The organism is Sinorhizobium alkalisoli, assembly GCF_008932245.1.
GTDB lineage: Bacteria > Pseudomonadota > Alphaproteobacteria > Rhizobiales > Rhizobiaceae > Sinorhizobium > Sinorhizobium alkalisoli.
The window spans coordinates 1,878,078-1,981,775 of record NZ_CP034910.1 but is presented as its reverse complement, the minus strand read 5'-3'; the positions used below and the strand labels follow the sequence as shown (position 1 = coordinate 1,981,775).

General features: G+C 62.3%; 99 protein-coding genes (1 of these 99 cut by a window edge). 53 read left to right on the top strand and 46 right to left on the bottom strand.

The features are described 5' to 3' along the window. Positions 1 to 241: 241 nt before the first annotated feature. The 4 genes from EKH55_RS27020 to EKH55_RS27005 all read right to left on the bottom strand — a co-directional run bounded on the left by EKH55_RS27020 (position 242) and on the right by EKH55_RS27005 (position 3,914). Positions 242 to 808, bottom strand: a complete 567-nt coding sequence (locus EKH55_RS27020; RefSeq protein ID WP_069461139.1) for a TadE/TadG family type IV pilus assembly protein — start codon at positions 806 to 808, stop codon at positions 242 to 244. Positions 809 to 817: 9 nt separating this feature from the next. Beyond that, entirely contained in the window at positions 818 to 1,348 is a 531-nt protein-coding gene (locus tag EKH55_RS27015) for a TadE/TadG family type IV pilus assembly protein (protein ID WP_151613859.1), read from the bottom strand. Beyond that, on the bottom strand, positions 1,345 to 2,697 hold the full coding sequence (locus tag EKH55_RS27010) for a TadE/TadG family type IV pilus assembly protein (protein ID WP_151613858.1): 1,353 nt from the start codon (positions 2,695 to 2,697) through the stop codon (positions 1,345 to 1,347). The genes EKH55_RS27015 and EKH55_RS27010 overlap by 4 nt, the downstream gene beginning before the upstream one ends. A gap of 200 nt (positions 2,698 to 2,897) precedes the next feature. Beyond that, positions 2,898 to 3,914, bottom strand: coding sequence for an AraC family transcriptional regulator (locus tag EKH55_RS27005; protein ID WP_151613857.1), 1,017 nt, complete (start codon positions 3,912 to 3,914; stop codon positions 2,898 to 2,900). 666 nt (positions 3,915 to 4,580) lie between these two features. Between EKH55_RS27005 and EKH55_RS27000 the strand changes: the two genes are divergently transcribed. Next, positions 4,581 to 5,024 carry a helix-turn-helix domain-containing protein gene (locus EKH55_RS27000; protein ID WP_151613856.1) on the top strand — a complete coding sequence of 148 codons (444 nt, stop codon included), beginning with the start codon at positions 4,581 to 4,583 and terminating at the stop codon, positions 5,022 to 5,024. A 71-nt stretch (positions 5,025 to 5,095) separates the two neighbouring features. Here EKH55_RS27000 and EKH55_RS26995 read toward each other — a convergent pair whose 3' ends face one another. The 4 genes from EKH55_RS26995 to ubiT all read right to left on the bottom strand — a co-directional run bounded on the left by EKH55_RS26995 (position 5,096) and on the right by ubiT (position 7,926). Then, a complete protein-coding gene (locus EKH55_RS26995; RefSeq protein ID WP_151613855.1) occupies positions 5,096 to 5,311 on the bottom strand; it encodes a hypothetical protein in 216 nt (71 codons plus the stop codon). Positions 5,312 to 5,509: 198 nt separating this feature from the next. Then, positions 5,510 to 6,451 (bottom strand): ubiquinone anaerobic biosynthesis protein UbiV, encoded by a 942-nt coding sequence (ubiV, locus tag EKH55_RS26990; protein WP_427915856.1) that lies wholly within the window; start codon positions 6,449 to 6,451, stop codon positions 5,510 to 5,512. Continuing rightward, positions 6,452 to 7,429, bottom strand: a complete 978-nt coding sequence (gene ubiU / locus EKH55_RS26985) for a ubiquinone anaerobic biosynthesis protein UbiU (RefSeq protein WP_151613853.1) — start codon at positions 7,427 to 7,429, stop codon at positions 6,452 to 6,454. It lies immediately after the preceding gene. Then, a complete protein-coding gene (ubiT, locus tag EKH55_RS26980; protein WP_151613852.1) occupies positions 7,420 to 7,926 on the bottom strand; it encodes a ubiquinone anaerobic biosynthesis accessory factor UbiT in 507 nt (168 codons plus the stop codon). The genes ubiU and ubiT overlap by 10 nt, the downstream gene beginning before the upstream one ends. A gap of 118 nt (positions 7,927 to 8,044) precedes the next feature. On the opposite strand from ubiT, the gene EKH55_RS26975 reads away from it, so the two are divergent. The 3 genes from EKH55_RS26975 to katG all read left to right on the top strand — a co-directional run bounded on the left by EKH55_RS26975 (position 8,045) and on the right by katG (position 12,609). Continuing rightward, the gene (locus EKH55_RS26975; protein WP_151613851.1) at positions 8,045 to 9,553 is read left to right on the top strand and encodes a UbiD family decarboxylase; all 1,509 of its coding nucleotides are present in this window, start codon (positions 8,045 to 8,047) and stop codon (positions 9,551 to 9,553) included. Continuing rightward, complete coding sequence (locus EKH55_RS26970; protein WP_151613850.1) at positions 9,550 to 10,122, top strand: UbiX family flavin prenyltransferase; 573 nt, start codon at positions 9,550 to 9,552, stop codon at positions 10,120 to 10,122. Before EKH55_RS26975 ends, EKH55_RS26970 begins: the two co-directional genes overlap by 4 nt. Positions 10,123 to 10,425: 303 nt before the next feature. Continuing rightward, positions 10,426 to 12,609 (top strand): catalase/peroxidase HPI, encoded by a 2,184-nt coding sequence (katG, locus tag EKH55_RS26965; protein WP_151613849.1) that lies wholly within the window; start codon positions 10,426 to 10,428, stop codon positions 12,607 to 12,609. Positions 12,610 to 12,696: 87 nt separating this feature from the next. Here the strand turns inward: katG and EKH55_RS26960 are convergent, their stop codons facing one another. The 3 genes from EKH55_RS26960 to EKH55_RS26950 form a co-directional block, all read right to left on the bottom strand. Then, on the bottom strand, positions 12,697 to 13,236 hold the full coding sequence (locus EKH55_RS26960) for a hypothetical protein (protein WP_151613848.1): 540 nt from the start codon (positions 13,234 to 13,236) through the stop codon (positions 12,697 to 12,699). A 154-nt stretch (positions 13,237 to 13,390) separates the two neighbouring features. Further along, a complete protein-coding gene (locus EKH55_RS26955) occupies positions 13,391 to 13,723 on the bottom strand; it encodes a PilZ domain-containing protein (protein ID WP_151613847.1) in 333 nt (110 codons plus the stop codon). 74 nt (positions 13,724 to 13,797) lie between these two features. After that, positions 13,798 to 15,150, bottom strand: a complete 1,353-nt coding sequence (locus EKH55_RS26950; RefSeq protein ID WP_151613846.1) for a pilus assembly protein TadG-related protein — start codon at positions 15,148 to 15,150, stop codon at positions 13,798 to 13,800. Between the two features lie 214 nt (positions 15,151 to 15,364). On the opposite strand from EKH55_RS26950, the gene EKH55_RS26945 reads away from it, so the two are divergent. The 4 genes from EKH55_RS26945 to EKH55_RS26930 all read left to right on the top strand — a co-directional run bounded on the left by EKH55_RS26945 (position 15,365) and on the right by EKH55_RS26930 (position 18,989). Continuing rightward, positions 15,365 to 15,877, top strand: a complete 513-nt coding sequence (locus EKH55_RS26945; protein ID WP_069456928.1) for an A24 family peptidase — start codon at positions 15,365 to 15,367, stop codon at positions 15,875 to 15,877. Positions 15,878 to 15,914: 37 nt separating this feature from the next. Beyond that, a complete protein-coding gene (gene cpaB, locus EKH55_RS26940; RefSeq protein ID WP_151613845.1) occupies positions 15,915 to 16,745 on the top strand; it encodes a Flp pilus assembly protein CpaB in 831 nt (276 codons plus the stop codon). Positions 16,746 to 16,821: 76 nt separating this feature from the next. Then, positions 16,822 to 18,567, top strand: a complete 1,746-nt coding sequence (locus EKH55_RS26935) for an AAA family ATPase (RefSeq protein WP_151613844.1) — start codon at positions 16,822 to 16,824, stop codon at positions 18,565 to 18,567. Beyond that, on the top strand, positions 18,564 to 18,989 hold the full coding sequence (locus EKH55_RS26930) for a TadE/TadG family type IV pilus assembly protein (RefSeq protein ID WP_069456925.1): 426 nt from the start codon (positions 18,564 to 18,566) through the stop codon (positions 18,987 to 18,989). The genes EKH55_RS26935 and EKH55_RS26930 overlap by 4 nt, the downstream gene beginning before the upstream one ends. A gap of 24 nt (positions 18,990 to 19,013) precedes the next feature. Here the strand turns inward: EKH55_RS26930 and EKH55_RS26925 are convergent, their stop codons facing one another. Then, positions 19,014 to 19,514: a pilus assembly protein N-terminal domain-containing protein gene (locus EKH55_RS26925; RefSeq protein WP_069456924.1), complete on the bottom strand. Its 501-nt coding sequence runs from the start codon at positions 19,512 to 19,514 to the stop codon at positions 19,014 to 19,016. Between the two features lie 271 nt (positions 19,515 to 19,785). Between EKH55_RS26925 and EKH55_RS26920 the strand changes: the two genes are divergently transcribed. The 4 genes from EKH55_RS26920 to EKH55_RS26905 all read left to right on the top strand — a co-directional run bounded on the left by EKH55_RS26920 (position 19,786) and on the right by EKH55_RS26905 (position 23,533). Beyond that, on the top strand, positions 19,786 to 19,956 hold the full coding sequence (locus tag EKH55_RS26920; protein WP_151613843.1) for a Flp family type IVb pilin: 171 nt from the start codon (positions 19,786 to 19,788) through the stop codon (positions 19,954 to 19,956). Between the two features lie 94 nt (positions 19,957 to 20,050). Continuing rightward, positions 20,051 to 21,481, top strand: coding sequence for a TadA family conjugal transfer-associated ATPase (locus EKH55_RS26915; RefSeq protein ID WP_069456922.1), 1,431 nt, complete (start codon positions 20,051 to 20,053; stop codon positions 21,479 to 21,481). 69 nt (positions 21,482 to 21,550) lie between these two features. Then, on the top strand, positions 21,551 to 22,552 hold the full coding sequence (locus EKH55_RS26910; protein WP_151613842.1) for a type II secretion system F family protein: 1,002 nt from the start codon (positions 21,551 to 21,553) through the stop codon (positions 22,550 to 22,552). Between the two features lie 9 nt (positions 22,553 to 22,561). After that, positions 22,562 to 23,533 carry a type II secretion system F family protein gene (locus EKH55_RS26905; RefSeq protein ID WP_151613841.1) on the top strand — a complete coding sequence of 324 codons (972 nt, stop codon included), beginning with the start codon at positions 22,562 to 22,564 and terminating at the stop codon, positions 23,531 to 23,533. A 150-nt stretch (positions 23,534 to 23,683) separates the two neighbouring features. Here EKH55_RS26905 and EKH55_RS26900 read toward each other — a convergent pair whose 3' ends face one another. The 7 genes from EKH55_RS26900 to EKH55_RS26870 form a co-directional block, all read right to left on the bottom strand. Beyond that, the gene (locus EKH55_RS26900) at positions 23,684 to 24,727 is read right to left on the bottom strand and encodes a chemotaxis protein CheB (RefSeq protein ID WP_151613840.1); all 1,044 of its coding nucleotides are present in this window, start codon (positions 24,725 to 24,727) and stop codon (positions 23,684 to 23,686) included. A gap of 7 nt (positions 24,728 to 24,734) precedes the next feature. After that, entirely contained in the window at positions 24,735 to 26,867 is a 2,133-nt protein-coding gene (locus tag EKH55_RS26895) for a hybrid sensor histidine kinase/response regulator (RefSeq protein WP_151613839.1), read from the bottom strand. Beyond that, a complete protein-coding gene (locus EKH55_RS26890; protein WP_151613838.1) occupies positions 26,864 to 28,495 on the bottom strand; it encodes a methyl-accepting chemotaxis protein in 1,632 nt (543 codons plus the stop codon). Before EKH55_RS26890 ends, EKH55_RS26895 begins: the two co-directional genes overlap by 4 nt. After that, positions 28,492 to 29,127: a chemotaxis protein CheW gene (locus EKH55_RS26885; RefSeq protein ID WP_151613837.1), complete on the bottom strand. Its 636-nt coding sequence runs from the start codon at positions 29,125 to 29,127 to the stop codon at positions 28,492 to 28,494. Before EKH55_RS26885 ends, EKH55_RS26890 begins: the two co-directional genes overlap by 4 nt. After that, complete coding sequence (locus EKH55_RS26880; RefSeq protein ID WP_151613836.1) at positions 29,124 to 30,059, bottom strand: CheR family methyltransferase; 936 nt, start codon at positions 30,057 to 30,059, stop codon at positions 29,124 to 29,126. Before EKH55_RS26880 ends, EKH55_RS26885 begins: the two co-directional genes overlap by 4 nt. A 96-nt stretch (positions 30,060 to 30,155) precedes the next feature. Next, positions 30,156 to 30,842 (bottom strand): response regulator, encoded by a 687-nt coding sequence (locus EKH55_RS26875; RefSeq protein ID WP_151613835.1) that lies wholly within the window; start codon positions 30,840 to 30,842, stop codon positions 30,156 to 30,158. A gap of 141 nt (positions 30,843 to 30,983) precedes the next feature. Further along, a complete protein-coding gene (locus EKH55_RS26870; protein ID WP_151613834.1) occupies positions 30,984 to 34,208 on the bottom strand; it encodes a PAS domain S-box protein in 3,225 nt (1,074 codons plus the stop codon). Positions 34,209 to 34,582: 374 nt separating this feature from the next. Here EKH55_RS26870 and EKH55_RS26865 point away from each other — a divergent pair, with 374 nt between their 5' ends. After that, positions 34,583 to 36,727 carry a TonB-dependent receptor gene (locus tag EKH55_RS26865; RefSeq protein ID WP_151613833.1) on the top strand — a complete coding sequence of 715 codons (2,145 nt, stop codon included), beginning with the start codon at positions 34,583 to 34,585 and terminating at the stop codon, positions 36,725 to 36,727. A 266-nt stretch (positions 36,728 to 36,993) separates the two neighbouring features. Here EKH55_RS26865 and EKH55_RS26860 read toward each other — a convergent pair whose 3' ends face one another. The 8 genes from EKH55_RS26860 to EKH55_RS26825 all read right to left on the bottom strand — a co-directional run bounded on the left by EKH55_RS26860 (position 36,994) and on the right by EKH55_RS26825 (position 46,176). Further along, positions 36,994 to 38,112: an ABC transporter substrate-binding protein gene (locus tag EKH55_RS26860; protein WP_246232013.1), complete on the bottom strand. Its 1,119-nt coding sequence runs from the start codon at positions 38,110 to 38,112 to the stop codon at positions 36,994 to 36,996. Positions 38,113 to 38,175: 63 nt separating this feature from the next. Beyond that, complete coding sequence (locus EKH55_RS26855) at positions 38,176 to 39,390, bottom strand: MFS transporter (protein ID WP_151613832.1); 1,215 nt, start codon at positions 39,388 to 39,390, stop codon at positions 38,176 to 38,178. Continuing rightward, the gene (locus EKH55_RS26850) at positions 39,387 to 41,273 is read right to left on the bottom strand and encodes an IucA/IucC family protein (RefSeq protein WP_151613831.1); all 1,887 of its coding nucleotides are present in this window, start codon (positions 41,271 to 41,273) and stop codon (positions 39,387 to 39,389) included. The genes EKH55_RS26855 and EKH55_RS26850 overlap by 4 nt, the downstream gene beginning before the upstream one ends. Next, positions 41,273 to 42,412 carry an NAD/NADP-dependent octopine/nopaline dehydrogenase family protein gene (locus EKH55_RS26845; RefSeq protein ID WP_151613830.1) on the bottom strand — a complete coding sequence of 380 codons (1,140 nt, stop codon included), beginning with the start codon at positions 42,410 to 42,412 and terminating at the stop codon, positions 41,273 to 41,275. The genes EKH55_RS26850 and EKH55_RS26845 overlap by 1 nt, the downstream gene beginning before the upstream one ends. Continuing rightward, entirely contained in the window at positions 42,409 to 43,419 is a 1,011-nt protein-coding gene (locus EKH55_RS26840) for a cysteine synthase family protein (RefSeq protein ID WP_069456909.1), read from the bottom strand. Before EKH55_RS26840 ends, EKH55_RS26845 begins: the two co-directional genes overlap by 4 nt. Continuing rightward, positions 43,420 to 44,811, bottom strand: a complete 1,392-nt coding sequence (locus tag EKH55_RS26835; RefSeq protein WP_151613829.1) for a Y4yA family PLP-dependent enzyme — start codon at positions 44,809 to 44,811, stop codon at positions 43,420 to 43,422. Further along, entirely contained in the window at positions 44,808 to 45,239 is a 432-nt protein-coding gene (locus EKH55_RS26830; protein WP_151613828.1) for a ParB N-terminal domain-containing protein, read from the bottom strand. Before EKH55_RS26830 ends, EKH55_RS26835 begins: the two co-directional genes overlap by 4 nt. Before the next feature lie 367 nt (positions 45,240 to 45,606). After that, a complete protein-coding gene (locus EKH55_RS26825) occupies positions 45,607 to 46,176 on the bottom strand; it encodes an NnrU family protein (RefSeq protein ID WP_151613827.1) in 570 nt (189 codons plus the stop codon). Positions 46,177 to 46,476: 300 nt separating this feature from the next. Between EKH55_RS26825 and EKH55_RS26820 the strand changes: the two genes are divergently transcribed. Then, a complete protein-coding gene (locus EKH55_RS26820; protein WP_069456905.1) occupies positions 46,477 to 46,851 on the top strand; it encodes a hypothetical protein in 375 nt (124 codons plus the stop codon). A gap of 388 nt (positions 46,852 to 47,239) precedes the next feature. Here EKH55_RS26820 and EKH55_RS26815 read toward each other — a convergent pair whose 3' ends face one another. The 3 genes from EKH55_RS26815 to EKH55_RS26805 are packed head-to-tail and all read right to left on the bottom strand — an operon-like array spanning position 47,240 to position 48,464. Then, complete coding sequence (locus EKH55_RS26815; protein WP_151613826.1) at positions 47,240 to 47,926, bottom strand: NnrU family protein; 687 nt, start codon at positions 47,924 to 47,926, stop codon at positions 47,240 to 47,242. A gap of 5 nt (positions 47,927 to 47,931) precedes the next feature. Further along, positions 47,932 to 48,297 (bottom strand): hypothetical protein, encoded by a 366-nt coding sequence (locus EKH55_RS26810; protein ID WP_069456903.1) that lies wholly within the window; start codon positions 48,295 to 48,297, stop codon positions 47,932 to 47,934. A gap of 11 nt (positions 48,298 to 48,308) precedes the next feature. After that, complete coding sequence (locus EKH55_RS26805) at positions 48,309 to 48,464, bottom strand: hypothetical protein (RefSeq protein WP_151613825.1); 156 nt, start codon at positions 48,462 to 48,464, stop codon at positions 48,309 to 48,311. A gap of 119 nt (positions 48,465 to 48,583) precedes the next feature. Between EKH55_RS26805 and EKH55_RS26800 the strand changes: the two genes are divergently transcribed. From EKH55_RS26800 to EKH55_RS26775, 6 genes are all read left to right on the top strand, one after another. Next, positions 48,584 to 49,150: a cytochrome c oxidase subunit 3 gene (locus EKH55_RS26800; RefSeq protein ID WP_151613824.1), complete on the top strand. Its 567-nt coding sequence runs from the start codon at positions 48,584 to 48,586 to the stop codon at positions 49,148 to 49,150. A 4-nt stretch (positions 49,151 to 49,154) separates the two neighbouring features. Beyond that, positions 49,155 to 49,445, top strand: a complete 291-nt coding sequence (locus EKH55_RS26795) for a cytochrome C oxidase subunit IV family protein (protein WP_151613823.1) — start codon at positions 49,155 to 49,157, stop codon at positions 49,443 to 49,445. A gap of 167 nt (positions 49,446 to 49,612) precedes the next feature. Further along, entirely contained in the window at positions 49,613 to 50,065 is a 453-nt protein-coding gene (locus EKH55_RS26790; RefSeq protein ID WP_151613822.1) for a c-type cytochrome, read from the top strand. 25 nt (positions 50,066 to 50,090) lie between these two features. Next, complete coding sequence (locus EKH55_RS26785; protein WP_151613821.1) at positions 50,091 to 51,437, top strand: nitric-oxide reductase large subunit; 1,347 nt, start codon at positions 50,091 to 50,093, stop codon at positions 51,435 to 51,437. Between the two features lie 64 nt (positions 51,438 to 51,501). Beyond that, positions 51,502 to 52,314, top strand: a complete 813-nt coding sequence (locus EKH55_RS26780; protein ID WP_151613820.1) for a CbbQ/NirQ/NorQ/GpvN family protein — start codon at positions 51,502 to 51,504, stop codon at positions 52,312 to 52,314. Positions 52,315 to 52,324: 10 nt separating this feature from the next. Further along, positions 52,325 to 54,217 (top strand): nitric oxide reductase activation protein NorD, encoded by a 1,893-nt coding sequence (locus EKH55_RS26775; RefSeq protein WP_151613819.1) that lies wholly within the window; start codon positions 52,325 to 52,327, stop codon positions 54,215 to 54,217. Between the two features lie 178 nt (positions 54,218 to 54,395). Here EKH55_RS26775 and EKH55_RS26770 read toward each other — a convergent pair whose 3' ends face one another. Genes EKH55_RS26770 through EKH55_RS26760 form a run of 3 tightly spaced genes read right to left on the bottom strand, consistent with a single transcriptional unit; the run spans position 54,396 to position 59,361 of the window. Further along, complete coding sequence (locus EKH55_RS26770) at positions 54,396 to 57,548, bottom strand: efflux RND transporter permease subunit (protein WP_151613818.1); 3,153 nt, start codon at positions 57,546 to 57,548, stop codon at positions 54,396 to 54,398. Positions 57,549 to 57,576: 28 nt separating this feature from the next. Next, positions 57,577 to 58,713: an efflux RND transporter periplasmic adaptor subunit gene (locus EKH55_RS26765; RefSeq protein WP_069456895.1), complete on the bottom strand. Its 1,137-nt coding sequence runs from the start codon at positions 58,711 to 58,713 to the stop codon at positions 57,577 to 57,579. Between the two features lie 42 nt (positions 58,714 to 58,755). Then, positions 58,756 to 59,361: a TetR/AcrR family transcriptional regulator gene (locus tag EKH55_RS26760; protein ID WP_069456894.1), complete on the bottom strand. Its 606-nt coding sequence runs from the start codon at positions 59,359 to 59,361 to the stop codon at positions 58,756 to 58,758. 441 nt (positions 59,362 to 59,802) lie between these two features. Between EKH55_RS26760 and napE the strand changes: the two genes are divergently transcribed. From napE to EKH55_RS26730, 6 genes are read left to right on the top strand one after another with little or no spacing between them, the layout of a single operon-like run. Continuing rightward, positions 59,803 to 59,994 carry a periplasmic nitrate reductase, NapE protein gene (gene napE, locus EKH55_RS26755; protein WP_151613817.1) on the top strand — a complete coding sequence of 64 codons (192 nt, stop codon included), beginning with the start codon at positions 59,803 to 59,805 and terminating at the stop codon, positions 59,992 to 59,994. Between the two features lie 7 nt (positions 59,995 to 60,001). Then, positions 60,002 to 60,502 (top strand): ferredoxin-type protein NapF, encoded by a 501-nt coding sequence (gene napF / locus EKH55_RS26750; protein ID WP_151613816.1) that lies wholly within the window; start codon positions 60,002 to 60,004, stop codon positions 60,500 to 60,502. Next, positions 60,495 to 60,752 (top strand): chaperone NapD, encoded by a 258-nt coding sequence (locus EKH55_RS26745; protein WP_151613815.1) that lies wholly within the window; start codon positions 60,495 to 60,497, stop codon positions 60,750 to 60,752. Before napF ends, EKH55_RS26745 begins: the two co-directional genes overlap by 8 nt. Positions 60,753 to 60,803: 51 nt before the next feature. Further along, a complete protein-coding gene (gene napA, locus EKH55_RS26740; RefSeq protein ID WP_151613814.1) occupies positions 60,804 to 63,308 on the top strand; it encodes a periplasmic nitrate reductase subunit alpha in 2,505 nt (834 codons plus the stop codon). Next, positions 63,278 to 63,781, top strand: a complete 504-nt coding sequence (locus tag EKH55_RS26735; RefSeq protein ID WP_151613813.1) for a nitrate reductase cytochrome c-type subunit — start codon at positions 63,278 to 63,280, stop codon at positions 63,779 to 63,781. The genes napA and EKH55_RS26735 overlap by 31 nt, the downstream gene beginning before the upstream one ends. Positions 63,782 to 63,785: 4 nt before the next feature. Next, positions 63,786 to 64,481, top strand: a complete 696-nt coding sequence (locus EKH55_RS26730) for a NapC/NirT family cytochrome c (protein ID WP_151613812.1) — start codon at positions 63,786 to 63,788, stop codon at positions 64,479 to 64,481. 41 nt (positions 64,482 to 64,522) lie between these two features. On the opposite strand, the gene EKH55_RS26725 is transcribed toward EKH55_RS26730, so the two are convergent. Then, positions 64,523 to 66,142 (bottom strand): M10 family metallopeptidase C-terminal domain-containing protein, encoded by a 1,620-nt coding sequence (locus EKH55_RS26725; RefSeq protein WP_151613811.1) that lies wholly within the window; start codon positions 66,140 to 66,142, stop codon positions 64,523 to 64,525. Between the two features lie 226 nt (positions 66,143 to 66,368). Between EKH55_RS26725 and EKH55_RS26720 the strand changes: the two genes are divergently transcribed. Next, a complete protein-coding gene (locus EKH55_RS26720) occupies positions 66,369 to 66,527 on the top strand; it encodes a hypothetical protein (protein ID WP_106407740.1) in 159 nt (52 codons plus the stop codon). A 210-nt stretch (positions 66,528 to 66,737) separates the two neighbouring features. On the opposite strand, the gene EKH55_RS26710 is transcribed toward EKH55_RS26720, so the two are convergent. Further along, positions 66,738 to 67,787, bottom strand: a complete 1,050-nt coding sequence (locus tag EKH55_RS26710) for an ornithine cyclodeaminase (RefSeq protein WP_151613810.1) — start codon at positions 67,785 to 67,787, stop codon at positions 66,738 to 66,740. A gap of 132 nt (positions 67,788 to 67,919) precedes the next feature. On the opposite strand from EKH55_RS26710, the gene EKH55_RS26705 reads away from it, so the two are divergent. The 5 genes from EKH55_RS26705 (at position 67,920) to EKH55_RS26685 (ending at position 70,747) form a co-directional block, all read left to right on the top strand. Then, on the top strand, positions 67,920 to 68,372 hold the full coding sequence (locus tag EKH55_RS26705) for an Lrp/AsnC family transcriptional regulator (protein WP_151613809.1): 453 nt from the start codon (positions 67,920 to 67,922) through the stop codon (positions 68,370 to 68,372). A gap of 96 nt (positions 68,373 to 68,468) precedes the next feature. Then, positions 68,469 to 69,068, top strand: a complete 600-nt coding sequence (locus tag EKH55_RS26700; RefSeq protein ID WP_151613808.1) for a DUF922 domain-containing Zn-dependent protease — start codon at positions 68,469 to 68,471, stop codon at positions 69,066 to 69,068. A 315-nt stretch (positions 69,069 to 69,383) separates the two neighbouring features. Further along, positions 69,384 to 69,914, top strand: a complete 531-nt coding sequence (locus tag EKH55_RS26695; RefSeq protein WP_151613807.1) for a DUF992 domain-containing protein — start codon at positions 69,384 to 69,386, stop codon at positions 69,912 to 69,914. Positions 69,915 to 70,046: 132 nt separating this feature from the next. Beyond that, positions 70,047 to 70,325: a DUF1236 domain-containing protein gene (locus EKH55_RS26690; protein WP_069456882.1), complete on the top strand. Its 279-nt coding sequence runs from the start codon at positions 70,047 to 70,049 to the stop codon at positions 70,323 to 70,325. 155 nt (positions 70,326 to 70,480) lie between these two features. Then, a complete protein-coding gene (locus tag EKH55_RS26685; RefSeq protein WP_069456881.1) occupies positions 70,481 to 70,747 on the top strand; it encodes a hypothetical protein in 267 nt (88 codons plus the stop codon). A gap of 18 nt (positions 70,748 to 70,765) precedes the next feature. Here the strand turns inward: EKH55_RS26685 and EKH55_RS26680 are convergent, their stop codons facing one another. Both EKH55_RS26680 and EKH55_RS26675 read right to left on the bottom strand, forming a co-directional pair. After that, entirely contained in the window at positions 70,766 to 71,074 is a 309-nt protein-coding gene (locus EKH55_RS26680; protein WP_069456880.1) for a DUF6074 family protein, read from the bottom strand. 269 nt (positions 71,075 to 71,343) lie between these two features. Continuing rightward, on the bottom strand, positions 71,344 to 71,595 hold the full coding sequence (locus EKH55_RS26675) for a DUF982 domain-containing protein (RefSeq protein ID WP_069456879.1): 252 nt from the start codon (positions 71,593 to 71,595) through the stop codon (positions 71,344 to 71,346). Between the two features lie 375 nt (positions 71,596 to 71,970). Here EKH55_RS26675 and EKH55_RS26665 point away from each other — a divergent pair, with 375 nt between their 5' ends. The 3 genes from EKH55_RS26665 (at position 71,971) to EKH55_RS26655 (ending at position 74,220) form a co-directional block, all read left to right on the top strand. Next, positions 71,971 to 73,092, top strand: coding sequence for a DUF475 domain-containing protein (locus EKH55_RS26665; protein WP_151613806.1), 1,122 nt, complete (start codon positions 71,971 to 71,973; stop codon positions 73,090 to 73,092). A 140-nt stretch (positions 73,093 to 73,232) separates the two neighbouring features. After that, positions 73,233 to 73,676, top strand: coding sequence for a universal stress protein (locus EKH55_RS26660; RefSeq protein ID WP_151613805.1), 444 nt, complete (start codon positions 73,233 to 73,235; stop codon positions 73,674 to 73,676). A gap of 214 nt (positions 73,677 to 73,890) precedes the next feature. After that, positions 73,891 to 74,220, top strand: a complete 330-nt coding sequence (locus EKH55_RS26655) for a hypothetical protein (RefSeq protein ID WP_083265213.1) — start codon at positions 73,891 to 73,893, stop codon at positions 74,218 to 74,220. 22 nt (positions 74,221 to 74,242) lie between these two features. Here EKH55_RS26655 and EKH55_RS26650 read toward each other — a convergent pair whose 3' ends face one another. Then, positions 74,243 to 74,992, bottom strand: coding sequence for a YoaK family protein (locus tag EKH55_RS26650; RefSeq protein ID WP_069456874.1), 750 nt, complete (start codon positions 74,990 to 74,992; stop codon positions 74,243 to 74,245). Between the two features lie 367 nt (positions 74,993 to 75,359). Here EKH55_RS26650 and EKH55_RS26645 point away from each other — a divergent pair, with 367 nt between their 5' ends. From EKH55_RS26645 to EKH55_RS26620, 6 genes are all read left to right on the top strand, one after another. Next, on the top strand, positions 75,360 to 77,120 hold the full coding sequence (locus tag EKH55_RS26645; protein WP_069456873.1) for a type I secretion system permease/ATPase: 1,761 nt from the start codon (positions 75,360 to 75,362) through the stop codon (positions 77,118 to 77,120). Then, complete coding sequence (locus EKH55_RS26640; RefSeq protein WP_151613804.1) at positions 77,117 to 78,430, top strand: HlyD family type I secretion periplasmic adaptor subunit; 1,314 nt, start codon at positions 77,117 to 77,119, stop codon at positions 78,428 to 78,430. Before EKH55_RS26645 ends, EKH55_RS26640 begins: the two co-directional genes overlap by 4 nt. A 215-nt stretch (positions 78,431 to 78,645) precedes the next feature. After that, the gene (locus EKH55_RS26635) at positions 78,646 to 79,083 is read left to right on the top strand and encodes a hypothetical protein (protein ID WP_069456871.1); all 438 of its coding nucleotides are present in this window, start codon (positions 78,646 to 78,648) and stop codon (positions 79,081 to 79,083) included. A 395-nt stretch (positions 79,084 to 79,478) separates the two neighbouring features. Further along, complete coding sequence (locus tag EKH55_RS26630) at positions 79,479 to 80,042, top strand: methylated-DNA--[protein]-cysteine S-methyltransferase (RefSeq protein WP_069456870.1); 564 nt, start codon at positions 79,479 to 79,481, stop codon at positions 80,040 to 80,042. An 86-nt stretch (positions 80,043 to 80,128) separates the two neighbouring features. Continuing rightward, entirely contained in the window at positions 80,129 to 81,358 is a 1,230-nt protein-coding gene (locus EKH55_RS26625; RefSeq protein ID WP_083265216.1) for an adenylate/guanylate cyclase domain-containing protein, read from the top strand. A 206-nt stretch (positions 81,359 to 81,564) separates the two neighbouring features. Beyond that, positions 81,565 to 82,401 carry a fumarylacetoacetate hydrolase family protein gene (locus EKH55_RS26620; protein ID WP_151613803.1) on the top strand — a complete coding sequence of 279 codons (837 nt, stop codon included), beginning with the start codon at positions 81,565 to 81,567 and terminating at the stop codon, positions 82,399 to 82,401. Between the two features lie 96 nt (positions 82,402 to 82,497). Here the strand turns inward: EKH55_RS26620 and EKH55_RS26615 are convergent, their stop codons facing one another. Beyond that, a complete protein-coding gene (locus EKH55_RS26615) occupies positions 82,498 to 83,403 on the bottom strand; it encodes a DMT family transporter (RefSeq protein ID WP_151613974.1) in 906 nt (301 codons plus the stop codon). 121 nt (positions 83,404 to 83,524) lie between these two features. Next, positions 83,525 to 86,329, bottom strand: coding sequence for a cation-transporting P-type ATPase (locus tag EKH55_RS26610; RefSeq protein WP_151613802.1), 2,805 nt, complete (start codon positions 86,327 to 86,329; stop codon positions 83,525 to 83,527). A gap of 248 nt (positions 86,330 to 86,577) precedes the next feature. On the opposite strand from EKH55_RS26610, the gene EKH55_RS26605 reads away from it, so the two are divergent. Next, positions 86,578 to 87,039, top strand: a complete 462-nt coding sequence (locus EKH55_RS26605; RefSeq protein WP_069457128.1) for a YbhB/YbcL family Raf kinase inhibitor-like protein — start codon at positions 86,578 to 86,580, stop codon at positions 87,037 to 87,039. Between the two features lie 41 nt (positions 87,040 to 87,080). On the opposite strand, the gene EKH55_RS26600 is transcribed toward EKH55_RS26605, so the two are convergent. Next, entirely contained in the window at positions 87,081 to 87,629 is a 549-nt protein-coding gene (locus EKH55_RS26600; protein WP_069457129.1) for a DNA-3-methyladenine glycosylase, read from the bottom strand. A gap of 178 nt (positions 87,630 to 87,807) precedes the next feature. Between EKH55_RS26600 and EKH55_RS26595 the strand changes: the two genes are divergently transcribed. The 6 genes from EKH55_RS26595 (at position 87,808) to EKH55_RS26570 (ending at position 91,334) form a co-directional block, all read left to right on the top strand. Next, positions 87,808 to 89,118, top strand: a complete 1,311-nt coding sequence (locus EKH55_RS26595) for a DUF763 domain-containing protein (RefSeq protein WP_151613801.1) — start codon at positions 87,808 to 87,810, stop codon at positions 89,116 to 89,118. 182 nt (positions 89,119 to 89,300) lie between these two features. Next, complete coding sequence (locus EKH55_RS26590; RefSeq protein ID WP_069457130.1) at positions 89,301 to 89,516, top strand: hypothetical protein; 216 nt, start codon at positions 89,301 to 89,303, stop codon at positions 89,514 to 89,516. An 81-nt stretch (positions 89,517 to 89,597) separates the two neighbouring features. After that, positions 89,598 to 89,831 (top strand): DUF3175 domain-containing protein, encoded by a 234-nt coding sequence (locus EKH55_RS26585; RefSeq protein WP_151613800.1) that lies wholly within the window; start codon positions 89,598 to 89,600, stop codon positions 89,829 to 89,831. A 40-nt stretch (positions 89,832 to 89,871) separates the two neighbouring features. After that, a complete protein-coding gene (locus EKH55_RS26580) occupies positions 89,872 to 90,594 on the top strand; it encodes a glutathione S-transferase (RefSeq protein ID WP_151613799.1) in 723 nt (240 codons plus the stop codon). 89 nt (positions 90,595 to 90,683) lie between these two features. After that, on the top strand, positions 90,684 to 90,908 hold the full coding sequence (locus EKH55_RS26575; protein WP_069457133.1) for a DUF2934 domain-containing protein: 225 nt from the start codon (positions 90,684 to 90,686) through the stop codon (positions 90,906 to 90,908). A 6-nt stretch (positions 90,909 to 90,914) separates the two neighbouring features. Then, positions 90,915 to 91,334, top strand: coding sequence for a hypothetical protein (locus EKH55_RS26570; RefSeq protein ID WP_151613798.1), 420 nt, complete (start codon positions 90,915 to 90,917; stop codon positions 91,332 to 91,334). A 53-nt stretch (positions 91,335 to 91,387) separates the two neighbouring features. On the opposite strand, the gene EKH55_RS26565 is transcribed toward EKH55_RS26570, so the two are convergent. Both EKH55_RS26565 and EKH55_RS26560 read right to left on the bottom strand, forming a co-directional pair. Continuing rightward, complete coding sequence (locus tag EKH55_RS26565) at positions 91,388 to 91,804, bottom strand: DUF4168 domain-containing protein (RefSeq protein ID WP_069457135.1); 417 nt, start codon at positions 91,802 to 91,804, stop codon at positions 91,388 to 91,390. A 255-nt stretch (positions 91,805 to 92,059) separates the two neighbouring features. Next, entirely contained in the window at positions 92,060 to 92,875 is an 816-nt protein-coding gene (locus EKH55_RS26560; RefSeq protein ID WP_069457136.1) for a class I SAM-dependent methyltransferase, read from the bottom strand. Between the two features lie 106 nt (positions 92,876 to 92,981). On the opposite strand from EKH55_RS26560, the gene EKH55_RS26555 reads away from it, so the two are divergent. From EKH55_RS26555 to EKH55_RS26540, 4 genes are read left to right on the top strand one after another with little or no spacing between them, the layout of a single operon-like run. Next, positions 92,982 to 94,115, top strand: coding sequence for an ABC transporter substrate-binding protein (locus EKH55_RS26555; protein WP_151613797.1), 1,134 nt, complete (start codon positions 92,982 to 92,984; stop codon positions 94,113 to 94,115). Positions 94,116 to 94,169: 54 nt separating this feature from the next. Continuing rightward, positions 94,170 to 95,306 (top strand): ABC transporter substrate-binding protein, encoded by a 1,137-nt coding sequence (locus EKH55_RS26550; protein WP_151613796.1) that lies wholly within the window; start codon positions 94,170 to 94,172, stop codon positions 95,304 to 95,306. Next, positions 95,303 to 96,373 (top strand): FecCD family ABC transporter permease, encoded by a 1,071-nt coding sequence (locus EKH55_RS26545; protein ID WP_069457139.1) that lies wholly within the window; start codon positions 95,303 to 95,305, stop codon positions 96,371 to 96,373. The genes EKH55_RS26550 and EKH55_RS26545 overlap by 4 nt, the downstream gene beginning before the upstream one ends. Then, complete coding sequence (locus EKH55_RS26540) at positions 96,367 to 97,131, top strand: ABC transporter ATP-binding protein (RefSeq protein ID WP_069457140.1); 765 nt, start codon at positions 96,367 to 96,369, stop codon at positions 97,129 to 97,131. Before EKH55_RS26545 ends, EKH55_RS26540 begins: the two co-directional genes overlap by 7 nt. 65 nt (positions 97,132 to 97,196) lie before the next feature. Here the strand turns inward: EKH55_RS26540 and EKH55_RS26535 are convergent, their stop codons facing one another. Then, positions 97,197 to 101,129 carry a GH32 C-terminal domain-containing protein gene (locus EKH55_RS26535; protein ID WP_192803831.1) on the bottom strand — a complete coding sequence of 1,311 codons (3,933 nt, stop codon included), beginning with the start codon at positions 101,127 to 101,129 and terminating at the stop codon, positions 97,197 to 97,199. A gap of 365 nt (positions 101,130 to 101,494) precedes the next feature. On the opposite strand from EKH55_RS26535, the gene EKH55_RS26530 reads away from it, so the two are divergent. Continuing rightward, positions 101,495 to 102,487 carry a LacI family DNA-binding transcriptional regulator gene (locus EKH55_RS26530; RefSeq protein ID WP_151613794.1) on the top strand — a complete coding sequence of 331 codons (993 nt, stop codon included), beginning with the start codon at positions 101,495 to 101,497 and terminating at the stop codon, positions 102,485 to 102,487. A gap of 26 nt (positions 102,488 to 102,513) precedes the next feature. On the opposite strand, the gene EKH55_RS26525 is transcribed toward EKH55_RS26530, so the two are convergent. Together EKH55_RS26525 and EKH55_RS26520 are read right to left on the bottom strand one after the other, a co-directional pair. Further along, positions 102,514 to 103,560 carry an ABC transporter ATP-binding protein gene (locus EKH55_RS26525; protein ID WP_151613793.1) on the bottom strand — a complete coding sequence of 349 codons (1,047 nt, stop codon included), beginning with the start codon at positions 103,558 to 103,560 and terminating at the stop codon, positions 102,514 to 102,516. Positions 103,561 to 103,581: 21 nt separating this feature from the next. After that, a protein-coding gene (locus EKH55_RS26520; RefSeq protein WP_151613792.1) for a glycoside hydrolase family 32 protein crosses the window boundary here: on the bottom strand, positions 103,582 to 103,698 show its end. Its footprint extends 1,602 nt past the window's final position; the window shows 117 of its 1,719 coding nt (coding positions 1,603-1,719); the start codon falls outside the window, past its right edge; it ends in the stop codon at positions 103,582 to 103,584.

Sequence of the window (103,698 nt, the reverse complement as noted above, 5' to 3'; positions counted from 1 at the left end):
AACGTGCCAGCGGCCGGAGCCGCTGGCACGATAACCCAGGGCATCATGCCCGAGGCTGCCTTGCACCCACGCAGAGACTGTAAGCTGTTCCGTCCGTCTTGGGCTACCGCCTTGCGGTTGGTCTCGTATCCGCTATGCGAAATTCCTATACGCTGGGCGCACAATAGCGATTGCACCCTGGCTGAGGTTACCGAAAGGGCGGGGACCGCGACCAGCAATCTGGATAGCTTCAGAAGCTCCTCTAGCCATATGTGATGGTATCGCCATTTCTCGGGCGAATGAAGAAGTGCTGATCATAGTGGTAGGCGCCGCCACCGGTGAAGCTCTCGAACAAACCGGAGAAGATCGTATCGAGCTTGTACTGGACGCGGGTCACGACCATTTGGACGCCCTTCTCCTTCAGCTTCTTCGGCACTTCTACCGGAGACTCCTCGCCCGCGGAAAGCGGTTGCGTGCCGTAGGCGGCCGACCAATTGACGGTCGCTTTGCCGTTGTTGGCGATGTCGACGACGCATAAGAGGATGGTCAAATCGCCCACCTCATAGGGCTGCAGGATGGAACTGACGCCCGAAAGGATGGTACTGACGCTCGCCTTGGTCCAAGTGCTCTGCATGGCAATGATTTCGCTGGTCGTCGTTGAGACCTGAGCAACCTTGCGGCGAACCGTCAGCCCCTGTCCGAGATCGACGAGGCCGGCAAGCAGCAACAGCATGAGCGGCAGCAGCATTGCGAACTCGATTCCCGCCGCGCCCTCGCGGCCCTTGCGAAAGCGCTTGAACAGGATGGCGGAAGGTCTGGGGGATTTCATCCGGCGTCCTCAAAACGGTTCGTTGCGGAGCAAAGCGGAAGCGCCGAGCAGGTAGCTGCCGTCGGCAAGCGTGCGACTCGAAAGCGCATAGAGGTTGACGATCGGAGACCAGGGCAGGAAGGCCTGAACGAGAACGTAGTCGCTGCCGCGGCCGATATCGAAGTTCTCGGTTATTGTTACCGTGCCGCTATTGCCAATGGTTTTCATCGCCCCGCTGGACGTAGCGTCGGTCACCGTGTTCACGGCGACGAGGAGGTTCTTCTCGCAGTTGAGCACATAGGCGAGATTGCTGCAGATCTCCGCCTTGAATCCGGAAATGCCCATTTTGCCCTCGGTCGCTTGGCCCGTTCTGATCAATCGCGCGGACTTGTGCACCGAAGCGTCAAGCGCCGAGTCGATAAAGAAGATCGCGCCGAGTTCGAGAATGCCGAAGATGAGGATGAAGAGAGGCAGCGCCACCAGCGCAAACTCGATCGCAGCGACTCCCTCTCTGTCGTGCAGCAGGCGACTCAGAAGGTGCATGGTTGGACGCCTTCTCATTGGGTGAGTCGAACCGAAGTAAGGTACTGAGTGAACAGTGTGGAGAGCCCGGCGGCGATGTCTTCTTCGGACGCGGCCGGGATATAGAGGTTGGCCGAGGAGGCGCAGTCCTGCAGCGCGACAGGGATATAGTCGTGGCGGCTGGTGCCGCTGCTGACACCGCTACGCAACTTGCCGCCCCAGAGTGATGTCCAATCGCTGCTGTTCATCGTCTGCGCGAGGGTTGCGTTATATCCCCAATCCTGCGGGATTGCGAGGTATTCTGTGTAGAGAACTGCCAAGGTTGCGCCATTGTTCTTCAAATAGTCACACCACGCGGGATTGAGGGGTGTCACCCTCCCGCGATGTTGCGTGGTGAGTACCCAGTTGCGCTCAGATTGGACTCCGTCCGTCAGTAGAAGTACTAGCTTGAGTGGCGAACTGGCAGAGGTTCCATCGCCTGCTGTTCCAACCATGTTCCTAAGTGTTTTCAAGGCGACCTGAAAATATGTGGCCGTCGTTGATGTCGCGCTGGTGAGGCCGCTGCTGTCGTCGGAGAGCTTCTTTCGCGCGGCATTGGTCGAATAGGTCGGAGCGAGGACCTGGGAGGTCGTTTCGCCGAGGGCATAGAGGCCCACCTTGATGCGCTTGTGGTCTTCATCAGCCTTGTCGATCATGTCGAGCACCTCTTCGACCGCATCGAGTGCGACGTCGGTGCGAAGCTTCACGCCGAGGCTCTTGATGTAGTCGTAGTAGGTCTTGGCGATCTCCGGGCCCGTCTTGTTCTTTTTGACGGGGTCGCCCGCGCTGTGGCAGGCGAATTCGCAGTTTATGTTGGGGTCGGCGCGCAATTGCGCCTGTCCTTCGGACGTAGCCGCCAGCAGCATCGAGGGCGATTTGTCGAGGACGATATAAACCTCGAGATAGGAGGTTGCGGGTCCTTCGATGGCGCTGACGACGCCGACGGGGACGCTCTTGATATTCGCCAGGGTCATCAGGGTCGTGGGTACCGTGCCGCTGGCGGAGGCCCTGATCGTATGCCCGTCCTTGTCCACCGTGATGTCGGTGAGGTCGTAGGTGGAACCGCTGCGATCGGACTGGGCTTCGAACCACTGCTCGATCTTTTCGATTAGTTTGTCTTCATCGTAGTCGTCGACCTGCTTGATGGCGGCGACCAGCGCGGCGTCGAGATCCGACTGCATCTTGCTCTGGACATTGTAGGCGCGCGTATAGTCCAGGCCGGCGCCCACCGCGAGCATCAGCGGCACGAGACAGACCGCCACGGTAATGGCAACGTTGCCGCTCCTGTCGCTGAGGACTGCCGCAGTTCGCCCGCCGAACTGCCGCAAAAAGCCGAAACCAAGACGCATGAATTTTTGCCCAATAATGTTTCTTCGCGAACGGATGGTTCACGGCAAAACATTATTCATGGGTAAATTAGGGGTCACTTCCTCTGGCCGAATGACGCAGGGATATCCAGATCACGCGGGAAAATGCCATTTCGCTTGGATTGGCAGTGATGGCAGGAGGCGAAGCAGTCCGCCCGTTCGGCGACGGAACCGCGCGTCTTTCAGCCCCTTGCTCTGTGCGACGAGGTCCCGAGTCCCCGCACATTGTGCTGCTTGGCCGTCTCGGACGGTGTTTGGCCAAAGGCATCATGATAGATCGCGGAAAACCGGCCCATGTGTGTGAAGCCCCAGGCACGCGCGACCTGCGCAATCGAGAGCGAGTTGCCGGCGTCGGCAAGTGTCTTGTGCGCGCCCTCGAGCCGCATCTGGCGCAGATAACCGAGAGGGGTGGCCCCTTTGAACTGTTGGAAAGCCGCCTGCAGAGCCCGCACGCTCGTCCCGGCCTCCCGGGCAATATCGGCGACGGTCATGGCCTGCGAAATATTGGCAACCATATATTCGATCGCCCGCTTGAGATTACGCGGCATAGCGGGAGAGATTGGCCGACTCAATCGCGCGCTGTAGTTGTGCGGCACGGATTCCAGAATCATGGCCATGGCCGCCCGGAAGAGGTGGGAGGTGGCGCTCGAAGAGACCCGGTCGTCGTCCTCGGTGTCGAAGCAATTCCAGAGCAGGTTACCGAGAGACGCGAGCCGCGAACCGGCCGGCGATGACATGTCGATCGTGGCACACATGTCGATGTCGTCCAGAATGGGGGAATCGAGCATTTGGCTCAATTGGCCGACCATCGCCGCCTTCTCGAAAGCAATGCCTATGTGGCCCCGGCTTTCGTAAAACGTAAGCTTGTCGAAACAACCTACGTTGCCGACCATCGCCGTCCCGGGGATGGAGATCAGCTGCCTTCTGCCGACATCCACCGCCAGTGCGCTCGCGACGGGAAGATAAAGGACATAGAGCTCCGGTGGCTCAGAAAAGCTCACGCGCATGCCGGAATGACACTTGCCGGACCAGATGCTGAAAGGTCCGGACTCATAGTGCCGGTCCTCCACCAGGATCCGTCCGCTCTTCTCCAAGGGCTCAACCCTGGCGGGCGACAGCGTCCTTTCATAACGTTCCGTCATCTCGTCGGCGCCTGCCTCGACGATCCGGAACCCGAAGCGTTGATTGACGTACCTCATTCGAGCACCGATGAAAAGAAGAGCTCTCTACATGAGCGCTCCGGATGGCAAGCCGCCGAAATGGACATTGGACTCACGCCACCTCCCTTCAGCCGGCATCCCCTGCGGCCGAAATTGTCATACGAAATAAGCGTATATTAGTTCGGCCGTAAACTATCCTTTGGTGTAGGTCCTATCCGCAACGCGCAACAAACAGCCGGAATTGGCAAAAGCCGCGGGCAGCGGCGACAAAATGCATTCGTTAATATTGCACGGCATTGGTGTGGGCTGCGCTGCGACCGAGGACACGACGAGCCTCATGAGCGGCGAGGTTCATGGGTGGTCCGGCGAAGATGGGACGCACGATTCGGCGGCCGACCCGTGATGATTCTCGATCAGCGCGACAAGTCCGGTGGCGCGGCAGGGAGCATTGGCGCTCACCGGTGTTACTATCGCTCGATCGGAATAGTGACGTCTTCGGGATATGACATGCGCTTACCGGATAGGCGCCAGGTTATTTTCGTATGTCATTTATTTCCAGTCCGACATATTCAAGAGAGGCGTGATTTAAAGTTGAAAAACTAGTCTCGCCTCGACGGGTTGTACTGAATCCGGTCGTCTGGGGAGGCTTTCCATTTGCCATTTGTGTCTCGAGCATTGAGCTCGAAACCGTCAAACGAGGTAATAATGCAGGGGCGACCGAATAAGAAAGAACCGCGCGCAATCGACATCCACGTCGGCAACCGCATCCGTTTGCGCAGGCTGGCGTTGGATTGGAGCCAGACCAAGCTCGGCGAAGCGCTCGACGTAAGCTTCCAACAGGTTCAGAAGTACGAAAAGGGCCTCAACCGCGTGGGTGCCAGCCGGCTCCAGCGGGCGGCAGAGGTGCTCGGCGTCACGATTTCCTATTTCTTCGAAGGCGGTCCCGAAGGGACAAGGGATAGCCAGCAGGATCCGGCAATTGCCTCGAGCGACGAGATGTTGCAGTTCCTGGCGACGGAGGAGGGCGTTGCGCTCAACCGCGCCTTTGCTCGGCTGAGCGATGCACAGGTGCGCCGGAGGATCGTGGCGCTCGTCAAGGCGCTCGCGCCCACGGAACCCGAATTCCTGCCCCGCGAAGCAGCGGAATAGAGATCGGCAAAGCGCTCCCGACCGTCAAATAGCGGCCGGCGGGCTGCGACACCAACGCGTTGGCATTGCGATCACGATCCTCCGGGCGCCGTGGCGCAGGGTGGTGCTTCGGCCCGGAGCATTTCGCCGAGGATTTGCGCGCCCGTGTTGGCGGCAGAAGCAATGTCGGCGAAAAGCAGGCTCGCCTCCTCGATCACGCCGCCATCGGGCTCTCTCGCGTCAATGGCGCTCAAATCCGGAAGCAGTTCCAGGAGCGCGGCGATGGTACTTTGCCGGTCTTGGATCATGAGAATTCGCCGCCGGTTTTCCCGGTGCCGCTCGAGCTGCTAGAGCGGGGCGAGCGCCTCCTCGACCCGGGCACGGCAGTCGCAATCGAGCGCGGCGGCGAGAATAATGTTGCGTACGCGGTTGAGCGCCGGCCCTATGTCGCCAGCGCACTGCGATGCGGATGGGGACCATGATGGTGGATCAAGCAGGCGCCCCGCTCATGCGCTCGCCCGATGCTCGATGTTGCGGGCGCGGGCGACCCAGGCAGCGCCTTCCTGTCCATGATGGAAGCCATTGGAGAGCGGTGCATCCGGATAGATTTTTCGTAGCCTTGCAACACCGTCGTTGGCGTCCATGCGACCTGAGAGAACGTCGTCGTGAAGGCGGGCAACCGCCACCATGTCGCAGTTCTGCGGCGAAAGGCGGAAGCGCGCAATGCCGCGTTCGGCAAGCTCCTCCAGTTCGGGGAGCAGGGCCTGGCAGGTAAAGGAGACCGTCTGCACGCCGTTGAGCGTGAGGAAAGATTGCCCGTCGAGTGTCTTCAGCGGCAGACCGTCCGGATCCTCTCCGCAGACGAACTGGCAATTGTCCTTGATGTGCCCCTTGGCGCGAGCATGGGCGCAGCGCGCCGAAATCGCGAGCGGCAACCGCCCGAAGGCGAAGACTTCGAAAACGGTACAGGGCGTTTCGGAAGCGATTGCGAAGGCCGATGCGGCCGGAAGTTCCGGCGGCAGGCAGATGTTCGTCGCGCCCCTCCTTGCCAGCAGCTGGGCGGTTGCCGCATTGTAGACGTTGACGAGCGGCCCGACGGAATGCGGCCTTCCTTTGAGCAAGGCGAGTGCCGAAACGTCGTTCGCCTCAAGGGGATAGGCGCTTTCGGCGGTGAGCGCGCGGACGTACTGGCTCTCCCGTTCGAGCGTCACGAGGGCCAGGGTCGACAGGACGACGCGCTTTCCCGCAGCCTCCAGTCGTTCGATGACGGAGACGAGATAGGGCTCGGTGAAGTGTAGCCGCTTAGAGCAGATGGTCTCGCCAATCACCACGTCACTGACCGGGGCCTCGTCGGCCACGCGAAAGTAGAAGTCCCGCCATTTCTCGCTGTCCCAGAGATAAAGGACCGGACCGAGTGTGAGCGTGGGAGTGGTGGCGTTCATCGGCATCTACCTCCAGCGTTTCTCATAGGCGCCGCGCGTGGTGCGCTGGCCTTCACTCAACAGCCTGAGCCGGGCGAGCAGAGCTCGGCGCTCGTCCGGCTTCGCATCAATCGCCCGACGCAATGTCGCGACCACTTCGGCGACGTAGGCCTTGCCGCGCTGCCTGCCTTCGATCTTGAGTGCGCTGACGCCCGCCTCGCGCAGGGCGTCGATCTGGTCCATGACATCGAGCGAGACCGGGTCCTCGAAGGCGTAGCCGCGTACGTCGGCGATATCGAACCGGCCCTTGCAGAGCGTTGGATAGCCGGCCGGCTCATCACCAGGGAAGCGATTGATCGTGTAGGCGCCGAGTTCGGAGACGAGATCGCCGCCGTCCTGGCGGTAGCGCACGTGGCTTGCCGGTGAACAGACCCCGTTCATATTGGGCGACTTGCCCGTGGCATAGGAGGAGAGCGAGCAGCGCCCCTCCGCCATGACGCACAGCCCGCCGAAGACGAACACCTCGATTTCGCAGCGAATCTGTCGGGCGAGCCGCGCGATGTCGGAGATCGTCAGCGTGCGCGGCAGGACGATGCGCTTGGCACCGAAGGCCTCGACCAGGAAGTTCACCGCATCCGGGGTCGACGCCGCGGCCTGCACCGAGACGTGAAGCCGCTGCTCGGGATAGGTCTCGGCGACATGGGCCATCAGGCCGAGATCGGCCAGGATAAGGGCATCCGCGCCGAGCCGGACCGCATCGGCGGCGGCCTGATACCAGAGGATCTCGTGGCCGGCGCGCATGAACGTGTTGAGGGCCACGAAGGTCTTGGTCCCCTTTCGCCGGGCATAGGCGATCGACTCGCGCAATTCCTCGCGCGAGAAGTTGAGGCCGGGGAAATTGCGCGCATTCGTCTCGTCCCTGAAGCCGCAATAGACCGCATCGGCGCCGGCATCGACCGCCTCCTGAAAGGCGGCCGGTGTGCCAGCCGGACAGATCAACTCCATGAGCCAGTCTCCCCCGAGAGCGCACGGCGGCGGATTGCGGCTGCCATGCGGCTGGCGACCGGGGCCAGTGGGCCGGCGGCGTCGCCGAGATCGCGCGGCAGGTCGATCGCCATGCCATCTAGCGCATTTCTCAATGCAAGCATTGCTTCCATATCGCCGACGACAGTGAGTTCGCGCGAGAAGAAAAGGGCGTCGGCGTCGCAGCGCCCTTCGAGAAGGGCGAGCAGTCGAAAGAGCGGACCTTCGACCACGGCGTCCGCTCGCGGATCGGCGGGCTCGCGCATCAGCGAAATCGCGGGGCGAGCCGGCTCCACCAGGAAGACGAGAGGCAGGTCGGTTGGGCGGAAGGCATATCGCTTGCCTTTGTGTTCCCCGAGCCTTTCAAAGAGCATGGGATGTCGCTTGAGCAGGCTTTTGAACATGAGCCGCACCGCGCTTTGCATGAGCGCGATCGGCAGGACGACGAGGGGTGCGGCCAGCGGACGCGGGAACTCCATATCTCTCGCCTCTGCGAAATGATGATTTGGGTTTCGGCGGGACCCTAGCGACAAGCGCCGCGGCACAATTTGAGCTAGAGCAAAGACAGAAGCCTTTTCGTGGGCGAGAGACGCTCGCATGAATCGCGCAGACCCCACCATTCGCCGTTTTGCCGGGCTCCAGGACTTCGCCGCAATGCTGGAGCGGCACGGTCGCCTGAAGCGCATCGCGAGACCCGTTTCGCTTGTGCATGAGGTGACGGAAATTCATCGGCGGGTTCTTCTGGCAGAGGGGCCTGCGCTGCTTTTCGAGCGACCGGTGGATGCCTCGGGCCGCGTCTGCGATATACCGCTGCTCGCCAATCTCTTCGGCACGCGCGAGCGGATCGAATGGGGTCTCGGTCTGGCTCCCGGCGGCTTGCCGCAACTCGCCGACAGGCTGTCGGAACTGCGCGAACCGCGTTCTCCACAATCGCTCAAGGACGCCTGGGGCAAGCTGCCGCTTTTGAAAGCGGCGCTCGCGATGCGCCCGCGCAGCATGGCGCGGCCACCGGTGCAGGACGTCGTTTGGCGCGGACCGGAAGCGGACCTGTCGCGCCTGCCGATCCAGTCGTGCTGGCCGGGCGAGCCGGCGCCGCTTATCACATGGCCGCTCGTGATCACGCGGGCGCCTGACGACCCCAGCGACGTCAATGTCGGCATTTATCGCATGCAGGTGCTCGGCCCTGATCGCCTCCTCCTGCGCTGGCTGGCGCACCGGGGCGGCGCCCGGCACCATCGCCTCTGGAAACAGTGCGGCAAGGACATGCCGGTCGCCGTCGCCATCGGCGCGGATCCGGCAACGATCCTGGCCTCCGTCATGCCGCTGCCGGAAGGCATGAGCGAACTGAATTTCGCAGGATTGCTGAAGGCTGAACGGCCGCAGATCGCCCCGGCGATGACCGTGCCGCTCGCCGTCCCCGCAACGGCCGAGATCGTTCTCGAAGGGGTCGTTTCCGCCGAGGAGACGGCCGATGAGGGGCCCTATGGCGACCATACGGGTTATTACAATTCCGTCGAGCGCTTTCCGGTCATGACGCTCTCGGTGATTACCATGCGGCGCCGCCCCTTCTATCTCTCCACCTTCACTGGCCGTCCACCCGATGAGCCGTCGAAGCTCGGCGAGGCGATGAACGAACTCTTTCTGCCGCTCGCGAAACGGCAGTTTCCGGAGATCGCCGATCTCCACCTGCCGCCGGAGGCGTGCTCCTATCGAGCGATGGTCGTTTCGCTCGACAAGCGTTATCCGGGGCAGGCGAAGCGCATCATGATGGGGCTGTGGTCGATGCTGCCCCAGTTCAACTACACTAAGCTCATCATTGCCGTCGATCCGGATGTCGACGTCAGAAACTGGGCGGATGTCATTTGGGCGCTTTCGACCCGCTTCGACGCCAGTCGTGACGTGACCATTCTCCATGACACGCCGATCGACTACCTCGACTTCGCCTCGCCGAAGCCTGGGCTCGGCGGCAAGCTCGGTCTCGATGCGACCGGCAAGATCGGCGCCGAGACGCAACGCGAGTGGGGCCGCGTTCTCGCGATGCCGGCGGAAGTCGTCGCTCGGGTCGATCAGTTCTGGACGGAATTGGGCTTGGGGGAACGACTATGAACAAGACGCGGGTCATCGTCGGCATTTCGGGTGCGTCCGGCGCTGCGCTTGCGGTGAGGACCGTCGAGCGGCTTTCGGAAATCCCGGCGGTCGAAACGCACCTTATCGTTTCGAACGCGGCCCGGCGCACGCTGCTGCACGAGGTCGGGCCGGATGCTCTGCACCGCCTGCTGATGCTGTCCCATCGGAATCACCCGGCGGAGGATATCGGGGCGGCGCCGGCGAGCGGCTCCTTTCCGACGGCCGGGATGATCGTCGCTCCCTGTTCGATGCGCACGCTGGCAGCGATCGCGGCCGGTCTCGCCGACAATCTCCTCGTGCGAGCGGCGGACGTGCATCTCAAGGAACGGCGGCGATTGGTGCTGATGGCCCGCGAGACGCCGCTCAATCTCGGTCATCTGCGCAATATGACCGCCGTTACCGAGATGGGCGCGATCGTGATGCCGCCTGTACCGGCCCTTTATCATCGTCCGAAGAGCATCGATGATGTCGTCGACCACCTGGCGGCGCGTGCGATTGACCTGATCGGATTGCCGATTGCGCCGCTGGCGAAAGCGTGGGATCCATAGACCGAGGCCGGGCCCCCTGGGCTTTCCAGCGCGAAGGAGCGCCGATTCAAAGCCTTTCCCTTGGCCCTACGAAGGGGAGGTCACGCGCCCGGCTACGATAATCTCGGGTTATCGCGACGATTGGTAAATCCAACTTAATTCTATCACCTGCTTCCGATATGACGATGGCAGGGGAGGAGGCGTATCGATGCCCCATATCTCCGCAATTGACGGTACTGCGTCTCACTGCGCGGCCAGACCCGTGCGGACGATAGAAGTGTTCCTCCTTTGAATGGCAGACATATGGAGCAACAGGAGAATATCATGGACAAGGAAACCGAAAACGCGAGCAAATGTCCCGTCGCGCACGGCCAAAGGGGTAGAGGCAGATCGAATCGCGACTGGTGGCCGAACCAACTGAACGTCCAAGTTCTTCATAACCAATCCGGTCTCGCCGACCCCCTGGGCAAGGAGTTCAGCTACGCGGAAGAGTTCAAGAAACTCGATCTCGACGCGCTGAAGAAAGATCTTCATGCGCTGATGACGGATTCGCAGGACTGGTGGCCGGCCGACTTCGGTCACTATGGCGGCCTGTTTATTCGCATGGCCTGGCACAGCGCCGGCACCTATCGCATCACCGATGGCCGCGGCGGTGCCGGTCAGGGCCAGCAGCGTTTCGCGCCGCTCAACAGCTGGCCGGACAACGCCAACCTCGACAAGGCCCGGCGTCTGCTGTGGCCGATCAAGCAGAAATACGGCAACCGGATTTCCTGGGCGGATCTGATGATCCTCACCGGCAACGTCGCGCTGGAATCCATGGGCTTCAAGACCTTCGGTTTCGCCGGCGGCCGTGCCGATGTGTGGGAGCCGGAGGAACTCTACTGGGGACCGGAAGGCACCTGGCTGGGCGATGAGCGCTATAGCGGCGAACGGGAACTGGACGATCCGCTCGCCGCCGTGCAGATGGGGCTCATTTATGTCAACCCGGAGGGCCCGAACGGCAATCCGGACCCGGTCGCGGCCGCCCGCGACATCCGGGAGACATTCGCCCGCATGGCGATGAACGACGAAGAGACCGTGGCGCTGATCGCCGGCGGCCACACCTTCGGCAAGACCCATGGTGCCGGGGATCCGTCCTTCATCGGCCCAGATCCGGAAGGCGGCGCACTCGAAGATCAGGGGCTTGGTTGGAAGAGCACGTTCCGCACCGGCGTTGGCGCGGATGCGATAACGGGCGGACCGGAAGTGATCTGGTCGCAGACGCCGACCCGGTGGAGCAACTACTTTTTCGAAAACCTGTTCAATCATGAGTGGGAACTGACCAAGAGCCCTGCCGGCGCCTATCAATGGAAGGCGAAGAATGCCGAGGCCTCTATCCCGGACGCCTTTGACGCATCGAAGAAGCGTGTTCCGACCATGTTGACCACGGACCTGTCGCTCCGCTTCGATCCGATCTATGAGAAGATCTCGCGCCGCTTCCTCGAAAATCCGGATCAGTTCGCCGACGCCTTTGCCCGCGCCTGGTTCAAGCTGACCCACCGCGACATGGGTCCCAAGGTCCGTTATCTCGGCCCCGAGGTACCGGCCGAAGACCTGATCTGGCAGGACGTCATTCCGGCCGTCGATCACCCGCTGGTCGACGGGAAGGACGTCGCCGCTCTCAAGGCCACGGTTCTCGCGTCCGGCCTCACGGTGCAGGAACTGGTTTCCACCGCCTGGGCGTCCGCCTCGACCTTCCGCGGTTCCGACAAGCGCGGTGGCGCCAATGGTGCGCGCATCCGTCTCGCACCGCAGAAGGATTGGGAGGTCAACCGGCCGGCGCAGCTTGCCAAGGTGCTCGCAGTTCTCGAAGGCGTCCGGAAGGACTTCAACGCCACCCAGAGCGGTGGCAAGAAGATCTCACTTGCCGACCTGATCGTGCTTGCGGGCGCTGCCGGTGTCGAGAAGGCGGCGAAGGCCGGCGGTCACGACATAGTCGTGCCGTTCACGCCTGGTCGCATGGATGCCTCCGAAGCACAGACCGATGCCGCTTCGTTTGCAGCGCTGGAGCCCCGTGCCGACGGATTCCGCAATTATGTGAGCAGCCGCCGGCAATTCATGAATCCGGAAGAGGCCCTGGTGGACCGCGCGCATTTGTTGACGCTGACCGCGCCGGAAATGACGGTTCTCGTCGGCGGACTGCGCGTGCTGAAGGCGGGCGAGCCGGAACACGGCGTCTTCACGTCGCGTCCCGAAGCGTTGACGAACGATTTCTTCGTCAACCTGCTCGACATGAGCACGAAGTGGTCTCCCGTTGCCGGCCAGGAGGGCGTCTACGAGGGCCGCGACCGCAACACCGACGAAGTCAAGTGGACCGGTACCCGCGTCGACCTGATCTTCGGTTCGCATTCGCAGCTTCGCGCCTTGGCGGAGGTCTATGCCCAGTCCGACGCAAAGGAGAAGTTCGTGAAGGATTTCGTCGCGGCCTGGACCAAGGTGATGAACGCCGATCGCTTCGATCTGGTTTGATCGACGAACTCACTTCGGGTGTGGCTTTCGGCCATACCCGTCTCGAACTGGTGCGGGAGCTCAGCTCCCGCACCAGTTTCGTCAGGACTACATGTTGCGGACGATATTGCAGAGCTGCGCGACTGACATCACGCCCCCTGCACTCGTCGATGCCGATGTGTCGGCGGTGCCGGAGGATGATCCGGTAGCCGTGCTGGCTGTAGTCTCGCCCGAGGTCGAGCCTGCAGCGCCGCCGGTCGTCGTGTCGGTGGTGGTGCTTGCTGTCGTGTCGCCCGACGGCGTGGTCGTGCCTGTCGTCGTGCTCGTGTCTGCCGATGCACTTTGGACGGTATTGCAGTCCTCCTTCACTTGGCTTTGCTGCTCTGCCGAGAGTTGAGACCAGTTGGACCGGATTTCCGCTTCGCTACGCAGCGACGTCTTGGATTGATCGGTAAACAGCGCGTCCGCGATCGGGCCTGTCCAATCTGCCGTCGCGTCCCTTTCGGCCTGCGTCATCTGCAACATATCGGTGCTGGTGGCAGCGGTTCCCGAGGCGGCGCCGGACGCCGAGCCGGAGCTGTCCTGAGCAATGGCGGCCGAGGCCATGGCCATGGAGACTGCGCCAACCAGCAGGTGAATCCTTCTCATGTTGATATCCTTCCTTTTTGTTGCACCGTGATCACGGTTCGCTCCGAACCGGCCGAAGCGTGGAAGGTTCCGCTTTCCCCAAATGATTTTTTATCGCTCGCTTGGGAGCACCAGATTCTGATCGCCCCTGCGCTTGGATGAGCGCTTCGTCGCGTCATCGACCGGCAGGTTTCTCGCGCGGATGCCTGCTCACGGGATTGCTCATGTCGAGATTGCGGAGCCATGGCAGCGGCCGCGTGAATTCCACGCCGATCTCCGAGCCGTTTTGCCAGACAACCCATGCGGAAGCAGTTACATGTTCCGGAATGAAGAGCAGTTGGACCTCTGGCCCGGCAGCAACCGGAGCACCGAATCGCAGGCGTGCTCCCCGTGAATTGATGTCCACGACTAGGCACTCGATGCCTATGCCTCCGCTGCCTTCACGTATCAGACGGGCGCGTTTGAGAGATTTCCTTCTCGCCACTTGGCGATCTTCGGCGTGAGCCATGGTGGTTTCCTTTGACAAATCCCGGCATAGAATGCGGCAGGGCAGGCGCTTGCACACGACTTTGCGAAGCCGTCCTACTCGATCAGCTTCACGGTCTGGTCTGCCAGGAGCTTCCTGGTACCCGCCTTGTCACAGGCCGACTGCATCGTCGAATTGCCGGTGAAGGTGATCGTGTCCGCGATCAGTTGCGTACATCCGCTCGTCGTCGCCGAATTGCCCTTGTATTCGATCGACGACGCTGGTGTGTAGAGCGCGCCGGTCAAGACTGAGCTCGAAGTGCCGTTGATGACATGGCTGACGCCCGTCTGGCTGCGGCTGCCGAAAAAGAGAATTCCGGAATAAGGTCCCGAGGTCGGAGCCTTCAGATCGACCGTGACGTTTCCTCTAAGATCCAGCCGAGCATCGTTCGCAAGGAAAAAGGTAACGCCGTCATACCCGTTTACCGGGGGGCCGACCTGAACTCGCGCGGCGGAGGTCGAAGTCACGTTGCCGCCGTTCGCGGAGAAGGTGCCGCTCAGTATGATATAGAGGCCGGGTTCGAATTCGACCGTTCCCTTGATATCAAGTCCGTTCGGAAAGCATTTGACCCTGACCCCGCTGGGGTGCGTCTGGGTCGTTCCCACGAGCGTCTTTTGGCCCGGGTTGCCGATGTTCTTGGTGCCAGAAGCGTCGCAGGCGAAGCCAGGCCAGGGATAGGGCTCGGCTACGCTCGCATAGGGATCCATGCTCACCGGCGCGTTTTCGTGAACCTTTTCGCATTTGCTCAACGTCAAGCCCGCCGTCGTCACGGCCCCACCGACCGCATGGACGCAGTCGGCCTTCATGGAGCCGGAGCCGGACATGAGGAATGAATTGGCCGCGTCCGAATTCGAAGCCACATCGCAGCCCGTCACGTCGACCGAAGTCGACCCGGAGACAGTCACGGCGCCCGATTTCGTCTGCGACAGCGCAAGCACACAGGCAACCGAACCACCCTCGACCTGGGCAACCGCACGGGCCTTCATCGTGATGGGTTCCTTGGAGAAAATCGAGGAAAACAGCCGCGGCCGCGTTTCCGTCAGCACGACTTCGAGCCTGTCTTGTGTTCCCGCACTTGCCTTCGGTGACGAAGATGGGCCTATCGCCAGGGTACCGGCCGTCGGCGAGTAACCGCTCTGGGAGGCGATGAGTTTGGCCGTGGCCTCGAGCGCCGGTTTTCCATCTCCGGCACGCAGGCGCACCGCAGCCGCATGCGCCGACACGTCGGCAGCGTGCTGGAGCTTGCGGTGTTTCAGATACCAATATCCGGTTTCCGCACCAAGTCCCATGGCGCCGACGAGAACCGGAAAGCTGATTGCGGCGATCACCGCCACCGTGCCGCGCTCGTCCCTGCGCCACCGACGCGGAAGACAGGCAGATTGTTTCTTGTCTTCTAGAGTGTCGTTCATTCGCGGAAATCCCGAGTGTCGTTGGAGGGACGATATATCCCGGTGCGCCAGCTCTTGCGATTCGGTCGGTCGGTCTAGTTCGCTTCGGGGCTTCGTTGCGGCCCGAACTCAAGCTTCGGTCTAGGCCATCAGGCCGAATGGTGATTTCGCTGTTGAATCGGCACATTTCGCAGGCCTTCAAACCGGCCCTCGGGCCCTCGCGAAAGGATAAAAGATGATCTCCACGTCCGCAGCTTGGCTCGCCTTCTTCCTCTTTGCCGGACTGGTGACCTATGCCGGTGTCCGGGACGTGGCGACAATGACGATATCGAACCGACTGGTGGGTGTGCTGGCAGTCGCCTACGCGGTCCTTGCACCGGCCGCCGGGGTCGACCTCACCACCATTTCCTCAAGTGTCCTCGTCGCCTCCGGCGTGCTCGTCTGCACCTTCACCTTCTTCGCCTTCGGCTGGATCGGCGGAGGTGACGCGAAGCTTTTGCCCATGGCCGTGCTCTGGCTTGGCGCGGACCTTGCGTTGCCCTTTCTCCTCCACGTTTCGGTGATCGGCGCCGCCCTGACGGTTGCGCTCATTCAGTTCCGCCGGGTGCCCCTGCCGATCGCCCTGAAGAAACGCGCCTGGTCGAGCCGACTGCACGCGCGCGAAACCGGCATTCCCTATGGGGCGGCCATAGCGCCAGCGGCCTTGCTCTTGCTGCCGCAGAGCCATTGGTTCTCGGCCCTGCTCTGACACTGCGCACGAAACGACACATGAACGAGGTAAGCTGATGATCCGTGTTGCCATTCTCCTGATCGCGCTCCTTTCCGGCGGTGCTGCCTCGTGGCTCGCGCTCGGCGTAGCGGACCAGCCGCCGGCCGCCGCCGTCGAGATCCCGCAGGCGCCACGCGAGGAGGTGCTCGTCGCCGCTGCCGAGCTGGCACGCGGCGCGGTCGTAGAGGAGACCAGCCTGCGGTGGCAGACATGGGAGGGCGAGATCCCGCCGGTGTTCATCAGCCGCAGTTCACGCCCGGATGCGATCGAAGCGTTCAAGGGCAAGTTTACCCAGAGCGGCTTCGTCACGGGGGAGCCGATCCGTGACGACAAGCTCGCTGATCACGGCGCCGGTTTTCTCTCCAGCATGCTGCCATCAGGAAAGCGGGCGATCGCCGTCCGCGTAACGGCGGAAAGCACCGCCGGCGGCTTCATCCTGCCCAACGACCATGTGGACGTCATCCACACGGTCGCCCGCCAGGACCCATCCGGCGGGGACAGCAAGATCATCAGCCGGGCCATCCTTTCCAACATCCGCGTGCTCGCGGTCGACCAGACCGTCTCGGAAGGGGCCGACGGCACCTCCGTCGTTGGAAAGACCGCGACGCTCGAAGTGGACCCGCAACAGATTGCGACCATCGCGGCTGCGGAAGCCTCCGGCACGGTTTCGCTGGCGCTCCGTGCGGTTACCGACAATCACGAGCCGCCGCTCATCGAAACGGACGGAAACCGGAGGGGCGTGGTGCGCTTCGTCAGCGGCGGGCAAACGTCGATAATTGAGGTCCCATCCCGCGCGGCCGCGCCGCGCGCCTCCTCAGATGCGCAGAATGTCGCCGTAGCCTATTGAATTTGCAGCACGTTTTGTGCCTGGCTTTGGCTCAAGGAAATATGCGGTTGATCGATTTCAGGGAAATCTCGGACAGATGAAACAGCTCGGAAACCAAACCTACGATATGTCGCAAGCGGCGGTCGGGCCCTCGGTCACGCCTGTTCCCAAGGTGGAGATCGCCGTCTTCTGCCGGTCGGAAGAGGTGACTGAGGCGATCCGCGCAGCAGCGAGCGACCGCCGCATGGCCCGTGCCACCGTAGCGATCAAGAAAGGAGGCATAGAGGACGCGGCCGCCCTTTATGGCGGCGTCACCTCGCCGAACCTCGTGGTCGTCGAGAGCCATGACGACGAAGCCCGGCTGATGGCCGCGCTCGATGCTTTAGCCATGGAGTGCATTACCGGCACCAAGGTCATCGTCATCGGTCGCTCCAACGATGTCGGCCTCTATAAGAAGCTCATGGACGCCGGCGTCAGCGACTATCTCGTCCTGCCTCTGGCGCCGATGGAGTTCGTCGCTTCGGTGCATCGCTGCTTCCGCGACCCGGGCGGAGAGAAGCTCGGGCGCATCGTCGCCTTCGTCGGGGCAAAGGGGGGAACAGGCTCCTCCACGGTCGCGCATAACGTGGCGCTCGCTATGTCGAAGCGCGTCGATGCCGACGTACTTGTGGCCGATCTCGACCTCCAATCCGGCACGCTCGGCCTGAACTTCGACGTGGAGGGGCCGCAAGGCATGGCCGACGTGCTCGATGGTACCAAGCGCCTCGACGACGTGCTATTGCGGCGTCTGGCAGTGCCTTATGCGGATCGCCTGTATCTCCTTCCGGCGAGCGCCGACTTCAGCCAGCCCTTCACGCCGAAGGAAGAGGATGTCGATCGTCTTCTGGAGGTCGCTCGCTCAAGTTCCTGGCACATCGTGGTCGACCTGCCGCATAGCTGGGCGCCATGGACACGGAAGATCCTCCTGGAGGCCGACGAGATCGTGGTCACCGCGACGCCGGATCTCGCCAGCATGCGCAACGCGAAGAACCTGATCGACTTTCTGAGGAAGGCGCGGCCGAATGATCCGCCGCCGCGGCTCGTGCTCAACAAGATCGAGATCCCGAAGCTTGCCGAGATCAAGCCGAATGATTTCGTCGCGGCAGTAGAGCTCGATGAGAGCATATGCATTCCCTTCGATCCGCAGCTTTTCGGCAAGGCGGCAAATGACGGTCGGCCGGTCATCGAGCAGGCACCGGACTCGAAGGCGGGCCGCGCCGTGACGGCGCTTGCCGGTCAGGTCGGTGGCAGAGGCGAGCGACGAACCCAGAAAACAGGCCTCAAGGCCTTGGTACAGCGTGTTTTCGCGCGCGGTGCGCCGAAGCCCCGTTCCACCCTCCTCAGGAAGGTGGGCGAGCTGAAAACAGCCGAGGCGGGCGTTTCCGCCGTGGAATTTGCGTTGATTGCTCCGGTCTTAGCACTTGGCCTCGTGGCCGCGGCCGATCTCGGACTTGCGCTCTTCGAGCGGATGACGATCGACCATGTGCTGCGCGCCGGCGCGCAGGCCGCCATGGCAGATCCCGGCGCAGCACAGGTCGACAAGGTGCTGCGGTCGACCCTTGCCGAAAGCGCAACGCCCACCGCGGTCATGCTGGCGCCGGTGAAGCGCTACTGCGCCTGCCCGGAAAACGCCGATGTCACGCCTGACGTGGCGCCGGGCTGCGGGACAGCGCCCTGCGCCAATGCGGCCGCTCAGCTCGTCTTCTATCGACTGGAGGCTACGAAAGCCTATCGGCCGATGTCCGTGCCGGAGGTGCTTCCAGCCTTTCAGCTCGGTTCGGCGATGCAGGTGCAGGTGCGATGACGCGACGTTCGCGTGTCCTTCGTCGCGCCTGGGCGAGCCAGTCGGGCGCGACGGCGGTCGAATTCGCGCTGGTGTGTTTTCCCTTGCTTCTGCTGGTGCTCGGGATCATCGAGTTCGGCCGCGCGCTTTATGTACGGAACGATCTCTCCTACGCAGCCGACATCGCAGCGCGCAGGGTCCTCATCGGACAGGTGGCCAAAGACGCGCCCGACAGCGAAGCGCAGGCGAAGCTGGAAAGCGCGGTGCGCGATCATTTCGACAGCGGGGATCCGCAGTTGCTGCAAATTGCCGTCGGCAAGGAAACCGTGGACGGCATCGCATTCCGCGTGCTGTCGATCCGCTATCCGTTCACGCTCCTGCTTCCCGGGTTGGCGCAGAGTCCCATCAGCCTTGGACTGTCGCGGCGGATCCCGATCGGATAACCGCTCTCCCGTATTGCGGGGCGGTCATGGCTCGCCGGCGCCTGCCGAGCCGGCGCCCTCTATGACTTGCGGTGGCGGAGCAGATGGGGCCGGATTTGCCTCGCCAGGTCGCACCCGATCACAGCGATCGGAGCAGCTATAGGTCGCCCGTCCATCGCCCTGGTCCACGGTGACCAGGCGGCCGCCGGCGGCGACGACGTCGACGACGAGGTTGGCGACCTCGCCGCCATCGGCGTCCATCACGATCAGATTGGTGGATCCCGGGGTCTTGCCGGTCAGGACAACGGTCTTGTCGTCGCTGAGCGTCGCTTGCGCGATGGCGGGATTGCCGATGATGACGGTGCTGGCCGGCCGGGCAAGCATCAGCGGCCTCGCAAAATCGACGATGACCTTGACCACGCCCTCCGTCTGTCGAACGGCGCCTTGCGCGCCGGCGGCCGCGGGTGGGTCTTCCGCCGCGTGAGCCGCACCGATCGCGGCAAACGCCGCCATGGCGAGAACAGACCAGTTGACGCCCATGCGCATCGGACCACTCCAATTCCAGTACACGGACGGATCATCCGTCCGGCTGATCAACGTAGAATAGCATTAATCGCGTGCTGGTCGATCGGACTAGACCGACAGGCCGATTTCATCCGGAAGCGGTATCGGCCATCAGGCTGAATGGATCAAAAGGGTTAACAAAGTCTATATGGAAGCCACACAGCAAGCGGGAAGCGAGGGCAGAACCCGGCCCGGCCCTGTGATGCCGCACTTCACGTCGGCGCAACCTCAACCCACTTGAAGGATCGACCCCATGAAAAATCTTCTCGTCCGTTTCGTCCGCAACGAATCCGGTGCCACCGCTATCGAATACGGCCTGATCGCCGGCCTGATCGCCGTCGCCATCATCACCGCGGTGACCAGTGTCGGCACCGACGTAACCGCCGTGTTCGACAAGATAGCGACTTCGCTCAACATCACCTAATCGAGCCGTCGGCCGCGAAGCGGAAGGCTCCATTGCCTTCCGCTGTCGCATCCATCGATGACGAATACCCTCAACGACAGACAGAGCGACGACGATGTTCGGCAAGAAGTCCATACTGGATCGGGAGGTCATCGAAACGGCGGTTGAGCCTGAGGCCGTGCGCGAACCACACCCCGTTCCTACGGTGAGCGAGATTCGAAAGTCTGCCGCTCCTGCTGCTGTTGCCAAGACCGAAAAATCCCAACAATATTACGGCCTGAAGAAGGAAATCTTCAGCGCGCTGATCGCCACAATCGACGTGGCCGCGCTGTCGAACATGGACGGCGAAGAGGCGCGTCGGGAAATCGGCGTCATCGTCGACGACATCGTCGCGGCCAAGAAGGCCGGGCTTTCCAAGTCCGAGCAGGACGCGCTGCTCGAGGACATCTGCAACGACATTCTGGGTTATGGCCCGCTCGAGCCGCTTCTGGCGCGCGACGACATTGCCGACATCATGGTCAACGGAGCCAGCCAGGTCTTCATCGAGGTCGGCGGGCGCGTGCAGGAAACCGGCATCCGCTTCCGCGACAACGAGCAGCTCTTGAACATCTGCCAGCGCATCGTCAGCCAGGTCGGCCGCCGCGTCGACGAGGCAAGCCCGATCTGCGATGCGCGGCTCGCCGACGGCTCGCGCGTTAACGTCATAGCACCGCCATTGGCGATCGATGGCCCCAGCCTGACGATCCGTAAGTTCAAGAAGGAAAAGCTGAATCTCGACCAGCTGGTGCGGTTCGGCTCGATCTCGCCGGAGGGCGCCGAGATCCTCAAGATCATCGGCCGCGTGCGCTGCAACGTACTCATTTCCGGCGGCACCGGCTCCGGCAAGACGACGCTGCTCAACTGCCTGACGGGCTATATTGACAATGGCGAGCGCATCATCACCTGCGAGGATGCGGCCGAGCTTCAGCTCCAACAGCCGCATGTCGTGCGGCTTGAAACGCGGCCACCGAACATCGAAGGGCTGGGCGAGATCACCATGCGCAGTCTCGTCAAGAACTGCCTGCGTATGCGCCCGGAGCGGATCATCGTCGGCGAGGTACGCGGACCGGAAGCCTTCGACCTGCTTCAGGCGATGAATACCGGCCATGACGGCTCGATGGGCACACTCCACGCCAACTCGCCGCGCGAGGCGATATCGCGTGTCGAAGCGATGATCACTATGGGTGGAAATTCGCTGCCGGCGAAGGCGATCCGCGAAATGCTCGTCTCCTCGGTGGACGTGATCGTCCAGGCGGCGCGGCTGCGCGACGGTTCGCGCCGCATCACCCACATCACCGAAGTGCTCGGCATGGAGGGCGATGTGGTCACCACGCAGGATCTCTTCGTCTACGACATTCTCGGCGAGGACGCGAAAGGCAACATCATCGGGCAGCATCGCTCCACCGGTATCGGCCGCCCGGGCTTCTGGGACCGCGCCCGCTATTACGGCGAGGAAGCCCGGCTCGCCCGGGCGCTGGATGCCGCCGAGGTAAAGGCGGCCGCCTGACGCACACGTTGCTTGGGCATAGAACGGAAGAATGGCGGCTTGCCCCAAGAGATCATGGATTGAAGTCACATGCTGAGCTCTTCGCTGTTTCCCATTGTCGTGTTCTTGCTGGCGTCGACCTCCGTTGGCGGCCTGATGCTGGCCGCGCTCTATCCGCGCGCCGCCAAGGCCGGCGCTTACCGGCAGAGGTTTGATCGCGTGGCGGGCGGGGCAGAGGCACGGCGGATGGAAGCTGTCGATGAGGATGCCCGCGACCGTCGCCGCTCGGTGGAAAAGACGCTGCGCGAAATCGAAGAGAAGCAGAAGGCGAACGCGCGCAAGAACAGCAAGCCGACAATCGCCGTCAGGCTTCGCCAGGCCGGACTCGACTGGTCGACCAGAACCTATTGGCTCGTCTCGGGCGGCGCGGGCCTCGCGACATATGTAGTGATGCTGCTCGCGGGATATGGCGCCTTGACCACTGCGGGCTTTGCACTCGCGGGCGGCCTTTTCCTGCCGCATCTCTATGTGAACGGCAAGCGCAAGGCACGGCTGAAGCGGTTCGCCAACGAGTTCCCGAACGCCGTCGATGTGATTGTCCGGGGCTTGAAGGCAGGTCTGCCGATGACCGATTGCCTGCGGGTGATCGCGGCCGAGGCCGAGGAGCCTGTCAAGGGCGAATTCGTGACGATTGCGCAGGACCAGACGCTGGGCATTCCAGTCGATGAAGCGGTCCAGCGCATGAGCGAACGCATCCCGCTCCCCGAGGCCAATTTCTTCGCCATCGTCATTGCCATCCAAAGCCGCACCGGCGGCAGCCTCTCGGAGGCGCTTGGAAATCTGTCCAAGGTGCTGCGCGAGCGCAAGAAGATGAAGGCCAAGATCAAGGCCATGAGTGCGGAGGCCAAATCCTCCGCCGGCATTATCGGCGCGCTGCCGTTCTTCGTCGCCGGCGCGGTGTATCTGACCAGCCCGGATTACATGGCGCTGCTGTTCACGACCCTTGCTGGAAAGATCGTGCTTGTCGGCTGCGCGCTGTGGATGGGCATCGGCATTCTCGTGATGCGCAAGATGATCAATTTCGACTTTTGAGGAACCGGCATGAATCTCGGCGCCCACATCCCCGATCCGGAGCAGCTTTCCGCAACAATGGCCGGCTTCGCCGCCTTCTCCGCCGTCGTTGCCATCTCCTGGCCCTATATCTTCCGCGATACGCTTGCCGAACGCATGCGCAAGGTGGAGAGCGAGCGCGAACGCATCCGCATGCGCGAGCGTACCCGCCTCAACGCCGAAAAGAGCAAGGTCTCCCTGCGGGCCGAACCCAAGCGCTTCTACAAGGCGATCGTCGATCGCTTCAACCTCGCCAGGCAGGCGGAGGACGGTGAGATCGTCCGCAGGCTGAGCATGGCCGGCTATCGCGGTTCGGCCGCGGTGACGACCTTTCTTGCCGTCAGGCTGATCGCGCCGTTCGTCATTTTCGCCGCCGCTCTCCTCTATCTCCTGCTCGTCATCCGGCCGGATGTGCACTTGGTCATGGTTGTCGCCATGGCTGCCGGTGTCGGCTCGGTCGGCTATTTCGCCCCGGCGATCTTCATCAGGAACAAGACAGCCAAACGGCAGCAGGCGATCCGCCGATCCTGGCCGGACGCGCTGGACCTGCTGCTGATTACCGTCGAATCCGGCATGGGCATTGAAAGCGCCCTCCGCAAGGTTGGCGAGGAAGTCGGCGCGCAATCGCCGGAAGTCGCCGAAGAGGTCCTTCTGACGACGGCCGAGCTTTCTTATCTGCAGGACCGGCGTCAGGCCTTCGAAAACCTGGGGCTCAGGACCGGCGTCGAGGGCGTGCGCGCCGTCGTGACCAGTCTGATCCAGGCGGAAAAATACGGGACCCCGCTCGGCCAGGCGCTGCGCGTGATGGCGCAGGAGAACCGCGATATGCGCATGAGCGAGGCGGAGAAGCGCGCGGCAGCGCTGCCGCCGAAGCTGACGGTGCCGATGATCCTGTTCTTCCTGCCGGTTCTCTTCGCCGTGATCATCACGCCGGCGGCCATTCAGATCGCCGGAGTACAATGATTCGGGGGAGGGCAGATTGCGGCGCCGCGCGCAAGGGTCGAGCGTCCGCGGCGCCGCAGTCGCCTGTGCTTTTGTAATAGCGTCGCGCGTCTCATCAGACGCGCGACGGCCACTGTAGCTCTGAATTGCTGGGCATGAGACCGTCACGGCCTATGAGCCGTCCGCTTCGCCTTGCGCCAGGGCCATGATCTTCTCGCCTATGGCCTCGAGCGGCAGTATTAGATCGACGACGCCTGCGCCGATCGCCGACTTCGGCATACCGAAAACGACGGAGCTCGTCTCGTCCTGGGCGATCACCCTGCCGCCCGCCCTGCGCAGCGCCCGAAGACCTTCCGTGCCGTCGCTTCCCATTCCCGTCAGCACAACGGCAAGAGACCGGGCCCTGAAGGCACGCGCTATGGAGGCGAAGAGATAGGAACCTGATGGCTTGAAGCCGTCCACCGGCGCATCCTCGGAAACGCGGATGCGTGATCGACTGGAGACGCCGAGTTGGAAACCATCCGGCGCGAGATAGGCTGTCCCGGGCCGCAGCCGCTCCCTGTCGGCCGCGATCTTGACCCTCAACGGGACATTCGCGTCGAGCGAGGCGGCGACACCATCTATGAACCCGTTGGACATGTGCTGAACGATCAGGATTGGGGCCGGGAAGGCAGCCGGAAGACGCATCAATATGGATCGGATCGCCGCCGGACCGCCGGTGGACGCGGCAATCCCAACGACACCTACCGGAAGATCGCCGTCGCCATTGCCCGCGTCGCTGCGGGCGGCGCCCTTCCTCGGCCACTGCCGCACCACCTTGACCTGCGCCATCGCTCTGATCGTCGCCAGGAATTTCTCCGCCGCCGCCCTTTCCGGGCGCGCTTCGAACGCCGGCGGCGCCGGGATAACGGCGAGCGCGCCCGCTTCCAGTGCGCGTGCGGAGACCGCCCCGAGCGCCGCGCTGTTTTCGCGCGACACCAAAAGGATCGGGGCCGGCGCTGAAGTCATGATTTCCCGGACCGCCGCATCGCTATCCTGCCCACCGAGCCTCAACTCCATGGTCACGATGTCAGGCGAAAGCTCCCGTGCCAGCCTGACCACTTCGGCATTGCTGCGCGCCACCCCGACAAGCATGGCCGCTCCATCTGCGCCGATAGCATTCTCCACCAGTTCCTGGAGGTCGAGTCTCCCTGTGGCGAGCAGGATGCGAACCATGGATGCCTCAGCCTACCCGACGCACGGTCTCGAGAAAGTGCTGCGCATCGAAATGGCTCTTCGTCACATAGGCGCTGGCACCGAGCTTCAGGCCGTGCAGCCTGTCCTCCGGCGTTTCGCGGCCGGTGAAGAGCACGATCGGCACGGCTGAAAGCCGTTCGGAACCCCTGATGGCCTCGGTCAGTTCGAACCCATCCATATTGGGCATGTCCACATCGGCTACCACGATGTCGGCCCCGTGATCGCTAAGGTGCGCCAGGGCTTCCGATCCGCTTGCCGCCATCGCCACCTCATATCCCGCTCCATCGAGAATGAGTCGGACGAGCGATCGGATATATTTCGAATCGTCGACGACCAGCACTTTACGGCGCGTTGTCCGATCCGCCGGTTGCGGGAATGCATCTGGCGTCGCAGTCCTTTCCACCGCGGCCTCGATCAGCACGGTCGTGTTGAGGAGCAGCGCGATTTGACCATCCGGCAGGATCATGCCGCCACAATAGCGGCGAACATTTCTCAGGCGAGCCCCGAGCGAGCGCGCAAGCAGTTCCTGTTCCCCCGCGACCTCGTCCACGAGAAGGGCAGCCTGCCGGCCTCCCGTTCCGATAATCACGGCTGGCACCGACGCCTTCGCTGATATAGCGGCCGTCGGCCGCAATCCAAGCCAGCCGGCGAGGTCGATCACCGGGAGTTTCCCGTCCCTGGTCGTGGCGACGACCCGTTCCTCCTCCACCGCAATTTCGTGTGAAGCAAGCCTTATGACGCGCTCGACGGAGGAGCTGTCGATCGTGAAGACGTGACCTGACGCCACCACTTCAAGTGCGCGCACGGTGGCGAGCGTCAGGGGCAGGGTGAGCGTGAATGCCGTTCCAGCTTCTGCGGGACGTGCCACGGTCGCGGTGCCGCGCATTCCCTCGACGGCGCTTCTGACGATGTCGAGCCCGATGCCGCGGCCTGATAGTTTGGTGACCCTGGGTGCCGTGGATATGCCGGGCTTGAAAACGTGCTGAAGGAGTTGCCCTTCGCCGTTCGGTCCATGCGACTCCGTGTCACCAACAAGCTTGTGCAGTGCTGCCGGATCGAGGCCGCGGCCGTCGTCCTCGACGACCACCTGAAGCCGGTCTCCCGTGACCGTTGCCGAGACGGTCACGAGACCCTGTTCCGGCTTTCCGGCTGCCCTTCGCTCCGCCGCCGGCTCGATGCCGTGGGCGATGGCATTGCGGACCAGGTGCCGGAGCGAATCCTGCAGGCCGGCCAAGATCGAACGGTCAATCTCGATGTCTCCGCCTCTGACTTCCAGCCGTGCCGCCTTGCCGGTCGCCGCCGCCACGTCTCTGATGACGCGCGTCAGCCCCTGGCAGGCTTCCGCAAAGGGCTGGGTGCGTGCGTGCCGCACCTCCTGGCCAAGCGCGACGAGGGCGCCGTGCATTAGCCGCGCATCCCGGCGCATCGAAGCAGTAAGCGCGCGCAGGCCGCTTTCAATGCTTGCAGCTTCCCGTTCGGGACGGACCTTGTGAGCGCGGAGCCTTCTTGCCGTTTCTCTCAGAAGAGACGCCTGCTCGGCATGCCGGCGCATGGCCACATTCCAGGACAAGAGTTCGCCGCTCCTGTGAAGCAGGGCGTCCAGCCGCTCGGCGGAGACGCGCATCGAGCCATCCAAGTCGGTCGAGCGGATCGGAACGGCAAGCTCCGCCCGAGACACTGACGGCGCCGCCTGCCGATCCATGTCGTCATCGGCAGGCGGCAATGTTGTTTCCATATCGAGAACATCGCTCTCCAACTGTTCGGTCGCGGGCTTTTCGCCGCGGGCCAATTGCCGTGCGGCTTCCGCAATGGCGTCCGCGGCCTTGAGAAGCTGATCGAGTTGGCGCGGATTGAGCGAGCGGTCCTCGTTCCCGGCGGTGGCGAGCACTTCCTCCATCCAGTGGCAGATCGTTTCGACACCGCGCACCTGCACGAGGCCAGCGGCGCCCTTGAGGCTGTGAACGGTCCTTAGAAGCCTCTCCTGCAGGGCGCGCTTGTCGCTTGGCTCGGTGGCTTCCTCAATGCCGATCAGCATCCGTTCGATGTCGGCGGCACGTTCCCGCACCTCCTGCGTGAACAATTCCAACAACTGACGGTCGAGTTCTTCGGGTTTCATCATCTGAAATTGCCATGATCCGCGAGCATGTGCTTCAATCTGGACCCAAGCTCGTTCAAGTCCTTTGCAGCTTCTTCCGCCTGGCGAATGGCCGAGAGGTTCTGGCTACTCGCCTGGTCGATGTAGTGCATTGCGTCGTGTATCTGCTTCATGCCCGCTTTCTGCTGGCCGGCCGAGGCGGCGATCTGCGCCACCGAGCGGGCGGAATCGGCGATGATCGACTCGAGCTGCCGGATCGTATCGCCGGCCTCGCGCACGGTATCGAGCGCACGGCTGACGCTTTTCGTTCCTTCCTCGGCGCCGACTACGGCGGCATTGGTCGACTTCTGGATCTCGGTCAGAATCCGCCGAACGCGCGTGGTCGCGGACTTGGACTGGTCAGCAAGCGCCCGGATTTCGCTCGCGACCACGTTGAACCCCCTGCCGTGTTCGCCGGCACGCGACGCTTCGATTGCCGCGTTGAGGGCAAGAAGATTAGTCTGGTCGGCGATCTCGGCCACGACCGAGACGATCTCACCGATTTCGAGACTGTTTTCAGCGAGCGAAAGAATGTCGCCGGCAATCGCCTCCGTCCGGGCGTTCACCGTATTCATCATGGTGACCGTGTCGTCGAGCGCCTTGCGGCCCTCACTGCTGACGGTCACGGCCGTTTCATAGGAGGCCGACACCTGCTGTGCCCGCTGCGCCGCCTGCTCCGCCGTTTGAAGCACGTCATCGACACTTGCGACGGTTTCGGCCACGGCGGAAGATTGCTCGCGCATGCCTTCCACCTGCTGCGTCGTTCCGGCCAGGATCTCGGCCGCCGAGGAGGAAAGGTGCTGCGCGGTCTCGGAAATGGTGGCGAGCAGCTCCTCCAGCCTCTCCCGGTCGTCACGCTCATTTTCGATCATGCCCGACAGCTTGCTCGTTACGTGGTTGAAGGAGAGACCCAGGATCGCCAATTCGTCGCGGCCCTCATAGGCGGCTCGTCGCTCGAGGTCTCCGGCGCTCACTTTCCTGGCGACCTCCACCAGCGCACTGGTCCGGCGGGCGAAGTGCCGCAGCACGGTGAGGACGAGGAGCAGCAAGATCACGGCCAATCCCGACAAGACGAACTGCAGCAACTGCGATTTCTGCAGCCGGGTCGTCGCGGCGTCTTCGATCGAGTCTATCTTTTCGTTGACAGCGGCCGAGTAGGTTCGGATCTGCCGGTCGAGGTCGTCGAGTGCCGCCGGGCCGGGCGGGGTCCGGTCAATCGCACGCTCGATTGCGGGGCGCACTTCCTCTGCCCAGCGCTGCTGAAGCTGCCTCAATTCGGCGAGGGCTTGCCGGTCGGCCTCGGCGGCAATTCCCAGGGAAAATTCCCCGGCGACCAATCGCGCGAGCATCCGTTCATTACGCTGCAACAGGTCGCGAAGCTCGGCAACGGTAGCCGCGCGATCCGGGCCTTCTGCAGTCGCCAGGCGGCTCACCAGATAGAGCATCTGATAGAAAGCGCGTTCCCTGCTGAGCGACGCCGTTGCGGAAAGATCCCTGCGCACCCTCTCCAGGGCGAAATAGCTCGAGCCGACCAGAAAGGCGGAGACCGCCACAAACATCAGCATGGCAAGACCCAGCTTGCCGTAAAGGCTTCGCGTCCAGGAAATGCTCATGGCGTGTCGTCCTCCGCCTCGGGGTTGGCTTGATCGTCGCAAGGAAAAAGCCGGCGATCGTCGAAGAGAAGCGAAGCGTCGATCACCACGGTCCCATCCGTCGCCTGCGCCAAAGCGAGTTCCATCGCCTCCGTCTTGGCGGGCGCAAGCGTTTCCGGCGCGACTTCTTCCAACTCCGGCATGGTCTCGGCCACAACCAAGAATTCGGCCTGCTCCCTGCCGCAGACCAACGCCCAAGCCATATCCCTCGGCTGTATGGGCGAAAGGCCGAATAGATCGGATAAATCGAACACCGGAAGCAATTGTCCGCGCAGGTCGTAAACGCCGCAAACATGGGGCGGCAATCCCGGAAGCGGGCTCAGGCGCCCGAGCGGGACGACCTCGCAGGTATAGTGCACATCAAGTGCGAGGCGGCGGCCCGACAGCACGAAAGTGGCGACTTTCAGCACCCGCGACGGACTACCATTCGGCGCCCCGTCTGAAACGCGTGCGGGGGGAAACGGTACCTCGCGGTCGGCCCCAGGGCTGGCCGAGTCGAGAAGTGCCTCCGTCTGCGCGATGGCTGTGGCTATGCGCCGCTTCACATCCTCCCAATCGATCATGCGGGGGTTGGAGAGTACGGGGGCCGTCATCGGCGTGCTTCCTTGGAGTACCGCGCTTCATAACCGGCTTCGCGAGCAACGTGCATGGGCTTTCGGTAAACGAGACCGGCACCGGTCGTCGCGGTTTGAAAGGAGGCGTACCTCCAGAGCGGGGGATCGGTCGGAGCCGTCAGCAGCCATCCACCCTCGGCGAGGCAGGTGAACAATTCCTCCGCAACCCGCATGAGGTCGGCGGCGTCGAGATAGACGAGCACATTGCGGCACAGGATGAGATCGAAGCCGGCCAACCCGCGATCGGGCGCAGGCAGCCTGTCGAAGCCGAGGTTCACTTGGGTGAAGCGGACGCTGCGTGCCACATCCGGCCTGAGCCGGTATCGGTCGCCGCGCTGCAGGAAATAGCGGCGCTTCAGATATTCGCCCATTTCCCGGAACGACCACTCGCCGTATTCCGCTTCGGCAGCTTCTGCGAGCGCCTTCATCGATATGTCAGAGGCCGATATCCGCACTGAGTGCCCATCCTCCGCGCAGAGAATGGCGAGCGAATAGGGCTCTTCTCCGCTTGCACAGCCAGCGCTCCAGATCCGCGCTGGCGCGCTCGCTCGCGGCCGGCACAAATGCGGGAGAATCGTGTGGCGCAGCAATTCGAACTGCTTCGAATCGCGGAAGAAGTGCGTTTCCCGTACGGTGACTTCGTCGAGAACCTCCTCCCGCAGCGCGTCATCGGCTGCAATGCGATCCCGCAGACGATGCAGGTCGGTGATGCCGTGCCGGCTCATGACCCGCTGGACCGCTGCAACGAGGGCGGGACTGCGTGACGTAGCGACGCTGAGGCGCATTTGGCGTGCGATTTCCGCGGCGACGACATCGCTGATGAATGCGTCGATGGTGCCTTCCGGGCGGACGCTCCGGGCTGCTTCGGGGGCTGACCGGGCCTCACTGATTCTCGTTCCGCCTCGCTGCATTTCCGACTCACATCGATTTTCGTTGCTACCTAACTACGTCGTCACATTCATTCAGGCCATTCGACCACATGGCCGGCAAAGGTCTATCCGGATGGTCTACCGCCCCTCGGCCACTGGTAGCAGCCGGGCACCGGCCGCGGCGGCCTCTTGGCGGTTTCTTACCCGCAGGCTGCGAAAGAGCGCCGCCATGTGGATCTTCACGGTTCCTTCGCCCAGGCGAAGCTTGCGGGCGATCTCCTTGTTCGACAGCCCGTCGACGAGCAGAAAAAGCACCTCCCGTTGCCGCGGCGTCAGGAATTCCATTGCCCGTTTTGGGGGGATCTCCAGCGGGGCGGTGGCTGGTGCCGCAGGCTCAGGCTCTGCCGGGCCGCTTGGCCGGCCGGCAAGCGAAGGAGGGACATAGATTGCGCCATTCAGGATCGTGCGCAGTGCGGCGGCGAGCTCCTGCGCACCAAGGCTCTTCGGCACGTAGCCGTGAATGCCGGCCGCCAAAGCGGTCAGAATGTCACTTCGGCGCGAGGAGGCCGAGACGACCGCCACCTTAATGTCCGGGCGAACCTCGCGCACCGCTCCCAGGTTGGCGGCGCTCTCCATACCGGGCATGGTGAGATCGAAGAGCGCGACGGAACAGTCGTCCCGATCCGCAAGCCGTTCGATTGCTTCATCGAGAGAACCGGTCTCCACGACCTCGGCAAAACCGAGCTTATTCTTCAGGATCGCCGAGAGGGCTATTCTGAAGAACTCGTCGTCATCTGCAATAAGTGCGATGCCATGCGGGTTCATCGATGCTCTCCCCCATGGTCGGGCAGTGTTCGGCGATAGCGGCAGGCGGTCGGTCCTGCGACAAAAGCTGCACGATACATCGCAACCAACGAACGTCCCATCGGGTCAACTCCCTAGTCAATAGTCGCAGCCGCCAAAGGCCTATGGCGGCGGCGATTGCCGGATCAACTCCATGATTTCCGAGGCTGACATCGGTAGCGCAAACAGAAAGCCCTGGGCCTCGTCGAACCCCTCCGAGCTGACGATGTTGAGCTGATCCTCTGTCTCGATCCCTTCGACCGTGGTGGTGATTCCGAGGCTATGGCCCAGCCCGGCAACCGCCTTGACGATTGCAAGCGATTCCTTGCCCCTCGGCAGATCGTGGATGAAGGATCGGTCGACCTTGATCTTGTCGAAGGGGAAGCTGCGCAGATAGCCGAGTGACGAATAGCCGGTGCCGAAATCGTCCATGGCGATTTTGACGCCCAAGTTGCGCAATTCCTGGAGAAGCTCGAGATTGTGCTCGCTCTCGTCGAGCAACACGGTTTCGGTAATCTCGATCTGCAGGCGAGCGGGATCGATGCCTGAGGACTTGATTGCCGTCGCGACCGCCCCCACCAGCCTCTTGCTTTTGAATTGGACGGGCGAAAGATTGACGGCGATGGCGACGTCCGCCGGCCAGCCGGCTGCATCGCGGCAGGCTTGCTCCAAGGTCCATTCCCCAATGGGCACGATCAGCCCCGTCTCTTCTGCGATGGGGATGAAATGATCCGGCGCCACCAGGCCCCGCTCCGGGCTGCGCCAGCGCAGCAGAGCCTCGCAGCAGCTGACTTTCTTCGAGTGCAGGCTGATCAGCGGCTGATAATGAAGCTCCAGTTCGCCGCGACCTAGGGCCTCACGCAGGGCCAGCTTCATCTGCTGGTGGGCGTGCAATTGCGCACCCATCGTCGCCTCGAACTGCCGATAGGTGCCGCGCCCGGCTGCCTTGGCGCTGTAGAGCGCAATGTCGGCGGCTTTTATGAGTTCGTCGGCCGTCGTCCCGTCCTCTGGAGTCGTGGCGATGCCGACGCTTGCACCAACTGCAACGTTGATATTGTCGATGGTGAAGGGCTCGCTGAGTGCCTGGATCACACGCTCCGCAAGAATCGATGGCGCGTCGGCTTTTGGCGACAAGGGTCGGATGATGGCGAATTCATCGCCGCCCAGTCTTGCGACCGTATCGCTCTCCGCGACTATCTGGGCGAGCCGCGCGGACACCTGACGCAACAGCGCATCACCGGCGGGATGACCGAGCGTGTCGTTGACCAGTTTGAACCCGTCCAGGTCCAGGCAGAGAACGGCAATCCTCCTCTTGCCGCGGCCGGGATCGAGCGCCCTGTCGAAGCACTCGCGGAAGGACAGGCGATTGGGCAGCCCGGTCAGCATGTCGTGTCTGGCCATGTGGGCGATCTGCTTGTGCGCCAGCAGCCGGTCTTCTTCCGTACGCCGGCGTTCGGTGATGTCGCGGAAGAAGATGGAGATGCCGTCCTGCGTCGGCGAGGCGTTGACCTCGATCCAGATGTCGAGCGACGGCAGATAGTCTTCGAAGGCGGCGGGTTTGCGCAGCTTCATGACCTTCCGGCAGTTCTTCGCGAACACGCCCTTACGCTCGCGTGGAAATAGACGCCAAAGAGGCAGGCCCAGTGCGTTGTCGTCGAGCCGAAGCAGGCGCTTGGCATTCTCATTGAGATAGCGCAGCCGCCAGAGCTCATCGACCAGGATGACACTGTCCATGGTGCTTTCGAGCACTGCCGACAGCCGATTTGCGGCGGCCTCGGCCGCGTCGCGGGCGGTCTGCAGGTCAGCGCTTGCCCGTTTCGCATCGGTGATGTCGCGCCAGATTGAGAGCATACGGAACGGTTTGCCTTGGGCGTTGAGCACCGGCGTGGCGTTGACGTCCATGGAGCGCTCTCTTCCCTGGGCATCGCGAACGATTATCTCGAATCGCGCGCTTTGCCCTTGCCGCACCGTCTCGAAGCCAGCCTGCACCTTTGGCGCGTCTTCCGGCAAGCCGATCGAGCGCCACGTCTGATCTTCGATGCCGGCGTCCTCGGAAATGCCGAAGAGTTCGCGTCCCGCCCTATTCATCATCAGCGGGCGGCCGTCAAGGTCGAGCACGCGCACACAATCGACGCTGCTGTCGAAGATACTCTTGATGAAGGCCTCGGATTCCTGCTGCGCGATCTCGGCGGCGCGCCGCTCGCTGATGTCGAGGGCGGAGCCCACATATCCGAGAAAGCGTCCGTCGGAGGAAAAGCGCGGCTGCCCTACATCGAGAATCCAAGCCCAGCTGCCATCGGCGCGCCTTAGGCGATACTCGGTCCGGACCGGCTCGCGCGTAGCGCCGGCACTGAAAAATGCCGTCTCCACCGCCTGTCTGTCATCCGGGTGAATCACGTCGACCCAGCCGAAACCCAGGGCCTCCTCTTCACTCTGGCCGGTGGTCTCCAGCCACAGGCGACTGAAGAAGCTTGTGTGACCGGTCCCGTCTGCCACCCAGATCATCACCGGTGCGTTGTCGGCGATCGCCCGGAAGCGCGCCTCGCTTTCCTTGAGCGCATCCGTCGCGCGACGCCGATCGTCGACGTCCTCGAGAATGCCATACCAACGTATGATGCTTCCCGCCGTGTCCCGCCGGGCAGCGGCCCGTGCACGGAACCAGCGATAGTCACCGGTTGCCATCTCTACGCGGTATTCCACGTCGAGCGGCTCGCCTGTCGAGAGAGCGTGCTGCCATTGCCGATCGACGCTGCCGGCGTCATCGGGACAAAGCGCCTTCATCCAGCCGCTGCCGAGCGTTTCGTCTTCGGGAATTCCAGTCAGTTCGGCCCATCGTGGCCCGACCTCCAGGATGTTGCCATCCGGATCGGCCGTCCAGGGGATCTGCGGATGAAGATCAATGACGGCGCGGTGGTGTTCTTCCTTTGTCCGAAGTACCTGTTGCGTTTTGCGCAATTCGCTGACGTCGGAAAAGGAGGTGATCAGGAACGTCTCGCCATATCCCCAGGGCTCTTGCAGCACAAGGCGCCGCTTGGTCATCAGCAGCACACTTTCGCGACCATCGGCTGATACGTATTGTTCCTCGCAGCTGCGCTCCCTGCCCGTGGCAAGCACGGCCTGGTCGAGCGCCCGCAGGCGATCGGCCCGTTCTTTCGACCAGATGTCGCCATCGGTGCACCCGATGAGTTCGTCCCTTGGCCGGCCGAGCAGGGCGCAGGCGCCAAGATTGACGAACAGGATTTGCAAGGCGCTGTCTTTGACCACCAGAGGCGACGGGACCCCGTCGAGCACCTGCGCGAGGGCCGTTGAGAAACCTTCCTGTTCTTGACCGGCCAAAAGAACGTTCATTGTTCTCCTCTGATCCACGGGCGGACCTCACAAGAACCGGCCAGCGCCGGGAGTCACTCCCCTGGACCGACTAAGGCGTGTCGGCTCAATAAAATCGTGCGGCACGCATCGGTCCCAAACATGGTGCACAGACCAGAAATTGTATTCGATTTTCCTCCGCCGTAAACAACGAACAGCGGTAGCGATCTGTTCCGTGCATCCATAGGGTGAAATCTTGCCTAAACCGAGACGGGCGTTGGTGATCTCGCCGCAATGTTCCGGTGCATATCTTGACAAATGTACTCAAGTTATTTAACTCCCCGCTCGCACCAACGACATTCGCTCCTTGCCAGGACCGACAAATGTTTTTGGTCAATGGGTTACAGGGGACGTGTATGGAACTGCGTGTTGGACTGCTGGCTGTTCTGCTGGCGAGCGTAAGCCGCGCCGCGTTGGCGCAAGACGCAACGGTGTTGGAGCGTCTGGAGGTGAAGGCGGGCACCTCGACTGCGACGATTGGCACCCAGCCGGAACACTACGCGGGGGGGCAGGTGGCGCGCGGCGGTCGCGCGGGCCTGCTCGGCAACCGCGACTTTATTGATACGCCGTTTAGCATCACGAGCTACACGGCAGAGACGATCGAAAACCAGAACGCGACAACCGTGGCCGACGTCCTCGCCAACGACCCCTCGGTGAGAAGCACGCACGCCTCCGGCGGTATGCTGGACTCATTTTACATCCGCGGCTTCCCTTTGAACGAGGGGAACTTCGGCGAAGTCGCCTTCGATGGCGTCTTCGGTGTTGCACCGACCTACCGCCTGTTTACGGACTACATCGAGCGCGTCGAGGTGCTCAAGGGACCGACGGCGCTCCTCTACGGCATCTCGCCGAATAGCAGCGTCGGTGGCACCATCAACATCGTGCCGAAGCGCGCGTCGGACGTCGATCTGACCCGTGTCACGGCCGATTATTCTTCGGATCTTTATGGTGGCGGACATGTCGACGTCAGTCGCCGGTTCGGCGATGAGCGCCAATTCGGCGTTCGCTTCAACGGCAGTTATCACGGCGGCGATACGGCAATTGACAATCAGTCACTTGACGTGACGGTCGGCGCTCTTGCGCTCGACTATGAAGGAGAAGACTTCAGAGCAACGCTAGACGTCATCGGTCAGCGGCAGGACATCGATGCCCCGCATCGCCCCTTCTTCCCCGATAGCAGCAGCTTTAATATTCCCGATGCGCCGGACGGCCGGTCCAACGTCCAGGAGCCGTGGGAATGGGCGAGGACGGACGACCTCTCGTGGCTCGGCCGCGTCGAATACGACGTGAGCGACGCCGTCACTGTGTTCGCAGCCGTCGGCGGCGGCGAGTCGCGCGTCGAGCGGCTCTTCGGCACACCACTGCTTCTCAACTCCGCAGGCGATGTCAGCGTCACGCCGCAAAATTTCATCTTCGATGTCGACCGGCTGACGGCCGAGACGGGTGTACGCGCCGAGTTCGAGACGGCCGCTGTTGATCATTCGGTTACGTTCCAGGTCAGTGGACTGCAGCAGCGCCTTGCCCGCGGCTCGAACTCAGGAACCGCGCAGCTAACCAACATCTACGACCCGCTTCCCCGCCCCAAGCAGGATGTGCCGCAGCCGACGCATGTACCAAGACTCTCGGAAAACGTCTTCTACGGCTTCGCGCTTTCCGACACCATGTCGGTGCTCGATGAACGCGTGCAGCTGACCCTGGGCGGGCGCTGGCAGCACATTGATACTGAAAATTACAACACCACGACCGGTGCGGTTTCTTCGTCTTCCGACGAGAGTGCCTTGACACCACTCGCCGGCATCGTCGTGAAGCCGTGGGAGAATGTCGCGTTTTACGCCAACTACGTCGAGGGCCTGAGCGTCGGCGACACCGCTCCGTCGACGGCTGTCAATTCGGGCGAAACGCTCGCGCCTTACCGATCCAGGCAGTACGAGATCGGCACGAAGGTCGATCTCGGGCGAGTGGCGGTCACTGTCAGCGCCTTTCAGATCGAGAAGCCCTTCGGCGTGCTTGAAGCGCGCGGCACTGATCTCGTCTTCGTCGAAGGCGGCGAGCAACGCCACCGCGGCGTGGAGTTGAACGTCTTCGGCGAAGTGACCCCCGCGATCCGAGTACTCGGAGGCGTGACCTTCATTCACGGCGAGATCACGAAAACAAGCGTCGACACAGAACGCGGCAATACCCCTATCGGCGTGCCCGCGCTGCAGGTCAATCTGGGGGCGGAGTGGGACACGCCCTTCTTGACCGGCCTGACGCTCACCGGCAATGTCATTCACACGGACGAGCAATTCGTCAACACGGCAAATACCCAGGAAATCCCCTCCTGGACGCGACTTGACCTCGGCGCCCGCTACCTGACCGAAATCCACGAGAGGCCGATCACCTTCCGCGCCGACGTAGAGAACGTCTTCGACCTCGACTACTGGTCCGGCGTTGCAAGCTTCGGCACGCTGTCGCAGGGTGCGCCGCTCACTGTCAAGGTTTCCATGACGACCGACTTCTGATGGTAAGGTGCGTGTCGACGCCCCAGTGACGACCTGTCTCAGTGACATTCATGAAGGCGCTGGCCAGGGGCCGGCGCTTTCTGCCGCTTGGCAGCAATAACAAGCTCACCCATCGGATCGAGGCCAGCAGCGAACTGATAAGAGAATGCGAAGGCGAGGCTCTCGGTTTGAGAGCCTCGCCCGCTGACGACTACTGGTTCCGTTTGTTGAACTATCCCGAATCCGGCTTGAGCTCCGCCATCGCCGGTTCGCCCCGTGGCTACCCGTCAATCCGCACTGCCGGTGAGGCTGACGGCATAGCCGTGCCGATAGGGAATGGGCAGGAAACGGCGGTGATACTCCGCAAATGTCGCGTCCGGATCGAGATCGGCAAACAGCTCCGGGTGAAACCATTTCGCCAGCTGCTGGACGGCAAAGAACTCGTAGGGGCTGTTGTAGAACTGGTGCCAGATGCCGTGGAAGTTCCGCGCCTTTTGGGCCGCGATGTCGGTGTAGGCGCTGCGGCTGGTGAACCATTCGAGCTTTTCGCGGATCACCTTTGGATCGGCGCCGGGGCCGAGCGGGATCCAATGTCCACCGGGCACATAGGCCTCCCAGTCGGCGCTGGTGACGACGACATGTTCAGGATTGGCGGCGATCACCTGTTCGGGATTGAGCTGTCCGAAGGTCGTGGGAAGAATATCGCTGCCGATATTGTGGCCACCGGCAAGCTCGACATATTTGCCGAAGTTTTCCGCGCCGAAGGAAAGGCAGCAATCATCGGCATAGCCGCCGATCCGCTCGATGAATACTCGGGGGCGCTCCGGTTTCGCCCGGGCGATAATTTCGATGACGCGCGCCATCGCCTCGCGACGGAACGCGATGATCTCTTCCGCGCGCGCCTCGCGCCCCATGATCTTGCCGAGCAGGCGAATGGTCGGCTCGGTGTTCTTCAGCGGATAGTGGCGAAAGTCGATGTAGAGAACCGGAATATTCAGCTCAGCCAGCTTCTCGACATATTTGGCATCCTCGTTGGCGCGCATGGCCTCGAGATTGAGGAGGACTACGTCGGGCTTCTGGACGATGGTCGATTCGATGTCGATCAGACCATTCTCCTTGCCTGCGAAGGCAGGAACTTCTGCCAATTTGGGATAGGCCTCAAGATACTGCTGATAGGTGGCCGGGTCCGCCTCGATCAGGTCGTTGCGCCAGGCGACGACGCGCGCCAGTGGATCGTCAGGCTCGAGCGAGGCAATGAGGTAGAGCTGCCGGCCCTCTCCGAGAAGAATGCGCTTGACGGGCGCCTTCACGTTCACTTGCCGGCCGGCAATGTCGGTGACGGTGATCGGTGCTTGCGGGGGTGCTGTTTGTTCGCCGGCAAAGACGTTTGCCAGGCCGAAGATCATCAAGACAAGAGCTGTCAACATGGCACGCGCCAGCAAACAATGTTTCGACACGATATTTCTCCTTTACCGAAGTGATTGGCGCGACTTGAGCCACAGGCCGAGCGCCACGAAAAATGACAGGCCATAGAGGCCCGAGACGAGCGGAAAGGCAGCTTCGAGCCCGAAATGTTGCGTGGCGGCGACCCCCGCAATGATGCCGATGACGGAAGCACCTTGCTGGCAGGTCTGCGCCACCCCCAGGACGGAGCCCTGCTTTTCACTTCGCGTGGCTGCCGAAACGAGCGACAGGAGAACCGGCGTGGTTCCTCCGAGGAGCGCGCCCCAGGTGAAATAGAGCGCTGCGAAGAGCCCTATGACGCGCGTCGAGTCCGCCAGCCCGGTAACGATGGAGCATCCGCCGGCGATCACCACGCTCCATCCCAGCACAAAGGACGGCGCTCGCCCTTCGAAGCTCCATGCCCACACCGGCGCTGCCACCACGAAGCCGAGCGCAAGAAGGCCATAGCTCAAGCCGGTGATCCAATGCTGGGCGCCGTAAACCTCAGACATATAGAGGGAAAAGGGCACCTGCAGCACCATCCTGCTTGCAAGCAGCATTCCCATCAGCCCGAAAACTCCGATCACCGGGACGCCGGTAGAAGGCGGGTGTGATACCGCTGTCGCCTTCGCCGCCACCGTGAGACCTCTTCCTTCCGGCAAAACGGGCAGGCTCACCCAGGCGACGGCGGCACAGAATGCGCAGATCATGCCGGCGGTGAGGTTGACGGTCGCGAAAGGCAAGGCATCGAGAATGATCCCGCCGAGAAAGGCGCCCGCGAGCGAGCCGACATTCGTCGCCACCTGCAGCCAGGCGAAGAGGCGGGCGCGATCCCGCCCGCCGGTTACCTGCACCCCATAGGCCTGGGCCGGTGCGATATAGCCAGCGCAGGCACCCTGCAGGAATCGCAGCACCAGAATGGTCCAGACGTCGTCGGCAAAAGCGACGAGGAGTTGCGTCACCGCCAGGCCAGCCAGCGCGCGCACCATCATGAGGCGATTGCCGTAGCGGTCGCCCATCCGCCCCCAAAAGGCACTCGTCAGGGACACGCCAAGCATGGGGCAGACATAGACGCCAATTCCCGCCAGGCCGAAAACGCTATCGGAAGCGCTCAGCGCCTTTATCTGGATCGGCCAGAAAGGACCGCTCATCTCCATGGCGCCCATTGAGATGAATTGAAGTCCGAACAGCAGCGCGAAAACGGGTCCGAAGCCGCGCAGGGCCGCGACTGCACCGGTCATTCTGTACTCGCCAGCGGATTAGGCAGTTGGTGCTCGACGCGATAGTCGCGATAGCCTTCGAGATGCATCCGCAGGACTGACCGTGTCGGCCAGGGCCGCTCGAGGAAGGCCTGGCGTTCCTCGAGCCAGAACGCATCCGACAGCATGCGCGATCGCAACGTATCGAACGCCTCTTCCGTCTCCTCCCTGAGGATGCGCCAAAGGCGGTCACCCGCAAGCGAATATTGTTCGGTCAGGCAAAGGGCGATCTCGTGAAGATGGCAGACGAAGCAGGCATCGATGACAAAGGAGCGCACGAGGCTGATATCACCGTCGAAGGTGGTTGGCAGAATGCCTTTTCGACTGAACGGTTGCAGCTCGTAACCGCGCTCCTTGAAGAGCGGCGCAAAGCTGCGGCCGTCGCCGAAATCGCGGATCAGGAGCTTCCGTGGCAGACCGCGATCGTCGAAAAGGACCGTGCTGTTTTGCTGATGCGCCTCGAATGCGAGGCCGTAGAGGAGATACATGGCCAGAGTCGGGCGGACAACGGTGCGTGCATAGAGCCGGAAGAATGCGGCGATCGCCGCTTCGCTCTCGTCGCCGCTTCTTCCGATGAGCTCGCAGATCAGTGGCCGACCGTCGACCGGGCCAGCGGTCAGAAGCGCGGCGACAGTCACCGGCAGCAGGCCGTCTCGACGGGCAATCGCATCGGTGTTGCGATAGACCACCGACAGAAAGCGGCCCGGATGTTCGTCACCGGTATCGGGATGACGCAGAATCGCGCCCAGCTCTTCAGTGAATATCTCCAGCCTGCTCCTGAGGTCATCCTCCTTCGCCAGCATGTCGGAAATCAACGTGCTGAGGCGTGGCCCCATATGGATCGACTTGGCCTGCAGCGTCCGCTGCTCGCTCGTCATCCAGATCGCGACCGGCAGCTTGATGAAGGGCCTTGGGTCCCGCGTTTCCGGCAGCATCGTGCGGAAGGACATTGACGGCAGCGTTTCGATTTCCGGGCCTTCCGGATCGAAAACGTCAGCCTCGATCTCGGGCGCGAATTCCTGACGGACGAAGTTCTCCAGATGCCAGGCATGCACGGGCAGAGGCAGCCAATCCGCAGGCGATTTACCACGCTCTCCCAAGGCTTTCTCCCACTCGCGCCAGAGGTCCGGGAAGTTCTCGGCGAACCATTCCGAATAGCCATCGACATGCGGCATCTTCTCTATGTAGGCCCAGCCGCTGCGCAACGCGGCGACCCGCAGGCGCACACGAGCGCCGAATTCCGGCGACAAGGCAACGACATCGTCCGGCGCCAGGCCGGGCTTGGCTTTCCATGTCGGATAGAAGGGATGTCCCTCAAGGGCGCCCCATTGGTCAAGCGTCATGGCTACCAGGTGCGGCGGCAAGGTCTCTTCAAGGTAAGCAAGGAAACCGATTGCGTCTGCCTGGCCGATCTGCTCGCGTAGTTCGGCACTCCAGCGTTTCCGATGTCGCCGTGCAAGAACGTCGTTGCGCATGCTGTTGTCCACGTCGCGGACGAAGTGCTCCAAGCCGTCGGCCGCAGGGGCAAACGCGATCGATGGCGCAACCTCCCGCATCAGGACGGACGGGTCCTCGATCCGACGCCGGGTACCGCTTGCGTCCAAGGCCTCGATTTGCCCGCGGTTCTGAAACGTTCCGGCGGGCGCCCGGCGAAGATCGGAAAAATGCAGCACGCGGCGCGTCTGCCAAAGCGGCAACCAGGCCTGGCGGCCGTCGCGAGCCCGTAGCAGTGCATCCGGATCCAACAGGCGTTCCGCGAAGAGGCAACGGACCAGACGGCTTATCGCATTTCGTGCCGCGTTCGCTAGAAGCTCTGTATCGTCTGAGTGGATCTGAGCAGTTGCGGAAGAAATCTTATCGTCCATTAGGCTGCCTCCGGCCAATCTGAGGGTACATAGGCGGGCACTCCGGTGGCCAAGCCGCCGTGATAGTCGCGCGCCCATTGATAGGTCTTGGCAATGGCCGGTACGGCCACATCGAGCCGCTCGGCCATTGTGACGAGCAGCGCCTGTCCGAAGGCTATGTCCTCATGGAAGGCGCGGCTTTCGCGATCGACGACCAATCCCGGGCCGGACGGGTTGGCAACCAGGGGGGCTCGGATGTCCGCATAGGCGCGATTTGTGCGTAGAAGCGTGTACATGGTCCGGGCGTCCGCGATCTGGTTGCCATAGGCTTCGACCAACTCCTGCTGAAGTGGTTTTACCGAGCTGAGGTCGATGCCGAGACGTGCCTCGCTTGCACGGCGGATCGCCTGGTTCTCGGCATCGCAAGCCTCCAAGAGCTCGGCGCCTGCCTGCGGACAATCGCTCCACCAGCACAGGGGCTCGTCGAACGGCCTGTTCTCCCAGGGTGCTCCGGGGCCGATGAGCGCATAAAGGACGGCGGGGTGCATCAGTGCGTTGCCGGGCGTCAGCGTAATCTCGAGGTAGTCCCGCAGCAGGGTGACGGGAGCCTCGTAGAGGCGATTCAATATTGCCGCGAGCGTGGCGCCGCTTGCCGCGCTTTCACGGCGATGAAGAGCTACGAAGATTTCCGCCTTCGCCCCGCCCATGCGCACGCGCTGGCCCGCGATCAGGTCGAAGGCGATGTGGGGCACATCCTTCATGCCCCAGATGACCGCATTTTCGCGCCCCGAGAGAGCCTTTGCCGCGAGCCAATCGAAGCCGCAAAAGCCGGGGATTGCTCCGACATGGACGCATTTATTCTGCGGCAAGTGCGGCGCTATTCGATCCAACAGGGCCGGCCTCGCCTGGGCGGGCTGCGTAATGACGACGATGTCGGCACTCTCGAGCGCTTGGGTCGGATCGGTTCCAACATGGTCGGGTCGAGCGCTCAAGATGCGACCGTTTCGAGCCTCTGCCTGCCAGACGTCGTCGCCCTCTGCCCATCGCACGGCCAAAGCTGTGGAGTTGGTCAGGACAGAAACCTCGACGCCTGGAACCTGCTTGAACAGCACCGCGTTCAAGTGCCCGGTACGGCCTGCGCCACAAATGGTCACCTTCATGCCGCGCACGCCCTGGCGGCGAGCCAGCCGTCCAGTTGGGCGGCGATAGCTGGATCGAACAGGCGGCGCTTGGCCATCCATTCGTCGTCGAATATCGTGCCAAGATACTTCTCTCCGCCATCCGCAACCGTCGTCACGATCGTGCCGGTCAGCTTGCCAGCTGCGATGAATTCCAGCGCCTTGTAGATGGCACCACCCGTCGAGCCGCCCACCAGCAGCCCCTTGCGCCGGGCCATGTAGCGCGCCGTCTCGAAGGCTTGGGTATCCGTCACCTGGACACCCTCGTCGATGCAGCCGTAATCCAGCACTTTGCCCACTTCGTCTCCCGCCGGCGTGCCGGTGCCCGATTGGTAGTAGGGATGCCCCGGCTTGCCGAAGACGATCGAACCAGCCGGCTCGACTGCGATCGTATACACAGACGGGTTGTGGTGCTTCAGCCGCTGGGAGATCCCGGTCATGGAGCCGCCTGTCCCGACGCAGCCGATAAAGGCATCAATTCCGTCCGGGAGTTGGGCCAGCAACTCGTCGACGAAACCGGCATAGCCTTCCGGGTTCGCCGGATTATCGGATTGGTTCATGAAAAGCGCGCCTGGAAGCTGAGCGCCTAGCTGCGCGGCTAATCTTTGTCGTTCGACGACCGCAACCTCGTCCTCGCGGAAATCGCCTTCTATGTAGCGGATCTCGGCGCCGAGCGCCCGCATCATCCGGATCTTGTCGGGTGCCGCGTGGTGATCCACCACCGCGATGAAACGCAATCCGAACTCCAGGGCCGCCAACGCCAAGCCCGTTCCGGTGTTTCCGGAGGATGATTCGACGATCGTGCCGCCCTGTGCGAGGCGCCCGTCTTGAAGCGCGGCGACCACCATGCTGCGCGCCATGCGGTCCTTCATCGAGCCGCCGGGATTGTTCTTCTCGATCTTCAGCACCAGAGTGGCGTCCCGGTTCGGGACCGCGATCGACATCACCGGCGTCTGGCCAATCAATTGCGTTACGGTCGTATGCAGCATCTAAGCCTCCTCAACTGTGTCGGGAATGAGATAGGGCTGCCCTTGCGCATCCCCTGCGACACAGTGGCGGGCGGGCATCGGGTGACGGTGGAATTCGTTTTCGAGAAGATCCATTTGGTAGCCGCCGGTATTGGCGAAGACGAGCAGGTCGCCGGCTTGCGGCGCGACGGAGAAGGACAGCCACCTGTTGCTGAGCACGTCCTCGTCGAGGCAGCTGTGTCCGGCTAGATAGGCGCGACCTGGAGGCGTCGCGGAAAGCGACGGCCTCGCTGCCGGCACATGAGCTGCCGGGACATGAATGGGATCGATGAGGAATTCGGAAGCAAACCAGGTTTCGCAGGCGCTGAAGCTGCTGCCCTCGACGAAAATGACGTGCGTATCCGGGCCGAGAGCCTTTACACGCGAGATCTTGAAGACAGAGATGGCTGTCTGGTCCGCCAGCGCGCGGCCCGGCTCCATCGCAAGGCAAAGCCCCTCCCGCGTGAAATAATCGGCAACGCTTCGGCCTTGCGCCATCTCTGCCAGCAAGAGCAGGTGCAGCCAATCGGAGGCGGAAAAACTGCCGCCATAGGGATAGAAGGATTCCGGTATTTTCCCGGTGCGATAGTCGTCGGTCGTCTGGGCGGCGAGATGGTCCCGGTATTTGATCGGATCGACGTACTGGATGGGCAGGCCGCCGCCAATGTCGATCATGCGCGGAGAAAGTCCCATTCGCCGGGCTTCCGAAATGAGGCCGGCAGCCTCGCTCAACGCTGTGGCGCGGCTCTCCCAACGGTAGCCGCTGAGGTGGAAATGAAGCCCGTCGAATCGCAATTGCCTTTCGCCGGAAAGCCGCGCGAGGCACTGAGCGATGGCGTCGGCCGGCATGCCGAAGCGGCTCTTGCTCTGGTCGCTCGGTCGCAGCCGCAAGAGGACCGGCTGCGGGCTCGTCCTTGCCGGCAGAGCGCCGATCAGGTCCTCCAACTCTTCGGGGGAATCCACCGATATCAGCGCACCGCAGCCGACGAGTTCTCTGTGGAACGCACCCGTCTTCGCCGGTCCCGTCGCCACGACCCTTGCACCATCGGCCCCGAGCCGCCTTGCGTCCCGAAGTTCATAAAGGCTGGAAACGTCAATTCCAGCGCCTACGCCGAGTGCCGTTCGCATCAGCCCGGCGGACTTGTTGACTTTTGCCCCATAGTAGATCGCATGCCGGACGCCGTTCTCCGTCAGAACGCCTCTCAGGGCGGCAAGGTTCTCCTTAAGGGCTTGCGGCCAGATGAGGTTTAGCGGCGAGCCGTAGCGGTCAACCCAGTCGAGTAGAAGGGAAGCGTGCCGGGTGAGGAGGTCCGCGGTTGCCGGTCGGAGCATCGGTGGCAGCTCGCGGCCGATTTTCTGACAATGAAGCATCATGACAATGCCCCCGCGGAAGGGCCGGGGGCCATGCCCGTCGGAACGGGACCGTACAAGACTTCAAGTGGCACATCGCATGCCGGCAAACCTTTGGCGAAAACGTGCCGCGTTGTCTTGTATGGAAATTTACGGCCACTGCGCGCCATGTCGAAGATATCGCCCGGCGTGACCGTCTCATCAGGACGCCAGCTCTCCACGCGCACCGAATCGTAGTCGAGAAGAACGACCGGGATAGCTGTGAGCCCGAGGCGATGCGCAACCGTCAACCGGTGATGGCCGTCCATCACGAACAAGGCATCCTTCTCTGCCGTGATTGGCGCTGTCCAGGAGCCCTCCTGCAGGATCTTGGCCTGCAGGGCATCGACTCTTTCGGGGTTCACCTCTTCAGTCGGAATCAAACGTGCTGGGGAGAGAAGGCAATATTCCATGCAGACAGGCCCTCGCGCTTGTTCTTTGCACTGCTTATTTATCTTGAGTAATTGAGTCAAGATTTATTCGCTATAGCCAGCCATGATTGTGGCGTCAATAGCGTTCGCAATGATCGATTGCTTGAAGAGCTCAGCAAACAGAGGCTGCGTTACCGCTCTTTTGCGCGCGGCGTTTCACGCCGTGCGGGCGAGCAGCAGACCGGTTTACAAGCGAGGCGTCTAGCGCATCGGCCCGAAAATCGTACCCGATTTTCGGAAAGCTCGATGCGAGATTTCAAAGAGTTACAGCGACCTTGGCGCGTCTGAACAGACGCGCGGCGCTGTAATCGAAATAAGGTTAGCTACCATCCGGGCGGGGAACTGCGGATCAGGGAAGCGGCGTGACGCCAAACAGCCATTCGTGCAGTCGCCACACGAACAGCACGTAAAGCGCCACACCCGCGACCACAGCCCCGATATCCCATGTTGCCGGGCCCGGCGCCGCCACTCCATTGCCGCGGCGTTTAGCCGAAATGCGATCGGCTACTGCCCAGGCCAAGAATGCACCGAAGAGCAGTAGCGAGGCGAGATCGCCATTGGCGAGCAGATGCGCAAGAGCCCAGATCTTTACCGACACGAGCATTGGATGCTTGAGAGCCGGCTTCAGGCGACCCGCTGGGAAGGCAAACACCATGAGGCTGATGAAGGCGAAAAGCATCAGCGCAAGAGCGATGTGCTTCATCCATACCGGTGGCTCGTAGAGGATCGGAGCATCCGGCCTGGCAATAGAGAAGCCCCAGATGATCAGCACGAAGCCGGCCAGGGAAACGAGCGAATAGAGCCCTCTCCAGGGGCCGTCCCCCATGTCGGCAAGGCGTCGGTCGCGCCAGCCGGGCGCAAAGATGCGAACCGAATGGACACCCAGAAAGATCAGCAGGCCGAGTATCAGAACAAACATCGTCGCCCTCCGAAAGGATCGCCGCAATCAAAACGCCGCGCGGACGCACAGATCGCTCGTTCAATTCCTGCATGTTTCTCCAGTTTGGTTACGATTTAAAGAAGACGTGTGAGCCGGGCAGCGAACGGGGTACATGTTGCCGCTCCTCCGATCAGCCCCGCTACGCTACCCGGTCGCTCCGATCCCTCCAATAGCGAGCCAGTTTGTCGCTTGGGAGCGGGTGTTGCGCCAGTGCCAGCCTTGTCCGGAACATTGTGCAGCGGACATTCGTTGTCGAGGCACGGTGAACGGAGAAGTTCAATGAGCAATCATCTGGACGAACGGGGCGACCCGCCCTCAGCCACACATGAGTCAGACAGAAAGACCTTCACGACGACGGAGACGCGCCAGGGCCGTTTGGGCTTTCCCGTGTTTGTGGTGCTCGCGACAAGTCTTGTCCTGGCGATGCTCGTCTGGGGAGCTATCGCCCTATGGGCCGACGACACGGATGCCGACGCACCGACTGCGGCGGTGGAGGAAGTTCAGCCTTCGCCTTCGAACGAACAAACCGGTAGTGTAGGAAGTCCGCCGCGCACGGAAGAGGGGATACCGGCCCCGACGGACCGCGATCCCACCTATCAGACTGGGACCGGCGGCCCCAGCCCCGCAGTAACCCCGGACGGCACCGTGAAATAGGTAACACCGTTCAAGGGCGGGCCTGAGAGTCTGGTCATGCCCGCGAAGGCCGCGCCGAGCATTTCGCTGGAAACGAATGTCTTTGCCCGCTTCAACGTCAGCGGCAAGACGATCAGGCTCAATGTCGGTCTGCAATGCCGAGGATGTTGTTGCCGACCTGCGTCACGCGCTCGCTGCTTCGCCGGGTTGATGTTCAATCGAGCGCCGCATAGTCGGCGCTCCCGCCCGCGTCTGCATCGGTTGAGTCCTTCGGTCGCGCCCTTCCTCGAATGGTCATGTTATTTCCGACGGGAGCTTGGCCGCGATCGCGGGTGCCGAGACGCGCGGTGCGTCCGGAAGCGTCCTGAAAGATGCACAATGCTGCAGGCGGCGCCCGGTAGCAGGCTCGTCAAAACGCCGTCGCCAGAAGGAGCGGATCGGCATGGAACAGCACGGCGTGGCCGCCGGAAAGCAGCCAGGTAGTTGTGACTACGGTAGCCAGGGCGGCGACGGCGAGCGGAGCATCGGCAGTTATTCGGGCGCGTCCGCGAAGAAGTGCTGCCAAGGGCAGGATGGATGTCTTTGCCGCCTCCCTGTGCCATGCGTCTTTCAGTCTCCGGCGCGCGCGCTTTTCCAACATCGGCATGGCCCCAAGCGCGAAGAGGGCGAAGCCGCCGAAGAGGATCAGCGAGCGCAGGTCGCCATTGGCGATGAGGTGGCCGAGTGCCCAGAGGGCAAAGCCCGATAGCACCGGATGACGGGTGATCGCGACGACCGCTCCCGGCTCATCGCCCTGGCGGATCGAGATCGAGAGCGGATTGATGCTGAAGAGGCCGGCGAGCACGAGGAATACGCCAATGGGCGCGGCGATCAACGTCGCCCAGGCCTGCCAGGGCGCCGGCTCCCACAGCGGAACGTAGTCGACGTTCAGCGCCGCATAGAAGACCCAGCCGAGCAGGACGATCGACACGGCGGAATAAAGCGAGAAATAGATTGCCCGACCGAGGTGGCTTATCAGCCGCTCGCGAATGGCAGGCAGCGCCGGTATCGAATGGAGAGCGAGGAAGGCGCCGAGCGCCAGCAGGAATTCAGTCATTGTACTCAGTGGGCGGCTTTCGCCCCCTCCATTGCTTGGAGCAGAACCTGCTCGGCTGCGACGTGTCGCCGAAGCTCGTCGAGAAAGACGCGCAGCATGGCATCGACCGCGCTCCAGGAATGCACGCTTCGCCCCGCAACCGCAGACTGGAGAGTGGCCGCAAGCAATGGCTGCGGGTCCGGTGACGTTGTGCGGGAATGTGGCGGGGCCGCGACCGGCCCGCCGGGCTTCGAAATCTTGGCTGCGGTTGCCAGACAAAGATCGGGATCGATCCGACCGGCGACCGAGTCGATAATCGCTTCAACGGAATCGCACAGCTGGAGGAGTTCGCCATATCGTTCCTGAAGGTTTTTGAGGGGCGAGGGCGTCATTATCCGGCCCTCTACTTGTCGATGAACAGCACTGCGGCGCAAGCGACCGACGCCAGCACCGCGGCGATTGCGCCGGTCCGCTGGAGAACCCCCATGCGATAGAGCACGAGGGCGAAGATTATGATGATCGGGGTGGCGACCGAGAGGCCGATCTGCGCGTCGTTCATGGTGGTCTCCATTTCCTCACCGACCATAGCGAGCGGGCCGCTTTGGTCTTTGATCGGGCGCAAAGAAGCGGCGGTGCCATTCTCCTATGCGCTTTCCTGGTTTCCTTGGGAGATGCGGCATGCAACGAGCAATGGCGGCCGGCGCGACCGGCGAAATGGGATCTGGCGAAGAGGAAGAAGACACGCTGCTTCTCTGGATTCCTGTCTGGAGCGAGTTGGCCGCCTTCGGCATTCTGATCGGCGCCTTTCTGGTAGCCTCGGTGATCGCGCCGGGTGATTTCGCTGTCGCGCGATTGCATCTGAAGCCGGGGATTGCCGCCATCAACACGCTCGTGCTGTTGACAAGCGGATGGCAGGCGGCGGTCGCGGCCGGCAAGGGAGCGAGGCTCGCCACGCGCCGCCGGGCACTGGTGCTTGCGGCGCTGCTCGGTTTCGCCTTCGTCGCCATCAAGCTCTACGAGTACGGCACGGAAATCCGATTCGCCGGCGAGGCGGAGTTTCGCTCCTTCTTCGAGCTCTATTTCATCCTGACCGGCTTCCACCTCGTCCATGTGGCCTTCGTCGGCATAGTGCTCATCCTGGTCGCCTGGAGGCCGCGACCGGCCAATGTCGAACTCGTGACCACGCTTTGGCACGTGATCGATCTCGTGTGGATCGTCATGTTCCCCATTCTCTATCTGGTTTGATCCGATGAACGGCGGTGGCCCCAAACAGTTGAAGAAAACCTGGATATGGCTCGTTGCCATGGTCGGTGCCGGGATGCTCCTCGTCCGCGAGGTCAGCGATCCGGCGCTCTCACTTGCCCTCGCTGCGGCGCTTCTGACGATCGCGGTTTTGAAGGCCCGTCTCGTCGTGCTTGACTTCCTCGGCTTGCGTTTCGGTTCGCGCCACTTACGCATCGCCCTCCTTGCCTGGCCGATCTTCTTCGCTCTTGCGGCTGCTGCGAAAACGCTCATCGCCGCCTTTCCGTCGGGCGGGTGAGGCCCTCTTCCCAACTATTTGCCGAAACGCAAAGAACGCCCGTTCGGAATCCCTAGAAAGGATCGCGTTTGCCGGTGTTTGCGGATGTCGATTCCGCAGCCGACCGGCGGGGAATCGTTCAGACCGGTCCGCTGCTTGCGGCCTCCCGGAATCGAAAGGACCATGGGATGGCAGAACGCCTTACCAAGACAGGGGCCCGCAACGTCTTCTATGGCGGCTCCATCTTCTTCTTCGCGATCTTCGTCGGGCTCACGGCCCACAGTCATTATTACATGAAGACGGAGTCGACGGACGAAACGACGCTGACGGCTTCGGTCGCCCGCGGCAAGCACGTCTGGGAAAAGAACTCCTGCATCAATTGTCACACGCTTCTTGGCGAAGGCGCCTATTTCGCTCCGGAACTCGGCAATGTCTGGAAGCGCTGGGGCGGCGAAAGCGATCCCGAGGGCGCCCGTGAGACGCTGAAATCCTGGATGGCGGCTCAGCCCTCCGGCGCCGAGGGTCGGCGGCAGATGCCGCAGTTCAATCTGACCGAGCAGGAACTGAACGATCTCGCCGATTTCCTCGAATGGACGAGCCGCATCAAGACGCAGAACTGGCCGCCGAACGAGGCGGGTTGAGCTTGGCGGGAGAAGGAGAAAAGACATGAAATATCAAACGCAGAAGGTCGCGATGCTGTATTTCTACGGCGCGCTCGGCCTGTTTCTCGCCCAGGTCCTGTTCGGCGTTCTCGCCGGCACGATCTATGTCCTGCCCAACACGCTCTCGGAACTCTTGCCTTTCAACATCGTGCGCATGGTCCATACCAACGCGCTGATCGTCTGGCTGCTGATGGGCTTCATGGGCGCCACCTATTATCTCCTGCCGGAGGAGGCGGAGACGGAGCTTTACAGCCCCAAGATCGCAATTGCGCAGTTCTGGATCTTCCTCGTCGCCGCGGCCGTTGCTGTGGTCGGCTATCTTTTCCACATCCATGAGGGCCGCGAATTCCTCGAACAGCCCTTCGCGATCAAGGTCGGCATCGTCGTCGTGGCGCTGATGTTCCTCTACAACATCACGCTGACGGTGCTGAAAGGGCGCAAGACAACGGTCACGAACATCCTGATCTTCGGTCTCTGGGGTGTGGCGATCTTCTTCCTTTTCGCCTTCTACAATCCGGCCAATCTGGCGCTCGACAAGATGTACTGGTGGTATGTCGTCCATCTGTGGGTCGAAGGTGTCTGGGAACTGATCATGGCCTCGGTTCTGGCCTTCCTGATGATCAAGCTCAACGGCATCGACCGCGAGGTGGTAGAGAAGTGGCTTTACGTGATCGTCGGCCTGGCGCTCTTCTCCGGCATCCTCGGTACCGGTCACCACTATTACTGGATCGGCGCGCCGGGCTACTGGCAGTGGATCGGCTCGCTCTTCTCGACGCTCGAGGTCGCACCCTTTTTCACCATGGTGGTCTTCACTTTCGTGATGACCTGGAAGGCCGGCCGAAAGCACCCGAACAAGGCGGCGCTCCTCTGGTCGATCGGCTGCTCGGTCATGGCCTTTTTCGGCGCCGGCGTCTGGGGCTTCCTGCACACGCTGTCCTCGGTCAACTACTACACCCACGGCACGCAGGTCACCGCCGCGCATGGACACCTCGCCTTCTTCGGGGCCTATGTGATGCTGAACCTTGCCGTCATGGCCTATGCCATTCCGGAGATCCGTGGACGGGCGCCCTATAACCAGTGGCTGTCGATCGCCAGCTTCTGGGCCATGTGTACTGCCATGTCGGTGATGACCTTCGCGCTCACCTTCGCCGGTGTCGTCCAGGTCCACCTGCAACGAGTTCTCGGCGAGAGCTTCATGGTGGTACAGGAGCAACTCGCGCTCTTCTACTGGATACGCCTCGGCTCGGGTGCGGTGGTGCTCGTCTCCGCGCTGATGTTCGCCTGGGCGGTGCTGGTCCCCGGCAGGAGCCGCAGCCTTGTCGTTGACCGGGCCATTCAGCCCGCCGAGTGAGGGTGGAGGGCCGGCCTTAGCAGCCGACCCACCGCTGCCCCGCAACCGACTTCGGAGATCCTCCATGAATATCGCCCTGAAAAACCCCTCGCTTTCCGGTTATGAGATCCCCGCCTATTCGCCCTCCGGTCAGGAATGTGCGCTCTTCGAGAGCGCCTGGTTGCACCAGCTTCCGCTGCTGTTGAAAGGGCCCACCGGCTGCGGCAAGACACGCTTCGTCGCTCACATGGCCGCCAAACTCGGCTTGCCGCTTTCGACCGTGTCGTGCCACGACGACCTCGCGGCCGCGGACCTGACCGGCCGTTATCTCCTGAAGGGCGGTGACACCGTATGGGTGGACGGGCCGCTGACCCGTGCCGTGCGTGAGGGCGGCATCTGCTATCTCGACGAGATCGTCGAGGCAAGGAAGGACGTCGCCGTCGTGCTTCATCCGCTCACCGACGACCGGCGCATCCTGCCGCTCGAGCGCACCGGCGAGGTGCTCGAGGCGCCGCCGGGCTTCATGCTCGTCGTCTCCTATAATCCTGGCTATCAGAATCTCTTGAAGAGCTTGAAGCCGAGTACGCGCCAGCGTTTCGTCGCCATCGAGTTCGATTTTCTGCCGCGGGCGCGCGAGATTGCCGTGGTGGCGGAGGAAAGCGGTCTCGACGCGGCCCGCGTCGCGCCGCTCGTCGATCTTGCCCACCGGCTTCGGGCGCTCAAAGGGCATGATCTCGAGGAGGGCGTCTCGACGCGCCTCCTCGTCTACTGCGCCAGCCTCGTCGATAGCGGCCTGTCGCTGCGCGACGCGGTGATCGCGACGATGATCGAACCGTTGACGGACGAGCCGGACGTCAAGGCCGCGCTGATCGAGGTCGCCGACGCGATCGTCCGTTGAAGGGGCCGAGATGCTGGATTTCCTCGAACTCGAAGAGACTGTCGGCCGCGCCTGGCACCGCTTCATCGGCAACACGCGCAGCTGGCCGCGTTTTCCGGAGGAAGCCGTCCGGCTCAAAGATGTGCAAACGGTGCTTGCCGTCTACTTCCGCGGTCTCGGCGGAGAGCAGGCGGTGCAGATCGCACCGGCGCGCGGCCGCACCTCCACACATCGGCTGCGGCTGCGCCAGCGCATGGGGCTTGGCGAAGAGAAGCTGGTGCAGCCGGCGCGCGACCAGGCGACGCTGATGCTTCCGGCGGAAATAGACCTCTTCCCACTCAGGCGCCTCAACCGCGATCTCTATTTCTGGCTCGCCGCTATGATGGCCGTCATGCCGCTGTCACCGGTCGGCGCCGGCGATCCTCTCGCTCTTGACCTCGCCGGCCTCGCGCGCGCGGAAGAGACGGTGAAAAGGGTGCTTGACGCCTTTCCGGCTTTGCGCCCGCGCTATCGCCGCCTGTGCCGGGCGGTGCTGGAGGTGCGGCAAGGGCGGACGTTGCCGGCGGTCGAGCAGCACGTCGAGAACCGAGTGCTGCGCATGCTGAGGACCGGCGCTGGCCGGGACGACGAGATCGTGCCGGCCATCTTTCCACGGCGTGCACCACCCGGTTACCTACCCATGCTTCCCGTGCCGCTCTGGCCGGAGGCGCTGCTCAGGCAGGAGACGGAAAGACGGGAGGGCGGCGATGAGCCTGCCCGTGGCGGCAGAGCGGAAGGGGTCGAAACGACCCGCCATGTGGCGACCCGCGAGGCGCAGCGACAGAAGGAACGTAGCCCGTTCATTCTCAATCGTTTCGAGAAAATCCTCGCCATGGCCGAGATGGTCAATGTCGACCGGCCGTCCGACGACAGCGACGAGCACGACGCACAGGCTGCGGACGAACTCGACGAGATGACACTTGGCGAGCGCCAGGGGCGGCCTGCGGCGCGGTTCCGCTTCGATCTCGACCTGCCGCCGGAAGCGCTTGACCGCACGGCGCTGACGGCGGAGCACAGCTATCCCGAATGGGATTACCGCAGTGGCAGCTATCTTCGGGATTATTGCCGCGTCGTTGCCGCGCCTGCATCAGGCGAGGGGATCGTCGGCGAGACGGATGCGGCGACGAAGAGCCTGATCCGCCGCGTCAGGCGGCAATTCGAAGTGCTGCGGCCGCGGCACGAGCTCTTGAGGGCGCAGATCGACGGCGCGGATCTCGACCTCGACGCCGTGGTGCGCGCCCGCACCGACCTCAAGGCCGGCGGCCAGGGCAGCGACCGCATCCACATGATGAGCCGACCGCAGGCCCACGACCTCGCCGTGACCATCCTCGTCGACGTTTCGCTTTCCACCGATGCCTGGTTCGACGATCTCCGCGTTCTCGACGTGGAGAAGCAGGCGCTCCTGGTATTGGCACATGGGCTCGCGGCCTGCGGCGACTCCCACGAAATCCTGACCTTCACCTCGCGCCGGCGCGACTGGGTGCGCGTCGAAACCGTCAAGGCTTTCGACGAGGCGATGGGGTCCGCCGTCGAGGCGCGTATCGCCGGACTCAAGCCTGGTTATTACACCCGCATTGGCGCGGCAGTCCGCCACGCCGCCAAGGGTCTGGTCGACCAGCCGAACCGCCGTAAGCTGCTGATCGTGCTGACGGATGGCAAGCCGAACGATGTCGACCATTACGAAGGGCGCTTTGCGCTTGAGGACAGTCGCCGCGCCGTTACCGAGGCGCGACGCTCCGGCATTCATGTTTTCGGAGTGACGGTCGATCGCGAAGCGAAGTGCTATGTGCCCACGATCTTCGGGCAGAACGGATATGCCGTCGTCAGTAGTATCGGCAGGCTGCCGGCCGCCCTGCCTTCGATCTATCGCGGCCTCGTGAGATAGGCGGGGGAGGCCGCGATACGGAAGGCCCGGCAAGTCTACTGCATGTCTCCTTTAATCGACCTCGATTGAAGGACAAAGACATGCAGCACCCCAAAGTGATACAGCGACCTTTGCGCGTCTGATAAGACGCGCGGCGCTGTAGGAGCCGGGCCTTCCATCCATTTCTCGTCGCGCACGATCATTCCGCGGCGATGGGGGCGGGATAGCGCTTTGCATCCGCGTCGGCGCCCCCGTCCGGCACTGCCTCATCCCTGTCCGACTTCCGCACCTTCGGTTCCTTGCCGAAGAACACGGCATAACCTGCCGGCAGCACCAGGATCGTCAGCACCGTCGCGACCAGGATGCCGCCCATCATCGCGTAGGCGAGCGGCGCCCAGAAGATGCTGCGCGAGATCGGTATCATCGCGAGCACCGCGACGAGCGCCGTTAGCATAATCGGCCGGAACCGACGCACGGCAGCGCCGACGATCGCCTCGGAGCGCTCCATCCCGCCGGCGATGTCCTGATCGATCTGGTCGACGAGGATGATCGAGTTTCGGATGATGATGCCGAGAAGTGCTATGACGCCGAGAATGGCGACGAAGCCGAAGGGGGCGCCGCTGACAAGGAGCGCCGCAGCCGCACCAATGATGCCGAGCGGACCCGTGGCGAGCACAAGTATCGACTTGCCGAAATGCTGGAGCTGCACCATCAGCAGGACGAGGATGACGAGCAGCATGATCGGCGCCTTGGCGGCGATCGACGCCTGGCTTTCGGCGCTGTCTTCGGCGCCACCCTGGACCTCTATCTTGTAACCGGGTGCAAGCCCGTCCCGAAGCCCCTTGAGCTCGTCGTAGAGCTTCATCGTGACGTCGTTCGGTTGGACGCCGTCCGGCAGCGTCCCACGCACGGTAATCGTCGGCAGGCGATCACGCCGCCACTCGATCCCCTGCTCCATGACCGGCACGACCTTGGCGATCTGGGCGACGGGCACGAAGCCGCCGAAATCCGTCGGCACATAGACCGAATTGACTGCCGACAGCAGGTGCCGGTTGCCGTTCGGCTCGCGGGCGACGATCGAGACCGTTTCCTCGCCGTCGCGGACATCGTCGAGCGGGACACCGGACATCGCCGCCTGCAGCATTTGGCGGACGCGCTGCGAACTGACGCCGAGCGCGCGGGCGCGGTCCTGGTCGATGACGAGCTTCATTGCCGGCACGGGCTCCAGCCAGTCGTCATGGACGGCCCCGAGCAAGGGATTCTCGTTGAACTTCGCCCTCACCTGATCGGCGATGCGGCGCAGTTCCTGGCGATCGGGACCCATCACGCGGATCTGAACCGGCCAGCCGGTCGGGGGGCCGAGAAACAGGCGGTCGACCTTGGCGCGGATCGAGGGGAAGTCTTCGGCGAGGATCGTACGCAGCTTGAGGATCAGCCGTTCGCGCGCGGGCTCGTCCTTCGCCATGACGAGCAGTTGCGCAAAGTTTGGATTGCGAAGCTGCTGGTCGAGCGGCAAGAAGAAGCGCGGGATGCCTTCGCCGATATAGGTGGCGATGAAGCGCTTGTCCTCGTCGTCCATCATGCGCGCCTCGAGGGCCCGGGCCTGACGCTCGACCTCGCTGATGCTGGTGCCTTCCGGCAGCCATAAGTCGACGAGAATCTCCGGCCGGGACGATTGCGGAAAGAAATTCTTGGGAATGAACTGGAAGGCCCAGAGGCTGGTCATGAAGGCTGCCAGCGTCATGACGAGCACGATGACGCGGTGGCGCACGGCCCAGCCGACGGCCGACCGGAGGCGGCGGTAGAAGCGCGTGTCGAAAACGTCGTGATGCCCGCCGGCATGGTGGCGCTGCTTCAGGATCATGTATCCGAGCCAGGGCGTGAAGTAGACGGCCACGAACCAGGAGACGACCAGAGCGATGCCGACCACATAAAAGAGCGAACGGACATACTCGCCCGCAGTGGATTGCGCAAAGCCGACCGGAATGAAGCCGGCGATGGTGATCAGTGTGCCGGTGAGCATCGGGAAGGCGGTCGAGGAATAGGCGAAGCTCGCCGCATCGATCTTCGCCAGGCCTTCCTCGAGCTTTCGCTCCATGAGTTCGACGACGATCATCGCGTCGTCGACCAGCAGGCCAAGCGCGATGATGAGCGCGCCCAGCGAAATCCGCTGCAGGTCGATGCCGAACTCGTACATGATGGCGAAGGTGGCGGCGAGCACCAGCGGTATGGCGATCGCAATCACCAGGCCCGAGCGCCAGCCGATGGACAGGAACGACACCACGAGAACGATGGCCAGCGCTTCCATGAGAGCGTGCATGAATTCGCTCATCGCCTCGGTTACGACTTCCGGCTGGTTGGAGATCTGGTCGACCGATACGCCATGGGGGAGCGAGGATTCAAAACGTTCATAGGTCGCCTCCACTGCCTTGCCGACATCGGTGACGTTGTGACCCTTGGCCATCACCACGCCGATCTGCACGCTGTCATGGCCGTTGAATCGGAATTTGCGCGCGTAAGGGTCCTCGAGCCCCGCAGTAATCGTCGCTATGTCACCGAGGCGGATCGCTTCGCTGCCCGTCCGCAGGCGCAGGTTGCGGATGTCCTCGACCCGCGTCACGTCCCCGTCGACGGAAATGCGCACCGACCGGGTGCCGGTATCGACGCTGCCGGCAGGGTCGACATTGTTCTGGCCGGCAATGGCGTTTTGCAGGTCGGCAAGCGTGAGCCCGCGCGCGGCCAACAGTTTGGAGGAGACGTCGATATAAATCTTCTGCGGCTGGTCGCCGAGGATCACCACCTTCTCCACGCCGGGCGTCGTCAGGAGCATGTCGCGGCCGTCTATCGCGAACCGCTTCAGTTCGGGATAGGTGTAGCCTTGCCCACTGATGGCGTGCATGGTGATATAGGTGTCGCCGAACTCGTCGTTGAAATAGGGGCCGAGCATGCCTTCGGGCAGTTCATTGGCGATGTCGCCCACCTTTTTGCGGACCTGATAGAAGGCGTCGGCAACGTCGTCCGCATCCGTATCGCCCTCGATCTGCACGGTGATGATGGTGCTGCCCGAGCGCGTATAGGAGCGGACGAAATCGAGATGCGGCGTCTCCTGCAGCTTGCGCTCTATCTTGTTGACGACCTGATGCTGCATCTCCTCGATCGAAGCGCCCGGCCAGACCGCCTGGACGACCATCGTCCGGAAGGTGAATTCCGGGTCCTCTCGCTGCCCCATGCGCACGAGCCCGAGGGCGCCGGTGACAATGATCAGCGCGAAAAGGAAGCGCGCGATGCTCGGATGGCCGATCGCCCAACGCGACAGGTTGAACGGCGTCTTCTCCCCCGTGGAGGCGTGCATGATCGGTATTCCTGTCTGGTCTGTGTGGTTAGCGGACGATCTGTGTTCCGGCGCTGGCGGATTGTTGCGCGTCGGGCCGCAGTTTTACTTTCAGGTCCTCGGTCATGAACTGCGTGCCGGCTGTGACGACGAGGTCGCCCGGTGCGAGGCCCTCCGCGACCCGCACCTGATCGCCGGTGAAGTCGGCGAGCCTGATGGCGCGGGCGTGAACCGTCGATGCGTCGCGATCGACGGTCCAGACGATGTCCTTGTCGTCCTTTCGGGCGAGCGCGCTTAAGGGAATGGAGATCAGGGTCTCTGACTTCGCTGCAGCCGCCTCGACCGTTGCGGTCATGCCGAGCAGGACGCGCCGGTCATCGGGCAGGCTGATACGCACCGAGAATGTCCGGGATTGCCGTTCGGCGCTGCCGGACACCTCCCGCACCCGACCCTCGAGGGTCAGCATGTCGTTGGACCAGAAGCGCGCTTGCACCTCCTTGCCCGGTTTGAACTCCGCAATATCGAGTTCCGGTACGGCGACCTCGATCTCCTTCTCGCCGTCGATTGCAACCGTCACGACCGGTGTGCCGGTGCCGACGACCTGGCCGATATCGGCATTGATGGCGGTGATGATGCCGGGCTGGTCGGAGAGTAGCCTCGTGTAGGTCACCTGGTTTCTTGCCTGGCTCAGGGCGGAAGCGGCGGCATCGCGCGTGGAGACGGCCTGATCATAGGCGAGGCTTGCCTGATCGAGCTCGGCCCTTGAGGAGAATTTCCGCGCAAAAAGCTGCTCGGCCCGCGTTTTCGTGAGCGCAACCGTCTGAACCTGCTTGTCGGCGGCGAGAAGGTTGGCTTCGGCGCTCTTGACCGAGAGCTCGTAATCGGTCGGATCAAGACGGGCGAGAACGTCGCCCGGCTCTACGCGGTCGCCGATGTCGACGAGCCGCTCGGTGATCTTGCCGCCGACGCGGAAGCCGAGATTCATCTCAGTGCGTGCCTTGACCGCTCCGGCATAAACGAGCCGCCGCGTTTCGCCCGTGCCGGCAATCTCGACCACCTTGACCGGCCGGATGATTTCCTTCGTCTCGGCCTTCTCCTCCGAGCAGCCGGCGAGTAGGGCGGCAAGAGCGGCCACACCTAATAGGCGGCCAGCAAAGGGCTGTTTGAAGACGCTTGTGAAGGACATCGTTTGTGTTCCTGGTACGCTGCCGCAGCGGCGGCATTTTCGTTAATACTTCAAGGCCTTGATCGCGAATTCGATCAACGCGTCCGAGGTTGGGCGGTTTTCCTTCGCAAGACATTGCGCCACCATCTGCGGGTGGCAGAGCGTCAAGAGAGAGGCAGTGAAGCAGCGAGCGGCGGTCTCGGGATCCTGATTGGCGAACTCGCCCGCGCTGATGCCCTCTCGGATGATGCCGGCGATGAGACCGTCAATGCGATCGATGTGCTTCTCGATCACGTGCCACTCTCGCTCGATCGCAACGACGACCATCTCATGGACCTTCTGCTCGTCGAGCATGGTTTCGACGGTGAGCCTGTGCTGCCCATGCGCGTAGCGGCGCAGGCGCTCGGCGGCACTCAGGGGAAGGCGCGAAATCTCCAGCGCTTGCTCATAGCTCGCGGCCAGCATGCGCGCGCATAGCGCCTGATGGATTTCGGTCTTGGAGGAGAAGAAGCGATAGATATTCGCCGGCGACATGTCGAGCTCGCGAGCGATATCGGCCACATTCGTCTTGCTGTAGCCGTAATGGCGAAAGAGCCGCTCGGCGGCATCGAGAATCCGCGCGATGTTCTCCTGCCGGCTTGCTTCGATACTGTCTGAGGTCTGCGGCATTGCTGGGGGCTTCTGATGAGTGACGATTTTTGAATGTCGTCACTCATAATCCGATAACCGCGATGTGTCAACGTCCCGCAAACTTGCCGGAGTTCACCCAGCGATTGTATCTGGCTGCCTGAGCGCGGTGCGCCTGGTGTTCTGTCGTCGAGGGGGGATGAATACGGGACCGACGACGCGACCAACGCATGGCACCAGTCGAAACACCAGTCGAAAAATTGGCGCCGACCGTCATGACCCTTGCGGCTGCGAAACAATTCGACTCATCAATGTGCTAAGTATCCCGTCGTTCATGAAAAGAATGGTTCTGCCTGGAAAGGAGTGAGCCGACATATTTTGACATAGATCAATTCTATTGGTGACGAACGAAGTTAAGTTTATTTTCCTTTCTTTCCCGAAAATGATTGTTACTATTCCAACAGTTGCATGGGGAGATGCAGCATGTCGGAGTTGTCTTCCGGTGGACCGGCGACGCCGCTCCGCTCCGAACGGCGTAAGGAGCTTTTAACTTTTTTCGTGCTCGCCTTTGGCATATGGCCATTGGTTGCAGTCGGCGTCGTGGGCGGTTACGGCTTTATCGTGTGGATGCTGCAGCTTGTCTTCGGGCCTCCCGGCCCGCCGACGGGGCATTGAGGTGGCCGTGGCAGGCGCGAGCAACATCTCCAGACGCGGCGTGCTTCTCGGGAGAGGCTCCAAAGTGGCGCGCATCTGTCCCCCGGGCGCAACGATCGAGACACTCGCCGCATGCACGGGTTGCGGCGCATGCGTCGATGCCTGTCCCACGAATATCGTTCGTCTCGACGGCGGCTGGCCGTCGCTCGATTTTGCGCATGGGGAGTGCCTATTCTGCGGCGATTGCCTGCGCGCTTGCCCGGAGCCTGTCTTCCAGGCAACGAACATCCGCCGTTTTCCGCACATGGCCGCGATCGGCGCTTCTTGCCTGACGCGAAACGGCGTTGCCTGCCAGTCATGTCACGATGCGTGTCCGCAGCAGGCGATCCGTTTCCGCCCCCGCATGGGCGGGCCATTCCTGCCCGAAGTCGATGATGATCTTTGCAGCGGTTGCGGTGCCTGCATAGGCCTCTGTCCGGTCGGGGCGATCCGGGCCGGCGAGCGCAGGAAGGAGGGCGCCCATGCCTGATGCGAAAGCGCAATGTCACATCTCCAGTGCCGTCATCGCCGCCGTTCCGGCGAAGTTGGACGGCGTTCTCGCGGCGCTTGCGCAGATGGAGACAGTGGAGGTCTACGGCCATCAGGGCGGGAAGATCGTGGTGGTGATCGAAGGCACGAGTTCCGGCATGCTCGGCGAATGCCTGTCGCGGATTTCCGGTCTCGACGGCGTCGTCGCCGCCAGCATGGTGTTTGAGCATGTCGATGCGGGTCACGGATAGGCGCGATTTTCGCACCGACCACGCTCGAACTTGAAGAGGAGGCACGCAGACATGAGCGGCGAACTGACGCGGCGTGACATTCTGAAGGCGCATGCTGCCGGCATTGCCGCCGCGGCTGCCGGCATTGCGCTGCCGGTCTCCGCGCAGCCGGTTCCGGGCGGAGTCGAGGCACTCGAAATCAAGTGGTCCAAGGCTCCTTGCCGTTTTTGCGGCACCGGCTGCGGCGTCATGGTGGGCGTGAAAGAAGGCCAGGTCGTCGCCACCCACGGAGATATGCAGGCGGAGGTCAATCGCGGCCTCAACTGCATAAAGGGCTATTTCCTGTCGAAGATCATGTATGGCGCTGACCGGCTGAAGACGCCGCTCTTACGCAAGCAGAACGGCCGTTTCAGCAAAGACGGCGAGTTCGAGCCGGTCAGCTGGGATGAGGCCTTCGACGTGATGGCCGAGCAATGCAAGCGGGTGCTGAAAGAGAAGGGGCCGACGGCCGTCGGCATGTTCGGCTCGGGGCAATGGACGGTCTTTGAAGGTTACGCCGCGACGAAGCTGATGCGCGCGGGATTCCGCTCCAACAACCTCGATCCGAATGCACGACACTGCATGGCGTCGGCAGCCTATGCCTTCATGCGTGCCTTCGGCATGGACGAGCCGATGGGCTGCTACGACGATTTCGAGCATGCGGATGCCTTCGTGCTCTGGGGCTCCAACATGGCGGAAATGCATCCGATCCTTTGGACGCGGCTTGCCGACCGTCGGTTGGGGCACCCGCATGTGCGGGTGGCGGTTCTCTCCACCTTCACTCACCGCAGCATGGATCTCGCCGACGTGCCGATCGTCTTCAAGCCGGGCACTGACCTCGCGATCCTGAATTACATCGCCAATCACATCATCACGACCGGTCGCGTGAACCGGGATTTCGTCGACAGGCACACGACCTTCATGCAAGGGGCCGCCGACATCGGCTATGGCCTCAGGTCCGACAATCCGATCGAGGTCAGAGCGGCGAATGCCAACGACCCCGCGAAGATGGAACCGATCAATTTCGAGGCATTCAAGATCTTCGTTTCGGAATACACGCTGGAAAAGACGGCGGAGATCACTGGAGTCGACCCGGGCTTCCTGGAGGAACTCGCCGAACTCTATGCCGATCCTGACCGCAAGGTGATGTCGCTCTGGACCATGGGCTTCAACCAGCATGTGCGCGGCGTCTGGGCCAACCACATGGTCTACAACATCCACCTGTTGACGGGGAAGATTTCCGAACCCGGCAACAGCCCGTTCTCCTTGACCGGCCAGCCCTCCGCTTGCGGTACCGCCCGCGAGGTCGGCACCTTCGCCCACCGGCTGCCGGCCGACATGACGGTGACCAATCCGGAGCACCGTAAACATGCCGAGGAGATCTGGCGCGTTCCCCACGGCATCATCCCGGAGAAGCCAGGATACCACGCCGTCGAGCAGGATCGGATGCTGAAGGACGGCAAGCTCAACTTCTATTGGGTGCAGGTCAACAACAATGTCCAGGCCGCGCCCAATACGAAGAACGAGACCTATCAGGGCTATCGCAACCCGGAAAACTTCATCGTCGTCTCGGACGCCTATCCGACGATCACGGCCATGAGCGCCGACCTCATTCTGCCGGCGGCCATGTGGGTTGAGAAGGAGGGAGCCTACGGCAATGCCGAACGCCGCACCCACGTCTGGCACCAACTCGTACAGGCGCCGGGCGAGGCACGATCGGACCTGTGGCAGATTGCCGAGTTCTCGAAGCGCTTCACGACGGAGGAGGTCTGGCCGACCGAGATTCTGGAGGCCAATCCCTCCTATCGCGGCAAGACGCTCTTCGATGTTCTGTTCAAGAACGGCGCGGTCGATCGCTTTCCTTTGAGCGAAGTGAACCGAGACTATGCGAACAACGAGGCCGACGCCTTCGGCTTCTACATCCAGAAGGGTCTCTTCGAGGAGTATGCCTCTTTCGGGCGCGGCCATGGGCACGACCTGGCGCCTTACGACCGCTATCACGAGGTGCGCGGCCTGCGCTGGCCAGTAGTGAACGGCAAGGAGACGCTCTGGCGCTACCGCGAGGGCCTCGACCCCTACGTGAAGGCGGGCGAGGGCGTCAAATTCTACGGGCGTCCCGACGGCAAGGCCGTCATCCTTGCCGTGCCTTACGAGCCGCCGGCGGAGCCGCCGGACGAGGAGTATGATCTCTGGCTCGTCACCGGCCGCGTACTCGAGCACTGGCATTCGGGCTCGATGACCATGCGGGTGCCGGAACTCTATCGCGCCTTCCCGGGGGCGCGCTGCTTCATGAATGCCGATGATGCCAGGAAGCGCGGCATCAATCAGGGGGCGGAGGTCCGCGTTGTTTCGCGCCGTGGCGAAATACGCTCGCGCGTCGAAACGCGCGGCCGCAACCGGATGCCGCCGGGCGTGATCTTCGTGCCCTGGTTCGACGCCAGCCAGTTGATCAACAAAGTGACCCTCGACGCGACAGATCCCATCTCCAAACAGACGGATTTCAAGAAATGCGCGGTCAAGATCCTACCCGTCGCCTGATCCGGCGACCAGAATTCGTGGCCGTCCTTGCGGGGCTCGCCCTATTTGCCGCGACGACGGCAGTTGGCCAGGTCGTGGAGAAGATGGTTCCCGAGCTTCAGGGGCCGACGCCGCCGATCGCCACGGGCACGGCCGCGCCCTTGCCGAAATGGGTGGTCGACGACAAGCGCAAGATGCGCGCCTATCCCGACCAGCCGCCGGTCATCCCACATTCGATCGAGGGTTATCAGCTCTCCGTCAACACCAACCGCTGCCTTTCCTGTCACAAGCGGGAATTCACGCAAGATTCCGGCGCACCGATGATCAGCGTCACGCACTATATGACGCGTGAGGGACAGATGCTCGCGGACGTTTCTCCGCGGCGCTATTTCTGCACCGCCTGTCATGTGCCGCAGGCCGACGTCCAGCCGCTCGTCGGCAACACCTTCAGGGACATGAGCGAAATGGGTATCAAGAAGGCGGGGAGCGAGTGACGAGATGGGCCCAATCCGCAAACTCGTCCTCTGGGCGTGGCGTCTTGTCAGCACGCCCGCGGCAACGCTGAGCCTCGGCTTCCTGACCCTCGGTGGCTTTGTCGGAGGGGTGATGTTCTGGGGCGCCTTCAACACGGCGCTCGAATTTACCAATACCGAGACGTTCTGCACCTCGTGCCATGAGATGCGCGACAATGTCTATGAGGAGCTGACGCGGACCATTCACTTCTCCAACCGTTCCGGCGTCAGGGCTTCCTGCCCGGACTGTCACGTGCCGCATGAATGGACGGACAAGATCGCCCGCAAGATGCAGGCGTCGAAGGAGGTCTGGGGCAAGATCTTCGGCACGATCAGTACGCGACCGAAGTTCCTGGAAAAGCGGCTGGAACTTGCCCAACACGAATGGGCACGCTTGAAGGCGAACGACAGCTTGGAATGCCGGAACTGCCACTCCTCCGTTGCCATGGACCTGCAGAAGCAGACGCAGCGCGCCGCCGAGATCCACACGCGCTATCTTCTCGCCGGCCGCGCGACCTGTATCGACTGTCACAAGGGCATTGCCCACGAGCTGCCGAACATGCAGGGCATTGATCCCGGCTGGAAGATGCCGCCCGAACTGGAGGGCGAAGTCCTGCCTTCGGCTTCGGCGATCGACGACCTCCGGCGGGCAGTAGACAATGCTCACGCCGCTCTCTTCTGAGGCCACAGCCGAGTTGGCGGCGCATACACCCGGCACACGGCTCAGAGCACGAAATAGCCCTTCTGCAACGTGACGGCGTCGTCCAGGTGGATGGCGAAGTCGGCCTTCTTGTCGCCGTTCACGTCGCCGTAGATATAGGTATCCGAGCTCGTCTTAACGTATCTGAGCTCGCCCTTCTTGCCTTTGAAAGCGGCCGTACCGACGAAAGTGAACGCCTGATCGCCAGATGTGGACGTGTTTGCGTCGATCGCGGACAAATCGATCCTGTCGCCCTCGGAAGGGAGGAAATCGTAGATCGTATCGCGGCCCGTGGAGGCAACGGTGCTGTCGTTTATCGATCTGAACACGAAGGTGTCGGCCTCAGTCCCGCCGGTAAGCTTATCCGCTCCGGTTCCGCCATAAAGCCGGTCGTTGCCTGCATCGCCTCGAAGCGTGTCATTGCCGCTGCCGCCGGTCAGTTGATCAGATCCGCTACCGCCATAGACGAGGTCGTTTCCAGCGTCGCCATAGAGGAGATCATTGCCGCTGCCGCCAGACAGCCTGTCATGGCCGCTTCCGCCGTAGAGCCTGTCATTGCCGCTCTCGCCGTAGAGCTTGTCGTTGCCGCCATTGCCCCACAGCCTGTTCGCTGCCTGATTGCCGATGATCGAGTCGGCGGCCGAGCCGGCCTTGACATTCTCGATCAGCGAGCGGGTGTCGCCGCGATAGAGCAGCGCGTTGAAGATGTTCCCTGCCGCGTATCCGCTGTTGGGACCACCGCCGAGATAGGCGAGTTGGTCGGCGCTGAATGTCGATGCCTTCCCCGGGCGCAGATCGACCTTGAGTCCGGTCTTGTAGCCAGTGAGGTCGAAGGTGTCGTTGCCTCCGCCGTCCCAGATGGTGGCGAAGATGCGGTTGGCCCCCGGAGAGATGCCCACCTCCCCGTTGACCAGGGTTACGCCGCTGCCGGGCGTCCATTTGTAGACCGTGTTGCCGCTGTTGGTCGTAAAATCGGCGCCGTACATTTCCTGCAGCCCGGCGATATCGGCCATCATGAAGGTCTGCGGCGCGCCGTAGCGCTCGTAATGGTAACCCGTGCCGGCGCCGACATAGCCGCGATAAGTCATGATCGAATATTCGATCGAATCGTATTGCTTGGGCAGCGCTTTGAACGCGCCTTCCGTCTCGTGACCGTGTTTCAATCCGAGTGCATGGCCGATTTCGTGGAGCAGCGTGTGCCAGGCGTAATTGCCGGCGACGGGCTTGCGATAGTCGTAGATGGTGCCGGCATAGGCGGTGCCAAACCAGACGTCGCCGGCGTCCGTATAGGTGTCCGGCATGTAAGCCCAGGCGGTCTCCGGCATGCGGGACTGGGCAAGGCGAATTGTCGCGCTGCTCGCGTTTCCGGCGCTGAACGTGGCGTTGGTAAACCCCTCGACGGAAAAGCCGTCATTGGCGGCCGTGCCGTAGGATTGCTCCAAGGCGAAAAGTGCGGCGTTCTTCTGTGCCGTCGATATGGAGCTGAAACCGTAATCCGGCTCGCCGCCATAGGCGTAGCTGCTGGCGAAGGTGGGAAACGCATAGGTGATGGTGCCGCTCCACGCCGAACCAGAAAGCACGCCGTTGATCATGCTATTGCTGGTCACGCTGACGGTCTTGACTGTTTTACCGGTACCACTCATGCGAAATTCCCGATTGCGATGCGCGAGCACATTGCTCCACGATCAAATAGACAGATCGTATGGGGACGGTAGGCGTCGAATGCCTACGATTTCCATAACGGGTTCGTGAAGATTGGAGAGAATCGTGCCGTTCCCTAAGTTGCTTACGTTTTATGCCCTGATGATACTGGCAGCAATGTGTACGCCTGTTACAGCAGCCGGCGTCCCAAAGGCAATCGGAGTGAACATGCAGAAGCCTCCGGATCACGAAGCCGCCGTCAGGTCGGAGTTCGAGCGGGTGCGTGCGGAAAATACGGTGGAGGCTTACGAGCGCTTCATCCGCCGGCACCCGGACCACCCCTTGGTGGAAGAGGCCAGAAAAGCCTTGCTCCGGCTGCGCAAATAGCAGCGTCGCTAATGCATGTCGCCCAAAAAGTGTGAAGCGGTTTTGGGCCAACGACGTGCATGAAAACAAAGAACTAAAGCGCGTTGCACGAATACCATTAAACGCGACGCGCTTTAAAAGCCTCTACCATCGTTGGGGAAGATGGAATCGGACGTTTCCCTGCCGGTGTCATCGAAGAGTTGCACGTGGAGTAGGTGTCCGGGAATCATGTTACTTCGCGCGCTGCAGCATTCCGAACAGGTCGCGTGGATCGTCCGGATCGGCGATCATGTCGAGGTTCTGGTAGAAATCCGTGCCGGACAGCCGCTCGCGCACATAGCGCAGCGCCGAAAAGTCCTCGATCGCGAAGCCGACGCTGTCGAACAGCGTGATCTGCTTTGCGTCACGCCGGCCCGGCGCCGCGCCGGTGACGACCTTCCAGAGCTCCACCACCGGAAAGTCCGGTGCCATCTGCTGGATCTCTCCCTCGATGCGGGTCTGCGGCGGATATTCGACGAAGACGTCCGAGCGCTTGAGGATGTCGCGGTGGAGCTCCGTTTTGCCGGGACAGTCGCCGCCGATCGCGTTGATGTGGACGCCGGCGCCGACCATGTTGTCGGTGAGGATCGTTGCGAACTGCTTGTCGGCCGTGCAGGTGGTGATGATCTCCGCCCCCTCGATAGCCTCTTGCGCCGAGCGACAGGCGACGACCTTGAGGTCGAAGCCAGCCAGATTTTGAACGGTTTTCTCGGTCGCCCGGGGGTCGATGTCGTAGAGGCGAACTGTATCGATGCCGCAGACGGCCTTCATCGCCAGCGCCTGGAATTCAGCCTGGGCGCCGTTTCCGATCATCGTCATGGTGCGCGCGCTCTTCGGCGCCAGATGCCGTGCGGCCATCGCCGAGGTCGCGGCCGTCCGGAGCGCCGTCAGCAGCGTCATTTCCGTGAGCAGTACCGGATAGCCGGTCGAAACCTCGGCAAGCAGCCCGAAAGCCGTCACGGTCTGCAGTCCGTCGACAGTGTTCTTGGGATGGCCGTTCACATATTTGAAGCTGTAGACGCTGCCATCCGAGGTCGGCATCAGCTCGATCACGCCGTCGCGTGAATGGCTGGCGACGCGCGGCGTCTTGTCGAAGCTCTCCCAGCGGCGAAAGTCGGCCTCGATGGCGTCCGCGAGTTCCGCCAGAACGGTCTCGACGCCCAGGTGATGAACGAGACGCATCATGTTCTCGACGCTGACGAACGGCACCATTGCCTTCGCGGACGGGAGCGGTGAGAGCATCGATGTTCCTCCTGCATGAGATCGGCATCCAAGAGCGTAACGATTGGCGCTGCTGGTCGAAAGCGCAAAGCTGTGCTATTTTCGCCATAGTATCGAGCAGTTTGTTCAGGATGATTGTACAATATTGTCAAAATGAATTCGAGAGACACGACCATTGCAAAATATACGCCGGATGATCTGGATCGCCGTATCATTGCCCACCTTCGTGCAGACGGTCGAGCGTCGCTCTCCAGGCTTTCGGATGCACTCGGCGTTGCCCGCGGCACCGTGCAGAACCGGTTGGACCGCTTGATCGAAACCGGGACGCTCCTGGGCTTCACGGTGCGTGTCAGGGAGGATTACGATGTCAATACCGTGCATGCGATCATGATGATCGAGGTCATTGGGAAATCGACGACGCAGGTCATTCGCAAGCTACGCGGGATCCCCGAGATCTATTCACTGCACACGACGAACGGAAATTGGGATCTCGTCGCCAATATTCGCGCGGCCAACCTTTCCGAATTCGATCGGATCCTCCGCGAAGTGCGGATGATAGACGGCGTCGCCAACAGCGAGACCAGCCTTCTGCTGAGCAGCGTGTGATGCGCGCCAGCCATCGGCAGGCATGGAGGTGATTGAAACCGCCGCGCGTCCCTCTTAGTTTCTGCGGCCATCAAAAGGTGTTTGTGAGGGATTTGCGTGAAGACGGGCCATCGATTGTGTGTGTTGCTGGTCTGTCTTGTGCTAGCGCCCGCGGCCGCGCTCGGCGAATGGCAGGCGGTCGAGAAGGTTCAAACCTATCATATTGCCGGCCTGTCCGGCCCCGAGCTCTATGCGTCGATCGGCGAGCGGGGGCCGAAGGTCGGTGGGCTCTCGCGCGCCATTGCGCTTACGAGCTTCAAGCTCACCTGGACCCGGAAGTATGAGGCTCAAGGCGATGCTTGCGTGCTGGTTTCGGCGGTGCCGAGACTTGCCATTACCTACACGCTGCCCGAGCCGGCCAAGCCGTTGCCGGTCGGGACGAAGGAGCGCTGGCAGGTGTTCATCTCCGGCGTGTATCGCCATGAGCTGGTGCATGGCGAGTACATCAAGGAGATGGTGCGGAAAATCGAGGCGACCACGGTCGGCCTTACCGTCCCGGCGGACCCGAAATGCCACAAGATCAAGGCCGAGATGACGAAGCGGCTGGGCACGCTTTCCAACGCCCAAAGACTGCAAAGCCGGCAGTTCGACCGGGCTGAGCTCAGCAACGGCGGCAATGTGCACCAGCTCATTCTGCAACTGGTCAATGGCGGCTAAACGGAGCCCGCAATTAGGGTCAGGCCCTATTAAATTCGTCCATTCTGCGTGGCGGATTGGACGTGCGTCAAACACCGAAATGTCACCGGGCACGCGCGAGCTGTCGAGCAATTTCTCCGGTTGAATTGACGCATCGGCAACACTGCGCTCCAAAAATCTCCCCCTAGGCCGGTTCGCCTCTGAAATGTCTCAATACGCCCGAACGGTGCGCCCGTCTTCGCAGGCAAGGCCCTCCATGCGGCGCGCGGTCGCGGCACTTCGCCTGGAGCGGGTCCGTTCCGTTCTGCCTGCGACGATGCGATAAGGAGAAAATAAATGAAGTCGAATCTTGCCATCGCAGTTTTCACCGCCTCGCTGACCTTTCTAGCCGTGTTCGCCCATGCGGCGGACCTTGCGCCCTATCGGGAACCGGCGCCGCCGGTGATCCAGGATGCGCAGAACGGCGTCAAGATCGGTTATCTCGAGTGCGATATCGGCGGCGGCGCTGGATATGTGCTCGGCTCTTCCAAGGAAATCGAGTGCGCCTTTCGCTCGCTCGGCGGCGCTGAGATCGAGGACCGCTATACCGGGGAGATCCGCAAGCTTGGTATCGATGTTGGCTTTACCATGCGCAGTCGTCTCCTCTGGGCCGTGTTCGCACCGACCGCCGGCTATCATCACGGCTCGCTGAGCGGCCTTTACAAGGGTGCAACCGCCGAGGCCACGATCGGCGCTGGCGTCGGTGCCAACGTGCTTGTCGGCGGCACTGCCGGATCGATCCACTTGCAAACGGTGAGCGTGACCGGCCAGCTCGGCCTCAATGTCGCTGCCGCCGGCACGTCGATGACGCTCAACTCCGTCGACTGAGGGCGCTCTTCGAATTTCAAGGACGAAGCCCGAAAAGGACCGCTTTCCTGCGCGCGTCGCGTGCGGCGTCGCCTTGCAGGGAACCAAAGTTGATCGAGCCGGTTGAAGAGGCGTGAGAAAGGAGAATAGATCATGAAAAGAATTGCTCTGATCTGTGCCGCACTGCTTCTGCCGGCATCGGTAGTCGCCCAGACGACGGTCGTGCTGCCCGACCCAGTCAGGACTTATGTGCTCGAGCAGCAGACCCCGTCCGTCACCATCGAGGGCGAGATCGTCGCCGGACAGCCGCTACCCGAGACCGTGGAGATCCACACGATTCCGGACCAACCGGACTACGCCTATGCGATCGTCAATGATCAGCGCGTCATCGTGAAACCCGCGGACCGAACCGTCGTTCAGATCCTTCAGTAGTCGGAACGAGTTCGGCTTGTGAGGGTTGGCCGGTTCGGTCGGTGCACAGCCACATGTCGCCGAACAGGCAAGAACCCAGTGGAGCGCGTCGCAAGCCCTGGCGGGCGGCGCGCTACGCGCTGGGCTCGCGAAATTAAGTGATTTGGGAGGCGAATATGGAGAAGCTCGAGTTCCGACTGGCGGCCCATCGGGAGATCCTGGTCGCCATCCTATCGGGTCTGTCACGCCATGAAGACCTGTGGGCGGAAATCAGCCGCACCATCGATGAGGCCCGGATCGTTCAGGATCACGAGGAGGATCCGGGGGTGGTCCCGTCCGAGGCCTTTGCCAGGCAGAACGCGATGACCGCGGAGATAACATCCATTCTCCGCGATGCAGCGCTGCGTGCCAAGCTCGATCCGGAGGCGGCGCAGGAGCGTTGACGCCGGTGCATTGGTCGGTCAGGCGCCGCTGTCGGAACGATTGCGTCCGACGGCCGGCTGCTGGTAGCGCCGCGCCATCGCGGCCTGCACTTCCACCTGGAAGCCTATAATCTCGCGGCGGATCTCTTCATCTCTCAATCCAAGTGCCGAAAGCCTCTCGGCGAGCTTGCGGCACTCCGTTCTCCAGTAGTGGACGGCGGCATCGCCATGGACACGGTCGAGTTCCCGCGAACAGCGATTGACGTCGCCCGCCCGAGCCGCCAAGGGAAATGCGAGGATTTCTCCGCCTTTGCGCCCCATCATCCGTTCGTCCAAGTTTCTTGCCATCGAATCACTCCGCATTCGCCTGAATGTCACGTCTATCGGCAAGATGGTTAATGATTCCTTCGTCCGGCCTGACCGTGCCGCATGCTGGGCAGGCGCTAAAGCCCCGACTGGGGGCTTGTCCTCCACGAGGATTTGCATGTGGCCACCGGAACAAATCGTAGCCAGAGAGGTTTGATGGCCGGAACGCGCAGGCGCGCTCCGGCTTTACTGGTACAGGATAGGCTCCGCCCACCGGGCGGAGCCGCTTTGCGTCTTGGGCCGGACCACCGTCAATGGCTGCTGATGGAGATATGCGCCTCTTCGGCGGCCTTGATGAACGCCTTTCGGGCCTTCTCCGTCCTCACCTTGCCATCCAGCGCCTGAATGCACGTCCGCTTCGCAGCCGCAAAGGCGCGTCCATCCTTCTGAGGCCAACGCAGCAGCAGAAGTTCCACGGCTTCCCGCGTGCTTTTCACGGAGCGGTGTCCGCCCGATTCTCCAAGTTCCAACTCGACGGTTTTATCCCACCAGAAACAGTGCATGACGCTTCCTCACAGCATCTACTATCGAAAGCCAAACCTATCGGCCCCGTTTTGGTTCCCGCGGGCCGTGCAGGCCTGCATGTTTGTCGGTAAGTGGCGTCCGCATCCTCTTGACGCGGCGCAAAGCCTTGCTAATTAAAGGGTCGCTCCCGCTCTCAGGCATCAGATCGCGGGATGAACATTGGTGCCGGGCCCCTCTGGCGAGAGTTTACGGCGCTCTCGTGATGTCGGTACCGCCAGCAAATCAGGCCGGCGGAATAGCTACCATGAAAATCAATCCCATGCTCGACGCATGTGCCCTTTCGGCTATGCGTTTTTTTCCCGCAACTAATCTCCCTTTTGCCTACGCAACTGCATATGCAGGGGAGGTTCGCCATGATTGACGCTCATTCGAACAAGGGTGCGCTCGACTATTTCCGGTGGGCCTTCATCTTCACGGCCATCGGTCTTCTCCTCGGCGCCTGGGTCGGGTGGCAATCGACCGGTACCATCAGCGGCACGGCAACAGTCTTCTTCATTTGCTCCGTGCTCGCCGTTCTCGAAATCTCCTTGTCTTTCGACAACGCAATCGTCAACGCCAACAAGCTCAAGGACATGAGGCCGGAATGGCAGCACCGGTTCCTGACTTGGGGCATCATTATCGCCGTTTTCGGCATGCGCATCGTCTTCCCGCTGTTGATCGTCGTCATCGCGGCGAATATCGGCCCGGTCGAGGCGATCATTCTCGCCTCAGTGCGGCCCGAGGAATATGCCCGCATCATGCACGAGGCGCATCTGCCGATCGCGGCTTTTGGCGGCACGTTCCTCATGATGGTTGGGCTCAGCTACTTCTTCAATCAGGAGAAGGATGTGCACTGGATAGCGTGGATCGAGCGGAAGATGGCGCGATTTGCGACGGTGAAAGGGATCGAGATCGCCTTCGTGCTCAGCTTGATCCTCGGCTTTTCAGCCCTGCTCGAGGGTGAAGAGGCGAATGTCTTCGTACATGCCGGGGTCTACGGTCTGTTGACATTCCTCCTGGTGGAGGTCGTCGGCGGTCTGCTCGACGCGTCGCAGCAGACCATGAGCGCTGCGGCCAAGGGCGGATTCGGCGCCTTCCTCTATCTGGAGGTGCTTGATGCCAGCTTCTCCTTCGACGGCGTGATCGGCGCCTTCGCCTTGACGCAGAACCTCTTCATCATCGCCATTGGACTCGGCATCGGTGCGATGTATGTCCGCTCCATGACGATCATGCTGGTGGACAAGGGAACATTGAGCGCATACCGCTATCTGGAACATGGGGCATTCTACGCGATCCTCATCCTCTCGGTGGTGATGTATTGCCAGACTTTGGTGCACATTCCGGAGGTCATTACCGGCCTCGGCGGGGCCGGACTTATCGGCCTCTCGCTCTGGTCGTCGATCCGCTACAACCGGCGACACGCGCAAGCGCATGCCGATCTGGAGGCGGAAAATGTGAAGCAGGGCGCTCACGAGCGACTCCACGCAGGGGTCTGAGCACTGCCGCCATTGCAGGTAGATACAGGGCCCGGCGAAATCTCCGGGCCCTTTTTCTTGTGGTTGGCGCTCTGTTGATCTGCGTCAATGCCGTTGAGACTGGTGCGAATAGCCTGAAGTGGGGTTCAACGGAGGCTTTCATGTTTCGCAACATCCTTATCCCCACCGACGGATCGCCGCTCGCCACGCTTGCCGTGGACGCCGGCATTGCATTCGCCAAGGAGATCGGCGCCAAGATCACGGTGTTCACGGTGATCGAGCCGTTTCACCTCGTCTCGATCGACGCGGAGCAACTGGCCAAAACGCGAGAGCAATATGAGGCGCTCTCCGATGTACATGCCGCCGAGATCCTTTCCGCTACGCGCGCCAAAGCCGAGACGGCTGGCGTTCCCTGTAGGACCGATCAGACGCGAACCCATGACATCTATCGTGCCGTCATCGGGAAGGCAGAGGAGATCGGTGCCGATCTCATCGTGATGTCTTCGCATGGCCGCGGCGGTTTCGGCGCGCTGGTCATCGGCAGTGTTGCCGCCAAGGTGCTGACGCATTCGACCATTCCCGTGCTTGTCTACCGTCAGAAGTAGTGACGGATCGCGATAGCGGCCGCGGCCAGGTTTCCCTCGTGCTCGAATCGGTGACGCGGTTCGGCGCCGCGAAGCCGCGTTGCGCTGCGAACATGACTTTCCCGAGGCCGCCGCCGGAAAAGTGCCAAAGTTTCGCGCGATGGCGATCCTTCCTTGGCCCGAAGGTTGATACTCCGTTCGACCAGCAGCCATGAAACCACGCGGAGGAACGCCCTTGGATGCGAGCCGAAACGACCTAGCATTGATTGAAGTCATGCGTCGCTATTTCAAGGCGAAAGACGAGGCGAACGCATTGAAGTCGAGGCTGGAAGCCGCCCGGAACGAGAGCGGCGACGAGATCGGTCGGTTCTACGATCTCCGTAGCAACGCCTTGCACGCGCAAGACATTCTCACCTGGCACCGGCTCCGCAAGGAGATGGAAAGGCTGATGAGCCATGCTGCTCTGTGGGCAAGAGGCGGCAACATTGAGGGTTGCGATGCCGCCCAGGAGGAAGAAGCGTCTGGTACGGCCCACTTGCTCGGCATACATGCCGTAGCCGAGTGAATTGCGCTGCGGCCGGGCGGCATTATCGACCCAAGACGGCGCGAAGATCTTCAACTACCGGCAGCGCAGCGATGACCGTCAGCGGCGCGGCGAGGAATAGTGCCGCGGCCATGCCGCATGCGCTGAAGAATATTGCACCGCAAACACCGCCTGTAAGAAAGAGGCCGATCAGCGACGTCAGCAGCCTCAGCTTTTGACGGTCGGCTCGCACGGGTGCTCGGTCCCCTCCGGGCGTGCCGCCATTCCAATAGAGGAGCTTGCCGAGTTCGATGCCCGCGTCGGTGACGAGACCGGTCACATGGGTCGTTCGGATTCGGGCGCCCGAAAGCTTTGTGATGATGGCATTCTGCAGGCCCATGATGAAGCACAGCAACGCAATGGTCACCGAGACGATGACGTCTTCCTGCGAATCGACAAAGGGGCCGATCGTTGCAAATCCGATGAGCAGGAGCGCCTCGACCATCAGGGGCAGTGCGTATTCCGCCTGCAATTCCAAGCGCCGTCCCCAATTGATGAGAATCGCGGAGGTAGCCGCGCCGGCGACAAATGATGCCAGTGCCACAAGCCCGGCTACGACAAGCGCCGATTTGCCGAGCACGATATTGTCGGCTATCGCCGAAACGACGCCCGACATGTGCGAGGTGTATTGTTGCACGGCCATGAAGCCGCCAGCATTGGCGGCGCCAGCGACGAAAGTGAGATAGAAGGCGAGATGCCGGTCTGTCGTTGCGTTGCGCTCTTTTGCGGTGAGATTCCTCAGATATTGCCTCATCGGTCGCCGATCTCGTGTAGATGATTTCAGTAGTGCAAGCAGAAGATGCAGCTTTTCTGCTATAGTTAAATCGACCATGTCCGCCGCCGGACTTTTCGGCATGTCGGTAACAACTTGGCAACTCCGTACGGAGAAGCTGCAGAGGCCGGCAGGAAGCCGCGGGTTCGGCGGTCAAGGCAAAGGATGGTGGTCAACCGGGAGCCTTTCCATAAACCGCTGGCTTCAGGTAGACAACTCCAGGCCCATTGGCAGCAGCCGGCATAGTCAACGAGACCAAGCATGAGCGAACACAGCAGAACTTTGAAACGTGTCTGTCGGAATCGACTGGAAAGGTCCGCATCGTTCACCGACCGCGTCGACAGGGAGAATGCAGCCAGTGCCTGAGCCCGGTTCGAACGGCAGGAACATCGATCCCGCCTCCGCCCTTGGCGACTGCCGAACGGCCTTCATCGGCGTTGGCGTCGCCAGTGCGCTTGTCAATATCCTCTATCTGACCGGCTCGTTCTTCATGCTCGAAGTCTATGATCGGGTTTTGCCGAGCCGAAGCATTCCCACGCTGGTCGCGCTGAGCCTCCTCGCCTTGCTGCTTTATGGCTTTCAGGGCGTCTTCGAACTGATCCGCGGGCGCATGCTGGTGCGCATTGCCGGAGCGCTCGACGAAAGCCTCAGCGCTCGCATCTACCGGGCGCTCGTCAAGGCGCCGCTGAAGCTTCGGATGCAAGGGGATGGCCTCCAGGCGCTCCGCGACTTCGAACAGGTCCGCTCCTTTCTCTCGAGTGCCGGGCCAGCGGCGCTGTTCGACCTGCCGTGGCTGCCCTTCTATGTCGCGATCTGCTTTCTGTTCCACCCGGTGATCGGCTATGTCGCGATCGGCGGCGGCCTCATCCTGACAGTTCTGACCTATCTCACCAATCGTAATACGCAGGCGCCTTCCAGGAAGGCATCCGAAGCGGCAGGTCTGCGCAACGCCTTTGCCCAGGCCTCGCAGCGCAATGCCGAAGTCGTCCAGGTCATGGGCATGACCGGCCGGCTGACGAGCCTCTGGGAGGAACGCAATTCGGAGTTCCGTGACCAGAACAGGCGCACCTCCGATATTGGCAACGGTTATGGCGCGCTTTCGAAGGTTTTTCGCATGGCGCTGCAGTCCGGAGTGCTGGCGGCGGGCGCAGTACTCGTCATCGAGGGCGAGGCCTCGCCCGGCATCATTATCGCAGGCTCAATCCTGACCGCCCGGGCGCTCGCTCCGGTGGAACTCGCGATCGGCAATTGGCGAGGCCTCGTCTCGGCGCGCCAAAGCTGGCAGCGACTGAAGGACCTGCTGGGCGCACTGCCGGAAACGGAGGCGCCACTGGCACTGCCCGCTCCTCGGGAACGCTTGAGCGTGGAGGCATTGGCGAGCGGTCCGCCGGCGGCACAACGCCTGATCTTCACCGACGTCGGTTTCACCGTGCATGCCGGCAGTGCGCTTGGCGTCATCGGCCCCAGCGGTTCCGGAAAATCGTCGCTGGCACGGGCCCTGATCGGCGTCTGGCCCGCCTATCGCGGCTCCGTTCGCCTCGACGGGGCGGCACTCGACCAGTGGGACACCGACGCGCTCGGCAGGCACATCGGGTACCTTCCGCAGGACGTCGAGCTCTTCGCTGGAACCGTGGCGCAGAACATCTGCCGGTTCGCTGCGGATGCGCCGCCCGAAGCGATCGTCGCTGCCGCCCAAGCCGCGCGCGTGAACGACCTAATCCTTCGGCTCCCGAATGGCTACGACACCGAAATCGGTGAGGGCGGTGTAGCTCTTTCCGCCGGCCAGCGTCAACGCGTCGCACTTGCGAGAGCCCTCTATGGCGATCCCTTCCTTGTGGTGCTCGACGAGCCGAACTCTAACCTTGACGCGGAAGGGGAGCAGGCCTTGAGCGAGGCGATCATGAACGTGCGCGCGCGGGGCGGCATCGTCGTCGTCATCGCCCACAGGCCGAGCGCCCTTGCCAGCACCGATCTCGTTTTGATGATGCACGAGGGGCGCATGCAGGCTTTTGGTCCGAAGGACGAGGTGTTGAGCAAGGTGCTTCGGCCACAACCCGTGGCGTCATCGCGGTTCACGGTCGCGACGGAGGGCCAGGAGGCGGCACAATGAGCAAGCGCAAGGAAAAGATGAGTGCGCAGCGCTCGCTCGGGCGGCACCTGGTCGGAGTCTCCGTCCTCGCGCTCGCGCTCGTCGCCGGCGTCGGCGGCTGGGCTGCGACGACGGAACTTTCGAGCGCGATCGTCGCCGGTGGCGTTGTCGTGGTCGACGACAATGTCAAGAAGGTCCAGCATCTGACGGGTGGCATCGTCGGCGAACTCAAGGTCAAGGAGGGCGACCGCGTCGAAGCCGGACAGGTGCTGATCCGCCTCGACGGGACTACTGTTCGCGCCAACCTGGCAATCGTCGAAGGCACGCTGGCGCAGCTTTATGCGCGTCGCGCGCGGCTTCAGGCCGAGCGCATCGGCGCGCCGGACTTTGAAATCGACGCGGATCTCGAGAGTTTCATTTCCGGTGCGGCGGCGGCAAAACTCGTGGACGGCGAGAGGAGGCTCTTCGCAAGCCGCCGCTCGGCGCTCACCGGGATGAAGAGCCAGCTTGCCTCGAGAAAGGCGCAGCTTGCCGACGAGATCGAAGGACTGACCGTCCAACTGAAGGCGATCGAGGATGCACTGAGGCTCATCGATGAGGAACTGACGGGCGTCGATTCCCTCTACGGCCAGGGGCTGGTGCCGATGCAGCGCGTGACTACCCTGAAGCGGCAGCGGGCGGAACTCGAGGGCGACCGCGGTCGCCACATCGCAGGGCGCGCACAGGCGCGAGGAAAATCGAGCGAAATCGACTTGCAGATACTTCAACTCGACGAAGACCGGCGCACTGAGATTTCCAAGGAACTGACGGACGTCGAGGCGAAGATCGCCGAATATGAGGAGCGCCGCACGGCCGCGACCGACCAATTGCGGCGGCTCGATATCACCGCACCGCTCTCCGGCCGGGTCTACCAACTGGCCATTCATACTGTGAACGGCGTGATTAATCCCGGCGAGACGCTGATGCTCGTCGTGCCGGAGGCGGACGACCTCACAGTGGAGGCGCGCATCGCACCGAACGACATCGACCAGGTCCAGGTCGGCCAACCGGTCGAAATCCGATTCAGCGCCTTTAATCTACGAACGACGCCTGAAGTCGAGGCCGAGGTCGTGACCGTGGCGCCGGATCTCGTGACGGACGAGCGTAGCGGCGCCAGCTACTATCCGTTGCGCATCCGTCCGAAGCCTGAAAGCCTGGCCAGGCTGGCCGGACTGTCTCTTTATCCGGGCATGCCTGCGGAGGTGTTCATTAAGATCGCCGACCGCACGGTCATCTCCTACCTGACGAAGCCGCTGACGGACCAAATGCGGCACGCATTCCGCGAGGACTGAGAGGCCTCACTGCCGACGGTTATCTCAATTGCAATTGCCTCACGGCGAGGCGACCCCGCCGGCGCGCAGCTTTGTTGGTGCCGCCTCGCGAGTTTCTGATCGTTTAATGCCGAAAGGCACTTTCGTGATTGGACTTCGCGGCCGGTTGGAGTCACGCTGAGTAGGCCTATGAGGCTGAAAAGGGGGACCAACTATCGTCTGAGTAGGAGGTCACAATGAAGCACCATGCAATCGACGAACTGCAAATCGTCGCCGAGGTCAATCAGGACTTTCCCCGTCGGGCTTTGTCGCGCAGCGAGCGTCTGGAGCGCTGGGCAGAGCTTCTGGAGCAGAACCCTCAGAGACGGCTTTCGACGCTGCACGAGACCGAGTATCAGCCGGCACGCGTTCGCGCGACCATGCGCGGCGACGGTACGCCGATCTCCGTAGCGTTCGAAGATCCCGTTCTGCGGGCGGCTGGGCTGGATAATGATAGCTACGGCGAGGCGAAGCGGTTCTTCGAATTGAGCGACGAGCAATTGCACAAGGTTATTTGCTATTGCCATTTCGGTGCGACGGTTAGTGCATCGACCGCAGCGCGTCACATCCGCACGATGCTGGTCGAGAAACAGCCGGGCCTGTTCGCTCGCCTGCGCCAGATATTCCTCGGCTAAGCTGGCGGCGTCTACAGGCAGGTGGTCAAGGCGGCGATCAAGTCGGCCGCGAGGAAGCTCTTTGCGAGCCATCGACCGAGGATGACCTCTGCCCGGACAGCGTCATAGCGGGGGAGGCACTTCGTCGCTACAGCGCCGGTGTCTTCAGAGGCATGTGGTCTGCGGTAGCGGCGAAGTGTAGTGCTGCGCCACGTATCGTATAGCGCTTGAGGCTCGCGGCAAGTCGGCCGCGGCAGTGGCGCCTGCCTTCATACATCATGAATGCTCCAGTTCAGGTGTTTCGTCGCCTCTTTTGATCGGGAAGCGAGCACTTCGCGTGTGACCGCTTTGCAAAGCCGGTTGATTCGGGCCTCGGATGACACGATCTTCATGTGACATGAATGCGGAGGCTTTCGATGAATGAGGAAGCGCACCACTATTGCGTCTTCGAAACCGCCGGCGGATTCTGCGGCATCGCCTGGAGCGGGCGCGGCATCACCCGCTTTCAGCTGCCGACGAAAACCGCGGCCATGACCGAACGGCTGCTGTTGCGCCGCCTTTTCAAGGGCGAACCGCACGCGTCGCCGCCCAGAGTGCAGGAAACGATCACTGCCGTCCGACGATATTTCGACGGGAGCGAGACGGATTTTTCCGCAGTTGATCTCGACCTCGAAGGGCAGGACGCATTCTTCGTGAAAGTCTATGCAGCGGCGCGACAGATCCCATGGGGGCATACCACCACCTATGGCGCGTTGGCGAAGGCCCTCGGAGGCGGCCCCGAGACTGCGCGCGATGTCGGCCTGGCGATGGCCGGAAATCCGGTAGCCCTGATCATCCCCTGCCATCGCGTGCTGGCCGCCGGCGGCAAGATCGGCGGCTTCTCGGCGCCCGGCGGTGTGTCCGCCAAGCTGCGTATGCTCCAACTGGAAGGCGTTCATCTGCACGCGCCGGAACCCGCTCAGCGATCCCTGGCATTTTGAACGATGGCAGATTGTGCCCGGCAGTGGCGTCGTGCATGCTTGTATATATCGGCTCCGATTCAAGGATGCCGCAAGCGGAGGTTGCTATGCAATCTTTATCGGATGCACTTCTGAATTCAACCGATGGCAGCGAAGGAAGGTGGCCCGTCCAGCGGCGGCACGTCCTGGATTGGCTGGTGAACGAGACGCGCGGCGAGCGCTACATCGACAATATCTTTGTCGAGATGTGCATGAAACTGGCGGAGGCCGGTGTGCCGGTCGCGCGCGCGACGCTGCATTTCCGGATTCATCATCCGCAATGGATAGGCGCGCGGATCCTGTGGCGGAAGGGATTGTCCGAAGCCGAAATCGACCTCTACAATTACGGGACCGAGGACAGTTCGCAATACCTGAACAGCCCACTTTACGAGATCAACAACGGAGCGTCCGAGGTGCGGCACTCTCTCGAAGGTTCCTCCCGCGATGGAGCGGAATACGCGCTTTACGACGATCTGCGGGCTGAGGGCATCACCGAGTACATCGCCTGGCCGCTGGAGCACACGCTCGGCAAACAGCACGTCATCACCTTCGCCAGCGACCGGCAAGGCGGCTTTCGCCCGGGCGACATAGAACTCTTCAAGGACGTGTTGCCGGCCTTGTCGCTCGTCAGCGAGATCAGGCTGAAGAACCGTCTCGCACGTACACTTCTCGAAACCTATGTCGGCCCGCATGCGAGCGAACAGATCCTGGCGGGAGCGACGACGCGCGGCACTGGCGTGACGGTTGGCGCCGCCATTCTGATCTGCGACCTGCGCGATTTCACCAGGTTGTCGGATCTCTGGCCGCGCGACGACGTGATCGACCTGTTGAACGGTTATTTCGACGCCATGTCGGAGCCGATCGAGCGCCATGGCGGCGAGATTCTGAAATTCATGGGCGACGGGCTCCTGGCAATCTTCCCGCTCAGTGACCCGTGCGCCTGCAGCAACCTGCTCGGCGCCATCGCGGAGGCGCAGGCAGCTCTTGCCGAGCTCAACGAGGAGAACCTGCGCAAAGGTCGTGAGCCGCTCGGTTACGGCATCGGCGTCCATGTGGGGGACGTGATGTATGGCAATATCGGCTCGCGCAAGCGCCTCGACTTCACCGTCATAGGACCCGCAGTCAACGTCGCCTCGCGCCTCGAGAGCCTGACCAAGGAACTCAAGCGTCCGGTTCTTCTTTCACGCGCCTTCGTCGAAAGGGCGGGATGCGCCGCACAGTTGGAAAGTCTCGGCTCCCATGCGTTGCGCGGACTCGACCACCCGGTCGACATCTTTGCCTTTTCCGGCAGAAGATAGCGCAAGGCTCCGTTCTGCAAAGCGCGGGGCCTTCGATCGCGAAATCGGCGGGTTGTCGCGTGCTGCCGTACGCTTCGATCGACGTCGATTTCGGCGCGGCCGAGATCCCGAAAGCGTACTGCGACTGTGCAAAACCGCTTTACATCCACGGCACTGTTTGATTTGTCAGACACAGTCATTCGTCACGATTGCCGGGGAGAAGCTGGATGAGGTTTTTGCGCTATGGACCTGAAGGGGCGGAGAAGCCGGGCGTATTGGATGGCGCCGGCCGAATCCGCGATCTCTCCGGCGTAATCGCCGATATTTCAGGTCCGGCCATCGCCGATCTCGCATGGGCGGACGGACTCGAGATCGAGAGCCTGCCGGCGGTCGATAGTGCGCAGCGCCTCGGCGCCTGCGTCGCCGGCACCGGCAAGTTCATCTGCATCGGACTCAACTATGCCGACCATGCTGCCGAGTCCGGCCTGGAGGTTCCGCCCGAGCCCGTCATCTTCATGAAGGCGACCTCGGCGATCACGGGGCCGAACGACAATGTCATCATTCCGCGCGGCTCGGTCGCCACCGATTGGGAAGTCGAACTCGGCGTCGTCATCGGCAAGAAGGCAAAATATGTTGACCAGGCCGAAGCGCTCGATCACGTCGCCGGCTACTGTGTCGTAAACGATGTCTCGGAGCGCGATTTCCAGGCGAGGCGATCGGGCCAGTGGACGAAGGGCAAATCCTGCGACTCCTTCGGCCCCATCGGTCCGTGGCTCGTCACCCGTGACGAAATTGCCAATCCGCAGAACCTGAAGATGTGGCTCACCGTCAATGGTGTGACGAAGCAGAACGGCACGACCGAGACCATGGTCTATGGCGTCTCGTACCTCGTCAGCTATCTGTCGCAGTTCATGACCCTGCATCCGGGCGACATCATCTCTACCGGCACGCCGCCCGGCGTGGGCCTGGGGTTCAAGCCGCCGCAATATCTCAAGCCCGGCGACGTCATCGAGCTTGGCATCGAGGGGCTCGGCACACAGAAGCAGATGGTGGTCGCGGACTGATCGAGCCGATAGCGCCGCGGTTCAGGCGTGCAAAGGTCGCGGCGAGAAGAAGTGTGGAAGGCAATACAGTGGGCGGAAAGGCGCGTCGCCCTCTACCTAATCCTTCAATTTTCCCTGCCGCTTCAGTTGCTGCTCCCGGAAGAAGATGAACAGGCCGGAGGCGACGATAAGGCCGGCGCCCAGCACCATCGACAGGCGTGGGCTGTCGCCGAAGACCAGCCAGCCGAAGACGATCGCCCAGAAGAGCAGTGTATATTGCAGCGGCGCGACGGTCGCTGCATCGGCGAGCTTCAAGGCCCGGTTGACGAGAACATGGGCGAGCATGGCGACGACGCCGAGGAGGCCGAGCAAAGCGGTGTCGAGTGGGTTCAGCGGCGTCCAATCGAAGGGCGCCCAGAGGAGGCCGGCAATCGCCGCGCCAACGACCTGCCAGAACGCGAGGGTCGTGTCCGGCGTTCCGCGTAGCGAGCGTCCGGAAACCATCATGAAGGCGAAGCACATGCTGCCGAAGATGGAGACCAGCGCCGGCAACGTCAGGGCTTGCGAGGAGGGCTCGAGCGCAATGATGACGCCGACGAAGCCGATGGCGATTGCTGTCCACCGCCGCCAGCCGACGGGCTCCTTCAGCACCAGCGGCGAAACGGCTGCCACGTAAATCGGCGCGGCCAGCCAATAGGTCATGACATCGGCGAGCGGCAGGGAGATGACGGCGAAATAAAAGGCGAAGACCTCCGCTGTCGAGGCGAACACGCGGGCAAGCTGGAGGCCCGGCCTTTCAACCGCGACAAGCCTTTTCGGTCCGCGGGTCCAGAGGAACGGAAAGAGCACGAGACCCGCGGCGATGCTGCGGATCAGCACCACCTGTCCGACCGAATAGGTTGCCACCAGCCATTTGCCCATGACGTCGTTCAGCGAAAACATCAGCATGCCGAGAAACATGATCAGCACGCCGGCGCGAGCGGTGCCGGGCGCGGCGGAAACGGAAGCGGTATCGACGGCCATAACGAGATCCTCGTGAAACCCAGCCATTGGCACATTCGGGCGCTGCGATCCATGCACGGTTTTTGATCAATTCATCAGCTTCGCGAATGAATGCATCGGCGTGAATTCCTTCGCTTTGCATTCAAGGCCTCTCCTCCGATCGCCTGCCGCCGGTAACGCGGTTGAACGATGCGACGATCCGCTTCTCGGCCTCCACAACAAAGAGCAGGGCGACGCCGATGGCTACGATCATCATTCCATCGGTGAATGAGACGGCCCGGCTGCCGAAGATCAAGTGCATCGGTGGCAGGTAGGTGAAGGCGAATTGTGCTGCAACGACAGTCGCGACGCCGATCAGGACCGCACGGGTGCCGAGGACGCCCTGCCATGTCAGGGACGTACCGTGCACATAGCGGACACTGAACAGGTAGAAGATTTCCATGACGACCAGCGTGTTCACGGCCATGGTGCGCGCGGTTTCGACCGATAGCCCGCGCGAGACGGCCCAGGCGTAAATGCCGAAGGTGCCGGCGACCATCAGCACCGAGACGAACAGGATTCGCCATAGTAGTCGCCTGGAGAGGATTCTCTCTCCTGGGGGGCGGGCCGGCCGTTGCATGGCGCCGGGTTCCGTCGGTTCGAAGGCCAGGGTCAGGCCGAGGGCGACGGCCGTTACCATATTGATCCAGAGGATTTGCACGGGGGTGACGGGCAGGGCCAGCCCGAACAGGATCGCCAGCACAATGGTGAAGGCCTCGCCGCCATTTGTCGGCAAGGTCCAGGCGATCACCTTGGTGAGATTGTCGTAGACCGTGCGCCCCTCGCGCACGGCCGAGACGATCGAGGCGAAATTGTCGTCGGCGAGCACCATGTCGCTCGCCTCCTTGGCGGCTTCCGTCCCCTTGCAGCCCATGGCGACCCCGACATCCGCGCGCTTCAAGGCTGGGGCGTCGTTCACCCCATCGCCGGTCATGGCGACGGTCGACCCATCCGCCTGCAGCGCCTCCACCAGGCGCAGCTTCTGCTCCGGACTGGTGCGGGCGAAGACCGTCGCCTCCCTGGCGTGTCTGCGGATTCCGGCCTCTCCCGCATTGTCCAGATCCTGCCCGGTGACGCACTTTGGTGCGTCCGCGAGCCCGAGTTGCAGGGCGACCGCGCGTGCCGTTGCGGCATGATCTCCGGTAATCATCTTCACCCGGATGCCCGCGGCCCGGCATTCGGCGACAGCAGCGATGGCCTCGGGACGCGGCGGGTCGATGAGCCCGACGAGACCGAGCAAAATGAGATCGTGCTCCACATCCGCTGGCGCGATTTCGCGGGTGCCATGCCGCATCGGACGGTGCGCCAATGCGATCACCCGCTGACCGGCGTCGCCCATCGCCTGTATCCTGTCGTGCCAGTCGGCGGTATCCAGCGATTGCTCGCCGTCGAAGCTTGCGACGCGGCTGCACATGGCGAGGATGCGCTCAGGCGCGCCCTTCGCGTAGACCACGGGCGGGCGACCATTGCGGGCATTGAGCGTTGCCATGTACCGATGGCGGGAATCGAAGGGGATCTCGTCGAGGCGGACAAAGCCGGTCCGCGCCGCCGCGGCGTCGTGCCCGGCCTTTATCGCCAATGTGACGAGCGCCCCTTCCATCGGGTCGCCGTTGACCGTCCACTCCTCGCCGCGTTCCTCGAGATGCGCGTCGTTGCAGAGAAGTGCGGCGAGCGACAGTTCTTCAAGAACCGGATCGGCGGCCGGGTCCAGCGCCCTGCGCCCGCCGATCCGGAAGCTGCCTTCCGGCCGGTAACCGGCTCCGTCCACCTCGATCTCGCGGTCGGCCGTGCGAATGGCGCTCACAGTCATTTCGTTGCGTGTGAGCGTGCCGGTCTTGTCGGAGCATATCACGGAGACGGAACCCAGCGTTTCGACGGCGGGCAGGCGGCGAATGATGGCGTTTCGGCGCGCCATGCGCTGGACCCCGACGGCCAGGGTGATGGTCATGACCGCGGGGAGACCTTCGGGAATTGCTGCGACGGCCAGGCCGACCACCGTCATGAAGGCGTCTTCCAGCCGGTAGGAGCGGATGAGTACGGCATAGGCGAAGACGAGGGTGGAAAGGCCGAGGACGGTGATCGTGATCTGCCTGGCGAATTGGCCCATCTGTCGGACAAGCGGGGTGGCGATACGTTCCACCGCGCCAATCAAGGAACTGATCCGCCCGAGTTCGGTCTGCGCACCCGTCGCGACGGCAACACCCGCCCCCTGTCCGGCGGCAACAAAGGTGCCCGAGAAGGCCATGGAAAACCGGTCGCCGAGCGTCACGTCGCCGGCGACAGGCCTGATCGACTTGTCGACGGGCACGGACTCGCCGGTGAGAACGGCCTCATCGATGCGCAGATTGCGCGCCTTTATGAGCCTGAGGTCGGCGGGCACACGGTCGCCGGCTTCGAGCAGAACGATATCGCCCGGCACCACTTCGTCTGCCCTGATGGTGGCGCGATGGCCGTCGCGGACGACGGAAGACTGTGGATCGATCATGGCCCGGATCGCATCCAGCGCCCTCTCCGCGCGACCTTCCTGAACGAAGCCTATGACGGCGTTGATAAGTACAACGGCGAAGATGACCAGGGAGTCCGGCCCGTGGCCGATGGCGGCAGCAATCAGGCCGGCGGTCAGCAGAACGTAGATGAGCAGGTCGTGGAATTGCAGCAGGAAGCGCCTCAGGACGCCCCGGGGCGGGCCAGCCGGCAGGCGATTGGGGCCGCAGGTTTCCAACCGGTGGCCTGCTTCCTCCGCGGAGAGACCGCTCGCATCCGTGCGAAGCACGTCGAGGACGGCTTCCGGCGCGACGGCGTGCCAGGCGAGCTCGGGCGCGACCGTCCTATTGGTTGTGGCGGATGTATTCTCAGTTTCGGTCGAGTCCGATGGCTGGGACGCTGTCGTCGACGCCGCATCATGCATAGCTGCTGGACTCCTCGGAATGCAGTCGTTGGTGCTTACCGGTCGATGATCGCCTTTCGCGGAATATCGTGTGTTCGAGCGAGCCTGACCACGTTTAGTGCCGGCGCTCTTGAGCATCGGCCAGTCAAGCCTATCTGATGCGCTGTAGGCGATCCTTGAGCGAGATCAACGCTCCCGCACCAAACGGCTTGGGGGATCGCCACGACCGTTCGCCCATCTCGATGCGGACATATGAAAGGAGGCAGGCGATGACCTTCAGTTTGATCAGCCCCGCATTCGCTGACGGCCAGCCAATTCCCAGCAAGCATACCCGTTTCGGAGAGAACCTGTTCCCGCCTCTGAAGTGGACGGGCACGCCGGCGGGCACGCAGAGCTTCGCCCTCGTCATTGAGGACCCGGACGCCGTGAGCGGCCTTTTCCGCCATTGCGCGATCATCAACATCCCGGGCAATTGGACCGAACTTCAGCAGTCTGTCGATACCGGCCCTGAACACGGTATCAAGTTCATCAAGAACGATTTCGGCAATGCGCGCTACGACGGGCCACAGCCACCGCCCGGAACCGGCACTCACCATTATAAGTTCAGGCTGGCGGCTCTCGACGTCGGCAACCTCTCGATACCAGAGGAAGTCGGCGCCGCCGAGGCCTGGAAACGGGCTAGCAAGCATAGGATCGCCGAGGCCACGCTCGTCGGTACCTGCGAGCGTTGATGGACGCGGCGTTCAGAGGCCCGGTTCGGCGCTTCAGTTGGTTAGAACTTCCGGCTGAGGAACGTGGAGTTCGCCAGGCCGAAACGCCAGGGCTGCTCGACGGCTTTCGAAATGCCAATGCGAAGGCCGGCGGAGATTTCCGGCCTTGATTCGGGAACACGCAGGCGAAAAGGCTCCTGCCGGAGCGGCAGGCCGTTCTGTTCCCGGGTGATCGCCAGGGCTTGGCCGACACGGCCCGGTCCCGAGCACAGAAGCCGGTCCCGGGAAACACCGCGTCTCTCACGCATCGCCTCCAGCCCCCATTTCGGTTCGATCGCCCGGATCAGCACCGCGCTGCCGGGCAGGCAAACGAAGTTCAAGCACCAGTGAAGGCCGTAGGACAGATAAACATAGGCGTGCGCGGAGGGACCGAACATGGCGCGATTACGCTCGGTCGTGCCGCCGAAGCTGTGCGACGCCGCGTCGTCCCGCAGGTAGGCCTCGGTTTCGACGATAATGCCGCCGGCGCCAGACACTGTAAGTTCCGCGCCGATCAGATCAGACGCGACTTCGACGGCGTTCCGCGAAAAGAATGTGTCGTCCCATACCAATGAATGTTCCTTCCAACTGTGCCGCCCTTATGTAGGCGCATCGGCGCTTCTCGCCAATCTTGTAGCGCTGCGCGGTCCTTGAGAACTTTCCGAGAACATCCGAAGCAAGTAATGTGTGCGTCGGTGGCGATGCTTGCCTGACGGGCAGGGATGGCAAGGTAGAAAGGATCGTGGTGCGATGGCGCAAAGATCAGGCAATGCGGATCTGCCGCTGCATGGTGGGCGCGTGCCGAAATGGCTCGGCGACCGCATGACACGTCTTGGCGTGCTTATTGCCGAGGCGATCGTACACCACTATGGCCGCGACGAGTTTCTGAGGCGGCTTGCCCAGCCCTTCTGGTTTCAGTCTTTCGGCGCCGTCATGGGCATGGATTGGCACTCGTCCGGCATTACCACCAGCGTGATCGGCGCGATGAAACGTGGATTGACGCCGCGTGCCGGCGAACTCGGCATCCATGTTTGCGGCGGCCGTGGTCAGCATTCCCGCAAGACGCCGGCCGAACTCTCGGCAATCGGAGATCGTGTCGGCTTCGATGGCCTCCTGCTTGCCGATGCAAGCCGGCTTGTCGCCAAAGTCGACAGTGCCGCCGTGCAGGATGGGTTCGATCTTTACCTGCACGGTTTCATCGTTACCGACGACGCCAAGTGGGTCGTCGTCCAGCAAGGCATGAATGGGGACCGGCGGCAGGCACGCCGTTATCACTGGCTCTCGGAAGGACTGGAGAGCTTCGTGGATTCTCCCCATGCAGCAATCGAAGGGAGGGGGCAGGGCGAGATCGTCAATCTTGCGGACCGGCGCGCCGCCGCTTCGCGCCAGGGCCAACTCGCGCTCCTCAGTTCGCTCGGCCCCGACGGGCTGATCCGCGAAGTTGCGAGAATCGAGACGCGCGGGGCTGTGCCGATCGCGCAGAGCCAGCCGACCTTGCCGCATCTGATCATGCCGGCCCATCACGATGTGCGCGAGAGCGACGTCAATCTCCGGCGCCTGCACGGCAATCTTGCGGCTGCCGCCGATCGAGGGCCAAAGGACTTCGAGGAACTGCTGATGGTGCCGGGCGTCGGGGCGCGCACCGTCAAGGCGCTCGCCTTGGTCGCCGAGGTGGTCCATGGCGCCCCCTTCCGGTTTTCCGATCCCGCCCGATTTTCGCTTGCCCATGGGGGCAAGGACCGCCACCCCTTTCCGGTGCCGCTCAAGGTCTATGACGAAACCATCAATGTCATGAAGTCGGCGGTAAGGAAGGGCCGGCTCGGGCGGGATGAGGAGCTTGCGGCTCTGAAGCGGCTCGACGACCAGTCGCGCCGGCTGGAGCGCTACGCCACCGGGCCGGACCTCAAGGAAATCGTCGCCGGAGAGTTCAGGGACTCGCCACGTTTCGGCGGGCGAAGCGTCTTCGGCTGGGAGCAAAGCCGCGAGGGCCGGCCGGCCGAATGTGACGGGTCCGAGGTCGCGCCCGGGACTGGTACTGACCGGTGCAAATATCCGGGCTGACAGCGCCACCCCTCGCTTGGCGACAGCCCGAAGAACATCCTGCCTTCCGGAACTTCCTTGCCCGGTCGCCGTTTCCACGAGGGTAAATGTTTCTACTCAAAAATAGGTATGTGGACCGTTCTAAAGAGTGAGAAAACCGCGCATAATTCCCGCCAGTTCCAAGATCGATCAGGGAGGCTTCCATGCAAACGCAAGAGTGCCTGCAGCTTCATTTCGATGTTCGAAGCGGCCGGGCGCTACTGACCTATGGTGACAGGGAATATCTCTTGCCGGAAGTCTATTCGACCAAGGAGAAGGCGCAGACTGCCGCACAGCATTTCGCTTGGGAAGAGCTTGGTTGGAAGCATCGGGCATCAGACATTCGGGGCGCTTCCGAGGTACCGGTGTGGTTGCGCTGACGACAGCCGACGCGGGTGAACGGCCATGGGTAAGAAGCCAGAGACCAAAGCCCATTGGTCCAAGAAGTTCAGAGCGACGCGATGGACCTCGAGCCGGGGGTCTTCACACTCGACGATCCCAAAGAAATCGCGCATTCTTTGAAGCGGTCGGCGGAGGCGAGCGATCGCCGCAAAGCAAGCCCCTTCCGCTCGGCCATCTCCATGTTGACGTTCTACATCAACAGGGCGGGTGCGGGGCTGAACGGCGACCGGCGTCATATTCTCGAAAGGGCGAAGAACGAACTGCGAAGAGATTTCGGTCGGGCGCCCAGGTGAGGCGGAGCTTGCCGAATATTGGCGAAGGGGGAAGCCTTTCATGCCCTACAAGCTTTACTATTGGGGCGGGATACCCGGGAGAGGCGAATTCGTGCGCCTCGCATTCGAGGCGGCGGGCACCGACTATGTCGATGTTGCCCGCCTGCCGGGCGGCTTACAGGAGATGCTGGCACTGATGAAGGATCCGGGTGCCGCTTCCATCCCTTTCGCGCCGCCCTTTCTGGTGGATCGCGATCTCTTGATCTCGCAGGTTGCCAATATCCTGTTTTATCTCGGACCGCGGCTCGGTCTCGCACCGCAGGACGAAGGGCTGCGTCACGTCGCCAATGGTCTGCAGTTGACGATCACCGACCTGCTTGCCGAAATTCACGATACGCGTCACCCGATCAGCGTGTCACTCTATTATGAGCAGCAGAAGCCGGAATCGCTGCGGCGGTCGGCGGAGTTTCTCAACAATCGGCTGCCGAAGTTCCTCGGCTATTTCGAACGCATTCTCAACCGGAACCCCGCGGGGCGGGAGCATGCTGTCGGGAAGGAGCTGAGCTATGTCGATCTCTCGTTGTTTCACCTCGTCGAGGGACTTCGCTATGCATTCCCGAACGCCATGCGGGTGCATGAGCCGCGCGTACCAGCCTTGGTCGCCCTGCATGACTCCGTTGCGGCCCGACCGCGAATCCACCGCTATCTGGCGTCGGATCGCCGTCTTGCGTTCAACGAATCCTGCATCTTTCGTCGCTACCCGGAGCTCGACCAGCAGGTCTGAGCCGGAAGCCAGTTGAGCCGACGGAACAAACAAGCGGCGCCTGTCGTTACAGTTAAACCAGTAGTGCAGTCCAACGGAGAGGTGACCATATGGAAAATCACGAGGAAGAGCTGATCAGGCGCCGAGCCTACGCCATTTGGGAGCAGGAAGGCTGCCCCGAGGGCCAGCATATGCGGCATTGGGAGCAGGCCTTCCGCGAAATGCTGGGGCAAAGCGGTTCGGCGCCGAATCTCGGGAATGGCGGCGCTAGGCCGTCTAAACGGTCGCCGTCGCCCCGGCGCAAAGCCCCTAAAAGCGGCGCCGGAAGTCAGTAGAGGTCATTGCAGGATGCCGGTGCCCGCGCCGGCATCCTGAACGTGCCGATCGTGCGGACGACTGATCTTCCGTTCCCGGCTTTGCTGCTCATTCGGGGCAGCGAGTTCCACGAAGTGTTTCCGGAGAGCGAGATGCAACAAACACAGTCAAATGGCGGAGACCGCGCGAGGGCACCGGAGATGCCGCCCTCCGCGCAGGACCATGGCAGTGACGAAAGGATCGGGCACCACCATCCGATCGATGCACGGAGTGAAGATTGGGAGGCGGTGGGCGATCACGCCGTCCGCTACGACGACGGCGCTGGTGGCGAGGCCTGGAACAGGACCCTGGGCGGCAATACCAATTCCGGAATGGCCCGGCTGCTTGCGATTATTGCGCTCTTTATTGTGGTTGGTGCGTCATTGTTCTGGCTTTTCGCCGGATAAGCCAAGCGGGCAGGTCCGCCGGCGCGAACACCGCCCGTAAGGGCCGAAACGGCTTATTGCTGCGCCGGCTGGGAACTTTGAAGTTTCTCCTGCACCTTTTTGGCGAGTGCCGGATCGTTCTGCGCGGCGGTCAGGATGCTCGTATATTCCTCGACGGAAATCGGCGAGGCTTCGACTGCCTTGACCATCTCCTGATTGGCCTCGGTCTGCAGCTTCTCCTTTGTCGACGCGTCCGTCTCAGAACCAATCTTTGTCGAATATGCCTGCCTGACTTTGTCGACCTGGAGATAGGCGACGGCGAAGGCCTCGAGCTTCTGGTCGCTGATAGGCGCGCTTGTGGCGCCGGTCTGGCCTTGCACGGGCTCGGCCTGCTGCGCTTGGGCGAGTTCCAGTGCAACTGCGGGACTGAAGACCATCAAACTGAAGGCTGCAGCGGTCAACGATGCAACGGATGTGCGACGAGTGAGCATGTTCATTCCTCTCTAACCTGCATGACGTGATCGGCAGCAAAACCGCCTGCTTATCGCTCCCGAATCGAATTCGAACGGGAAGCGAGCGGGACCATGCAGGGCGCAAGAGGGCTCGATTGGGCGGTGGCGGGGCAATTTGCTGACCATTGAGCGGCAGCTTTGTGGCCCACATCGCAAATGATATGGGCGGCATCGTGCATTGCGCGTGTCATACTGCGCAATGCTGCACGCGAGGCAGCCTTTACGGCTCCTGTCTTACACTGCGGGCAAAGGCTTGCTCGCACGGATCGCATAGCGGTGCTGGCTCTTGCGCGCGAGCCCTTTGAAAAAGTTCCAGTTCTTCGCCTGCATACGGTGTATCTCGCCGAGATCGGTGTCGACCTCGATATCCGTGAAGCCGGCCCTGCGCAGGAGATCGACGACTGCCTCGGCGCGTGCGCCATTGGCAAAATGGACGCGCGAAAGAATGCTGCGGTGCGCTTCCATCATCTCCCGCGAGTGCATCGGCGTGTCTGGCCCGAATATCCTCGCGCGCTGGCCCCAGGCGCTCAGCTTTCCGAAGAATCGCTCGAGCGCATTCGTGTTGACGAAATCGCCGTCGACGATCAGCACCCGGCCGCCGGGTTTCAATACGCGCAGCCATTCCGCGAAGGCCGAGGCCGGATCGACCAGCGTCCAGACGAGATGCCGGTTGACGATGACGTCATACCGGTCATCCGGCTCCATCGTGTTCTCCGCGTCGCCGATGCGGAAGGAAATCGAACGTTTTCGGTCCTTCGCCTTGCGGCGGGCGCGCTCGAGCATAGGCTCGGCCCAGTCGAGGCCTGTCACCTTGAACCCGAGGTCGTCCAGCAGATGAGAGATCACCCCGGTTCCGCTCGCCAGGTCCAGTGCCGGGCGTCCGCCGCCGTGCCCGAGGTGCCGCAGGAAAAGACGGTGCCAGGCGGCGCGCTCCTCCTCGGAGAAGATTTCATGCCCCGGAGAAAGATCGAATGTGGCGGCGCGCTCCGACCAATAGGCCTTGATCTCGTCGCGAAGATCGTAATTTCGCCGCTCTGCCACGTCGCTCATGTCTGTCACTGCTCCTTCACGTTTGGAAGCGTTCTAAAAGATAATTGTTGACTGATAAAGTCATGAAATATTAGATCGCGTCAAAATTTCAGCGGAGCGACAAACAATGAAAGTTTTCAACAGGGCGGCTGCGGCTGCCGCGGGTCTTTGCGTGCTTTTTTCGAGCCCGGCACTCGCTGAAACGGTCAAGGTGACCGACGTCACCGGTCGTGAGGTCGAAGTCAATGTGCCGATTGAGCACGTGATTCTCGGAGAGGGACGCCAGATCTACTTTGTTGGCGCCCTCGACAAGGAGGAGCCTTTCAAACGCGTCGTCGGCTGGCGTGACGATTTCACGAAGGCCGATCCCGAGAGCTACGCCGCCTTTCTCGCCAAGTATCCGCAGATCGCCAAACTGCCCACCTTCGGCGGCATGAAGGATGGGACCTTCGACATCGAGCAGGCGGTCGCCCTGAAGCCCGACGTGATGCTGATGAATATCGACGCCAAGACGGCGACGGAAGAGGCGGGCCACATTGAGAAACTCGAAAAGGTCGGCATCCCGCTCGTCTATGTGGATTTCCGCGAAAAGCCGATGGAAAACACCGAGCCCAGCATGCGCCTGATCGGCAAGCTGTTCGGCAAGGAGGAAAAGGCCGAGGAATTCATCAGGTTCCGCGCCGAGCAGATCGCCAAGGTGACGGATGTCCTGTCGAAGGCCAATCCGGAGAGGCCGCTCGTCTTCATGGAGCGCGCCGGCGGCTATTCCGACGATTGCTGCATGTCTTTCGGTGACGAGAACTTCGGCAAGATGGTCGAGTTTGCCGGCGGCAGAAACATGGCGAAGGATATCATCCCGGGCACCTTCGGCACGGTCAATCCAGAACAGATCATTGCCGCGAACCCGGACCAGGTGATCATCACCGGCGGCAACTGGGAAGGCTATGTGCCGGGTGGCAACTGGGTTGGCGTCGGCTATGGCGCGGATGAGAAGGAAGCCCTGCGCAAGCTCGAAAACCTGACAAAGCGTCCGGCGTTCACCGGTGTCAAAGCGGTCAAGGAGGGTAATGTCCACGCCATCTGGCACCAGTTCTACAACAATCCTTATCAGTTCGTGGCCATCCAGCAGATCGCAAAATGGCTGCATCCCGACCTGTTCAAGGATCTCGATCCGGAGGTGACGTTCAAGGAACTGCACGAGCGTTTCCTGCCGCTGCCTTACGAGAGCGGCTACTTCGTCTCGCTGAACGTCAGCCAGTAAGCAATGGAACCGGAGGGCAGGGCTCTCCGGTCGTTCTTCCGTCGAGGTTTGCAGATGCCGGCATTAAAGAAAGTTCTCCTGGCGATCTTTGCTGCGCTCATCATCGCGGCGCCAGTTGGTGCTGCAGAAATAACCGATGTCGCCGGCCGCAAGGTCGAGATCGACATTCCGGCAAAGCGGATATTGCTCGGCGAGGCGCGACAGATTCACATCGCCGCGGCGCTTAAAGGTGAACATGTCTTTGATCAGATCGTCGGCTGGCGCGACGATCTGATCAAAAAGGACCCGGATTCCTATGCCGGCTATCTCGAGCGCTTTCCGGAGATCGAGAAGCTGCCGCGCTTCGGCTATGTCCCGAGCGGGGACTTCAGCCTCGAAGCGGCGATTGCGCTGAAGCCTGACGTGCTGACGCTGAACCTCGAGGCGCAGGAAGCGGCCGAGGAATCGGGACTCATCGAAAAGGCTGCGGCAGCCGGTATTGCCGTCATTTTCCTCGATTTCCGCGTCGATCCGGCAAAGAACAGCGAATTGTCCACCGCAATCCTCGGTCGGCTCTTCGGGGCGGAGGGACAGGCGAAGGAATTCATCGGCTGGCGGCGTTTGCAGATTGCCGTCGTTACAGATCGCCTCGCCAAGGCCGGCACTATCGCACGTCCGAAGGTCTTCATCGAGCGTGCGCCCGGGATTTCCGGCGACGCCGCCTGCTGCCGCACCTTCGGCCCGGCGAACTTTGGGCAGATGGTGGAACTTGCCGGCGGTCACAATATCGGCTCGGACGTTATCTCATCGACCTTCGGGGACCTAAATCCCGAGCAGATCGTCGTCGCCAATCCGCATCATGTGATCGTCACCGGCAGCAACTGGTCGGCCGAATCCGACATCAGCCAGTTCGTTCCCGTGGGTCGCGGGGCCAGTCCGACGCTTGCAATCAAGCGGCTGAAGGGACTGATGCAGCGTCCCGCCTTTTTAAACCTCGATGCGGTGAAGGCGGGCAGGGTCCATGCAGTGTGGCATCAGTTTTACGGCGCGCCTTATGAATTCGTGCCGATCCAGCAATTCGCCAAGTGGTTCCATCCGGAGCTGTTCGCCGATATCGATCCGGATAAGACGTTCCGCGAGTTCCACGAGAAGTTCCTGCCGATCGCCTATCGGTCCGGTTATTTCGCTTCGCTTTCGAATGGAGGTGAATGATGGTCGCGTTCGCGGGTGAGGCTTCCGGCATGGAAGGGCACGGGCGCTATCGTGCTCTTGCGGCGCGCCGGCTGCTCATGCTCTCGGCTATGGTCGCGGCGCTGTTTTTCTCGGTGTCGGTGGATATGGCGCTCGGCCCTGCCAATTATCCGCTGTCCGATGTCCTTACGGCGCTCCTTGACGCCGGCAGCGTCAATGACCAACTGCGCGTGGTGATCTGGGACATCCGCATGCCGATCGCGCTGATGGCCGTCACCGTCGGCGCCTCGCTGTCGCTGGCAGGTGCGCAGATGCAGACAATCCTCGCCAATCCTCTGGCGAGCCCCTTCACGCTCGGCATCTCGGCAGCGGCAAGCTTCGGCGCAGCCCTCGGCCTCGTGGCGGGCATTGCAGTCTTCCCCGTCGCGGTTCAGTACATGGTGCCGATCAACGCCTTCCTGATGGCGATGGCCGCCGCCCTCTTTATCCATTTCGCCTCGACCATGCGGGGCGTCACCGTCGAGACGATCGTGCTTCTCGGCATTGCGCTTGTGTTCACTTTCAATGCGGCGCTCTCGCTGCTCGAATATCTCGCTTCCGAGCAGGCGCTTGCCGCGGTCGTCTTCTGGACGATGGGAAGCCTGACCAAGGCGACATGGCCGAAAGTCTGGATTACCGGCGCGGTGCTCCTGATAGCCGTGCCGCTCTTCGCGCGCCGCGCCTGGGCGCTGACGGCGCTGAGGCTCGGCGACGACAAGGCGGCGAGCTTCGGCATCAATGTTCGACGCCTGCGGCTCGAAACCATGATGACCGTCAGCTTGCTGGCAGCGATCCCGGTTTCCTTCGTCGGCACGATCGGCTTCGTCGGTCTCGTCGGCCCGCACATTGCGCGTATGCTCGTCGGCGAGGACCAGCGCTTCTTCCTGCCGGCGTCGGTTCTGTGCGGGGCGCTGCTCCTGTCTTCGACATCCGTCGTCAGCAAGATGTTGATTCCGGGCGCCGTGCTGCCGATCGGCGTCATCACGGCGCTCGTCGGCGTCCCCTTCTTCTTCGTGCTGATTTTCACCAACAGGAGACGGTCATGGTAGCCTTGGCGCTCACGGAGGTCGGCGCGACCTATGGTCGGCGCATCGTGTTATCCGACATCAGCACCGGGACGTTGAGGGGTGGCCGCCTGACGGCTGTCATCGGTCCCAACGCGGCGGGAAAATCGACGCTCTTCAAGCGTATCGCCGGCCTTACCGCCGGACCGGGCCTCGTCCATCTCTCCGACACGGCCAATGGCCCGGGGGCGATCTGCTACATGCCGCAGGACACCGGCGCCAATGCGGTTCTGACGGTTTATGAGTCCGTGCTGCTCTCGGCCAAGCAAGGCTCCGGCTGGAAAGTGAAGGATAGCGAGCTTAAGGAAATCGACCGTGTCCTGGCGGCGCTGAAGATCGACGACCTGGCCTTTCGCGGCCTCGGGGAGCTTTCCGGCGGCCAACGCCAACTCGTGTCGATCGCGCAGGCGCTGGTGCGGAAGCCCGAAGTGCTCCTGATGGACGAGCCGACATCGGCGCTCGACCTCTTTCGTCAGATCGAGGTGCTGGGCTTCATGAAGCGCCTGGCTGCGAAATCAGGCATGGCGGTGCTGATCGCACTGCACGACCTGAACCATGCACTGCGCTATTGCGACGATACGATCGTCATCAGCGGCGGCTCGGTGGCCGCGAGCGGCCCGACACGGGAGGTTATCACGGCGGACATGCTGAAATCCGTTTATCGCGTCGACGCACGGGTCGAGGCCTGCTCTCTCGGCCGACCCGTGATCATTGTCGACGATTCCATCTCGGAATTTTTGTGATCGCCCGCATGGAGTCCACTCTGAAGGCATTGCGCGACCGGGCGGAACCGGCCGCGCTTCTGCAGTCAAAGGAACAGTGAGTCGTCATACCGCGTAACACCGGTTAGAACGATCTGATCGGCGTCGCCATCGAGGGTGAGGACCAACGATCCGAACAGGCTCTTGTGGTTGACGACGTCGGCGCCGCCGAGATCGATCACGTCGATGCCGACTTCGAAATCGCCGATTACCGTACGATCGCGATGACCGTCATTCGTTTCCGATGCGAACAGGAAGACATCGGCATCCGTGCCGCCCCAGACTCGGTCGAGTGCGCCCCCGCCGGCGGCAATGATGTCGTTGCCGGCTCCGCCGTGGACCCAGTCGCTGCCGCCGCCGGCGCGCAGCATGTCGTTGCCGGCTCCGCCCTCAATCCTGTCGATCTTGTCGCTCCCCACGATCACGTCACTGCCACCGCGACCGTCGAAGCGCAGCGCACCTTCGGCCCCCTCCCAGGCGGTCAGCAGATCGTTGCCGTCAGTCCCGATATAACTGCGTGGCGCCTGTTCCTTCCCGTCCTCGGTCGAGAGCTTCCAGATGTCGAGATCTGCCGTCGCAGTGCCGCCCTCGGCAAAGAGTTCGACGCCGAGGCTCTCCGGATCGGGGAAGATCTGGTCGGTGATCGTGCGCAGGCCGTCATTGGCGAAGAGCTCGACCGAAGCCGCATCCACGAAGATGTGGAGCTTGATATCGCCCTCCGGCGTGATCTCGATCGGTGCGGAATGGACGGCTGCGAAGCTGTCGGCGGGGATAACGCCGGACTGGGTGCGGTCGATAAACACCTCGCCGGTCGTGGCATCATAGCCCACCAGCGTCTCCTGGCCGTCTCCCACGCGCACCTTGACGCCGAAGCGTGACGCATCCGCGTCCGCCGCTTTGAACGTGGCGACGATCTCCAGGGCGTTGCCCTCGAACGGTGCCTTTAGCAAGCCGTCGCCAACCATAACGTCCTCGACCGAAATATGCTCGCGCCGCAGTTCCTGGAGTTGCTCGACCGGCGTCTGGATCAGCCGAATCTCGCCATCGACCTCGCGCAGCGAATATTCGCGCGGGATCGTCATCGAGCCGCGGAAGTCGCCCGTCGGGATCGAGGCCGCGTAGGCCCAATTGTTCATCCAGCTGATCGCGGTCGGCCGCTCGCCATCGGGCAGGTTGTGCCAGGAAATCGTGGCATAGTGATCGGCGCCGTAATCGATCCAATCGGCCAGGAACTCCGAGGTCGGATAGGCGCTGTCGGCGAAGGTGATTGCGTCGACGTTGATGTGGCCCCAGGCGCCAGTGTTGTAGTCGATGATCTCGATCTGCGCCTCTCTCCCGACATATTGTGAGACGTCCCAGCCCTTCCAGTCGAGGACCTCGTCGAAGTTGCCGCTTGCGGTCGCGACCCGTTCCCCATCGACTATCAGATTGATTGCGGTCGGGCTGAGCTGGGTCGGCGTGAAGGCCTCGTCGGCGAATTCGATGCGGTCGACGAAGATATGGCCCCAGCTACTACTGCTGCTCGCATCGCGGATCCGGATCTGCGCCTGCTGGCCGACATATTCCGACACGTCCCACGAGGTCCAGTCTAGGATGCCGCTGAATTTGCCCGTCGCGAAGTCGACGACCTGGCCATCAATGATCAGATCGACCGTCGTGCCGAACTCGCCGGTGTGGCCGCCGCCACCCATGCGGACATTGATGTAGTCTTTGGTGACCGTGAAGGCGTCCGAGGTGAGCTCGCCCGTAGCCGGGTCGCCACTGTAAAAGGTATCGAGAACCCGGCCGACATCGGAGCCGAAACCGCTGCCGGAGGAAGTTCCGATCGGGCCGAGGCCGCCCGAGCCGGCGAAATCGCCAGAGGCCGTCCAACCCGGCGGCGGACCGTCGACTTCCCAGTCCTCGAATATCTCGCCGGTTGCAGGCAGGGAGTCGTTCATCTCTATCGAATCGACCATTATGTAGCCGAACCCGCCCGAATGCTCGTCGACGATCCTTATCTGGGCAGACTTGCCGATGAATTCCTCGACGTCCCAGTGCTGCTGGCCGAGCGCCTCGCTCCATCCGCCTGACATCGTGCGGACGACCTGGCCATCGACGATGAGCTGCATCTGGGTTAGCGGATCGGGCGTATCGACGCCGTTGTGGTTTCCGCCGCCGATCTTGAAGTTGATGTACTTCGCATCAATCACGAACTCGGGCGAGGTGATCGTCCCCGTGGGGCTGTCGTAGGTCCCGTCAGGCACGTTGAACGTGCTCAGCAGCCCGACGCCGTCCCAGTTCGCCAACTGGCCGGGACCGTTGGAGTTTCCCGCCACGACCGGGCTGGTCGTGACAAAGTGACCCGTGCCGACCCAGCCCTGAGGCAGTCCGTACTCGAAGTCGGCGATGGTCGTGCCGCCAGGAGCGCCTGGATCGCGGATCACGTCGAGGTTGATGGCATGGCCCCCGCCGCCGATCTTGAAGTTGATGAAGTTCTTCTCGATCGTGAACGTATCGCTCAGCATCCGCCCGGTACCGGAATCGCCCGCATTGCCCTGCGGATCGCGGAAGCTGTTGACGAGCCCTGCGCCGTCGAAGCCGACAACCGGGGACTGAAAGCCGATGACTCCCGAAGCGGGGCCGGAGCCAAAGGCGGAACCCTCGACCGTCCAGCCATCATAGCCGGACTCGAACCCGTCGAAAACGACGTCGTCAGCGTTTCCGGCGGTGTTGATGTTATCGGCAGTGAACGTCACTCCATCCCAATCGCCAATGAAGTATTGCGCCGCCGATCCGCCCGCGATGCCGCCGGGATTGAGGTTCTGGATCAGCAGATATTTGGTCTCGCCGGTATTCTCGACCGTCATCTTGATGAGGTCGGGCACCTCCCAAATGCCGCCGACGGCGTTGGCCGGTCCGAAGGAAGAGAGATAGCTCCAGTCCTTCAGGTCGTAGGATTTGTAGAACTCTGCCTCGCGGCTGAGCGGGCGGGCGACGCCCATGACCCAATAGTCGTCGTCACCGGGATTGTCTTGCCAAAAAACCTTGGGGTCGCGGAACTCCGGGTCCGGAATGTCAAGGACCGGATTGCCCTCGTAAAATGTCCAGGTCATGCCGCCGTCATGGCTGTAGGCAAGCGCCTGCTCCTGATCCTGGGGTTCGCCGTTCTGCGGCGGGATATTGGCGGTGTAGATCGCCACCACCGGCGGCTCGCCGTTCGCGCCATAACCGAAGCCGCTGGTGTTGTTGTAGTCGACCACGATGCTTCCGGAAAAAATCTGCTGCTCGGCGCCGTAGGGAAGGGCAACCTCGTGCTCGGTCCAGTTGACAAGGTCGGTGCTGGTGGCGTGTCCCCAGGACATGTTGCCCCACTGGCTGCCCTCCGGATTATATTGGAAGAACATGTGGTAAACGCCGTCGAGATAGAACAACCCGTTCGGGTCATTTATCCAGTTCGTTTCCGGGGCAAAGTGGTAAGTCGGCCGGTAGGGCTCCTCGGCGGACCCTGTCTCCTGGACAGGTGTAGGCGACAAGGCAACGGCGACAGAAGCGGGTTCAGGTCCGCTATGGCCGGCATCTAACCCTTCGGTAGCTGCGTCGTCTCGCCCGACAAACTCAGGAGAGTTCGGTCCAATTCGGAGATCATCGAAGGCGTCGGCCGGCCCACGGAGCGAGAGAAAGCTCCACTCTTTGGGAGCGAACTTATAGACCTCTGCCTCGCCGACTAGCGAAACGGCGGCACGCACGTCCCAATGGTCGTCGTCACCGGAATTGTCCTGCCGGAATACGTTGCGGTCGTGGCGGAGTTCGGGTTCCTGGAGGATCGAATCGCCGTCGTCGGATCTCCCGAGCGACTGCTCCTGATCGACCGGTTTGGCGTCCGGTTTGTCGCCGACGCCGCTGTTGTTCGTGTCTTCGGTCTGCTCCACGACACGGTGAGGCAGCGCAACATCCTCAGTGATCCACTGTACGAGGTCGGCGTTCGAAGCCTTTCCCAAGGGCGTCTCGAGCTGGAACGATCCCGGGGGGGCACTGACCCAGTGTGCTTGTGACGGAGAATTGTAGGTAGGCCGCTTCGCCGCGCTTGAAGTCATCTTTCCCTCCCGATTGCCAGGAGAGAGCAGTCATCGCTCGCTCCTGTCGCCTCCAGATCCACATACCTCGTCGGACAACGCCCGCATTCCCATCGGTTCGCACAGGCTCCCCTCCCGGAAGTCTTTTCAGGTGTTGCAAATGTCTCACGATGTCATATGCGCTTCTTGCACTGTCCATGCATTGTCTCACGTTGTCAATATCCGTCCTATGAGATTGCCCCGCTGGCCGATCGTCCGATATAAGTGGCCGAAGAAACTTGGAGGGGTCGTTGATTACGCAGCGGGAGATTGCAAGGCGTGCCCGGACGTCGTTGAAAACCGTATCACGGGTCATCAATCGTGACCCGCTGGTGAACGCGGAGACACGTGCGCGGATTGAAGCCATCATCGGCGAACTCGGCTACACGCCTTCTCAGGCGGCGCGCATGATGCGATCGCAGAAGAGCAATGTCATCGGCTTCATATCCGACCGGGTCGCCACCACCTCCTCCTCGATAGAACTCATCCGCGGCGCCCAGGATGCCGCCTGGAAAGCCGGCAAGCAGATGATGCTGTTCAACGTCGAACGAAACAGCGAGACGGAACGGCACGCAGAAGAGCAGCTTGCCGCTTTTCGGGCCGAAGCGGTGATCTATGCGACCCCCTATCACCAGTCGGTCGATCGCACCGCAACCCGCATTCCCTGCGTGCTGCTGAATTGCTTCGACGCCGTTGGCGGGTATCACGCCATCGTGCCGGACGACTATCGGCTCGCATACGAGTTGACGTCGATCATCCTTGATCGCAGCTACCGGCGGCCAGTATTCCTGAACCTTCCCGAAGATATCGTTGCGGCCCCGCTGCGAGCGCGCGGCTTTGTCGAAGCGGGCGCGGCGCGCGGCCTCGATCTCTCGGGTGCCGTCCACACCGCCGTCGTTCGGGATAGCGCAGGTGCCCCGGTGTTCATTGCTGATCACATCCTTCCGGGACTCATGGCCGCGGCCGCTCGCCCAGACCTGATTCTCTGTGGCCAGGACATGCTCGCGATGAACGTCTACTTCGCGTTAGCGGATCTCGGGTTGAAGGTCGGCCAAGACGTTGGCGTGGCAAGTTTCGACAATCTGCACCCGATCGCGAAAATGCTGCAGCCTGGCTTGTCGACCATGGCGCTCCCATACTACGAGATGGGTGCCGCGGCGATGTTCGCCGCGATCGAACCGGACACGCACCCGCCAGGGATCGTGCGGGTGTCCGGCCGTTTTGTCGAGCGAGCGTCGTTCTGAGGTCACGCCAGTTGCCCGGCGGCGCGTCAGTTGAGGCGCACTCCTTCTGAAGAGAATAGATGGATCTTCGAGGGATCCGGGGCGATCGTGATCGGCTGGCCCGGGTCCAGGTCGACCCGGTCGCGCAGCACCAGCGTCATCTCCGCTGATCCGAGTTTCACGATCACATGCGTTTCGGACCCCGTCGGCTCCACGACCACGACGGTGGCGGGGGCGCCGCTTTCGGTAATCGTCAAATGTTCCGGTCGAATGCCGTAGATGCCGGCTGCATCGCCCTTGCCGTCGCTCGGCAGCGGCAAGGCCACGCCGCCGCTGGTGACGAATGATCCGTCCACGATCCTACCCTCTAAGAGATTCATCGCTGGTGAGCCGATGAAACTCGCGACGAATGTGTTGGCCGGCCGGTCGTAAAGCTCCAGCGGCCTGCCGATCTGCTCGACCTTGCCGCCGCGCATCACGACGATCCGGTCCGCCATGGTCATCGCCTCGATCTGATCGTGGGTGACGTAGACGGTGGTGGTTTTCAGGCGCTGGTGCAATTCCTTGATCTCTGCACGCATGGTGACGCGCAGCTTGGCGTCGAGGTTCGACAGCGGTTCATCGAACAGGAAGACCTGCGGGTGGCGGACGATTGCACGCCCCATTGCCACACGCTGGCGCTGCCCGCCGGAAAGTTGTTTCGGCAGCCGGTCGAGCAGGGGGCCCAGCGCCAGGATGTCGGCCGCCTCGCGCACGCGCTCGTCGATCGTTGCCTTATCCTGGCCCTTGAGCCTGAGCGCGAACCCCATATTCTGTGCGACCGTCATATGGGGATAGAGCGCGTAGCTCTGAAAGACCATGGCGATGTCGCGCTCCTTCGGCGCCACATCGTTAACGACGCGGCCGCCGATGCGGATGTCGCCGCCGCTGATATCCTCAAGCCCGGCAAGCATGCGCAGAAGCGTTGACTTGCCGCACCCCGAGGGGCCGACGAGGGTGACGAATTCGCCATCCTCAATGTCCATGGAGACGCCGTGGATAACCGGCACGGCGCCGTATTGCTTGCGAACCTGTTCGATCGAGACGGATGCCATGAAGTTCTCCCTGTTGACTTGTCAGAGCGCGAGTTGCCATAGGCGGGCGGCTGCGACATTGCCCTGGTGCGCGATGAGGCGGGCGGAGCGGATTCCGTCGAAACCGGGCAGGCGCTTCGTGCCCGTCCAGCGGCCATT

What these genes read in the sequence shown, in the direction of transcription:
- EKH55_RS26565 (WP_069457135.1), bottom strand. Translation starts at nt 91,804, where the DNA reads ATGCTCACTCGTCGCACATCCGTTGCATCGTTGACCGCTGCAGCCTTC.
- EKH55_RS26865 (WP_151613833.1), top strand. Translation starts at nt 34,583, where the DNA reads ATGGAACTGCGTGTTGGACTGCTGGCTGTTCTGCTGGCGAGCGTAAGC.
- EKH55_RS26575 (WP_069457133.1), top strand. Translation starts at nt 90,684, where the DNA reads ATGGAAAATCACGAGGAAGAGCTGATCAGGCGCCGAGCCTACGCCATT.
- ubiV (WP_427915856.1), bottom strand. Translation starts at nt 6,451, where the DNA reads ATGCCGATGAACGCCACCACTCCCACGCTCACACTCGGTCCGGTCCTT.
- EKH55_RS26580 (WP_151613799.1), top strand. Translation starts at nt 89,872, where the DNA reads ATGCCCTACAAGCTTTACTATTGGGGCGGGATACCCGGGAGAGGCGAA.
- EKH55_RS26630 (WP_069456870.1), top strand. Translation starts at nt 79,479, where the DNA reads ATGAATGAGGAAGCGCACCACTATTGCGTCTTCGAAACCGCCGGCGGA.
- EKH55_RS26640 (WP_151613804.1), top strand. Translation starts at nt 77,117, where the DNA reads ATGAGCAAGCGCAAGGAAAAGATGAGTGCGCAGCGCTCGCTCGGGCGG.
- EKH55_RS26760 (WP_069456894.1), bottom strand. Translation starts at nt 59,361, where the DNA reads ATGCCGCAGACCTCAGACAGTATCGAAGCAAGCCGGCAGGAGAACATC.
- napA (WP_151613814.1), top strand. Translation starts at nt 60,804, where the DNA reads ATGAGCGGCGAACTGACGCGGCGTGACATTCTGAAGGCGCATGCTGCC.
- EKH55_RS26805 (WP_151613825.1), bottom strand. Translation starts at nt 48,464, where the DNA reads ATGAACGACGCGCAGATCGGCCTCTCGGTCGCCACCCCGATCATCATA.
- EKH55_RS26710 (WP_151613810.1), bottom strand. Translation starts at nt 67,787, where the DNA reads ATGCTCTCACCGCTCCCGTCCGCGAAGGCAATGGTGCCGTTCGTCAGC.
- EKH55_RS26685 (WP_069456881.1), top strand. Translation starts at nt 70,481, where the DNA reads ATGGAGAAGCTCGAGTTCCGACTGGCGGCCCATCGGGAGATCCTGGTC.
- EKH55_RS26890 (WP_151613838.1), bottom strand. Translation starts at nt 28,495, where the DNA reads ATGAGCATTTCCTGGACGCGAAGCCTTTACGGCAAGCTGGGTCTTGCC.
- EKH55_RS26645 (WP_069456873.1), top strand. Translation starts at nt 75,360, where the DNA reads ATGCAGCCAGTGCCTGAGCCCGGTTCGAACGGCAGGAACATCGATCCC.
- EKH55_RS26920 (WP_151613843.1), top strand. Translation starts at nt 19,786, where the DNA reads ATGAAAAATCTTCTCGTCCGTTTCGTCCGCAACGAATCCGGTGCCACC.
- EKH55_RS26880 (WP_151613836.1), bottom strand. Translation starts at nt 30,059, where the DNA reads ATGCAGCGAGGCGGAACGAGAATCAGTGAGGCCCGGTCAGCCCCCGAA.
- EKH55_RS26850 (WP_151613831.1), bottom strand. Translation starts at nt 41,273, where the DNA reads ATGGACGATAAGATTTCTTCCGCAACTGCTCAGATCCACTCAGACGAT.
- EKH55_RS26585 (WP_151613800.1), top strand. Translation starts at nt 89,598, where the DNA reads ATGGACCTCGAGCCGGGGGTCTTCACACTCGACGATCCCAAAGAAATC.
- EKH55_RS26820 (WP_069456905.1), top strand. Translation starts at nt 46,477, where the DNA reads ATGAGCAATCATCTGGACGAACGGGGCGACCCGCCCTCAGCCACACAT.
- EKH55_RS26690 (WP_069456882.1), top strand. Translation starts at nt 70,047, where the DNA reads ATGAAAAGAATTGCTCTGATCTGTGCCGCACTGCTTCTGCCGGCATCG.
- EKH55_RS26905 (WP_151613841.1), top strand. Translation starts at nt 22,562, where the DNA reads ATGAATCTCGGCGCCCACATCCCCGATCCGGAGCAGCTTTCCGCAACA.
- EKH55_RS26995 (WP_151613855.1), bottom strand. Translation starts at nt 5,311, where the DNA reads ATGATCCAAGACCGGCAAAGTACCATCGCCGCGCTCCTGGAACTGCTT.
- EKH55_RS26720 (WP_106407740.1), top strand. Translation starts at nt 66,369, where the DNA reads ATGCAGAAGCCTCCGGATCACGAAGCCGCCGTCAGGTCGGAGTTCGAG.
- EKH55_RS26550 (WP_151613796.1), top strand. Translation starts at nt 94,170, where the DNA reads ATGCCGGCATTAAAGAAAGTTCTCCTGGCGATCTTTGCTGCGCTCATC.
- EKH55_RS26835 (WP_151613829.1), bottom strand. Translation starts at nt 44,811, where the DNA reads ATGATGCTTCATTGTCAGAAAATCGGCCGCGAGCTGCCACCGATGCTC.
- EKH55_RS26930 (WP_069456925.1), top strand. Translation starts at nt 18,564, where the DNA reads ATGACGCGACGTTCGCGTGTCCTTCGTCGCGCCTGGGCGAGCCAGTCG.
- EKH55_RS26635 (WP_069456871.1), top strand. Translation starts at nt 78,646, where the DNA reads ATGAAGCACCATGCAATCGACGAACTGCAAATCGTCGCCGAGGTCAAT.
- EKH55_RS27010 (WP_151613858.1), bottom strand. Translation starts at nt 2,697, where the DNA reads ATGCGTCTTGGTTTCGGCTTTTTGCGGCAGTTCGGCGGGCGAACTGCG.
- EKH55_RS26875 (WP_151613835.1), bottom strand. Translation starts at nt 30,842, where the DNA reads ATGAACCCGCATGGCATCGCACTTATTGCAGATGACGACGAGTTCTTC.
- EKH55_RS26915 (WP_069456922.1), top strand. Translation starts at nt 20,051, where the DNA reads ATGTTCGGCAAGAAGTCCATACTGGATCGGGAGGTCATCGAAACGGCG.
- EKH55_RS26705 (WP_151613809.1), top strand. Translation starts at nt 67,920, where the DNA reads ATGAATTCGAGAGACACGACCATTGCAAAATATACGCCGGATGATCTG.
- EKH55_RS26545 (WP_069457139.1), top strand. Translation starts at nt 95,303, where the DNA reads ATGATGGTCGCGTTCGCGGGTGAGGCTTCCGGCATGGAAGGGCACGGG.
- EKH55_RS26790 (WP_151613822.1), top strand. Translation starts at nt 49,613, where the DNA reads ATGGCAGAACGCCTTACCAAGACAGGGGCCCGCAACGTCTTCTATGGC.
- EKH55_RS26735 (WP_151613813.1), top strand. Translation starts at nt 63,278, where the DNA reads ATGCGCGGTCAAGATCCTACCCGTCGCCTGATCCGGCGACCAGAATTC.
- EKH55_RS26680 (WP_069456880.1), bottom strand. Translation starts at nt 71,074, where the DNA reads ATGGCAAGAAACTTGGACGAACGGATGATGGGGCGCAAAGGCGGAGAA.
- EKH55_RS26895 (WP_151613839.1), bottom strand. Translation starts at nt 26,867, where the DNA reads ATGATGAAACCCGAAGAACTCGACCGTCAGTTGTTGGAATTGTTCACG.
- EKH55_RS26745 (WP_151613815.1), top strand. Translation starts at nt 60,495, where the DNA reads ATGCCTGATGCGAAAGCGCAATGTCACATCTCCAGTGCCGTCATCGCC.
- ubiT (WP_151613852.1), bottom strand. Translation starts at nt 7,926, where the DNA reads ATGGAGTTCCCGCGTCCGCTGGCCGCACCCCTCGTCGTCCTGCCGATC.
- ubiU (WP_151613853.1), bottom strand. Translation starts at nt 7,429, where the DNA reads ATGGAGTTGATCTGTCCGGCTGGCACACCGGCCGCCTTTCAGGAGGCG.
- EKH55_RS26870 (WP_151613834.1), bottom strand. Translation starts at nt 34,208, where the DNA reads ATGAACGTTCTTTTGGCCGGTCAAGAACAGGAAGGTTTCTCAACGGCC.
- EKH55_RS26725 (WP_151613811.1), bottom strand. Translation starts at nt 66,142, where the DNA reads ATGAGTGGTACCGGTAAAACAGTCAAGACCGTCAGCGTGACCAGCAAT.
- EKH55_RS26970 (WP_151613850.1), top strand. Translation starts at nt 9,550, where the DNA reads ATGAACAAGACGCGGGTCATCGTCGGCATTTCGGGTGCGTCCGGCGCT.
- EKH55_RS26935 (WP_151613844.1), top strand. Translation starts at nt 16,822, where the DNA reads ATGAAACAGCTCGGAAACCAAACCTACGATATGTCGCAAGCGGCGGTC.
- EKH55_RS26625 (WP_083265216.1), top strand. Translation starts at nt 80,129, where the DNA reads ATGCAATCTTTATCGGATGCACTTCTGAATTCAACCGATGGCAGCGAA.
- EKH55_RS26765 (WP_069456895.1), bottom strand. Translation starts at nt 58,713, where the DNA reads ATGTCCTTCACAAGCGTCTTCAAACAGCCCTTTGCTGGCCGCCTATTA.
- EKH55_RS26615 (WP_151613974.1), bottom strand. Translation starts at nt 83,403, where the DNA reads ATGGCCGTCGATACCGCTTCCGTTTCCGCCGCGCCCGGCACCGCTCGC.
- EKH55_RS26830 (WP_151613828.1), bottom strand. Translation starts at nt 45,239, where the DNA reads ATGGAATATTGCCTTCTCTCCCCAGCACGTTTGATTCCGACTGAAGAG.
- EKH55_RS26900 (WP_151613840.1), bottom strand. Translation starts at nt 24,727, where the DNA reads ATGGTTCGCATCCTGCTCGCCACAGGGAGACTCGACCTCCAGGAACTG.
- EKH55_RS26770 (WP_151613818.1), bottom strand. Translation starts at nt 57,548, where the DNA reads ATGCACGCCTCCACGGGGGAGAAGACGCCGTTCAACCTGTCGCGTTGG.
- EKH55_RS27000 (WP_151613856.1), top strand. Translation starts at nt 4,581, where the DNA reads ATGCAGGGGCGACCGAATAAGAAAGAACCGCGCGCAATCGACATCCAC.
- EKH55_RS26785 (WP_151613821.1), top strand. Translation starts at nt 50,091, where the DNA reads ATGAAATATCAAACGCAGAAGGTCGCGATGCTGTATTTCTACGGCGCG.
- EKH55_RS26730 (WP_151613812.1), top strand. Translation starts at nt 63,786, where the DNA reads ATGGGCCCAATCCGCAAACTCGTCCTCTGGGCGTGGCGTCTTGTCAGC.
- EKH55_RS26660 (WP_151613805.1), top strand. Translation starts at nt 73,233, where the DNA reads ATGTTTCGCAACATCCTTATCCCCACCGACGGATCGCCGCTCGCCACG.
- EKH55_RS26795 (WP_151613823.1), top strand. Translation starts at nt 49,155, where the DNA reads ATGAACGGCGGTGGCCCCAAACAGTTGAAGAAAACCTGGATATGGCTC.
- EKH55_RS26775 (WP_151613819.1), top strand. Translation starts at nt 52,325, where the DNA reads ATGCTGGATTTCCTCGAACTCGAAGAGACTGTCGGCCGCGCCTGGCAC.
- EKH55_RS26800 (WP_151613824.1), top strand. Translation starts at nt 48,584, where the DNA reads ATGCAACGAGCAATGGCGGCCGGCGCGACCGGCGAAATGGGATCTGGC.
- EKH55_RS26885 (WP_151613837.1), bottom strand. Translation starts at nt 29,127, where the DNA reads ATGACGGCCCCCGTACTCTCCAACCCCCGCATGATCGATTGGGAGGAT.
- EKH55_RS26590 (WP_069457130.1), top strand. Translation starts at nt 89,301, where the DNA reads ATGCAAACGCAAGAGTGCCTGCAGCTTCATTTCGATGTTCGAAGCGGC.
- EKH55_RS26675 (WP_069456879.1), bottom strand. Translation starts at nt 71,595, where the DNA reads ATGCACTGTTTCTGGTGGGATAAAACCGTCGAGTTGGAACTTGGAGAA.
- EKH55_RS26925 (WP_069456924.1), bottom strand. Translation starts at nt 19,514, where the DNA reads ATGCGCATGGGCGTCAACTGGTCTGTTCTCGCCATGGCGGCGTTTGCC.
- EKH55_RS26840 (WP_069456909.1), bottom strand. Translation starts at nt 43,419, where the DNA reads ATGCTGCATACGACCGTAACGCAATTGATTGGCCAGACGCCGGTGATG.
- EKH55_RS26620 (WP_151613803.1), top strand. Translation starts at nt 81,565, where the DNA reads ATGAGGTTTTTGCGCTATGGACCTGAAGGGGCGGAGAAGCCGGGCGTA.
- EKH55_RS26610 (WP_151613802.1), bottom strand. Translation starts at nt 86,329, where the DNA reads ATGCATGATGCGGCGTCGACGACAGCGTCCCAGCCATCGGACTCGACC.
- EKH55_RS26955 (WP_151613847.1), bottom strand. Translation starts at nt 13,723, where the DNA reads ATGGCTCACGCCGAAGATCGCCAAGTGGCGAGAAGGAAATCTCTCAAA.
- EKH55_RS26845 (WP_151613830.1), bottom strand. Translation starts at nt 42,412, where the DNA reads ATGAAGGTGACCATTTGTGGCGCAGGCCGTACCGGGCACTTGAACGCG.
- EKH55_RS26650 (WP_069456874.1), bottom strand. Translation starts at nt 74,992, where the DNA reads ATGAGGCAATATCTGAGGAATCTCACCGCAAAAGAGCGCAACGCAACG.
- EKH55_RS26815 (WP_151613826.1), bottom strand. Translation starts at nt 47,926, where the DNA reads ATGACTGAATTCCTGCTGGCGCTCGGCGCCTTCCTCGCTCTCCATTCG.
- EKH55_RS26910 (WP_151613842.1), top strand. Translation starts at nt 21,551, where the DNA reads ATGCTGAGCTCTTCGCTGTTTCCCATTGTCGTGTTCTTGCTGGCGTCG.
- EKH55_RS27020 (WP_069461139.1), bottom strand. Translation starts at nt 808, where the DNA reads ATGAAATCCCCCAGACCTTCCGCCATCCTGTTCAAGCGCTTTCGCAAG.
- EKH55_RS26950 (WP_151613846.1), bottom strand. Translation starts at nt 15,150, where the DNA reads ATGAACGACACTCTAGAAGACAAGAAACAATCTGCCTGTCTTCCGCGT.
- EKH55_RS26560 (WP_069457136.1), bottom strand. Translation starts at nt 92,875, where the DNA reads ATGAGCGACGTGGCAGAGCGGCGAAATTACGATCTTCGCGACGAGATC.
- katG (WP_151613849.1), top strand. Translation starts at nt 10,426, where the DNA reads ATGGACAAGGAAACCGAAAACGCGAGCAAATGTCCCGTCGCGCACGGC.
- EKH55_RS26665 (WP_151613806.1), top strand. Translation starts at nt 71,971, where the DNA reads ATGATTGACGCTCATTCGAACAAGGGTGCGCTCGACTATTTCCGGTGG.
- EKH55_RS26780 (WP_151613820.1), top strand. Translation starts at nt 51,502, where the DNA reads ATGAATATCGCCCTGAAAAACCCCTCGCTTTCCGGTTATGAGATCCCC.
- EKH55_RS26855 (WP_151613832.1), bottom strand. Translation starts at nt 39,390, where the DNA reads ATGACCGGTGCAGTCGCGGCCCTGCGCGGCTTCGGACCCGTTTTCGCG.
- EKH55_RS26860 (WP_246232013.1), bottom strand. Translation starts at nt 38,112, where the DNA reads ATGATCTTCGGCCTGGCAAACGTCTTTGCCGGCGAACAAACAGCACCC.
- EKH55_RS26695 (WP_151613807.1), top strand. Translation starts at nt 69,384, where the DNA reads ATGAAGTCGAATCTTGCCATCGCAGTTTTCACCGCCTCGCTGACCTTT.
- EKH55_RS26525 (WP_151613793.1), bottom strand. Translation starts at nt 103,560, where the DNA reads ATGGCATCCGTCTCGATCGAACAGGTTCGCAAGCAATACGGCGCCGTG.
- EKH55_RS26960 (WP_151613848.1), bottom strand. Translation starts at nt 13,236, where the DNA reads ATGAGAAGGATTCACCTGCTGGTTGGCGCAGTCTCCATGGCCATGGCC.
- EKH55_RS26555 (WP_151613797.1), top strand. Translation starts at nt 92,982, where the DNA reads ATGAAAGTTTTCAACAGGGCGGCTGCGGCTGCCGCGGGTCTTTGCGTG.
- napE (WP_151613817.1), top strand. Translation starts at nt 59,803, where the DNA reads ATGTCGGAGTTGTCTTCCGGTGGACCGGCGACGCCGCTCCGCTCCGAA.
- EKH55_RS27015 (WP_151613859.1), bottom strand. Translation starts at nt 1,348, where the DNA reads ATGAGAAGGCGTCCAACCATGCACCTTCTGAGTCGCCTGCTGCACGAC.
- EKH55_RS26595 (WP_151613801.1), top strand. Translation starts at nt 87,808, where the DNA reads ATGGCGCAAAGATCAGGCAATGCGGATCTGCCGCTGCATGGTGGGCGC.
- EKH55_RS26825 (WP_151613827.1), bottom strand. Translation starts at nt 46,176, where the DNA reads ATGTTTGTTCTGATACTCGGCCTGCTGATCTTTCTGGGTGTCCATTCG.
- cpaB (WP_151613845.1), top strand. Translation starts at nt 15,915, where the DNA reads ATGATCCGTGTTGCCATTCTCCTGATCGCGCTCCTTTCCGGCGGTGCT.
- EKH55_RS26810 (WP_069456903.1), bottom strand. Translation starts at nt 48,297, where the DNA reads ATGACGCCCTCGCCCCTCAAAAACCTTCAGGAACGATATGGCGAACTC.
- EKH55_RS26540 (WP_069457140.1), top strand. Translation starts at nt 96,367, where the DNA reads ATGGTAGCCTTGGCGCTCACGGAGGTCGGCGCGACCTATGGTCGGCGC.
- EKH55_RS27005 (WP_151613857.1), bottom strand. Translation starts at nt 3,914, where the DNA reads ATGAGGTACGTCAATCAACGCTTCGGGTTCCGGATCGTCGAGGCAGGC.
- EKH55_RS26605 (WP_069457128.1), top strand. Translation starts at nt 86,578, where the DNA reads ATGACCTTCAGTTTGATCAGCCCCGCATTCGCTGACGGCCAGCCAATT.
- EKH55_RS26945 (WP_069456928.1), top strand. Translation starts at nt 15,365, where the DNA reads ATGATCTCCACGTCCGCAGCTTGGCTCGCCTTCTTCCTCTTTGCCGGA.
- EKH55_RS26975 (WP_151613851.1), top strand. Translation starts at nt 8,045, where the DNA reads ATGAATCGCGCAGACCCCACCATTCGCCGTTTTGCCGGGCTCCAGGAC.